The organism is Burkholderia sp. SJZ089 (assembly GCF_007828315.1).
GTDB classification, from domain to species: domain Bacteria; phylum Pseudomonadota; class Gammaproteobacteria; order Burkholderiales; family Burkholderiaceae; genus Burkholderia; species Burkholderia gladioli.
Window position 1 is genome coordinate 1 of record NZ_VIUM01000024.1, and the last position, 110,077, is coordinate 110,077.

The following is a 110,077-nucleotide window of genomic DNA, read 5'->3' on the forward strand; positions in this document are numbered from 1 at the left end:
GCGTATGCGACCAGCTGATCTTGCCGAGCCGGCGCAGGCTGTCGGACAACCCGTTCAGGCTGTCGCCCGTGACGCCCCAGATTCGCTCGACGCCGCCGTCGGCTAACGCTTTAGCCAAGTAATCAGCGATGGTTCGTGCCATGGCAGCCTCCTCTCAGATAAGGTGAAGTTCTCGAGCCTGAGCCTGCAGCGCATCCCGGAAATCGGGATGCGCCAGCCGGATCAAGGCCATCGCACGCTGGGTAGACGACAACCCCTTCAAGTTCTCAACGCCATGCTCGGTGACCACGAGGTGCGTATCCGTGCGTGGCGTCGTGACCGGGCCCGCCAGGCGACCGACGATCTTGGAGACGCGGCCGCCCGCTGCTGTCGAGGAAAACGCGATGATCGACTTGCCGCCGCGCGAGGCATAAGCCCCTCGAACAAAGTCGAGCTGGCCTCCGCTCGCACTGAATTGATGCCCATGGAGATGCTCGGAGTTGCAGGCGCCAGTCAGGTCCATCTCGATGGTTGAATTCACGGAGATCATGTTGTCGTTGCGCGCGATATTGGCAGGGTCGTTGACGTAATGGACCGGATGACTCTCGATCGCGGGATTGTCGTCCATGAAGTTGTACATCGCGCGGTCGCCCATGGCGAACGTGAACACCGATTTACCGCGGTCCAACGCCTTGCGGCTGTTGTCGACCACCCCGCGCCGGACGAGTTCGACAAGCCCAGGGGTCAGCAACTCAGTATGGATTCCGAGGTGGCGATGATCCGCGAGCGCCCCACATACCGCATTCGGCAAGGCGCCGATGCCCATTTGCAGGCAGGCGCCATCCGAGACCAGTTCAGCGATGCGCTCGCCGATCGCCTGTTCCAGCACCCCGGCGGGCTTGGGATGAAGTTCCGGCAGGGGATCGTGCGACTCGACGATCGCGTCGACTTCCGATATGTGCAACAGCGACCGGCCGAACACGCGAGGCATGTTGGGATTCACTTCCACGATCAAGCGACGCGCGGATCGTGCCACCGTGCTCGTGTAATCGTTGTTGGTCCCGAACGTGAAATAGCCGTTGCGGTCCATCGGCGACACCATCACGAGCATCGTATCGACGGGAATGTGATCCGCGAACAGGCGTGGAGCCTGACTGAAAGAATTCGGGACGAAGAACACCACCTTGCGGCCGCCGTCCTTCTCACCCAGCTCGATCAGTTCGCGTTCGGGTTCGCCCATGAACATGCAGTGCGGAACAATGCGTCCCATCAGCGAATAGCGCAGCAGGGACGTCCTGAGAAAGGACTCGGCGTGAAAGTAATAAACGGCGAGATCGTCCACATCGCCGGCTTCCGCCCGGGCAGCCAGGGCGGTGAGCAGCGCCGGCGGCTGGGCCATGGCCATGCCCAGCGCGACGGTCGAGCCACTGCGCAACGACGAGACGGCCTCGGTCGCTGACGTGAGCTTCGCCGCGTAGGCGCCTTGAATGGAGTCATTGCGTTCCATGTGCCGTCCTCCATCAGTAATTCGCCGCGGATTCGGGCGAATGATCACGCTTGTAAACCAGCATGGTGCGTTCGAACGTCATCACGACGACGCCATCCTGATTCACTCCCTTGGTTTCGACCGTGACGATGCCCTGGGTCGGCCGGCTGCGCGATTCGCGACGTGACAGGACCGTCGATTCGGCATACAGCGTATCGCCGGCGAACACCGGAGCTGTCGCTCGCACCTTGTCCCAGCCCAGATTGGCGACCACTTTCGCGCTGACGGTTCGCACGCTCATGCCGGTCAGCAAGGCGAGCGTGAAGGTGCTGTCCACCAGCAGCTTCTTCCACTCGGTCTTGGCCGCGTAGGCGGCATCGAAATGAACCTGCTGCGTGTTCATCGTCAGCAGTGTCATCCAGATATTGTCGACGTCGGTGATGGTCCGCCCCGGGCGATGTTCATAGACGTTGCCGGGCTCGAAATCCTCGAAGTACAAACCCGAGGTTTCGCGGTAGCGTTGCGCACCGATCCGACGATAGGCTGAAATGTTTTCGCTCATGATCGACTCCTGTTTCATGTAGGGTTCAACAAGTCCTTAACCAGCTGCGGCGAGCACTCGCCGCGCCTCTCGCGCGATCGCCTCGTCGACCATTCGCCCGTCGACGACGGCAACCCCTTTCGCGGCCGCGTCGACGACTCGACGTGCCCAGTCAATGCGTTCGGGCGAGATCGAAAAAATCTCGTTGATGGCGGCCAGATGGGAAGGATGAATCGCCGCCTTGGCAAGAAAGCCGTTGTCGGCGGCGAATCGCAGGTCATGTCGCAAGGCCTCGGGATCGCCGAGCGCGAAGCACGGGGCGTCGATCGCGAGACGTGCGTTCGTCACACAAGCCGCCGCCACGCGGCTGCGAGCAACCTGCAGCGCGAAGGCGCCCGGCTGGGCCCCGACATCGGATGCAAAATCGGCCGCACCGAACATCAGTGCCGACACCTTCGGCGCGGCAACCGCGATCGCGGCCGCGTTATCGACGCCCGCGGCGGACTCGATCATCGGCACAATGCTGGAAACGAGCCCGGCATCAGCGAACAAGGCCGCAATCTGTTGGACCGTTTCCGCGGACTCGACCTTGGGTACCAACACGAAACGCGGCGCAGCGTGTGCCTTGACCAGCATCAAAAGGTCCGACAAGCCTTCCGTCGAGGACGACGCGTTGATACGAACCGCCAGACGCTGCAAGGGCAATGTGTCCCTGCCGTCCTGCCGACTCAGCACGCTGCTCACGTTGTTTCTCGCTATCGCCTTGTCGCTGGCTGGAACCGCATCCTCGAGATCCGCAATCAGCACGTCCGCGCCGGAGGCTAGCGCTTTCGGGAATCTGTCCGGACGCGTGGCGGGAGTAAACAGCCAGCTACGGGACTGAATCGTGGGGATGCCATTGGAGGAAGACATGACCGTTGTTCCTATTGGTGAAAGCAACGGGTTCATTGTCGGCACGGCGCAGTGAGCGAACAATGCGGCATTGCCGATCGCCACCTTTGGCATATCCATAGGCTCGGGCTGTCGACGCCATCGAACTACCGCGTGCGGCAGCGAACATCGGGCAAGTCAATGCGATGGCACCAGATGCTCCAGCAACAGGCGGGCATAAGCCGGCATTGCATCGCGGTCAGCCACGCAAACGCGCATTTCCCTGACGGCCCAATCGTCGAGCAGCGGTAACAGCCGGATCGACATCGTGCGCTGGCAGCGACGCGCGGCGGACTCTGGTACGACCGAAACGCCCACACCGTTTTCGACGAGCCTGCAAATCGCGTCGAAGCTGCTGAGGCGAATGCGCGGCTCGATACGACGATGCAGGGCGCGAGCGTGGTCCTCGAGGTAGGTCTGGAGCGCCGATGCTGCCGCGTAAGCGATGAAGTCGTGGTCGAGGATGGTATTGAACGCGATGCCGCGCAAGGACGCGAATGCTGGCTCGGCCGACGGAACCACCGCGCACAGCCGGTCGTTGGCAAAGGGAAAGGTTTGCAGATCACCCGTGCTGGCACCCGTGGCCACGACGCCGATGTCCGCCACGCCGTCGATCAACGCAGCGACGATATCGGCGCTGAGCCTTTCCTCGAGCGCGACATTCACGTTGCGATGCCTGGCGAGGAAATGAGCGATCGGATCGGGCAGGAACTCAGTCATCGCGTTGGTGTTGGCAAGCACGCGCACCGTGCCGCGCAGGCCCCTGGCGAACTGGCCGAGATCATCGGTAAGGCGCTGCATCGCCAGCAAGGTCGAACGCGCATGCTGCAGCAAGGTATGACCGGCTTCCGTCGGCTTTACGCCCAGACGCTCACGCGTGAGCAGCGGCACGCCCGCCATCTCTTCCATCTGTCGCACGCGAGCGCTGGCCGAGGGCAGTGAGAGATTCACGCGCGCAGCGCCGTGCGTGATGCTGCCGGCCTCCACCACGGCGACGAACAATTTCAAATCTGTCGTATCGAAGCGCACCGCTGTCTCCTACTCGCTCGGGCTGCGTGGTCCTCAAGATCGCCCTGCCCGACGACACGGGCCTGACGGTTTCGTCATCCGGCGAAGCGAGTTCTCGATATCGCCGAAATCGTGCGTTATCGGCCTTGCCTGGCGGACTCGAGCGCCATGCCGGGTCGATCGGCATCAGCAGCCCCTTTTTCGCAAAGCCTTGCATCTGTCCCAGTATCACCGCTCGAGAGCTCGCCGACCATCAGGACGACGCAAACGGAGCATTCGACTAATGCGAATGCTCGCAGGCTCCCTGAGTCGAGCAGCGGGCCAGTATCCCTGAGCCTTTCCCGACAGGAAAGGGTGCTTGAACAAGCAGCGATTATCAACACGACCGGAAAGCCGCACCATGGCGAACAGACCTTGAACATGGATGGAGATACGCAAATGCAGCGACCGCTAGAAGGCGTACGCGTGCTGGAATTGGGGCAGTTGATCGCCGGCCCCTTCGCCGGCCGGCTGCTGGCCGAATTCGGTGCGGAAGTCATCAAGATCGAGCCGCCGGCGGTTGGCGACCCCTTGCGAAAGTGGCGCATGCTGCACCAGGGCACGTCCGTGTGGTGGGCTGTACAGTCGCGCAACAAGCAGTCGATCACGCTGGATTTGCGCGCACCCGAGGGGCAAGACGTGGTGAGACGACTGATAGCCGACTGTGACGTATTGATAGAAAATTTTCGTCCCGGCACACTGGAAGGCTGGGGCCTCGGCTGGGAGACGTTGTCGTCGATCAACCCTGGCCTCGTGATGTTGCGTGTGTCGGGCTACGGCCAGTCCGGGCCATACCGCGATCGCCCCGGCTTCGGCGTGATTGCCGAGGCGATGGGCGGCTTGCGTCATCTCAGCGGCGAGCCCGGCCGCACGCCGGTGCGCGTCGGCGTCTCGATCGGCGATTCGCTGGCCGCGCTGCATGGCGTGATCGGCATTCTGCTGGCATTGCGACATCGGGAGCAACAAGGCGGCAAGGGCCAGGTGGTCGATGTCGCGCTCTACGAAGCAGTTTTCAACATGATGGAAAGCCTGCTGCCGGAATATTCCGCGTTCGGCGCCGTGCGCCAGGCAGCCGGCAGTAGCCTGCCGGGCATCGCACCCACCAACGCCTATCGCTGCGCCGACGGCCGCTACGCACTCATCGCGGGCAACGGCGACGGAATCTTCCGGCGCCTGATGGACATTATCGGTCGAACCGATCTCGGCGAGGATCCAGCGCTTGCGCGTAACGACGGACGGGTGGCCCAGGTCGAGCGGATCGACGCGGCAATCGGCGAGTGGACCGCTCAACGCCCACTCGACGCGGTGCTCGCGGCCCTTCACGAAGGCCGGATCCCCGCAGGGCGCATCTATGACGTCGCCGATATCGCGGCGGATCCACATTATCAGGCTCGCGACATGATCCTGGACACGGCGCTGCCGGACGGTACCCCGGTCCAGGTGCCCGGCATCATCCCCAAGCTAGGCGCTACGCCCGGCGCAATCACCGCTCCCGCGCCCGAACTCGGCGCGCACACCGATACGGTCCTGGCTGGACTCGGTATCGACGCCGACACGCGAGCCGACTGGCGCACGCGCGGCATCCTCTGATCCCGGACTCTCGAACAGGCAGGCGAACATGCAAGCATCCCCACGGCGGATCTACATTCAGGAAGTCGCGACACGCGACGGCTTTCAGAACGAGGCACGCTTCGTCGACACCGACCAAAAGATCGCGCTCATTGATAGGCTGAGCCACTGTGGCTACGCCAAGATCGAAGTGACTTCGTTTACCTCACCGCGCGCCATTCCCGCACTGCGCGACGCCGAGGCCGTCATGCATGGAATCGCGCGCGCGCCCGGTGTCGTGTACACAGTGCTGGTTCCCAACGTTCGCGGCGCGGAGCGCGCTCTGTTATGTCGCGTCGACGAGGTCAACCTGGTGATGTCGGTAAGCGAGACTCATAACCTCACGAACCTGCGTATGACGCGTGAGCAATCGTTCGCGCAACTGGCCGACGTGGTTCGGGTGGTCGCGCCGACCGGCACGGCAATCAATGTATCGCTGTCTACCGTGTTCGGCTGTCCGATGGAAGGCGAGGTATCCACCAATACAGTGCTAGCCTGGATGCAGCGCTTCGCTGAGCTGGGGGTACATGGCTTCACGCTCTGCGACACGACGGGAATGGCTTACCCTTCGCAGGTGGCCGCGCTGAGCCGACTGGCGGCCGACACCTTTGCGGCCCACGAGCTGACGCTCCATTTCCACAACACGCGCGGCATGGCGCTGGCCAATACGCTAGCCGCCCTGAGTGAGGGTATCGATCGCTTCGATGCGTCGCTGGGTGGCCTTGGTGGCTGTCCTTACGCCCCCGGCGCGACCGGCAACGTCTGCACCGAGGAGTTGGTGCATATGCTTGCACTCGACGGCTACCAGACCGGCGTGGATCTCGCCGCCACGCTCGCGGCGGCCTCACTGCTGCCGGACCTGGTCGGCCACGACGTGCCGAGCCAGCTGCTCAAGGCCGGCCGCCGCCTCGATCTTCATCCGATACCGCGCAACGGAGCCGATGGTCGGCCCGAGCAGCGCGGTTGCATTGCCCAGGGAGCCTGACCATGCCTTTGATTGACCATCTTGACCATCTGGTGCTGACCTGCGTCGACCCCGACGCCACCCGGCATTTCTACACCGAGGTGCTGCAGATGCAGCTCGAGACCTTCGGTGCGGGACGTCTCGCATTCCGTTTCGGCAACCAAAAGATCAACCTTCACGTTCGTGGCGCCGAGTTCGAGCCGAAGGCTCACGTACCGGTTCCGGGCGCGCTCGACCTCTGCTTCATCGCCTCGGTACCGCTGGCTCAGGTGATCGCACATCTGGAACGCGTGAACTGGCCGATTGTCGAGGGGCCGGTGGAGCGCACCGGCGCGACGCAGAAGATCCGCTCAGTCTATGTACGCGATCCAGATCTGAATTTGATCGAGATTTCGGAACTGCTGTAAGCCCTAGCCGGCTGGCACCGACCTGGTGTCGCCGGCCATTGTCGTACCTCACGACATCGAGAAGACAAGCCGCCGGACCGGGCGTGAGCGGATGCGCAGACATCCCGCCCGGCATACCGCGCGGCGATCCAGGAGACAAGGACATGAACAGCAATCCAATCGGCCTCGGCGGCCACGGCGCGTCGCCACCACACTTTTCAGCAAACCCACTTCAAGACACGGCCCGTGCGCCCGCGGCAAGCCTGGGCCAGGCAATGGACGACATGCCGGTCGGCAAGTTGCACCGTTTCGTGGTGCGCGTAATCGGTATCGGTCTGTTCTTCGACATGTTCGAGATCTTCCTGGTGAGTTCAATCGGGGTAGCCCTGCAAAACGAATACGGGCTCGACAGGCATAGTCTCGACTTCAAACTGCTACTGGCCTCCGCCTTCATCGGGATGTTCGTCGGCTCCTTGTGCCTGGGTAGCCTCGCCGACCGCATCGGGCGCCGACGCGCCTTCGTGCTGAACCTCGTTTGGTACAGTGCGTTCTCCCTGCTCGGCGCTTTCTCCGTCAATCCCGAGATGCTGGTCGCTTGCCGCTTTCTGACCGGCATCGGTGTCGGCGCGCTATATCCCGTAGCCGATACCTTTCTGTCGGAGATCCTGCCCAGGAATTATCGAGGGCGACTGGCGGCTTGGGCTTATACGCTCTCCTACGTCGCGGTACCAGTGGTGGGTTTTCTCGCCGTATGGCTCAACCCGATCCATCTCGGCGCGGTCGCCGGCTGGCGCGTGATACTCGCCCTCGGCAGCCTGGGCGGCTTGTTCATGCTGCTGGTGCGGCATCGGTTGCCTGAAAGCCCACGCTGGCTACTCGCGCAAGGCCGAGTCGATGAGGCCCTGGAGATGCTGCGCCGCTTCGCCGACGGCTCCGGCGTCGTCTTGCCGCCCATCGCCCAGCTCCCCGGGGAACGGGATACCGCGGCAACCGGCTTCAGGGAGCGGCTGGCAATCCTGCGTACGCCCTTGTATGGGCGCCGCTTCGCGATGCTCGGCGTGTTCCACCTGTTGCAGGCCTTCGGCTATTACGGGTTCGGGACTTTGGCGAGCCTGGTGGTCAAGAGTCGCGGCTTCGACGTGACCGACAGCACGCTGTTCATGGCGCTGTCCTTTCTTGGTTATCCGGTCGGCTCGCTGCTGTCCATCCCATTGCTGAACCGGATCGAGCGGCGCACCCTGGTGATTGCCGCGATCCTCTCGATCGCGGTATTCGGAATCGGCTTCGCCTATTCGAACCATACCGCGCTGATCGTCGGCTTCGGCGTGTTGACCACCTGTGCCTCGAACGTCTTCAGCAATGCCTACCATGTCTATCAGGCCGAAATCTTTCCGGCACGCGTAAGATCGACGGCGATCGGTAGCACCTACGCCCTGTCGCGTATCGTCAGTGGCGCACTGCCGTTCATCCTGCTACCGGTACTGAACGACTATGGTGCAGGCGCCATGTTCGGCACCATCGCAGCTGCCCTGGTAACCGTGGCGATCGTGGTGCGCGCGCTAGGGCCGCTGACGACCCGGCGTAGCCAGGAAGAAATCAATCCGCTATGAGCGCCGCGTTTTCGGTAAGAAAGGCAACCAGCCTCGCCGCCTCGGGGGGCAAGGCATCAAACCTTCGGGCGCCCAGCCATAGGGATCGACGCGCCCACGAATCCGCCAAGCCCACCAAGGCCAGGCCGGCCGCCATGCTTTCCTGCCTCACGGCCGCGCGAGGCAGGATGCCGATGCCCAGACCCGCTTCGATCATGCGGCAGATGCCATCGAAGCTCGAGACCTGGATGCGAAGTTTCAGAGGCCGCCCCGCGTCGAGCGCGGCGTGCGTCATCAGGTCAAGCAGCGAACTGCCGGCGTTCAGGCCGACATAATCCTCGTCCAGAGTGGCCGCGAAGGTGATGACGTCCAGCGCTGCCAGCCGGTGGCTACGGGGCACCAGCAGCACCAGTTCGTCGTCGCGATAGTGGCGTCGCTCAATGCCCGGCGTGGCGACATTGCCGGCGAAAAGTCCGATATCCGCATCCGCGTTGCGCAGCGCCTCGACGATCTCGCCGCTGAGCTTTTCCTCGAGGCTGATCCGAATGGTCGGATGGGCGGCCAGGAAGGATCCGAGATCCGCCGGCAAGAATTGGACAATGGCCGACGTATTCGCCCACAGGCGGACATGGCCCCGCACGCCATTCGCGTAGTCGCCCAGTTCGCTGGCCATCGCATTCACCTGGTTCAGTATCCGGCTCGCATGTTCATGGAGACCGCGGCCGGCCGGCGTCGGCATCACGCCACGCGGATGGCGTGTGAGCAGCCGGCAGGCTGCCACGTTTTCGAGTTCGGCGATACGTTTGCTGACCGCCGACAACGTCAGTTGCCCAGCCTCGGCGGCCTTTGTCAGGCTGCCGTGCTCAATCACGAGCAGGAACACCCGCAAGGATTGCAAATCGATATGGAGGGGATTGACCATGGTCTCAGTGGGTGGCAAGCGAGCTGCGCCACTCGGAAAACCAGCCGGCCCCAGCGATGGGGGTCCGGCGTGGGCTCGCAGCAAACAGTCTAATCCACCGGCATAGGTCCGACTTTCCATTACGGAAAGCGGGCTTGAACAGAGGGCAAGCATGGGCGCCGAGGATATCGGCACAATGACCAGGAAGGATTTCTCCTCCATGCCTCGATGACACATCCCAATGATCTTTCCTGACTCCCCGCTTCAGGTCGTCTTCCTCGATCGCGAGACGCTACCCCCCGCCGCCGTGCTCGCCGAACTGCCATTTCCTCATCGTCTGATCATTTATCCACACAGCACGACAGACGAGGCGGTGTCACGGATCCGCGATGCCGATATCGTGATCACCAACAAGGTCAGGATCGACGCCAAGACCATCGCAGCCGCGCCGCGCCTGGCGATGATCGCGGTTGCCGCCACCGGGACGGACAACATCGACTTGGATGCCTGCGCGGCGCGCTCCATCGTGGTCAGCAATATTCGCGGCTACGCCGTGCACACGGTGCCGGAACACACGTTCGCCCTGATTTTCGCGCTACGTCGCAGTCTGCTTGCCTACCGCGACGCCGTGCGATCCGGGCGCTGGCAAGCTTCGGGGCAATTCTGCTTCTTCGATTTTCCGATCAAGGACCTGCACGGTGCAACGCTCGGCGTGATTGGCGACGGTGCGCTGGGAAGCGCGGTGGCGGAAATCGGGCGGGCGCTCGGCATGCAGGTAAGACTTGCCGCGCGCAAACACCGGCCCTGCCCCGACGATGGTCTTCATGTGCCATTCGAGGAGGTGATTTCGCAATCGGACGTGATCACCTTGCATTGCCCGCTAAACGACGCCAATCGTCATATGATCGGCGCGGCCGAGTTCGCGGCCATGACGCGCCGGCCGCTGATCATCAATACAGCGCGAGGCGGGCTGGTCGACGAAGCGGCCCTGGTACTCGCGCTCGAGAGCGGGATGATTTCCGGCGCCGGCTTCGACGTCACGAGCGAGGAGCCGATGCCAGCCGGACATCCGTTCCATAGCCTGGCCAACCATCCCGGCTTCATTCTCACGCCTCATGTGGCCTGGGCCAGCGAAGAGGCCACCCAGACGCTGGCCGATCAACTCGTGTCCAACATCTGCGCCTTCGTGCGCGGCTCGCCGGTCAATGTGCAGACGCCGAATCGAGACTCGGCCAGCCATTCCGGAGCTTGAGCCCGGCCATCGGCGCGGCAATACCACGAGGGCGATGTGATCGACATCCTGGTCGCGCCATCGCCCCGACGCCATGTTTCATCGTCGCAACCGCGGCAAGGTACACCAGATACCGTTCACTCTCGATCCGATAGCCTAATGACCCAACCTCGCTCAATCCGACGCGCTCGCGCAACGGATCTTCCATACGTCTATGCGGGTGAACTCGACTACATCCGGCAGATCGAGCCCGATCAGGAACAGCGCTGGAAGGATGGCATGCTGTTCCATCTGCGGCAGTGGACTCAGGACCTCGATCGCATGTTCATCGTGGAGTGCGCGGGCGAGTATGCGGGCTACAGCTTTTGGGAAATCCATGCAAGGACCGCGGTACTCGCCTCGATCTATGTGATACCTGAATTCCGCCGAACCGGCTTGGGACAGTTGCTGCTCGAGCAGTTCGTCTCGGACGCGAAGGCCAGCGGCATCACCGAAATATCGCTCGGCGTGAAGGCCGACAACCCCGCGCGATACTTGTACGAGCAATCAGGATTCGTCCATAGCCACGACGAGCGTGGTTATTGTCACTACACGCTGCCAATCGAGCGCGAAACCTGAGGCGTACTGGCGCGGCAGGGAATTGCCGCCCTCGCTGCGTCGAGCCGGAAGCCGCCGTGCCGGCGTACGCGACGGAAACGGCTTGGGTGAGGCTCGCCACTCGTGTTCATGCCCGGCATTCGATCCGCATGACGGTGCCGGTGCCTGCGGGCCCTTCTTCGATCCGCAGCGAGAACTCATGCAGCTCCAGGATTGCCGCGACGAGGCAGAGCCCAAGTCCGGTCCCCGGAATGTGGCAGGTACGCTCGCCCCGATAGAAACGACTGAGCACCTTCTCGCGCTCATGTACGGGGATGCCGGGCCCGTCGTCCGAGATCGACAGTATCGGGCCAGCCGTTCCCGCTCGGAGTGCAATGCGGACCGCGCCACCTCGCGGGGAATACTTCACGGCGTTGTCCAACAGGTTGCCCACCGCCTCGAACAGCAAGTCACTGTCGCCGTGCAGCGGCATGACGTCATCGATGGCGGTCTGCCATCCGATACCTCGGTCTTCGGCCAGCGGCTCATACAATTCGGCGACGCTGCGCACGAGTTGGGAAAGATCAACCGTTGCGAAGCCGTCACGACGACGCGCGCCGATTTCCGACATTCGGAGAATGGCGTGGAATCGCTGCAGCAGCATGTCGACGTCCGCCAGTGCTTCTCGCAGCAGGACACGCTGCCGGGCATCGATACCCGCCCCTTGCTCCCCCTGATTCGCCACGACGCTCGCAAGCCGGATGCGCATGTGCGCCAACGGTGTACGCAAATCATGCGCGATGCCATCACACGCGCCCTTTACCTCGCCCATCAGATTTTCGATCTGGTCGAGCATTCGGTTCACGAGATGCGCCAGCATGTCGAATTCGTCGTTGCCCCCCGTCGGCAAGCGTCGCGCGAGATTTCCTCTTGCGATCTCGAGCGTCGACTGGCGCATGGACAGAAAACGTCGCCACTGCCGATAGCTGAGCCCGGCCCCGAGAGCAAACGTACCCAACAGATAGGCGCTGCCTCCGCCGATCAGCGTATCCAGCATGGCGCGCCTGATCGACCTGAGCTGCGTCATGTTCCGGGCAATCACGAATGTGCTCCCGTCGGCGCGTCGCTCGGCGCTGGCTCGAACGACCGGAGCACCGGGATGCTTGTCGATGCGAAGTCCTTGCGTGAACGTGCGCTTTTCCCCGTCCGCAGGCAGGGAACCTGGCCACTCGGAAATGTTGCCGGCCAGTCGTCGCCCGTCGGCCGCGAAAAGTCCGTAGTAATTCTGCTCCGGCGCGTCACGAGCGATACGGTCGGCGATCGCCTCCGGCAATTTTTCATCCTGGATGGAATGGAAATACATCCGCTCCCAGTGAAGGGAGGAATCACTGACATCGTCGAGGCGATGCGCGACCGTTCCCCCGACCAGTTCCGCCAGTGCAAGCATCGAGAACGCGAACATCCCGGCGTAGATCGAGAGCCAGCGAAAAGTCGTGAAATGCCACGCATGCTCAGGGACATCGCCGCTGCGCGCAGGCGCCTCGCCTCCAGCGCGATGTTCGTCGTTCAACCGTTTCCGCCGGGCGACGCGCAACCAGAAGCCCAGCATTACCAGTGGACGAAGCGCAAGCGTATTGGGCAGAACAGGCATAGGAGATTCGGAAGAAGACATTTGAACAACAGCATGGCTGACACATCGTGCTATTGACAGATTGTATGACAAACAGATAATGTGCGTGACGCGAGAACGTGGCAACGGACTCATGCCATGCATTCCGGATCTCATCTTTTCAGCGAGGACAGGCAGATGGACAGCAGTTCGGCCGCCGCGAGCGGCAAGCCCGGATGGACTGACGGGCTCACCGCGATGCATTGGCGAACCTTATTCGGCGGCTTCCTTGGCTGGATCTTTGACGGCTACGAGGCCATGGCGCCGATCCTGGTCATGGCGCCACTGCTGCATTCGGTGCTGACGCCGAGCCAAGCGAGCAACGCCGCCATCTATGCGGGCGGCGTCCTCGGAATCGCCCTGGTTGGCTGGGGTGTCGGCGGGTTGATCGGCGGCGTGGCTGCCGACTACTTCGGCAGGAAACGCGTCATGCTAGCCTCGGTTTTGCTGTACGCCCTGTTCTCGGGCGCCACCGCGTTCGCGCACAGTTTCGAAATGCTCGGCGTGATGCGATTTCTGACGGGGATCGCGATGGGCGGGGAATGGAGCACGGGGATCGCGCTCGTGTCGGAAAGTTGGCCCGACCACGCACGCGCGAAGGGCTTGAGTTTCCTGCAATCCGGCTACGGCTGGGGCACTCTGCTCGCTGCGGCGATCTGGTATGCGCTGTCACGTTACGCGCCGTCCTCCCAGGACAACTGGCGGACCATGTTCCTGATCGGCGCGCTGCCTGCCCTGTTCGTTCTCTACCTTCGGCGCGGCGTCGACGAGTCCGAGAAATGGGCTGTCGCGATACGCAATCGTCAATGGTCGCAAGCAGGCCTCGCAGGCACGCTCACGGAAACCACGTCACGGCCTTTCCCGCTCAGGCAGTTGCTGGCATCCAGCGATACACGCTCCCGCATGCTGCTGTCCCTGCTGCTCTCGATGGTCACGTCCACCGGGCTGTGGGCCGTGTCTTCCTGGTTGCCGGCACAGACCGCCGCACTGGCGAAAGCCGCGGGTCTTCAGGATCCTGCCTTGTGGGGCACAAAGGCCTCGCTCGCATTCACGCTCGGCGCGATCGTTGCATATCTGATCGCAGGCTTCATCATCGACCGAATCGGCCGTCGCGCTTTCGTATGCCTGACCTTCGCCGGATCCTTGATCATGACAATCGTCTCGTATCGGATCGCGAGCAATGCACTACAGCTCATGTGGCTTGCGCCAATCGACGGATTCTTCACCTTGGGCTGCGCATACGTGTGGATGGCGATCTATCCCGCGGAGCTATTCGTGTCTTCGGTACGGGCGAGCGCCATCAGTTTCATCTTCAACGGCGCCCGACTAATCATCTGGGTATTCCCGATCGCGGCCGGTGCATTGGTGCACCGACTGGGAGGCATACCTCATGCGGCGTTGGCAATGGGCAGCGTCTATCTGCTTGGTGTGATAGCTCCCTGGTTCCTGCCAGAAACCCGCGATCTGCCATTTCCTGACTGACCCCGGAGAAAATCAATGACGCAGCCAATCGGCTTCGCCGGTCTTGGCGCCATGGGCTGGCCCATGGCCGCCTGCCTCGTCAAGGCAACTCACGATGTCGTCGTCCATGACGCTCGATTCGACCGCGCGGCGAAATTCGCCCGCGAATTCGACTGCCGCGTCGCGAGCAGTGGCCGCGAATTGGCAGTCGCACCGATCATCATCACCATGCTGCCGAACAGCGACGCAGTGGAAGCCGTCTTGTTCGGCGAGGACGGCGCGGCATACACCATGACGCCGGGCGGAATCGTCATCGACATGAGTTCCGGCGTGCCCTCGCGCACGATGCACATCGCTGAACGCCTCGCTGCACTCGGAATCGCGCTGGTCGATGCCCCGGTGTCCGGGGGCGTGCGTCGCGCCGAACGTGCCGACCTGACGATCATGACGGGCGGCCGCGAGGAGGTGATCTCAAGGGTGGCGCCCGTTTTGCGAGCCTTGGGCCGGGAGCCTGTGCATGTCGGTTCGATCGGAGCAGGCCATGCAATGAAGGCGCTGAACAACCTGTCCTTGGCGGGCGGCTTCCTGATCGCGCTCGAGGCGGTACTGATCGGCAAGAAGTTCGGCCTGGATCCGGATCGAATGATCGACGTACTCAATGCATCGTCCGGGATGAACTACAACACGCAGACCAAATTCAAGCCCTTTCTTTTATCTGGCACTTATGCGGCCGGTTTCTCGCTCGATCTTCTCGTCAAGGACGTCGGCATCGCCGCCGACCTCGCCAGCGAACTTGCCGCCGACGTGCCGTTCACCCGCGAATGCCTGGCGCGGTGGAAAGCGGCGCTTATCGCCCTGGGACCTGGGCGCGACCACACCGAAATCGCCAGGGTTGCAGCCGAATTGGCCAGCGTGGCATTCCCGTGAGCCCGCAAATGAATGAGCCACATGTCTATGCTCGCCTGACCGCGTAGAAGCGTTCGTAGCACAACCGATGAATCGATCTTCAATTTTTTTGGCATTGCCACGATGGGGGAAAAACGATGAAACGCACGCTTGTGTTGTCTGTCCTGTTGCTTGCCGCTCACGCGGGAGCGGCCACCACCGACGGTGGAGATTCCCCCTCCGCCTTGGGGGTTTCGGTTGTAACGGATGCGTCGGTGAATAGCGGCGATGCCAATGACAATCAGGATCAGTATCGAGAAAGCATTGCCATCTCGGCGGTCAGCAGCAACGGCCCTGCCACTGGTGCGAAGTGCACGCTCTCGAACGACAAGGGTGTGTGGTCCGTCGTTGCGCCAGGCGTCGTCAGCGTGAAACGTTCAGCCAAGGAACTGGCAATTCACTGTGAAATGGCGTCATATGCGCCGGCCGATGCAGCGATCGAGCCGACGACGATCGACATTCCCCGGAAGCATTTCACCTTCGGGACGGATGCCGGCGGCGCCGGCGATACCGATGATTCCACCGTCACCGTGCCGCAATACTGGGCTGCCATCGAGGTTCACTTCAGCGCCTCGGCACAATCATCGAAATAGGACACGTTCGGCAAGGATATGCGCCGACATTTCCGGCGGCGGTCAGGCGCACCGACAGTCGTGTAGACCACTTTCATCATGGCGGCAGGCATACGGCCTCACAGCCCGGTGCACCGCTTCATTTCATTGTTGAGGAAAACGTAACATGACTATGCCTTCCGAATTTGATACTCCACAGTTCGCAAAGGGACTTGCCGTGCGCCGTGAGGTGCTGGGCGCCGCGTACGTCGACAAGTCGGTCAATGAAGTCGAGGACTTCATGAAACCGATGCAGAAGATCACCACCGAGTGGTGCTGGGGCGAAATCTGGACCCGCGACGGGCTCGAGCGCCGGGTACGCAGCATGATCAACCTCGCGATGCTCACGGCACTCAATCGTCCACACGAAATCGCGCTGCACGTGCGCGGAGCATTGAACAACGGTGTCACCGTCGATGAGATTCAGGAGGTGTTGCTGCAAGCATGCATTTACTGTGGCGTGCCGGCCGCGCTGGATGCATTCAAGGTTGCCGCTGACGTGGTTCGACAGTACCACCGCGATCCCGTGGATGGACAGTGAAACCGGCGCATGCAGTGCGCCTTCCATACAAACCAGATCGATAACCGAAAACCGAAACAATATGAACACGCAAGCCCAGGTATCCACCGCTTTGCGAATCGCGATTCTCGACGACACGCAGGATGCGGTCAGACATCTCGATGCCTTCCGCAAACTCGCGGGTCATACCGTAAGCATCCACACCCGATCGGAGAGCGATCCCGCGGCGCTGGCCGCGCAGATCGGCAATGTCGACGTGCTGATTCCGATTCGGGAGCGAACCGTGATCAATGACGGCTTGCTGAGCATGCTGCCTTCGCTGCGACTGATCAGCCAAACGGGAAAAGGCGTTTCGCATATCGATACAACCGCCTGTACGCGCCGAGGCATCGCCGTCGCGGCGAGCGGCGGCAATCCTTATGCCCCGGCTGAATTGACATGGGCCTTGGTGCTCGCCGCCATGCGACGATTGCCGTGCGAAGTCGAGAACGCGCAACGCGGAAAATGGCAGGCAGGCACACTTGGCACTCAATTGCGCGGACGCGTTCTCGGCATTCTCGGATACGGCACGATTGGCGCCATCGTCGCGCGTTACGGCGCGGCGTTCGGGATGCGCGTGATCGTATGGGGCCGCGACGGCTCGCTCGCCCGCGCGACAAGCGATGGCTTCGAAGTGGCGACGAGCCGCGAGGCTTTCTTCAGCGAGAGCGATGTCTTGAGCGTGCATCTGCGGCTGACCGATGACACCCGCGGCTGCATTCGTGCAGGGGATCTCGCGCTGATGAAATCCTCATCTGTTTTCGTGAACAGCAGCAGGGCGGACCTGGTTGAGCCGGGCGCGTTACTCGCCCAGTTACGCAGGGGCAATCCGGGCTTCGCGGCACTCGACGCCTATGAGGTCGAACCTGCTTACGCGGAGCCATTGTTCGCTCTGCCGAACACTATTTGCAGCCCTCATCTGGGGTATGTGGAGAAAGACACATACGAGATTTTTTTCGGTGGCGCTTTCGACAATGTGCTTGCGTTTGCCGCAGGCCAGCCAACCAATCTCGTCAATCCCGACGTGATTACGTCGCGAACGTAGGGCTTTTGCATGGTCGAGCATGGCGGTTTATCATGTCGCTTTATCTGATTGTCAGACAGGGAGACATTCGAGATGTCCGACAAAGTAGGCTTGCTCCGACCTGAGACATTGCGACAGCAAGTCGAAAATGCGTTGCGCCAGGCGATCGTGTCCGGCCAGTTCGCGCCTGGAGCACGACTGGTCGAAAGAGAACTCTGTGATTTGCTCGGAGTCAGCAGAACCTCGATCCGCGAAGCGTTGCGCAAGCTCGAAGGCGAGAAACTCATCAAGATCTTCCCGCACAAGGGGCCGGTCGTCGCCGTCATGTCGAGACAAGAGGCGGCCGAAATTTATGCGATCCGCGCCTTGCTGGAAGGCTATGCCGCTGCAGGTTTTGCTCGTCTTGCCAGCGACGACCAACTGAATCGCTTTGGTGAACGCATGCGCGTATTGAAGGCTGCGGCGAAGGCTGACGATTCTTCCGCCATACTGAAGGCCAAGACGGATCTATACGATACTCTGCTCGAGCATTGCGGCAACGCGCTCGCCAAGGAGATGTTGTTGAGTTTGTACTCGCGTATCACTCTGCTACGTGCAACGTCGTTGATGCAGATTGAACGCCTTCCAGCCAGCCTGCGCGAACTCGATAAATTGCACAAGGCACTGAAGGAGCGAAATGCCGAGGCGGCCGAGGTCGCCGCACGTCGGCATGTAGAAGCAGCGCAGGAAGCCGCCATGCAGATGTTGCCCACGAATTCCGAATAGCGGGGATACTCACGACCGTATAGCGCTCGCCGCAGTATTGGGTGGCCCGCCGATATCTATCGAGGGATGTCATGCGCTCTCCGATACCGAGGGCCTGTCGCTAGCTTCGTGCTCAAGGCATCTTCCTGTCCCAAGGAAAGCGTACTCGGCGCTGTTGTGGGCCGCGCTGCTCGGCTACGCTTTTTTCAGCGGGAAACTCGAGAGTTCAACATGGCACGGCGCGGCTCGTGACAGGCGGGCTCATCAAGGCCAGACGATGATGTGCCGAAGCCGTGATCGACAACGCCATCCAGAATACTGGCCGGGCCTCAATTCTTCCTTACTAGTAAATAAGGTATGATCACATCTCACAACGAACAGGGTGAGAGTGATGGACATGACAAACCAGTCGGAAGACCAGAAACCAGCGCGCGTACTGGTACCCGGCGAATATGGCTTCAACGACCTGCAGATCGACGACACCTACCAGACCAGCGGCGTGACCGTCACCGAAGCGCACGTGGTGGGATTTGCCGGCCTGTCCGGCGACCTGTTCGACGTCCACATGGATGACGAATTCGCGCAGGCAGCGGGTTTCCCCGGCCGGATAGCGCACGGGCTGCTGGGCTTGTCCCTCGCCGACGGCCTGAAAACGCGCTGCCCCGTCCGGCTCAAGGGAATCGCGACGCTGAGCTGGAACTGGTCGTTCCGCGCCCCCTTGCTCATCGGCGACCGGATCCATGTCGAGGTGCGGATTCACGCGAAACGCAGCACCAAACGCAGCGATCGTGGCATCGTGACGCTCGCCATGAAAGTCGTGAACACGCGCAAGGAAGTCGTGCAGGAAGGCGAAACACTCCTGCTCGTGCAGGCGTGATCGGTGCCGCGTCACGCGCCTGGATGCGGTAGCATGCTGCGCGTGAACTCTGATCAAAAGGGGCGGCAGTCAAAGATGGTAAACAGCACGGAAAGCGAACTCGGCGGCGGCACGCAAACAGCAACGCGGAAAAAGCGGGCTGCCAGGGCGCCTGCCGCTGCACGCTCCGACATGCGCGAAAAGATCAAGCAGGTGGCAACGGAACTGCTGATCAGCCGCGGTTTCAACGGCACCAGCTACGGCGATATCGCCACCCGGCTAGGTGTGACGACCACCAATATCCACTACCACTTCGGCAACAAGCAGGCGCTGGTGGACGAGGTCGTGGCCGACTACGTGGCCGAAGCGCGAGGGCGGCATCTGCGCATCTGGCTCGACCAGACCACCAGCTTGCAGGAGAAGCTGCAAAAGGTGGTCGAGTACAACTTCGAGCGCTACCGGCAGTTCAACCCGACCGATCACGGCACGCAGTCCTGGAGCCTGATCGGCAGGTTGCGGCTCGAGAGCGACGTGCTGAGCGAGAGTGCGCGCGACATGCTCGCCTCCTTCACCTCCTCGATTCATGAAGGGATCCGGCTCGCCGTGGACACGGCCTGGCACAACGGCGAACTGCGAGACGACACGCCACGAGAGGACCTCGCCTTCCTGCTGATCAACATCGTGAACAGTTCGTCCGTGTTCACGCATGGCACCGGCGGCTTCGACAAATTGAAGCTGTTTTTCGATGCCTTCTCCCGCGTGATGTTGTCCGCCTACGCGCCGGACCCGAAAGCACGCCGTCGAAGCAGCAAGTAATCCGACGAGCATTCGACGCGCCTCCCGCGCGTCGGTGCTGACCGCTTCCCCGCCCTTCCCCGCCTCCCCGATATTCCTTCGCGTCGTCCGACGCGGGTCCACCTGCGTCCGCCTGTTTTCGCCTATCGAGCAGGGTAAACACCGCCCCTCCCGAAAATTGACTTACTAGTAAATAAGTCATAAGCTCGCTCCACTTACTTTTCTGGTGGAGCAGCGATGCAGCTATTGACAGCCGATCAGGCAACGGCCTTGATCCATGACGGCGATACGATCGTTATCGGCGGTTCGGGGTCGGGACATGCCATCCCGGAAGCGCTGATCGAGGCGGTGGAGCGGCGCTTCCTGGCCACGGCGGCGCCGCGTTCGATCACGTCGCTGCACCCGGTTGGACTGGGAGATCGCTCGCATCGCGGCATTTCGCATTTTGCGCACCCTGGCCTGCTCAAGCGCGTGGTGTGCGGCACCGTGGTCGACGCGCCGGCGGTTGCCGACATGGCCAACCGCAACGAAATCGAAGCCTACACGCTGCCGCAAGGCGCGCTCTCGCAACTGATGCGGGAAATCGCTGCGGGACGCCCGGGGCTGCTGACCCACGTCGGACTGCATACCTTCGTCGACCCGCGCATCAGCGGCGGCAAGCAGAGCACGCGCTGCACCGACGACCTGGTCGAGCTGGTGGAACTCAAGGGGCGCGAATGGCTGTTCTACAAGCCGTTCGATATCAACGTGGCCTTTCTGCGCGGCACCACCGCCGATCAGGACGGCAATATCTCGATGGAAGACGAGGCCGTGTTCGGCGAGATGCTGTCGATGGCGCAAGCCACGCGACGTTGCGGCGGGATCGTGATCGTGCAGGTCAAGCGTCTCGCGCAGCGCGGCACCCTGCCGGGCAAGACCGTCAAGATTCCGGGCATGCTGGTGGACGTGGTGGTGGTCGAGCCGGACCAGCACCAGACCTACCAGACGCGTCACGACCCGGCTTTCGCTGGCCAACTGCGCATTCCGCTCGGCTCGTTCCCGACCCTGCCCCTGGACGAGCGGAAGATCGTCGCGCGACGCTGCGCGATGGAACTGGAAGCGGATGCGATCTGCAACGTGGGCTCGGGCATCTGCACGGGCATCGGCATCGTGGCCGCCGAGGAGAACATCCTCGAGCACATCGTGCTGACCAACGAGCAGGGCCTGATCGGCGGCGCACCGGCCAACGGCCTGGACGCCGGCGCCTCCCGCAACTACTGGGCGATGATCGATCAGCCCTACCAATTCGATTTCTACGACGGCGGCGGCCTCGATCTCGCCTTCCTCTCGGCGGTCGAGGTGGATGCGCAAGGCAGCGTGAATATCAGTCGGTTCGCCAACCGGGTGATCGGCATCGGCGGCTTCGTCAATATCAGCCAGAATGCCCGCAAGATGGTGTTCGGCGGCACATTTACCGCGGGCGGCCTGCAAATCGCCACCGGCGACGGCCAACTCGCCATCGTGACCGAGGGCAAGCATCGCAAGTTCGTCGAGAAGCTCGAACAGGTTTCCTATAGTGGTCCATATGGACGCGAGCGCGGCCAGACCACGCTGTTCGTCACCGAGCGGGCGGTGTTCCGCTCCTCGTCGGACGGGCTGGAGCTGATCGAGATTGCACCGGGCATCGATCTGGAACGCGACATCCTGAGCCAGATGGGATTCCGCCCGCTGATTTCCCCGGCGCTGCGGACGATGGACGAGCGCATCTTCAGGGCGGAGCCGATGGGAATCGCGAAGAATCTGGCGGGCAAGACGCGGGCGCCGCATCCGAGGCTCGCGGCCAGCAACGGGGCCGCGGCATGACGACCGTCCAGGGCATCCCCGGCCCGCTGTCCGGCAGCACGCGGGTCTATGCCATCGTCGGCGATCCGATCGCCCAGGTTGCATCGCCGCGCTTATTCAACACCGCCTTTCGCGAGCGCAGCGCCGATGCCGTGCTGGTGCCCTTGCATGTGGCGCCCGACGCGCTGCGGGAAGTGATCGACAGCTTCCGTGCGATCCGGAATTTCGACGGGCTGGTGGTGACCGTGCCGCACAAGATCGCGGCCACCGAGTGGGTCGACGAACTGGGCCCCCAGGCTCGACTGACCGGCGCGCTCAACACGATCCGGAAAACCGAGGATGGCCGATTGATCGGCGAAAACTTCGACGGGGAAGGCTTCATCCGTGGTTTGGCCTCGCGAGGACAGACGCTGACGGGACGTCGCGTGCTGGTCATCGGCGCGGGCGGAGCAGGTTGCGCGGTCGCGCACGCCATCGCCGCGGCGGGCGCCGATGCGATCGGCGTGTTCGATATCGACACGCGACGTTGCCGGGCCCTGGTTGACGGCATCAAGGCCCACCGGCCGGGCCTCAATGTGTTCGAGGCCAATCCGGATGCGCAGGGCTTCGACGTGATCGTCAACTGCACGTCGATCGGCATGCGCCCCGACGATCCGTTGCCGCTCGACATCACGCACCTGGCCGGAGACGCGCTGGTCGCCGACATCATCCTGAAGCCGGTGACGACACCGCTGCTGCTGGCGGCGAGCGAGCGAGGCTGCGCCATCCACCAGGGCCCCGCCATGCTGGAAGGCCAGATCGACGCCGTCCTTGATTTCTTTGCCGTTCGTGCACAAACCTGACAAGAGCCGACGACAAGACGGGCACCGTCAATTCCCTGCACGCCAGACATTCGTTGAGAGAGACCGATGAGCATTACCTTGAAGCTCCCAGCCGGCGACGGCACCCTGCAGCCGTACCAACTGCGCGAAGCCGCCCCGTTCACGGCGCACCAGGTGCGCCCGCAAACCGCGCGGATCGCCTATTCGGCGGCGCACGTGGTGGCCGATCCGTTCGTCAGTCACGATCCCTCGACGCAGAACGCGATCGACTGGGATGCGACGATGGCCTACCGGCAATACCTGTGGTCGCTCGGTCTCGGCGTCGCCGAGGCGATGGACACCGCCCAGCGCGGCATGGGAATGGACTGGCCCAGCTCGCTGGAACTGATCAAGCGTTCGCTGGAAGTGGCCAGGCACACGCCGGGCGCGCTGATCGCATCCGGATGCGGCACCGACCAGCTCGCGCCGGAGGACGCGCGCAGCGTGGACGACGTGATTCGCGCGTACGAGGAACAGATGGAGGCGATCGAAGCGCTGGGCGGAACGTTGATCGTCATGGCGAGCCGCGCGCTGGCGCGGGTAGCGAAATCGCCATCCGACTACGAACGCGTCTACGATCGCATCCTGAGCCAGGCACGGCAGCCGGTCGTGCTGCACTGGCTGGGCGATATGTTCGACCCCGCGCTGACGGGTTACTGGGGCACCGCGGATCTGGACGATGCGATGAATACCGCCCTCGGCATCATCGCCGCCCATGCCGACAAGGTCGACGGGATCAAGATCTCGCTGCTCGACAAGCAGAAGGAAATCGCCATGCGTCGCAGTCTGCCGGAAGGCGTTCGGATGTACACGGGAGACGATTTCAACTATCCCGAGCTGATCGCCGGAGACGGTATCGGCGCATCGGAGAACCATCGGCAAAGCCACGCGCTGCTTGGCATCTTCGACGCCATTGCGCCGGCCGCGGCCGTCGCGCTCGGAGAATTGGCCGCGGGGCATATCGAGCGCTATCACGAGATCCTGCAACCGACGGTTCCGCTGGCGCGGCACATCTTCGGCGCGCCCACGCGCTTCTACAAGACGGGCGTGGTCTTCATGGCCTGGCTCAATGGCCATCAGCCGCACTTCACGATGGTGGGCGGCCAGCAAAGCGCTCGTTCGCTGCAGCATTTCGTGGAGCTGTTCCGGCTGGCGGACGCGGCAGGCCTGCTCGAGCGTCCCGAGCTCGCCGCCACGCGCATGAAAACCTTGCTGGCGATGAACGGAGTGTGGGATGCGTGATCTGTCCCAGGATCACCGCTGGCTGTCCATCAATACGGCCACGGTCCGGCAATGGCCGCTCGATCGAATCATCGAGGAATGCGGCCGGCGCCAGATCCGCGCGATCTCGCCCTGGCGCGATCAGGTCGCGGCGGTGGGAAGCGCAAGCGTGGCCCGGCTTCTGCGGGACACCGGCATCGTGTTGTCCGGCTACTGCCGTGGCGGCATGTTCCCGGCATCGACGGCGCTCGGGCGGCAGCAGGCGATCGACGACAACCGCCGCGCCATCGACGAGGCGCGCGAATTGAATGCGCCGTGCCTGGTGCTGGTGGTCGGCGGTTTGCCGGCCGGGTCGGCAAGCAAGGATATCGGCGCCGCGCGCGAACAGGTTCGCGACGGCATCGCGCAGGTTCTCGACTACGCGCGCAGCGTTCACATGCCGCTGGCGATCGAGCCGCTGCATCCGATGTACGCGGCCGATCGCGCGTGCGTGAATACGCTGGAGCAGGCCCTGGATCTCTGCGACGAACTGGATCCGGAAAAAACCGGCGCGCTGGGTGTCGCGGTGGATGTCTATCACGTGTGGTGGGATCCGAAGCTGAAGGCGCAGATCGATCGCGCGGGTCGCGCTCGCCTGCTGGCCTTTCACGTCTGCGACTGGCTGGTGCCCACGCGCGACCTGCTCAATGATCGGGGCATGATGGGCGATGGCGTGATCGACATCCCGACGATCCGAACCTGGGTTGAAGCAGCGGGATACGAAGGTTTCAACGAGGTCGAAATCTTCTCGAGTGAAAACTGGGGTAAGCGCGACGGCGGCGACGTTCTCGACATCTGCATCGAACGTCACGCCAGCGCAATATGAGCAGTCAAACAAGCGGTGCCGAGGCCAGATAGAGCCAAGGGATATAACGGAGGAGAAACATGATTGAATCGGCAAAAGCACAAGCCGGGGCGGATCCCGGGCGGCGGTGGTATCGCGAGATCAGCCTCGGCCAATGGGGCGTATTGATCGGCGTGTGGTGCGTCTGGGCGCTGGACGCCTTCGATTTCCTGCTGGTCACCTTCGTGCTGACGGATATCGCCAAGGCATTCAGCGTGGCGCCCAGCACGGCTTCGCTGTTGATCCTGGCCACCTTCGGCGTGCGATGGCTGGGAGGGTTGATGTTCGGCAGCCTGAGCGATCGCATCGGTCGCAAGATTCCGCTGCTGATCGCGCTGGCATGGTTCACGGTAGGTGGCGCGCTGACCGGCATCGCGTGGAGCTTCGCATCGATACTCGTGTTCCGCTTGTTGCTCGGCTTCGGGATGGCGCCGATCTTCGCGCTGGGTTCCACCATCATCGCGGAAACCTGGCCGGAAAAGCATCGCGCGATCGGCATCGGCATGCTCGACGCCGGCTGGGGTATCGGCGCGATCCTGGCTGCGATCGTCTATGGCCTGGTCTATCCGCATTTCGGATGGCGCGTGCTGTTCTTCGTCGGCATCGTTCCCAGCGCCATCCTGGGCTGGTTGCTGTATCGCTATCTGCCCGAATCCCCGATGTGGCAACGCAGCCAGCAGCAGGCCAAGGCGGGCGGCCGCTGGCCCGCGTTCCGCCTGTTCGCGGAGCATCCCTGGCTGGTGCTGGTACTCGCCCTGATGCTGATCTTCCTGCAGTTCGCCGCCTGGCCGCTGCAAGGGCTGCTGCCCACCTTCCTGAAGGGGCTCAACTTCAGTGCCGCGACGATCAGTTGGCTGACCAGCGCCTCGGCGGTGGGGCAGATCTTCGGGTTTTCCGCGTCGGGTTTCGTCGTGGAATATCTCGGGCGCAAGAAAGGCCTGGCCTTGCTGTTGATTCTGGGCAGCGCGAGCGTCTATGCCCTGGTCAGTTCGGTGAACGTCATGCCGCTGGCCGTTGTCTTCGCGTTTTTCTCGGGCTTCTTTATTGTCGGTGCAGGAGGCTGCTACGCGACGATCATCGCGGAAAACCTGCCCGGCAACGTGCGCGGCTCCGGCGTCGGTTTCATCTACAACATCGGCGTGTTCGGCGGCGGTATCGCGCCATACGTCGTGCTGTCGTCGATCCGCACTCTCCATCTCGACATGGCGGTCGGCATATGGGTCTTCACCTTGATCGGTGTCCTGCTGGGGCTCGCGATCATCTTCGGTTTCGTGAAAGAGACAAAAGGCGTGTCGCTATTGCATGTCGACTGACCATTCGGCTTCGATTCGCAAATCTGTAGTCGAACCTGGATTTAAATAAGCAATCCCAAACGGCCTGATATGGCCGCCCGCTTGACGTGCGCGAATTGCCCGGCCGGTTTCCAGACCGGGCAAGCGTCGACGCACGCCCGTGCGAGTGGCATTCAGGCCGTGGCTCGAATCGTTGAGAACGCACGGGGCGGCCTCACGACAATGAAAATACATGGAGGTGACAATGAAACGAACTTATGTCGCGTTATGCGGCACAACCCTGTTGTGCGCATCGCATGCCTATGCCCAGAGCTCCGTGGCGCTCTACGGCATTATCGACGAGGGCGTGCAATTCATCAGCAACAACAAGAACGTGGTGAATGGCCACAATGTCGGCGGGCGGCAGTTCAATCTCGACTCGAACAACGGCATCAACGGCAGCCGATGGGGGCTGAGGGGCAGCGAGGATCTCGGCGGCGGGCTGGCGGCGATCTTCACGCTCGAATCCGGCGTGAACCTGAACAATGGCCAGCTCGGGCAAGGCGGCGCCGAATTCGGCCGACAGGCATTCGTCGGCCTGTCCAGCAGCCGCTTCGGTGCCGTGACACTCGGCCGGCAATATGATTCGGTCTTCTACTTCGTGCAGCCCGTCTCGACGATGGGCTATTACGGCAGCGCGCTGTTCTCGCATCCCGGCGACCTCGACAACCTGAACAATTCGCTGCGGCTCAACAACACGATCCGCTACACCAGCCCGAAGTATCGCGGATTCAGCTTCGGTGGCGAATGGAGCCTCGGCGGCCAGCCCGGCAATATCACCGGCGGCAGCGGGTACAACGCCGGCCTCACCTACGCCAATGGACCGATCACGATCGCCGCCGCCTACGAGTACTTCAAGAACCCGACCGGGACGGCCGGCAGCACCGGTTTCTTCACGGGCAACCCCAATGGCGCGACACAGCTCAGCGGCGTGCTCAATAGCGGTTATGCGAGCGCGTCCTCGTATCAGGTGGTCACCGGCGGGGCCACTTATCAGATCGGCAACATGCTGATCGGCGCCGCGTATTCGAACGTCGCGTATGGCAACATCACCGCGCTCGGCGGCAACACCGCGAAGTTCAATACCGGCGAGATCGGCATCAAATACAAGTTCTCGCCCACGTTTTATGCGGGTATCGGCTACGAGTACACCAAGGGCAGCGCTGTCGGCAACGGTGCCGGGGGCTCGGTGGGGAACCAGCACTTCAACCAATTGGGCTTGATCGCCGACTACTTCGTCTCCAAGCGAACGGATTTCTACGCCGGGGCGACCTTGCAGAAAGCGTCCGGCATCTCGTCGACGGGCGCAGCGGCGGTGGCGAACATCGGCAATTTGGGGGATTCGTCCAATACGCGCCAGGCTTATGTGCGTTTCGCAATCCGTACGCGCTTTTAATCGGATTCGGGCGGTTTGCTTGATGGCTGCCGGCGACGACTGGCCGCCATCGGCAACGGCGTGCCGGGAAGATGGGCCTGTATGCCAGGCATGACCTCGCGTCATCCGCATCCTGACGCCACCGCGCTTCTTTCCTCGCGCATCGCTTCCTAAACTGTCCTTGCATCGCGCCGTCATCGGCGCGCGGCGACGAATCGAGCCCGCCCTGCCCCGCTTCCCTCCGGAGCGGCCCGGCGCCGGGCCGCATCTCGCCACGACAGGAGGATTCTCGCATGAGCCGACGCCGCACGCTCCTCAAGACCGCCGCCGCGCTGCCCCTGGCCGCCACGCTGCTCGATGCGAACCGTGCATCCGCGCAAACGGCCGCAGCGCTTCGCCAATCGCGAAACTTGTTCGGCTGATCGCCGACGCGGTCACGCCGAGCGCTTCCGACGCGCGCACGAAGCTGCCGGTCTCGACGATCGCCGCCAGCACGCCGGCGCCGTTCAGCAGCCGCGCATCGAATGCCATCGAAATCTCCTTGCCTGAGTGGAAGACTGGCACGGGCCGTCGATCATCCCGGCACGGCCGATCCGGCGCTTGACTGCACATTCTGATGTCAAGGCTACGCCATCGAGCCTGACTTTTTGTCATCACGGCGATGACGCGCGAGACCTGCCATGATCCGCTGGCGACGCCTACACTGCGCCGCCCGCGTGCTCACGCGCGGCGTTCATGGAGACGACATCGATGCAGCAGCAACAGCCGGTTGTCCGGCAACTGATTCCCTTCTCGGTCGTGGCCTTCCTCGGCTTTCTCGCGGTCGGCCTGCCGTTGCCGACCTTCTCGCTCTATGTGCCCGGCACGCTGCATTTCGGTACCGTCGCGGTGGGCGTGATCGTTGGCTTGCAGTCGGCGGCCACGCTGCTGACACGCCAGTTCGCCGGCCGGCTGGCCGATGCGAAAGGCAGCAAGACTACCGCGTTGCTCGGGTTGGCAGGCGCGTCGGTGGCTGGGTGGATTTACTGTGCTTCAGCGCTTGCGGGGGCGACGCATGCGTTGATCGCGATTGCGTTGCTGTGCCTCGCGCGCTTGGTGCTGGGGCTGGCCGAGAGTTTCTTCATCACGGCGCTGGCGGCGTGGAGCATCGCTCGCGTTGGCACGCGCTACGCGGGGCAGGCGATGGCTTGGTCCGGCATCGCGATGTATGCCGCGCTGGCGGCCGGCGCGCCGATCGGGCTGGCGATTCATCATGCCGGCGGTTTCGGGATGGTCGGGCTGGCCGCAGCGCTGGCGCCGCTGGCGGGGCTCGCGATCGCCGCCGGTTGGCATCCCGATCCGGTGGCGGCTGCCGCGCGGCGTGCTTCGTTCCTGGCGATGCTGAGGTTGATCTGGGCGCCGGGGCTGGGGATGGCGCTCGCCTCCGCCGGCGCGGCGACCATTGGAGGTTTTCTGGCGCTGCGTTATGGCGTTGAGTCATGGCCGCATGCGGGGCTGGGGCTGACTGCTTTCGGCTGCGCTTATATCGTCGTGCGGCTGCTGTTCGGTGGTTTGCCGGATCGTTTTGGCGGGTATCGCACGGGGTTCGTGTCGTTGCTGGTCGAGGCTGTCGGCCTGCTTACCATCGCGTGGGCGAATGGGCCGTCGATCGCCTTCCTCGGCGCCTGTTTGATGGGGCTCGGTTATTCGCTGGTGTTTCCGTCGTTCGGGGTCGAGGCGATGCGGCGCGTGTCTGGCGACAATCGCGGGCTCGCAATCGGGGCTTACCTGGCGTGCTTCGATCTGGGGCTGGCCGTTGGTGGACCGGGGGCGGGGGTCGTGGCGCAGGGGTTTGGCGTGCCGGGGGCGTTTGTCGCGGCGGCGCTGGCGGCGTTGGTATCGCTGGGGGTGCTGTGCGTGGATTGGTCGCGTCGAGGGTGACGCGGGAGATCAGCCTCTCACGCTGCGGCTAATCCTAGAATGAAAAATCTGGCGTGAAACAGCGATTGGCGTCGTACGAGGCGCCAAGCCAGCTCGAGGTAGTCCCACCAATCAACTTTTTTTGATGGATTCGCCTCGGGTCACGATCGCTGAGCACCCGCCACATGCTCATGGTGATGTCGGCTGGCGTCATTTCTCAGCGATTTGATAATGTCGTGAGTCGATTCAGACCGTGTGGTTTCGCTTTGAGAGGAGCAACGCCACCGGAATTGCGCCATGAGCCGCTGTCTCGGCGGCTTAGGTCAATGCCAATAATATTGCGACCAGTTCGCCCCGAGATTGCTCGTCTTCGGTCCAACAGACTCGGAGTTTCCTCATGGCTATTGAGGCCTTGGAACAGTTGCTCGGCGCCCGTAATGGAAGTAACCGGATAAGGCACCCAGTTTCGTCAGTCAGTCGCCAAAGACAACGGCGCCATGCCTGGATCAGGCCTTCTTTGGCCGAGAGAGCGACTCAGTTCGTGAATAAATGCATCGGGCGTCACACCCGTGAAGTTGCGAAATTCTTCGATGAGGTGGGCCTGATCGTAAAAACCGGTTTCTGCGGCGATGCTCGCCCAGTTCTTGCGGCGGTCGGCGCGCGCCAGGTCCGTAGCACGGGAAAACCGCATGAGCCTGGAGAACACCTTCGGGCTCATGCCAACCGTTTCGATAAACACGCGCCGCAGATGCCGCTCGCTGATGCCGAGGCGGGCCGCGACCTCGCACACATTGGCGCCGGGCAATTTTTTCGCCGCTTCGCGCACGAGCAGCGAGTGATCGCCAAGTAGACGGTCTGGCAAGCGCCGGGCCGCAATCACGCGCGCCAGAATACGCGCGGCATTGTCGGGGCTTGCCGCCGTCGCAAGCTGGTCATACAGCGCTTGCGCTTCGCCGGCGCCCCACACGTCCTCCACCGGCACCGCGTGGCTCGCGACGGCGGATGCCGGCATCCCGAGCACCGCGGCGGCAGTCCCCAGTTGAAGGCGCGCGAATACGGTCCATTGCCCCTTGCGAATCGTCTTGCGCGTGACGTAGCGACGGGCACCGAGCACATGTATATCCAATCCCCGATTTGCCGACGGTCCTCCCCTGATGACGAGATGCACCTCCGGGCGCGGAATCGCTACCCTCGGCTCGTTCACCACGCATTCGTCGACGACCATCGATTCGATAACGGACATGGGATGCCTGCGCGAAATGAATGCAAGTTGCACGGCCGTATAGTAGACGATACCCAGCCGTCGCGTGACACGCGCTCGCTTTGTCCGTTTTTTCCAATGCATGCCAGCCATGACCCGATACAGTTTCGTACCTCATCTCTGGCTGGAGGCCTCGCATGACAATTCTCGTTACCGGTGCAACCGGAAAAGTCGGTAGCCGCCTTGTCAAACGAATGACACAGCGTGGCAGCCGGGTGCGCGCGCTGATACGCGACCGTGCGCGTGCGGCTCAACTGAACACGGATCGGCTGGAACTCGTCGAAGGCGATCTGCTCGATCCTGATTCGCTGCATGCCGCCGTGCGCGGTGCGGATGCGATCGTTCACTGCGCCGCGTTCTTTCGTGGAGCGACGTCCGAACAGATGCATAGCGTCAACGATCTCGGCACGCAGTCACTTGCCGTCGCCGCGCGCGACGCCGGCGTGAAGCGGTTCGTTTTTCTAAGCACCGGCCTCGTCTATGGATCGAACGGCGGACGCCTTGCCTCCGAGGACGACTCATGCGCGCCGACCGTCGCCTACCCGGTGAGCAAACTGGCCGCCGAAGGCTTTCTCCTGGGCCTGGAAAACTTGGACGTCCGCGTGTTGCGTCTGCCGTTCGTCTATGGCGACGGCGATCCACATATCGCGGAAATCGCGCCTCTCATGCAACGATGGCAGCCAACTCAGCGGATATCGATCGGCCACCACGCGGACGTCGCTCAGGCCGTGATGCGCTTGATCGACAAGTCGGACCCGGCGCACCGCATCTACAACGTGGTCGACGACGACGCGCCCAAGATCGCCGAACTACTGGCGTCGGTTGGCGCCCTGCCGCCAGACGGATCGGCGCCCGCAAGCGGTGCGGCGTTCGACGCGCTGCTCGACGGTCGCCGCATTCGTGACGACCTCGGCTTCAAGCCGACGTTCCCGCGTCTCGCTGACGCGATTGCCGCGGATGCGCTCTAGCACCGTGCCGGCGATCCCTTGGGACGAGACAATTCCACTTCCGATCACCCTGGTTTTTTTTGAGGGGTTACTGCAGCAGCTCTTTGATGTTGAGATACGGCGTTCGTCCAGAAAGGCGACCGCGATGCGTCGTCACGCCAAGCGGCCATTGACGCTCCAACTCCCGGGTGCCTACAGTTGTGCGTCAACGAGCAATCGTCGCTGACGAAAGACTCTCGTCAGCAATCAACACAAGGATCGAAAGCCGCCATGACCGTGACCCTGCCGAATCCACTCTTGACGGACTGGAAGGAAGCCGGTGAATTTCCGCCGTTCACCAAGATCCGCCCGGAACACTTCGTCCCTGCCGTGGCGCAACTTGCGAAGGCGCATCTTGAGCAGATCGGCACGATCGCATCGAATACCGAACCCGCCACCTTCGAGAATACGGTGATCGCCTACGACGCGACGGGCGCTCACATTGAGCGCATTGCCGCGTTGTTCGAGATATTGCGGCTGACCGTGGGGACCGACGAGTTGTGGGCTGTCGAGGCCGAAGTCAGCGCCGCGCTGGCTGCTCACCACGCTGCCGCGCGCAGTCACGGGCCGTTCTTTGCGCGCCTCGATACCATCTTCCAGGCACGACACGCGCTCGGATTGGCGGAGGACGAGAGACGCCTGCTCGAACGGATTCATGCGGACCATGTCCGCAACGGTGTCCATTTGTCGGCGCCGGACGCCCTGCGCTTTAATGCAGTCAAGGCGCGTCTCGCCGAACTCTACGTGAAGTTCAACCAGAACCTCCTCACATCGACCGATGCGTTCACTCTCGTTCTCACAAGCGAGGATGAACTGGCGGGCTTGCCGGAATTCGTGAGACGACCGGCGCATGCACCGCAGCACGCTGGAGAGCCGAACCAGTACATTTTCACGCTCAAGTATTCGAACGTGGTTCCGTTTCTGACCTACTCGACCCGTCGCGACCTGCGCGAACGCATCTGGCGCGCCTGGACTAATCGCGGCACCGAGTCTGCTGTCGACAACCGCCCGGTCATCCGTGAAACGATCGCTCTACGCACTGAACTCGCGCATTTGCTCGGCTTCGAGCATTTCGCGCAATATGCGTTGAGCGATAGGATGGCAGGCACGCCGCAAGCGGCACGCGAGCTTCTCGAACGTTTGTGGACGCCCGCCAAGGCTTTGTGCGAATCCGAGCTGGAGGCACTCCGCCGCCTTGCGGCAGACCTCGGTGAGCCAGTCGAAATCGAACCTTGGGACTGGCGCTATCTGACGGAGCGGCTTCGTGCGCGAAGGTTCAACATCGATGCCGGATTCGTCAGCAAGCACCTCGAACTGGAGTCGTGCATTCGTGCGGCCTTCGACTGTGCCTATCGCCTATTTGGACTGAGCTTCTGCGAACGGCATGACGCGGTGCTTCATCACCGGGATGCGAGATTATGGGACGTCGAGCAGCGTGGTCGACTGATCGGATATTTCATCGCGGATTACTACGCTCGCGACCGCAAGACATCTGGTGCTTGGGAATCCGAGTTTCGCATGCGCTGTGACGGCTTGGAGGCGTCGTTGCCGATTGTGATCAACAGCGCGTCCTTTCAGGGAAGTCGTCATACCTCAACAGAACTGAGCATCCACGATGTCCGCACGCTCTTTCACGAATTCGGACATGCACTGCACAGTTTGCTGTCGGGCGTGCGCTTTCGCGGGCTGTCGGGCACGAGGGTGTACCGGGATTTCGTTGAATTCCCTTCCCATTTATTCGAAAACTGGATGCTTGACGAAACACTGCTTGCGACTCACGCGAAACATGCCGAGACCGGCGACCCCATTCCGGACAGCCTGATCTCGAGCCTTCGTGCTTCAACTCGGTTCAACGAGGGTTACGAACTCGTCCGGTACATCGCATCGGCGCTACTGGATATCGACCTCCACTCAGTTACATCGGCCACCGATCTCGACATCGATGAATTTCAGTGGAACTGCTTCGAGCGCCTCGGCGTCCCACTCGAAGCTGACGTCAATCATCGCTTGCCGTATTTCCGGCACCTGTTCGGCGGCGACGATTACGCTGCCGGATACTACGGCTACCTCTGGGCACAGGTGCTCGAAGCGGATGCGTTCGAGGCCTTTGTGGAACGTGGCGATCGCTTCGACGAGGAGCTTGCGGCCAAATTGCATGACAAGCTGCTCAGCGTAGGTAACTCCGTAGATCCCGAATCGGCGTTTCGAGAATTCAGGGGACGCGCTCCCGATCCGATGGCCCTGGCGCGCAAGCGGGGCGTCGATGCAGCGCTTGCGACTGATCTCGGGACCGCGTAGCAAAGTCGCGAGTCATTCGCACGCATCGTGAGGAAGCAGTCGACTTCGAACTTGAAAACCTGGAGTTCTCTCCGATTATTGCCGACCTTCGTCTACGTATCGACTTGATCTGCGTTAGGAATCCTGGGCCAATCCGAGAGCGAGTTTTGCGGCAAACTTGACCCTGAACCAGGAGGTGGTTTGCCATGAAACGCAAGCGCTTTTCGATCGAACAGATTGTGGCGGTACTGAAGCAAGCGGAACTGGGGATGCCGGTGGCGGATCTGATCCGCCAGGTCGGTATTTCGGAGCAGACGTTTTATCGCTGGAAGAAGCAGTACGCAGGCATGCAATCGGATCAGGTACGCGAGCTCAAGCAGTTGCAAGACGAGAACGCTCGACTGAAGAAGCTGGTTGCGGAGCTGAGCCTGGACAAGGCGATCCTGCAGGACGTGGCTTCAAAAAAGTGGCCCGGCCCGCGCTGAGGCGAGACGTGGTGGCCTATGTGGTGAGCCACTACGGATTGACGATGAGGCGGGCCTGCCGGCTCTTGAAGCAACCACGTAGCGTCCAGTACTACCGAAGCGTCAAGGATCCCCGTCCCGAGCTGCGTTCGCGCATGCGCGAGATTGCGTACACCCGGGTGCGATATGGTTATCGGCGCGTCCACGTGCTGTTGCGCCGCGAAGGTTGGCAGTTGGGCAGGAACCAAGCCTACAGGCTGTACTGCGAGGAACAACTGCAGTTGCGCTCGAAATTGCCGAAGCGTCGCAAGATGGTCGTGACCCGGATGGCGAAGATCGTGCCAGTCAAACCGAACGATGCCTGGAGCATGGATTTCGTGGCTGACCAACTGGCTGATGGTTCGAAATTCCGTACCTTGACCGTGGTGGACGTATTCACCAAGGAGGCCCTGGCCATCGAGGTCGGACAGCGTCTAAAGGGCGAGCACGCGGTATCGGCACTCAATCGCATCGCGGCTCGACGCGGCGCCCTACGGCATGTGTTCGTGGACAACGGCAGTGAATTTTCCGGGCGGCTGCTCGACATGTGGGCGTATCACCATCAAGCCAAAATCGACTTCAGCCGACCGGGCAAACCGACGGACAATTGCCACATTGAGACCTTTAACGGATCATTCCGGGACGAATGCTTGAACCTACATTGGTTCGAGACATTGGGCGAAGCCAAAGCGATAATTGAAGCATGGCGGCGGGACTACAACGAGAGCCGTCCTCACTCTGCTCTCAAAGACTTGGCGCCGGCTGAATTCGTCCGTCAGCTGGCGCTTTTGCCGGGCCCCATCGGGCCCGAAACGCCGGAAAACTCGCGCTAGGTTTGGTCCGGAAAACCCAAGCGGATCAGCGCCAAAGCAGTCAGCAAGCGCCCTTCCCACTCGCTGTATTTGGGCGAGGGTGCTCATCGCAACAGGTCCGGCAGTTCATACAGCAGACGCAGCGCTTCCGGTGCCCCAGCCTTGGAGAACAGTTCAAGAACTTGCACCAACTGTTCTCGTCGAGCGTTATCGGCAAACACTGATCGGTAGTCGGCCAAGTACATCTGCACCAAGCGGACCAGCGCGGTCTCGGCAAGACTCTCGAACTGATATCCGTCGCCAGCAGCTGGCCCAAGGAGCAACGCCGCGATTCGGTCGAAGACTGCTTCCGGCGCAGCTTCTGCCAGGAACTCATATAACTCGACCAAGTGGTAAACGATCGAGGAGATTCCTGTGTCCCCGATCTTTTGCAGTATGTCGCCATACTCAGCGATGAACTCGGCCTTGCGATGCCGATCGCTCAAGTTGTTAGAGAAATTCGAGTTTCCACGAGTCGCAGAAGAAGCGCCGGAACCGAAGTAAAGCTGATTTGCCGCGTGCTCAAGTTGCTGACCGCTGCGACGGTAGAGTGGCACACCGAGTTCCTTTTGGCCGTCACGAAGCAAAGCCTTCGCCTCGTTCAGACCGGCGATCTCGGCATCTACGATCGCAGCGAGAAGTTCTCGCGATCTGTTCTGAATCTCCGCAGCGCGGTCTGCCCCGATCTTTTCGTCCCACTTCAGGAACAGTGGCGCTCTAAGTTCAGAGATCAGCCGCCCCACGAATCTGTGGCCGACTGCAAGATTGGCGATCCAGCCATCTATCCATTGCTTCGCCGTGGCATGACCTCGGCCTAACCACAAGTGAGCCGCTATGCCCGCAACCGCTTCAGCGAGTTCACCCCGCCCCTCTTCCTTTGCTATCGCATTTGCCTCGGCCACTCTGATAACCTTGGACACGATCGAAGCACATCGGTCCTGTTCCGCGCCGATCATCCTCCTCATCGACCCACTGACAAAGAACGCAAGCACTTCAGGATGGTCTTCGTGCTCGGCTACGTAATCCATTAGCTCCCACATCGTGGGCCTCGCCACGTCCCAGAGCGTGTTGAGCGCGCAGCTAATCTGGTGACGAACCGTCGGAACTGGATCGGCGAGCATTCTGCGAAACCTTGCCTCGAAGCTGGCGTCTAGGCCCCTACGTGCCAGAGCCAAGTAACCCTGAGCTGCGTACACGCGAACATCCCAGTTTCCCCAGCCCATCGTTCTCGTGTTTTCATCCGAGACCTCAGGATATAGGCTCTCCGCCAACCGATCCAGCAAAGCCAGCAGCTCACCTGTTGGTGGATTTCGTTCACCTGCTGACTTGTACGCGTCGCTGTCGGCAATTTGTACAGCGGCGTTGCTGACGTAACCCCAAGCCGCATGGAGGGTCTCTGGCTTCGCCGCGACACCGGACTGCTGATCGATTGCCCTGACAACGCTCTGTATCTGCGCCCACATCGTTGTGACGCCTGCCTGATCGATGCTTTCGCCGCTGGCTTTAAGACACTGCTTCAGCGACCGCACCGATTCCATGACTGTCGCATCCGGGCCAGCGTGTGTGTCAACTCCCTGACTGCGCAACAGAGAGTCAACGGTGTCTTCATCGCTGCCCGACCAACCAGTCGATATCGATATGTAGGCAGGGTTACCAGTGAGATCCCCCTGCTCTGCAAGCTCAGCCCGATAAGCGGCAAGCTCCGGCACTAGTAAGTCGCTAGGCTCGACCAGCGACAGGAGTCGCTGCGCGCGGTACTCCCATTGCTTCCTTGTGTCGTCATCCGAACTTCGGACCCGCTCAAGAAGCCGCGTCTCAAATGAAATTCGCTGATCCGCAGACCTCGTGGGCAGAGCAGCGGCGACGTAAGCGATGGCGTCACGCGACAAGCGCCAGCTGAGCAATACTCCATCGTCTGAGGCGATAGGCCAGAGCTTCTCGTCGGCCACGCCCAGGCGTTCGGCGGCAATCCCAAACAGTCGTGCAACGACCGAAGAAGATACCGGCGCGCCAAGAGCAGCGTCCGTGCAGCGGCGGAAGTCATCTCCAGAGCAGGATCGCAGGAAATCCGCTAGTACCCTTAGCGCTCTCCTCTCGGTCCCCTCGTGCTCCTCTGCTTCTCGCCACTCTTCCATCGAGAAACTGTCATCGATGATGGCGATTGCATCTGTAGCGCCTTGCACTGTCACATACGTCAGTCCATCTCTTCCGCCCCCCTGTTCTTCCGCTGTGAGCCCAATGGCGCAGCTGCTCACCGCGCGAATGGCGTGTTCCGGGGAGGCCTCCAGGAACTTCGGAAGCACTTGCTCCAGGTGCCAGCGAGCATGTTCGTATTCCTGCTTGTGACTTGATCTAAGCGTCAGGATTTTGCTCGGGCTGCCGCCGAGAAAGGTGTCGCCCTCCTGTGGGGACTCTTTGCCAAATAGGATGGCATAGATTCTTTCCACAAATGCCGGTGCGGCACTCAGCATGTAGCACGCGCCTTCGGCAAGCCAGGGTGCTTCCTGTGATGCGTGCGTGGAGAAATGGGGCTCGGAGATTACGTATTCCAAGAGCCGCTCCGACGCTGCAGGATCGGACTCAAAGGCGCGAGCTACGAATCGGATTGCGTTGCTCGAATATCCCGACAGACTCTCGTCAGACCAGATCGTCGCGAGCATCGCGCGCGCAGCGGCACCGAAGGCGGCAGCGAAGCCTGCGTCATCGAAGTTACCTCTCTCCATCAGAGTCAGCAGAAGGATTCGCACCCCGTCGAGATGCTCCTTAGCGCCGGTCAATGCGGCGCCGCGCGCGGCCTCTGCCCAAGCGAGCATTGCGACGTTCGCATTGGAGTGCGCGAGGAGACTTACTCTCACAAACCTCGACGCTCTTGAAAGCACATGCCCCGCCTGAGCCCGACGACTGCGGTCGCTCATGATGGCCATCAGTGGTCGCACGTCTTCAAGCGTCTGCACGCTGTCGATTACTGTCCGTAAGGCAATGCTGCCCAGCACGGGGTCCATGTCGTCGTGAGAAGCCAGGTCTGCGGCCAGCTGCCAAGCAGCCTCCTTCCCTGCCATCCCTGTTTCCCACTTGTCCATGATGGCGAATCGAAGGCCTGGACCGAGTAGTAAACCGATCGCCGGCTGCCCGGCAACCTGCGCCGTAAGCGTCGCTGCGTCATCCAAGTCAAGGTAGAAGCGCCCGACAGCATGGTCAAACAAGACGTGGTGCGCAAAGGAAACGCGGTCCTGCGGTGCCTGCACCAAAACCCCGGTAGCGATGACTTCATCCAGCGCATCGTTCTGGATGCGGTCCTGCTTAACTACCAAGCGCTCTTGCCGGGCCATCTCGCCCACGACCTCCTTCGCCGCGCGTCGCAACCGATGACTGCTGAGCCGCTCGTCCTCGTATCGCGATATCAGCTGGCTCTGACTGGTGACAGCTTGAATCGCCTCAGGTGCCAGGCCTCCAGTGACCAGCTCGGCGGCGAGTGACAGGTTAAAAACGTTTCCCAGCAATTCCCGAATGGATGCGGGCGCAGCGGATAGGAGTCGGCCGAGTGTGGGGTTCGCTTCGCCGATGAAGGTCAGCTCGGAATCGACGAGCCGCGGGATCGAGAAGTGTCGGACGGATTCGAGGCCGGACTCGGCATATTCGCCGTCCGGGGGCGTTCCCTGCATAAGCGCACGCAAGCGTTTCCCATGCCGCAGATCAAATGTGCGGATGGAGGCAACAACGGACCATCGCTCACCGAGCTTGTTGACTACGCCTTCGATCAGTCTTGCAAATACCGCTTCAGATGCACCTCCTCTTGATGCATCCAGCGCGTCGATCACCAAGACAGCCGGTGAAGTTCCGGGCCATGCGCCCAGCACATCGAGAAGGTCGTTCTCGATGTTGAGCGCCCGTCGAAGCGTGGGGGCATCCGTGGTTGCGGCTAGGTCATCCACTGAAAGAAATACCGTTGGCGCGCCGCTGGCAAACAACTCCCTCGCGTAGCGCACCAGCACACCGGTCTTTCCCGCACCGGGCTCACCGATAACCAGCAGGCTTCCGTTGGCGATGGCGTCGCCTAAGGCCTTTAGGCACTGACGTGGAATCTCCGCGTCGCCTGCCAGCATCGTATGCCGCTTAAGCCGCTCCAGCTCTGCCGCGGTCCATTGCCGAAGCCGTTCGATGTCAGCGTCGTACCCGGGCGACTGTCGGTCTTCGATTCCCGCCTTCCGAACGGAACGAAGCCAGCCATTTCTGTCGGAGGGCGCCCCCTTTCGGATCAGGTCCTGGGCAATGCGCTGGAGTTCCGCCATCGCGGTCTCGCTCGTTACTGGGTCCCCGTAAAGACCACCTTGCAACGTCGCTGCCGCCTCGCGCCAATCCGCGCCTCCCGGTTCGATGTCAAAACGCACCAAGCGGAACATGCGTGCCATGCCTGCCAGTACCGCGTCCGACAGCGGGCCGGCCGACGCATTTGCCCTTGAACGTGTGACATGGTCGCGGAAGATATCGAGCGCTCCGCGTTCACTTTGATTGACCTGTCCGTAGACTTCTGCCCACGTGCCACCAACATCAAACATTCGGCAGGCCCGGTGTAGGTCATCAAGCGACGCTGGCGCACTCGTCGATACGGCCAATACGCCTGTTGCAGCCTCCCGCGTAGCTGACACGGTCCGATACAGACTCGTTAGCTGCTTGATTACGGATGCCAGTGCCGACCCGTCAGCACCAGATAGCGCTAAGTTGGTTTTGCACTGGACACTGACCAGACTTCCATCTGAGAGTTGAACCTCGATGTCATCGAGATTCCGGCTCGTCTCGAAGTGAAGGCGCTCTACTACGGCGTCTCTTCTCTGTCCAAACCGAGTACCGATGGGTGTCCGGCTGAGCAGATGAGCAGCAAACCATGCGCTGACACCGGCCTGAAAACTCATTCCAGCCTGGGTGGCGCGCCCCCCGGCGACCGACGATGAAGACGACATCTCTAAGTTACTCCTAGACGCGGACAAGCCACTACCTCAATGCAGCGCTTCCTCACCAAGTGTAGGAGCTTGAGCGCATTACCCGTGGGCTTCTTCTGACCAATCTACCACTTCTGCCCTGTTGGGCGATGTCCCTCAGTCTATTGAACGCGTGAGGCGAAGGTTGCGGTTCCTTTGGCCTGGATGAGAGCATCCAGGCGCCTCGCGAGCAAAGAGGGGAACCACGGAGATGAAGTCTCGCATGAAGCCCAGCCACTGGCTGTGACGAAGCGAGCGACAGCTTCTGGCCGAACTCAGCCGGTCGCTGCCCCCGACGCGCGACCGGCGACTTCCGATCCAAACCGTCCCTTTAGATTATTCTAGAACGGTCGTCATTTCCCAAGGAGAGGATCAATTCGGCTCCGTGCGGTCGGCGGCTAGATCCGGGGTGGCGCGGCATTTTTTCCCTTGCTGGCTAGCGCCTTGAGTTCACGTATCTGAAAATTTCGATGTCGACGGAACCCCGGCACTGCTACCAGCAGGTGAGCCCCTAGTTGTCCCGTCAGGTTTCTGGAGAGTTGTTGGACGCGGCATTAGCGTCTGTTTTGACAGGTCGCGGGGACCGATGCTGCTCCCGCAGATGATCAGCGGTCTGGTCGATGCTGGGATATACGGTCGTTGCGTTGATGTTGATTCGGTCGAGCTGCTCGAGAATGTGCGCCTTCTCTCGAATCGTGACCCGGCTGATTTCGATCCCACCCTGGCCGGCATCGGGAAGCGTCGCCTCGTGCCCGAACAACAGGAAGGCGCCAGACTGCGATTTGATGCGCGTATTAGTGCGTTTTGCCTTCACGCAGACGATGGACCCTAGATCGTCCGGGACGATTCGCCCCTCGAAAAAGCCTTTCTCCGACTTAATGTGGTGGAGCAACTTTCCGGCGACGTCCGTTTCATTAAATCCTACTTTGTCGAGGCTGAGATCGATTTCATTCTTCTGTGCATACGTCAGATTGGAGAGATTTGAAAGGCAACTGACGGTATCTGAGTCATAGTATTTCACTAGCTCCGACGATACTTGGAAGACAATGACCTCACCGTCAATTTCCGGTTGGTCCGGCCCAGAGGAGCAGGCGAAGAAGAGCGCCACCAGCGGGTTGCCGGAGATGTCAAGCAGCCTCGTAGGCAAGCCGTAGTGCTGCATGCGCACAAGGCGGTCGAAGCAAAACTGATCGCCGTGGAACTCATCGTGATGCGCGATCAGTAGTTCCTTGCAGAGTCGATCCTCGCTCGGCATGAACTGCCAGTCGCCGTTGTCCCATTTGCGCAGCAACGACGGCGTCAGCTCATAACGAGCGTTACTGTGGCCTCTGAAGAAGGTCTCAGTCGCGGCTTTTGCCGGCGAGCCGTAGAGCAATTGGAGGAAGGACTCCACACTCTCGGCGACGCCGAGGATCTTCTTGTCACGTGGCGGAGGCTGGATCTCTGCATCGTCAGCAGCGGGCGCCTCTTGCTCCGCAACGCGAGGAGCAAGATCGGGATTAAGCTTGATCAATCGGTCCAGCACCTCCCGCGCGTCGCCTTCACGGACGGCCCAGTGAGTGCGGTGAAGCTGGAACCGATCCGCGCCGAACACCTCCCCGGCGTCCTGAACGTCGTCGAATTCGACCTCGCCGAAATTGATCAATGTCTCGAAAGTGGTGGAGACGTCCTTCGGGCCGGGCGTGGTGCCGGAAATCCGACCGTACCTGATGAGCATGGAGACGGTGTTTTGGTTTAATTTGGTCTCGCTGCACAGAAAGGTCGGCAATTTTTCCAGAAAGGCGATCGCCGTCGAGTCGAGGCTTTCAAGCCGCTTTTCGGTGTCGGACGGCGTGTACTCGAACATGCGCCCCCGGCCCATGATGACGCGATCAAAGTTTCCCTCGAGATATTCCCAATTACCGAAGGAGATGTAGTTGAAGCTTTCCACCATGCGTCCCCATTCCTTTGTCTATTCTGTCGTTCAACACGAAGCATAGTCGCGCCCGCATTTGTATGTTCATTTCGCAGAAGCGACGTTCCTTCTATCCAGGGATGAAAGGGCTGTGGCTCATCCGGCCGGCACATAGGCGAGCAGTAATCTGTTTGTGCGTCGCCGGGTATAGGCCATCATTGTACTTGGGCGCCCATCTCCGCTCGCTGAAAGGCCGTTCATGGCCGCAAACCAGCCGCTTGAACGACTTGGTCGCCCAGGCGGCGAGAGGTATCTGTTGGCCAAACGCGGCCGGCCGCCACTCAGCAACGCGCGACCGTCGCAGATCGACCCGTAGTTGTCAGTCGCGGCGGCGACGCGGTAATGACGCTGTCCAACCGTCAGCGGACGTTCGTTTAGTTGCCAAGACTACCGCGCCCTCTACACCCACCCATGAATCGACCACGCTACCTGTTTGTGCGGTTCATTTTGGCCTAATGTGTCATCTGCGCGGCCGCCCAGCATAGCTGCTGAGCAACCAGAATGAAAAACCGGTCGTACGCAGCGATCCAGTTAGGCGATGATTGGCCAGTGCTTGGTTCTCCTCTGCCGCGCGGCCACTTTGGTAGGGCATGGTGAGAGCCTACCCAATTAGAGATGTACAATCTCCTGGAGATTCGGGGAATGCTGCATCGTCTACAACGTGCGGCTGGATAACAAGCAATCTCGAAGCTACCTCACACTCATGAAGTAACCGCGACGCTGGGTGTTGCTGCGCCGGCGAAAAAACAAAGAGGGTTGTCTAATGCCACAAAAAATCTATTTTGACGAATCGGGGTTTACGGGAAATAACCTACTCCATCCTGATCAAAAGTTCTTTGCGTATGCTTCAGTTGCCACCAGCGACGACGAAGCTGACGAGTTTGTGAGGCGCGTGATCGAGAAATATGGTGTGCAGGGTGGTGAGCTAAAGGGTAGCAAGCTTGTCAAATTCGCTCGCGGAAGGAAGGTAATTGATGAGATTCTCGAAATATTCGGAGGAAAGATAAAAATATCGATCTCAGATAAGAAATTTGCATTGGCGTGCAAACTCTTTGAGTATATTTTTGAACCATCAATTTCCGATATAAATTCGATTTTTTATGGCGTTGGTTTCCACAAATACATTGCGAATATTCTCTACCTTGAGTTTTCAGCCCGCGGCGCTGGTGCCGAGGAGATATTCCGTGAATTTGAGGAACTCATGCGCTCCGGCGACGAGGAGAAGCTGCCGAACATCTTCTCTTCCTCAGTCCATTCTGAAAATTCACCGGTAATAGCGCAGATCCGCGAGTTTGCGCAACTCCGCTCGGATGACATTCGCGAGGAACTTTCTGCGCTCAAAAATTCTGGTGCTGGGAAGTGGATTCTTGATTTGACGAACACGGCTCTTTACACGCTACTTGCGAGCTGGGGGTTGCAGCACTCCTCAATCACGGCAATCTGTGATCCGTCCAAACCGCTTCAACACGATCCACGCATCTTCGAATCGATGATTGGCCGCGAAGACAAGTTATTCAGTGACTTTGGTAATGAACGACACCCAATCACGTTCAACCTGTCAGGCCCACTCGAGTTCGCAGACTCAAAGAAAACCCACGGCATTCAGATTGCCGACGCTGTCGCCGCAGCAGCAGTTTATGTTTTCTCCAATGCGAGCGACGAGACTGCACAGAAGTGGCAGACGACAATCCTCCCTGTAGCAACATTCGGCAGCGTAATGCCCGACTTCGACGAAGTGCGATTGCGAGACTTTCGAGTTCAGCGCAACGCTCTGCTCCTCATGGAGTTGCACGCGCGCGCAAAAGCTGGGAAGAGCTTAACGGAGGGAATGCCCGAATACATCAGCGCGCTATCCCGGCGCCTCGCTGCGGACCCGATACTCTTCAAAAGTTTCGCTGGCGCCTCGTGAGCACCATACGCGATCAGAACGACTCAGTATTGGTGACGAGACTCCGTCGTCCCTCGTCACCAACTGGCGTCAAATACATCGCTGATGGGACCGGTCGTTACATCTTTTGCAGGCGACAATCGTTGATCGACGGTCTGCTGTCTGGGGCGAAGCTGACCTTGAGCGTCGGTCAGAAAGCGCACACGAACGACCGGTACTGGCCGGTTGCTGCCATTACTCAGAACAATAACCACGTGCATTGGCAGCTCATTAATTCGCCGTCTCCATCAATTAGACGGATATGCGCCGTCTTTCCCAGCCCCACGCCCTATCCCAAACGGCCAGTCCCAACCTCCCCGCCCCCACCCGCGCTACTCTAGCTCTACATTATCGCGCAGGCGCGAGCTTTCACCGGCATACAAAACATGCCAGCTTCTCTCGCTCAAACCCGCCGCGTAAACGAGCGCGACCTACAGGTGCTGACACACCCATAGGCCGCTAACCACCACTAACTCACATGGGAGTTAACAATGGCTGAAAAAGAATCATAACGCACCAAACAGTTTCCCCGACCGCTCCGTAACCATTCGGGAGTCTTGGCGCTACCTCGGCGAATTCGACCCAAAGAAAGACAGAACCGAAATGACCACGTTCCCTTGGATGCGACTTGCCGGCTACTGGCTGGAAGATGCCGGTTTCATCCCTGGGCATCGCGCGCGCATCAAGGTGACGATGGGCCAATTGATCATCACGCCGATCGACGAATCGGAGGTTGACATCACCCGACATGGAATCCTTAGCGTCGACCAGACAACGGGAGTTCGCCGCGGGATGAAGCCACGGAAAAAAATCGCGTGGGACGACACGCCAATCTGAGTAACCGGGGGGGCGCCAATCTGCGCGAAGCGCAGCATCAACCACCCACCAGCACTCCAGACACAAAAAAGCCCGGCCAAGGCCGGGCTCCTGCACCACATATCCTGAGTGAGTGACTGAGCGAGCGTTACTGCCCAATCCCCAGCAGCTCCACCTCGAACGTCAGCTGGCTATTCGGCGGGATCACGCCGACGCTGCGATCGCCATAAGCCGTTGCCGCCGGGCAGGTCAGCTTGGCCTTGCCGCCCACCTTCATCTTCTGCACGCCTTGCGTCCAGCACGGGATCACGCCGCCGAGCGGGAAGGTTGCCGGGCCGCCGTGCTTGGCCGAGTTGTCGAACTCCGTGCCGTTGGCGAGCGTGCCGACGTAGTTGACGCGCACCACGTCGCTGGCGGTCGGCTGCGCGCCGGTGCCCGCCTTGAGGGTTTCGACGACCACGCCCGAGGGCAGCTTCTCGACGACGTTGGCGGCAAACGCGGACACGGCGAAGGACGATGCAGCGAGCAGAGCGATCAGTGATTTCATTCGATATCCCATGGTTGAAAGGCACGCCCATTATATCGGCAGCGCGTGACGGCCTCGCCGATCCGGCGACCGACGCGCGGCAGGCCCGGCTCTTGCTTGAATCGTCCGCCCAAGCGCGGGGATGCAGATGCCGGCCCGCCGCGCAGCCGTGGAAACGGCGTCGAGGCGGAACGGATTACAAGCGCGCTGTATGATTGCGCGCTTTTTACATGCTCGGGAATCGGCGTGCCTCCGATACCCTCGCTCCTCTCGATCCAGCGTCGAAGATTCAACAGCCGCACCGGCAAGTTCCGGCATATCGCCCCCGCAGCACAACCCGGCCCTGAGCCACGGCCTATTCGGTCCCCCCTGGAGTATTCGTGTCCTACGTACTGGTTGTCGAAGACGACGCAGATTCCCGCGACATGCTCGCCGCCCTGGCGCAATCGCAGCAATTACGCTGCGAAACCACGGCGACACTCGCGGACGCCCGCCGCTTGATCGCGGGCGATCCCCCCGACCTGATCCTGTGCGACCTGGTGCTTCCCGACGGCAACGGCATGGATCTGTTCAAGGACCTACCGAAAGGCACGCACTGCGAGATGGTCCTGATGACGGGCCATGCGAGCCTGGAAACCGCGATCGACGCACTGCGCCGCGGCGCGAGCGACTACCTCGTCAAGCCGGTCAACATGCAGCGGCTCACGCGCATCCTCTCGCGCCTGCCGCGCGTGAGCGCCCTGCGCGCGGAAATCGATTCGCTGCGCCAGGAGCTCCAGCAGCTCGGCCGCTTCGGGCGCATGCTCGGCACCTCGCCGCCCATGCAGACCTTGTACGACGCGATCAACCGCGTCGCCAGGACCAGCGCCTCGGTGCTGCTCAAGGGCGAATCGGGCACGGGCAAGGAACTCGCCGCGGGCACCATCCACGACCTGAGCCTGCGCCGCACCGGCCCGTTTCTCGCCATCAACTGCGGGGCGATCGCCGCGAACCTGGTGGAGAGCGAGATGTTCGGCCACGACCGGGGCAGCTTCACGGGCGCCGATCGTCAGCACAAGGGCTTCTTCGAACGCGCCCACGGCGGCACGCTGTTCCTCGACGAGATCACCGAGATGCCGATGGAATCGCAGGTCAAGCTGCTGCGCGTGCTCGAAACCGGGCGCGTGACGCGGCTCGGCGGCTTGAAGGAGTTCGACGTGGACGTGCGCATCGTGGCGGCCACCAACCTCGATCCCGAAGCCGCGATCGCCAACGGCAGGCTGCGCGCCGATCTCTATCACCGCGTGAACGTGTTCCCGATCACCTTGCCGCCGCTGCGCGAGCGCGGCGACGACATCGCCATGCTGGCCCGCGCGTTTCTCGAGCAACTGAACGAGCAGGCCGGCAACGAGATGCGTTTCGCGCCCGCCGCCCTCGCCGCGCTCGCCAATTTCAAATGGCCGGGCAATGTACGTGAACTGCGCAACTTCGTGCAGCGCGCCCGCATCTTCAGCGACGGCGAACTGATCGAGACGCTGCCGCCGCCGATCACGGTCGAGGTGGCCGGCAACGAAGCCGAGTTCGGCGATTCGGTATCGGTCGAGCTCGGCGCCCCGCTGGACGAGCTCGATCGTCAGATGATCCTCGGCACGCTCGCCAAATGCGGCGGCGTGAAGACCCATGCCGCCGAGGTGCTCGACATCAGCCTCAAGACGCTCTACAACCGTCTCGCGCTGTTCGAGGACGGCGTGGCGAGCGACGACCAGATGGCCTGAGCGGGGAAGCGGCGCACCGCACTCACGCGGCGTGCCGGGTCACGCCGTCGGCTGCGCCCGCGATATCTTCTGCACGGCGCCGAACAGCTGATCCGCATCGAAGGGCTTCTGCAAGGCGGTCCAGGCAAAGGCCAGGTCCGCCGCCTTGGAAACCACGTGCCCGGAGGCGAAGATCACGCGCAGGTGCGGATGGGCATGCACCGCCTGCCTCGCCAGCTCCATGCCGTCGATATCCGGCAAGGCCAGGTCCGTCAGGAGAATGTCGCAGGCCTCGCTGTCCAGCACCGCCAGGGCCCGGCGCGCATCCTCCGCGCGCAGCACGACGTGGCCGCCCATTTCCAGCAGCATCGCCGTCGCCTCCAGCGAATCCGCGTCGTCATCCACCACCAGCACCCGCCGGCCCACGACCTCGCCGCACGCCGGCGCGTCCTGCGGCTGCGGGCTGCTCGGTGCCGCCTCGCCGGACATGGCGGCCACGGCGGGCAGCGCGGGCGGCTCGCCGCTCGCGGCGAGCATCTGGCGCAGCTTGGCGGCAAGTTGCTGGCGGCTATAGGGCTTGCTCAACAACTCCACCCCGGGGTCGAGCCGCCCGCCATGCACGATCGCATTGCGCGTGTAGCCCGAGGTGAACAGGATCTTCAGGTTCGGCAGCAGTTGCTTGGCCTGGCGCGCCATCTCCGGGCTGCGCAAGGGCCCGGGCATCACCACGTCGGTAAACAGCAGGTCGATATGCGCGCCGCTGCGGATCACGGCCAGCGCCTGCAGCGCGTCGTTGGCCTTCAGCACCTCGTAGCCCAGGCCCGTCAGCGTGTCGATCACGGTCGACTGCACGGAAGGATCGTCCTCCACCACCAGCACCGTTTCGCTACCCTGATGAATCGCGCCGGGCCTCGTGCGCGGCGCGCCGACGGGCACCCCGGCCGACCTCGGGAAATAAGCCTTCACCGTGGTGCCGTAGCCCACCTCGCTGTAGATGCGGATATGGCCGCCGCTTTGCTTGACGAAGCCATAGGCCATGCTCAGGCCGAGCCCCGTGCCGGCGCCTTCCGACTTGGTGCTGAAGAACGGATCGAAGGCGCGGGCCAGGATCTCGGCGGGCATGCCCACGCCGTTGTCGGTGACGGCCAGCATCACGTACTGCCCCGGCGGCACGTCCGATTCGGCCGCCACGTAACGCTCGTCGAGCGCCTCGTTCTCCAGCTCGAGCGTCAGCTTCCCGCCTTCGGGCATCGCCTCGCGGGCATTCACCGCGAGATTGAGCACGGCGTTCTCGAACTGATGCGGGTCGATCATGGTGTGCCAGAGCCCCGGCGCCACCAGCGTCTCGATGTCGATCGACTGGCCGAGCGTGCGCCTGAGCAGGTCGTCCATGTCGCGCAGTTGCCGCTCCAGGTTCACGACCACCGGCTGCAGCGCCTGCTGCCGCCCGAAGGCCAGCAGGTGCGTGGCCAGCCGGGAGCCGCGCTCGGTCGCGTCGATCGCCTTCTGCAGGCGCTCGATGGTCCAGGGGTCGCTTTCGTGGCGGCTCGTCAGCAGATCCAGGTTGCCGCGCAGCACCTGCAGCACGTTGTTGAAGTCATGGGCGACGCCGCCGGTGAGCCGCCCCAGCGCTTCCATCTTCTGCGCCTGGAACAGCGCCACCCGCGCCTGCTCCAGTTGTTCGGCCGCCTGCTGGCGTTCGGTGATGTCGCGCGTCACCTTCGCGAAGCCGGCGAGTTCGCCCTCGTGCCGGATCGCGTCGATCACCACATGCGCGAAGAAGCGGCTGCCGTCCCGCCGGACCCGCCATCCCTCGGCCTCGAAGCGCCCGTTCCTGCGTGCCGTTTCCAGCGCGTTCTCGGGAACGCCGGCGGCCACGTCCTCCTCGGTATAGAAGCGCGAGAAATGCGAGCCGATGATCTGCCCGGACGCGTAACCCTTGATGCGCTCGGCACCCGGGTTCCAGCTGACGACATGGCCATCGGGGGAAAGCATGAAGATCGCGTAGTCCACCACGCCCTGCACCAGGATCCGGAACTGGCGCTCGCTTTCCAGCGCCGCATCCTGGGCGGCCTTCCTGTCGCTGATGTCGCTCAGTACCTTGACGAAGCCGAGCAGGGCGTCGCCGGGACCACGCAAGGCCGTCACGACGGCATCGGCCCAGAATGGCGCGCCGCCCTTGCGCACGCGCCATCCCTGTTCGGCATGGCGGCCGTGCGCGGCCGCGGCGGCCAGCGTCTGCGCGGGCGCGCCGGCGGCACAGGCCTTCTCCGGATAGAACGAGGAAAAATCCTGGCCGATGATTTCCGTGCCCTGGTAGCCGCAGGCGCGCTCGGCGCCGCGATTCCAGGTCAGGATGCGCCCCTGCGGCGACAGCAGGCAGATCGCATGGTCCTCGGTATCCCCAATCCATCCGCTTTGCCAGTCCCCCATCGGACCGGCCATCTGGTTCATCGCACTGTTCATGATCTGTCTAGCTTGCGTCACGTCCATCAATCCATCGGCTTAGCCGCGCGATGCCGTCTCGTCACGTTCGTCCGAGCGCGGCAGCTCGATACGGAACGTGGTGTGATCCGCCTCGTCCGTCACCACCTTCACCGCGCCGCGATGCATCTGGGCGATCTTCTCGACGATGTGCAGCCCCAGCCCCAGGCCGGCGCGGCGCGGCGTGTCGGCCGCGCCGGGCCCGAAGGCCTCGAACAGATGCGGCACGACGTTCTCGGCAATCACGCCGCGATTGCGGACCTTGACCGACACCCGGTTCGCCGCCTCGCCATCGACCTCCACCGTCACCACACTGTCCGGCGCGCCGTGCTGCAAGGCATTGCTGACGAGATTCGAAATCGCCTGCCATAGCAGGTCGCCATCCCAGTTGCCGGCGCCGTCGCCGCGCTCGACGATCTCGACGCGGTCACCGCCGTCGCCGCCGCGGAACTCGTCCGCGATCGAGCGGCACAGCGTGCCGAGCTGCACCGCCTCGCGCTGCAACTGAAGCCTGCCGCCCTGCAGACGCGCGAGATTCAGCAACTGATGGACCATCCGCGCCATGCGCTGCGAACTGCTCTTGATGCGGTTCGCCACCTTCACCGTCTGCGGGCCGTTCGGCTCGCGCAGCAGGTACTCCGCCGAGGACAGCACCGCGCCGAGCGGCGTGCGCAGGTCGTGCCCGAGCACCGCCATCAGCATCTCGTTGGCCGCGAGCAGCGCGCGCGAAGTCTGCAACTCCTCGGCCAGCAGCCGCTTGTGGCGTTCGAGCTGCACGAAGACATCCACCTTCGCCTGCAGGATCTGCGGATTGACGGGCTTGTAGAGGAAGTCCACCGCGCCCGCCTCGTAGCCGCGGAAGGTGCGCGAAGCTTCCTCGGTGGTGGCGGTCAGGAAGATGATCGGCACATGGGCGGTGCGCGAGCTGCCGCGCATCAGCGAGGCGAGCTCGAAGCCGTTCATGTCCGGCATGTTGACGTCCAGCAGCGCCAGCGCCACCTCGTGCACCAGCAACAGCTCCAGCGCCGCGGTTCCCGATTGCGCCACCAGCAGGTTGACGCCATCCCGGGCCAGCAATGCCTGCAAGGCCGTGATGTTGTGGGCGATGTCGTCGACGATGAGAATGTTGACAGAAGCCATGGTCTGCATCAGGAGTAAGCGGAAAAGGCGGCCAGCCGGCCGGCCATGGTGAGCGGAGAAAGAATCTCATCCGCCGCGCCGCGCGCGATGGCCGCCAGCGGCATGGCGGACGCTTCGGCGGTGGCCGGGTCCTGCACCCAGGCGGTGCCGCCCGCGGCACGGATGCGGGCCAGCCCCGCCGCGCCGTCGTCGTTGGCACCCGACAACAGCACGCCCAGCAGGCGGCGGCGAAAACAATGAGCCGCCGATTCGAACAGCACATCGATCGACGGACGGGAAAAGGCCACGCGGGCATCCACCGACAGGGCCACCGTCAGGTCGTCGGCAACCAGCAGATGATAATCGGGCGGCGCCACGTAAACGTGACCGGCGGCCAGCGGCTCGCCGGCATCGGGCTCCTGCACCGGGAGCAGGCAATACCGCGCGAGCGCCTGGGCCAGATGGCTCGGCGCATCGGTGGGCAGATGCACCACCACCATCACGATCGCGGGAAACGCGGCGGGCAGCGCGCCGAGCAGGATGGCCAGCACTTCGATGCCGCCGGCCGACGCGCCGATCGCGACCGCCTCGTAGGGCGGCCGGGCGGGAGCAGGCAGCGCGCCGGGTGGAGACGAAGCAGGTAACGACATGGCCGTCAGCGTTTCCGGTAGATGCGTTCACGCCGGCTGAAATCCTCGAAGGCCGGATGCTGGCCCGAGAAACGCAGGCTCTCCTTGATCCCCAGGCCCAGGAAACCTCGCCGCACCAGGGTCCGCTCGAACAGGGCCAGCGCGCGCTCCCGCAGTTCGCGCTCGAAGTAGATCAGCACGTTGCGGCACGACACCAGATGCGCCTCGAGGAACACCTCGTCGGTCGCGAGGCTGTGGTCGGCGAACACCACCCGCTCGCGCAACCGGGACGCGATGCGTGCCCCGCCGTAAGCGGCATGGTAGTAATCCGACAAGGACCGCTTGCCGCCCGCCTCCAGATAGTTCCGGGAGAAGCCCGGAATGCGGTCGGCGGCATAGATGCCGGCTTCGGCACGCGCCAGCGCGTCGGGATTGATGTCGGTCGCGTAGAACATCGTGCGATCCGTCAGCCCTTCCTCGTCGAACAGGATCTTCAGCGACCAGAGTTCCTCGCCATTGCTGCATCCCGCCACCCACACCTTGATGGAAGGATAGGTGCCGAGCACCGGCAGCACGTGCTCGCGCAGCGCCTGGAAATAGGCGGGATCCCGAAACATCTCGCTGACCTGCACCGTCAGGTACTGGAACAGGCGCGTGAACTCGTCCTCGTGGCGGAGAATGCGGTCCTGCAGTTGCGACAGCGTCGGATGGCCGAATTCCGCCAGCGCCTGCGTCAGGCGCCGGCGCAGCGAGGGCAGCGAGTAGTGGCGGAAATCGTGCTGGTATTTCAGGTAGATCGCATCGAGCAGCAGCTTGAGCTCGATGTCGAAGTTATCCATGCGCAGCGCTTCGACGTCGTCGTCACCGTATTGCGATTCCATGCCGGCGGTTTCCATCCTAGCGCTGCCGCAGCCAGACACGACACAGCGACACCAGCTTGTCGATATCGATCGGCTTCGAAATGTAGTCGTCGGCGCCCGCCTCGATGCAGCGGATGCGGTCGTGCTCCATCGCCTTCGCGGTCAGCGCGATGATCGGCAGCCGCATGAAGCGCGCGTCTTTCCGGATCGCCGCCGTCGCGGCCAGGCCGTCCATCTCCGGCATCATCACGTCCATCAGGATCAGGTCGATCTTGTGCCCCTGTTCGAGCAGCTCCAGCGCCTCGCGCCCGTTGCGCGCGATGAACAGCTTGGCGCCGAGCGGCTCGATCACGTGCGAGAGCGCGAAGATGTTGCGTGCATCGTCTTCCGCCAGCAGGATCGAGCAGCCCTCGAAGATGTCGTCGCGCTGGCGCACGGTGCGCAGCATGCGCTGCTGTTCCGGCGCGAGGGTGGACTCGACGCTGTGCAGGAACAGCGTGACCTCGTCCAGCAGGCGCTCGGGCGAGCGGGCGCCCTTGATGATGATCGACTTGGAATAGCGCCGCAAGCGGTGCTCCTCGTCGGCCGACAGCGCGCGGCCCGTGTAGACGATCACCGGCAGCAGCGCGCGCGCCGGATCGGCGGCCAGCGTTTCGAGCAGGTCGTAGCCGGTGCCGTCAGGCAGCGCGAGATCCGTCACCACGCAATCGAAATCGACCAGGTTGAGGTTCTCCAGGGCGCTAGCCAGGGTGTCCACCGCCACGATCTCGGTGGTCTCGTTGGTGAGCAGGTCGCGGATGCCCTCGCGCATCGCCGTGTCGTCCTCGATCACCAGCACGCGCTTGAAACGATGCTCCAGGCGCCCCTCGATGCGCCGGATCGCGTCCTCCAGCGTCGCGCGCGCGGCAGGCTTGAGCGTGTATCCGGCGGCACCCAGGTGCAGGGCCTTCGCGATATGGTCGGTGGCGGCCACGATATGGATCGGGATATGGCGCGTGAGCGGATCGCTCTTCAGCCATTCGAGCACGGTGAGCCCGGAACGATCGGGCAGCCCGACGTCGAGCAGGACCGCCGTGGGCTGCATGTCGCGCACCAGCGCGACGCCCGAGCTGCCGTCGGCCGCGTGCACGAAGTCGAAGTCGAGTTCGTGCACCAGATCGCGCAGGATGCCCGCGAATACCAGGTCGTCCTCGATGGCGAGGATCAGGCGGCCCGGGCGATGCCGATTGTCGCGATCGTCGGCGATGGGCTTCGCGAGCATCGCGCCATGACCGCCCTGGCCGCCGCCATTCGCCTGGGCGACGGGGCTCGCGACGCCGGTGGCGCGCAGCGCCTCGCGCGCGTCCTGCGGCGCGGCCACGACGTCGGCCTGCTGCGCGGCGCGCGCCGGGTCCAGCGCGGCGGCCGGCATGGCCAGGTCGAGCGGCAGGCGCAGCGTGAACACGCTGCCCGCGCCGGGTTCGCTCACCACGTCGATGCGCCCGCCCAGCAGCTCCGCGAACTTGCGCGAGATCGACAGGCCCAGGCCGCTGCCGCCGTAATGGCGGCTGGTCGAGCCGTCGGCCTGCTGGAACGCCTCGAAGATCATCTCGAGCTTGTCCGCGGCGATGCCGATCCCCGAATCGCGAACCTCGAAGCGGATCTCGCCCGCGCCATCCACCGAGATGCCCAGGGCGACCTCGCCGCGCTCGGTGAACTTCAGCGCATTGGAGAGCAGGTTGCGCAGGATCTGCACCAGCCGCTGACGATCGGTCACGATCGTGCCGGGCGTGCCCGGCGCACGCGTGATGGTCAGCGTCAGCGCCTTGCCCTCGGCGATCGGCGAGAACATTTCCCGCATCGACCGCATGACCGTATCCAGCACGACCGTCTCCGGCTCCATCACGATGTGCCCGGCCTCGACCTTCGACAAATCGAGGATGTCGTTGATCAGGTTCAGCAGGTCGCTGTTCGAGCTGTGGATCGTCTGCGCGTAGTGGACCTGCTCGTCGGTCAGGTTGCCGCCGCGGTTTTCCTGCAGCAGGCGGGCCAGGATCAGCGAGCTGTTCAGCGGCGTGCGCAGCTCGTGGGACATGTTGGCCAGGAACTCGGACTTGTAGCGGCTGGTCTGTTCGAGTCGCGCCGCGTTGGCCGAAAGCGATTGCTGGGCACTCACCAGTTCCGCCTTCTGCCGCTCCAGGCGCTGCGCGTATTCCTCGAGCTGTGTATTGGTCTGCTCGAGTTCGGCCTGGTGGGATTGCAGCCGCGCCTGCGAATCGATCAACGCGCGCCCCCGTTCCTCCAGCCCCTCGTTGGCGACACGCAGTTCCTCCTGCTGGACCTGCATTTCCTCGTTGAGTTGCTGCGCCTCGGCCAGGGTTTCCTGCAGGCGCTCGCGATATTGCGCGGCGGCGATGAAGCCGCCCGCGCTGTTCGCGATCAGCTCCAGCAGTTCGAGATCGCGATCCTCGACGTCGCGCATGAAGGCCAGCTCGATGACGCCGTTCACCACGTCGTCGTTGACCACCGGCAGCACGACCAGGCTGCGCGGCACGCTGCCGCCCAGCCCGGACGTCACCGTGAGGTAGGTGTCGGGGGTATCTTTCATCACCACCGTGCGCCGCGACGAGGCGGCCTGGCCGACCAGGCCCTCCGAATCCCGGAAGCTGCCGCCGCTCGCCTGCTCGTGGCTGAAGCCGTGCGTCGCTACCCGGCGCAGATCGCCTGACGCGGCATCGCGCACATACAGGGCGGAAACCAGCGCGTCGAGATAATTGGCGAGGAAGTCCAGCGTGGCCTGCCCCACCGAGGCCAGGCTGCTCTGCCCGACCATCTTCTCGGCCAGCAGGCGCTGGCCGGAGCGCACCCAGACCTGCCGCTTCAGCACCTCGGTATGCTCGAGCTCCTGCCGCAGCGCGTCGTCGTAGGTGCCGGAGAGTTCCAGCAGCTCGCGGCGGCCACGCCAGGCGAGCACGCCGCTCACCAGCAGGCTGAACAGCAGGAAGGTGCCGACCACCACCGCCGTCAGGCTGCGCGCGGCGGCGCTGCGCTGCTGACGCAAGGCCAGCTCGATATCCAGAAAGGAGGTGAATTCGCGGCGCGTCTCGTCGAATTCGCGCTGCCCCTTGCCGGCCTGGATCGCGCCGCTGTAATCGGCGCCCTTGCGGCGCAGCTCGATGACCTCGTCGACCGAGCGATTCCATAGCGCATGGATCGCCTGGATACGCTTGAGCGTCTCGACCTGGGGGGGATTGTCCTGCACCAGCTTCATCAGGGAATCGAGCTCGGACTGGAACTGGCGCTCGCCGACCTCGTACTGGGACAGGAAGCGCTCGTCGCCCGTGATGAAAAAGCCCCGGCTCGACGACTGGCGCTCGACGGCCAGCCGCATCATCTCGTTGGCGTCGCCGATGACTCGCTCGGAATGCTCCACCCAGCTCATGGTCGAGACCAGGTACACCACCAGGCCGATGAACACCGCGATGTTCACCAGGCCCATCACGAGCGGGAGCGCGATGTTGCGCTGAATGATCCTGCGGAAGGAACGCTGGTCGATAGCGTCGGTCATGTATGCCTTTTCATCGATTCACCCCATTCGAATCGGCTTTCGAGCCGATTTCGTCCCCGTGTGGCGCAGACTGGTCAATCCGGCCGGCACACGTCGTCCCACAAGAGGTCGAACTGTACAGGCCTCGACCGATCCGCGAAACAATCACCGCGATAGCGGCGGATTTCCCTTCGGGCGAGTTGTTTATTCGAAAACGTATTCGCGTGCTACTGGATCCGCATCGGCATTTCATCCGACATCGGTGCCACCATCCGTGCGATGGCGGCATCGTCCATCGCGTCGTCAGGGGCGCCGCCCAGGGCCGCGAGCCCGCCGGCGATCGGGCCGATCTCCCCGTCGGCAGCCGTTTGCGGCTCCGGTTCGCCTTCTCCCTGGCCCTCGCCCGGCTGGTCGAGCCAGCGCAGCACGTCGGAACGACCCGCCAGACTGGCCAGCATGCGCGCATCGGTGAGCATTTCCTGCTCGCCGCGCATCACCCGCCGCGCCATGATGCGCATCCCGGCGTCCAGCACCTCGCCGGGCCGGGCCGCCTCGATCAGCTCCGCGATTTCCTCGGCCAGGCCTTCCATGGCCAGGCATTTGGTCGAATTCAAGTCGATCACGCACTGGGCGGCCAGCAACTCGATGAGCGCCAGGCGCCGCAGCGTCGCCTCGCGGCGGGCTTGCAGGCAGGTGGCGAGCGCCGGATCGGCGGCCAGCCGCGAGAGCGTCGAGAACAGCCTGGCCGCCTGCTTTTCGGCGTGGTGAAACTTCGACAAGGTGCGCAATAAAAGTAGGTCGATGGTTCTGATGGGCGCCATGATGAGCTCGTTGGTTAAACGGCGACGCATATTTAAAGCAATCGTCGTGCCACCTGGTTTCGCGCCCGCCCGACCAGGGCGCGCGAACCGTCCGCCCCTGCCCTCGCACCCTCGATGGAAATCGGCATCGCCCGGACAAGCCCTTCCCACCTGGCACGGATCTCGCATGTATCACGCATCCTATGTTTCGGCGTGCACCGAAACACTACCAATTACCCCCCGGCTGCTCGCACGAAAACGCGGGCTGCGGATAGCGATGACTTTGCAGTTTTTGCCAAAAACCGGAATAACGATGAACAATTTTCAACACGAAGGCTCGGCCGGCGGCGGCCGATGCGGCATCGGCGCCGAGCGGCTGCCGCTTCGCGGCGACCTCGGCAAGATCGCAGCGCCCTTTGTCGGATCGGTTTACTCGGGATCGGATATGAACGAAAAGCATGGTGAAGGCGGCCTGTTCGGCCTGGCGCAAGTCCTGGGCGGCGCGCCTTCGGAACGTCAGGCAGCCGGCGGCAACCCGGGATCGCTCGCCAGGCCGTTCGAATGCCTGGGCCGGACCTGGATCGTGCATCGGGCCAGCGCGGCGAACCTCGGCGACATGCCACGCTACGACATCGTCGACATGGAAACGGGCCGCAGCCAGGGCCAGGTCGCCGCGCCGACCCTCGCGGCCGCGCGGATCCTGGCGATCAGCTCGATGACGATGATGCCGATGCCCACCGCGAGCGAGCTGATCCGGCCGCGCCCGGCCGCCGGCAAGGCGAACGGGGCCGAGCGCCGCAACGATCCCTACCCGGCGCGCCTGCCGGCGCTCGACGCGGCTGCGGCTTGCGAACGCCCGCTGGCCGACGGCGGCATGCCGGGCGCGCACGGCACGGCCTGATACGGTCGACGCGGCAGCGCCCGGGCCGCGAGCACGGCACCGCGTTCGGTACCGTGCTCTTGTATTTCGTACACGGCACGCCGACGGAATCGGCCAAGCCGGCGCCACCCGGCGCGACGATCGCGTCGATGCCATTCGCGGCCCGGTTTTTGCTCGGCTCCTGCACCCTTCAGGAGCCTTGCCATGTCCACCGCGTTCGATACCCCACAGTCCACCACCGCTGAACGAGCGACGCCGCCCGCTTCCCGCGAGGGCCGCTTCGCCCGCGCCATCCAGGAAGGGCAGCCCTTCCCGCTCGGCGCGACGTGGAACGGGCAAGGCGTGAATTTCGCGCTGTTCTCCGCCCACGCCACCAAGGTGGAGCTTTGCCTGTTCGACGATGACGGCAAGACCGAACTGGAACGCATCGAGCTGCCCGAATACACCGACGAGGTGTTCCATGTGTTCGTGCCGGGCCTGACGCCGGGCGCCGTCTATGGCTACCGCGTGCACGGCCCCTACGAGCCCGAACGCGGCCATCGCTTCAATCCCAACAAGCTGCTGCTCGATCCCTATGCGAAGGCGCATGTCGGCGAGCTGGTCTGGTGCCCCGAGATCTTCGGCTACACGCTCGATTCGCCCGACGGCGACCTGTCCTTCGACGAACGCGACAGCGCGGCCTTCGTGCCGAAATGCAAGGTGGTCGACTCGACCTTCTCGTGGACCCATCCCGATCGCAACGGCCTGGCGCCCGATCGCGTGATCGTCTACGAGGCACACGTGCGCGGCTTCACGAAGATGCATCCGGAGGTGCCCGAGGCGGCACGCGGCACCTTCGCCGGCTTCGCGCACGAGCAGGTGATCGACTACCTGAAGGGGCTCGGCGTCACCACGGTCGAGCTGCTGCCGGTCCACACCTTCGTCAACGACAGCCACCTGCTCGACAAGGGCCTGACGAACTACTGGGGCTACAACACGATCGGTTTCTTCGCCGCCGATCCGCGCTATTTCGTCAACGGGAAGGCCTCGCTGGCCGAATTCAAGGAGATGGTGGACCGCTACCATCACGCCGGCCTCGAGGTGATCCTCGACGTGGTGTACAACCACACGGCGGAAGGCAACGAGCGCGGTCCGACGCTGTCGTTCAAGGGCATCGACAACGCATCGTATTACCGGCTGATGCCCGACCAGCCGCGCTACTACATCAACGACACCGGCACCGGGAACACCTTCAACCTGTCCTGCCCGCGCGTGCTGCAGATGGTCACCGACAGCCTGCGCTACTGGGTGGCGGAAATGAAGGTGGACGGCTTCCGGTTCGACCTCGCCACCATCCTCGGCCGCGAGCCGCATGGCTTCGACGAGGGCGGCGGCTTCCTCGACGCCTGCCGCCAGGATCCGCTGCTAGCCAGCGTGCGCCTGATCGCCGAGCCCTGGGATTGCGGGCCCGGCGGTTACCAGGTCGGCGGGTTCCCGCCGGGCTGGTCGGAATGGAACGACACCTTCCGCGACACGGTGCGCGCCTTCTGGAAAGGCGACGAGGCGATGGCGCCCGAGCTTGCCCGGCGGATCACCGCCTCCGGCGACAAGTTCAACCACCGCGGGCGGCGCCCGTGGGCCAGCGTGAACTTCATCGCCGCGCACGACGGTTTCACCCTGAACGACCTGGTCTCGTACAACGACAAGCACAACGAGGCCAACGGCGAGGACAACCGCGACGGCCACTCGGACAACCGCTCCTGGAACATGGGCGTGGAAGGCCCCACCGACGATCCGGACATCCGCGAGCAGCGCGAACGCCAGAAGCGCAACATGCTGGCGACGCTGCTGCTTTCGCAAGGCACGCCGATGCTCCTCGGCGGCGACGAGTTCGGCCGCAGCCAGCGCGGCAACAACAACGCCTATTGCCAGGACAACGAGATCAGCTGGATCGACTGGGCCGGCATCGACGAGGACGGCCGCGCGCTGGCCGACTTCGTGCGCAAGCTGACCACCTTGCGCCAGCGCCTGCCGGTGCTGCGTCGCGGGCGCTTCCTGACCGGCGAGCACAACCCGGCGCTGGACGTGACGGATGCGCGCTGGCTCTCGCCGGCGGGCGAGGACCTCACGCAGGCGCAATGGGACGATGCCTCGATGCGCTGCTTCGGGCTGGTGATCGACGGGCGCGCGCAGGCCAGCGGTATCGTGAAGGCGGCGTCGGACGCGACCTTGCTGCTGGTGTTCAACGCGCATTTCGACGTGGTGGATTTCACCCTGCCCGAGATCCCGGAAGGCGAGCACTGGACCTGCCTGCTCGACACCAATGTGCCCGTGCGCGACGCGCTGCCCGAACTGCGCAGCGGCGACGTCTACCAGGTGACGGGACGCTCGCTGCTGCTGTTCGCGCTCGAGGCGCCGAGCGCCGCGACGCAGCGCGTGTTCGATCGTCTGGAGACGGCGCTGACCGACAACGCCGAGTGAAGCCGGCCTATCGGCCGAGGAAGCGTGCAGGAGAAACGGGTTCCATATAATTCACGACGTCTTGATTCGTCATGATTGGCCCGAGCAGCACTTGCACGACCTGAACGGGATTGGCCGCCTCCAAGGCCTCGACGGCGGCCTGGAGTCGTTCGAATTCGACCGATGCATCGCATTGCATGGTCTCTCCCGAGTGATCGATATAGGTCTTGAACGCTCGGCCTTCTCAGACCAGCCGTTTCTCCATGGGACTCGTCGAGCCAGCGCGAGCCGCAAGCTCGGTCCGTGTCCCGCTACAAATGCCGGTCAACGTCCATGCGCTGATGCAGCACGCGAATCACGTCTAGGGTAGCCTTCGTTTCCTGATAGAAGATCACGTGAGATCCCACCAGGTAACGCCGATAATCATCGCTCGCGCGGCTGGATCGCCCTACCCAATCGCCGCGTGCCAGGCGCTCGAACGCCTCAACGAGGTCGCCCACGTAGCGCTCGGCCTGCTCGAGTGACCACTGCTCGAACGTGTAGGTCCAGATATCCTCGAGATCCGCCTCGGCCAACGGCGTCAATCGCACCGCCCGTGCCTCAGCCCACATGCTTGACGCGCATGCGCGCAAGGAACGCCTTGCCGTCGAAGGCCGCCGGCGCGCCGGATGCCTCACCTGCGCGCAGTGCTTCCTGCAAGGCCTTTAGCTCGGTTTCCTGCGTCTCGAGCAGCCGCAAACCGGCCCGAACCACGTCGCTGGCCGAGCCATAGCGCCCGGACGCGACCTGGGTATCCACGAACTGGGTCAGGTGATCCCCCAGCGAGATCGATGTATTCCGCGGCATCGTGCACCTCCTCATGAGGTTTCAATCATATACCAAAATTTGGTATCACCCGGGACAGCGTCCGCAGTTGGACCCGCGATAAGCATCGTTATGAGGTGAGCCACGTTTGCCTCGCCCTAACCGGCCGCCAAACACACCCCCTGTAACCCGCTTCAAAGAGATCTGGACGGCGCGATAGTATGGACTGCCCAGGGAATGCTAGACGCCGCTGGCTCATGATTGCTCGCCGGCTTTCCAGTGGAAGTCCAGATCCGCAATCAGGCTCGCGTTCCGATCTGATATCGGGGGAAACCGCGAACGGCTGTCGATCTCTCAAAGTGATATCGCGATCGCCACAAACACGAGAGCGGCTGGACATCTCCCGTCCAGCCACCCAGCCACCCTCCCCTCCCCCCTCAGCGCACCCGCGCGTTCAACTTCTCCACCAGCACATCGCCGAACTCCGGCGCCGACATCGGCTGCTGCCCCGTGATCAGTTCGCGATCGACCACCACGTTGCTGTGCCAGTTCGCCACCGAGTCGACATGCGCGCCGGCTTCGGCCAGGGCATTCACCGGGTAGAACTGCACATTGCCGCCCAGCCCGTTCGGCCCTTCGAGCGCCTGTTCCTCGCCGGTCGAGAACACCGTCAGGCGATAACCGGCATACGGCCAGCCGCTCGCCAGGGCATTGGCCTTGCCGTCGTTGGCGATCATCGACTGCACGAAGGCATGCGGATCATGCAGCGCGGCGAGCAGCACGATCGGCCCGTGGCAGATGATGCCGGTGGGGCGGCCGCTGTCGTGGAAGCTCAGCAGGATCTTGCCGAGGTTGCGGTCTTCCAGCAGGTCCACCATCGGCGCGTGGCCGCCGGGGATGAACAGGCCGACATAGCCGCCGGTGCCTTCGGCCACCACCGAGGCCAGCGTCTTCGGGTGCTCGAGCTGCGCGATGCCTTGCGCGTACTTCAGCGCATCCGCGCGCGCCGCGTCGTCGCCGCCGAAGAACATCTTGTTGTTCGAATTCGCGTCCATCACCGGCATGTCGCCCTTGGGATTGGCGATCACCGGCTCGTAGCCCGCCTCAACCAGCTTGCGGTAGGGCACCACGAATTCGTTGAGGTAGTAGCCGGTCGGGTACTTCTTGCCGTCGCGCAGATCGAGTTGATGGGCACTCGACATCACCACCAGCACCTTGCCGCGCGACTGCGCGGAAGCGCCAAGGGGAACGGCGAAGGTGGTGGCCGCCGTCAGCAAGGCAGCACCGATCTTGAACAGGTTCTTCATGATGGGACTCCTTCAGGAAAGGGAAACGATTCAGGCACCGGCCTTGGCGTCCAGCACGTAGCGCGGCGCGGCCTTGGCATTGGCGAACTGCGGTGCCAGCGCGCGGCGGTCCGCTTCCCAGCGCGTCCAGCCCTCGCCGTCGTGCAGGGTCGGGATGGTCACCAGTTCGCCCGCGTCGAGCCCGACCAGGGCGGCATCCACCAGGTCCTCGGCCGTCATGGTGCTGGCCGCTTCCTTCTGCTTCGCGTAGCCGGCCACGTCCCAGAACTCGGTCGCGGCGGGCAGCACCGACTGCACGCGCACGCCCTTGCCCGCCAGGTCGCGCTGCAACGCGTGGCCGAAGCTCAGCACATAGGATTTCGAGGCGCTGTAGACGCCGTTCAGCATCTCCACGGCAATCCCCACCACCGAACTGATGTTCACGATGGTGCCGGCGCCGCGCGCCACGAAGGCCGGCGCCACCGCATAGGTCAGCCGCGTGAGCGCGGTGATGTTCAGCTTGATCATGTCCTCCATGGCGTCGACATCGCCATCCAGGATCGAGGCGACCGAGCCGACGCCCGCGTTGTTCACCAGCATCGTGATGCCGCCGTTCTCGCGCAGCACGCTCTCGACCTTCGCCAGCGAGGCACGGTCGTTGAGATCGGCGACCAGCGGCGTGACCGAGCGGCCCGTCTCGGCGGCCAGGCGACTGGCGAGGGTGGTCAGGCGGTCCTGGTTGCGCGCCACCAGGATCAGGTCGTAGCCGCGCTTGGCCAGGCGGTCCGCGTAGATGGCGCCGATGCCGGCCGAGGCGCCCGTGATCAATGCGATTCCTTTCGTCGAGGCAGTCATGTCTTTTCCTTTCGTTGGGGTGATCCGGCTGGGTGCCGGTTCGTGAAGGGAATTCTGGTCGTGACCGCACCCATCCTCAATGTCGTATATGCAATGATTTAGGACATGACTGACAGAGAAGCCGGCGTGGACGGCAGGAACGCCAGATGACAGGAAATCGAAAGGAAAACAGCGAAAAGTTACGCGACGGGCACCCCGCTCGATCATGTCCGCATCGTGCTAGATTCAATCAATCCGGACATTCGCCCTGCCAAACCCCATGCATTCCGTCGGTCTCGTCGTCTACCCCAATTTCCAGTCGCTGGCGCTCGCCGTGGCCAGCGTGTTCGAGTACGCGAACCTGCTGCACGGCGACGAGGTCTATCGCTTCCGCATCGTCTCGGAGCACGGCGGCCTGGTGGCGTCCTCGCAGGGTTTCTCGGTGCAGAGCGAGCCGCTCGCCGAGGCGGGCTACGACACGCTGATCGTCGCCGGCGACAACGAATGCCGGCTTCCCTCGGCCGCGCTGCTCGACTACACGCGCCGCGCGCCGCAGCACTCGCGGCGGGTGGCCTCGATCTGTACGGGCGCCTTCGTGCTGGCCGAAGCCGGCCTGCTGGAAGGCAAGCGCGTGACCACGCACTGGCTCCATGCACGCAACTTCAAGAAGCAGTATCCAGGGGTCCAGCTCGACGAGGACCGCATCTTCGTGGTGGACGGGCAGATCTGGACCTCGGCCGGCATGAGCGCGGGCGTCGATCTCGCGCTCGCCATCGTGGAGAGCGATCTCGGCCTGGAAACCGCGCGCGGCGTGGCCCGCAAGCTGGTGCTGTACCAGCGGCGCGGCGGCGGGCAATCGCAGTTCTCGGCCCTGCTCGAACTGGATGCGCGATCCGATCGGGTCCAGATTGCGCTTGCCTATGCGCAGGAAAACCTCGCCGCCGATTTGTCCGTGGAGCGGCTGGCGGAAGCCGCCCACTTGAGCCCGCGCCAGTTCAGCCGCGTGTTCCGCGAGGAAACCGGCCAATCGCCCGCCAAGGCGGTCGAGCGGCTGCGCGTGGAGGCCGCGCGCCTGATGATGGAAACCACCCGCCATCCGATCGAGGTCATCGCGCGCGAAACCGGCTTCGGTGATCGGGAGCGGATGCGCCAGGCCTTCCTGCGCGCCTTCGGCCAGGCACCGCAGACCATCCAGCGAGCCGCGGGCAACGCGCCGCTCACGGCTTGAATGCCGCCCAACTGATCGTGGCCGGCATGAGTTTCTCGGCGGTCGACCTCAGCGAGGTGCCGACTGGGCGCCGGGACTGCCGTTAGGCAACGTCACACGCCGTGGCTGACCTCGCGAATCCGCCGGCTCACTGCTCGCCGGGCGTCCAATCGGGGCTGTAGCCGCCGAGCGCCGGGTGGTACATCTCGTCGCCGGAATGTTGGGTGAACTCGACATTGAGCCGGTCCTCGCGCAGGCCGAGGATGTCGATGCAATGCGCGCACAGCGCCTTGGCCACCGCCATGCGCTGCTCCGGCGGCCGGCCCTTGCGGATGTCGAGCATCATCACGGCCACCGGCACGGGCGCCTCGCCGGCCTCGGCGATGCGCCAGACGCCGCCGGCCCCCAGTTCGCGGATCGCCACGCTGATGCGCCGGATATCCACCTCCATCATGCGGGCATAGGTCTGGCTCATCTCGGCGGCGAGCCGCTGCTTCTGCTCCACCGAATATGCGTCGTTCACGTCGAGTTGCAGATAGGGCATGGGTTCGAGCCTCCAGAAAAAGATGTCGCTGCGGCACGGCGCCGGCGCCAGCATCCGATTCTCGCATCTGACCCGGCACGTCCTCCATGTCGGATTCGCAAGGATTCGAGACATGCCGCGCCGCCCATGCACGCCCCGGCGCGCGATCGAACGGGGCCAGGCGGGCGGCTCGGATGCGTCCCAGGCGGATGACGGTCGCGTCTGAAAATCGCGGCGCGAATCCTCGCGCCAGCCACCTCGATCGACCCTTGATCGACCCGCGAGAGCCTCTCTGACAGCCCGCGCCGCAAGCCCGCCGCCGATGCACGTCCACCCCGCGAAGCCGCCACGGCGCGACGCCGCGAGGCTCGGATTTACACTGCCTGCCGTCGCTCCCGCTTTTCTGCCATAAAGCTCCGCCAGCCCGTGTTTTCCGGCGCGAACATCGCCCGGACGGGCCGGCGAGAGACGACAGAAAGGAATGAATCATGCGGCGGATGCCTTCGCTGATTGCCCTGCGTTTTTTTGAGGAGACCGCCCGTCATCTGAGCTTCAACCGCGCCGCCACCTCGCTGTGCGTCACCCAGGGCGCCGTGAGCCGGCAGATCCGCCTGCTGGAGGACAGCGTCGGCGCGCGCCTATTCGAGCGCGACCACAAGGGCGTCAAGCTGACCGCCGCCGGCATGCTGCTGCTGCCCTTCATCGAGCAGGCCTTCGACACCATCGAGCGCGGCGTGCTCGAGATCACCGCCGTGCAGCCCGGGCGCAAGCGCCGGCTGACCGTCTCGGTGCCCCCCACCTTCGCCACCCAATGGTTCTCGCCGCGCCTGGGCACGCTGTTCGAGACGCTGCCCGAGGTCGACCTGTCGATCCGCACCGAGCCCGGCGACGATTGCCATTGCCATATCCGCTTCGGCCGCGCGGCGCGCGCCGACATGCTCTCGGAGCGGCTGATGATGGAGCGCCACGCGCTGGTGGGCGCGCCGCGCTACGCAGGGCTGCCGCTCGATTCGCTGTTCGGCCGGGTGCCCTCGCTGCACGTGCTGCACGAGGGCAAGCGCCTCACGCTGTGGGCCGACTGGTGCGCCCAGGCCGGCGTGCCGGTGGCGCGGATCGGCGACGGCATCGAATTCTCCACGCTCGAACAGGCGATCCACGCGGCGCGCAAGGGCGCCGGGCTGGCGGTGGTCGACCTGGGCATGATCGAGGAGGAGATCGCCGAGGGCAGCCTGGTGCCGCTCTCGCCGGTCGAGGCGATCGGCCCTTACGGCTACTGGCTCGACATCGCGCCCGAGCGGCTCGACGACGAGCACGTCGCGGCCTTCGTCGCCTGGCTGCGCGGGCAGGCGGCAGTCAGCCAGGCCGCCCAGGCCTGACCAGCGCGCGGCGCGAGCCGCCGCGTCGCCTCCGCCATCGCGCCATCCCGCCCGAGTTCAGAACTTCTCGGTCCAGGGCCGCACCTCGATCTCCCAGGACCAGGCGCTGCGATGCTGGCGCAGCAGGTCCGCGTAGACGCGCGCGATCGCGTCGGGGTCGAGCGTGCTGTCGGGCGAATCAGCCGGATCGGGGCGCTGTTCCGAGCGCACCATGCCGTCCACCACGATATGCGCGACGTGGATGCCCTTGGGCGTCAACTCGCGCGCCGCGCTCTGCGCCAGCCCGCGCAGCGCGAACTTGCCCATCGCGAACGGCGCCGACAGCGCGAAGCCCTTCACCCCGGCGGTGGCGCCGGTCAGCAGGATCGCGCCCTTGCCGGCCGGCAGCATGCGCCGCGCCGCCTGCTGCACGGCATGGAAGGCGCCCAGCGCCGAGACGGCCAGCGCCTGCTCCACCTGGGCCGCGTCGAGTTCGGCGATCGGCCCTCGCAGGCGCCCGCTGGCGTTGTAGACGACGATTTCGGGCGCGCCGATGCGCGCCTCGGCCTGCTCGAACAGCCGTTCGACCTGGGCCGCGTCGCTGGCGTCGACCGGCAGCGCGATCGCGCCGGTTTCGGCGGCCAGCGGCGCGAGCCGCTCGGGATGCCGCGAGGCGATCGCGACCTGCAGGCCGGCCTCGCGCAGCAGCCGCGCCAGCGAGGCGCTGATGCCGGGGCCCGTGCCGATGATGAGGGCATTGCGATAGGGGATGTCGCTCATGGTGTCACCGTGGATGGCGTGTCGAGGGCGCCGGCGCGATCGGAACGCATCGCTGGCTCGCCCGCCTGGGCGGCGCCGCCTGCCGGCCGTCCGCCGAGCATAGTGGATCGCGCCGCCGGCTGCAGGCGGTCCCGCCGGCCGGGCCGCGCCCGGCGGCGGCCAGGCGGCATTGTTCGCGAATCGCGGATACTCAGTCGCCCTCCGGCTCGTTTATTGGGCCCCGGACCCTGTCGAGAATGGCTTCAACGGTCGAGCGACCGCCAGACCATCCAGCCAACCGATCAAGGACATCCCATGCAACTGCACAGCTTCCATCTTTCCGGCCATTCGCACCGCGTCCGCCTGTTCCTTTCGCTGCTCGGCGTCGAGCACGAGGTCCACGAGGTCGACCTGCGCCAGTGCCAGCAGAAATCGCCCGACTACCTGCGCATCAACCCGCTCGGCCAGGTGCCGGCGCTGGTCGACGGCGAGCAGGTGATCGTCGATTCGACCGCGATCCTGGTCTATCTGGCGCGCAAGCACGGCCCGTCCTGGCTGCCCGCGGACGCGACCGGCGCGGCACGCGTGCAGCGCTGGCTGTCGGCGGCTTCGGGCGAGGTGGCGCACGGCCTCGCGGCGGCCCGCGCGATCCAGTTGTTCAAGCTGCCGCGCGATCCCGCCGAGGCGATCGCCAAGGGCGAGGCCTTCCTGGCCACGCTCGACCGGGAACTGGCAGGCAGCGACTGGCTCGCCGGCAACGCGCCGACCATCGCCGATGTCGCGATCTACGCCTACGTGGCGCGTGCCGGCGAAGGCAAGGTGGATCGTTCGAACTGCCGGAACGTGACGCGCTGGCTGGAGCGGGTCGAGGCGCTGCCGGGCTTCGTGCCCTTCGTGCGCTCGCCGATCGGCTTCGACGCACCGACGTCGGATCAGGAGGCGGTATGAACACGGGCTTGATCGAACGCGCGCGCATCGAACTCGATGCCGCGCCGGGAAAGGAAGGGGCGATCGTCCAGTTGAGCGAGGCGAGCGCCACGCGCAGCAGCAGCGTGGTCGATCTCGCGCCTTCGCAGCGCCTCGAACTCGACGGCGGCTCGCGACACGACCTCTACCTGCTGCGCGGCAGCGCCGATCTGTCTGGCGAGCCGCTCGCCAGGGACGATTTCGTTACGCACGCGGGCGAGGCGCTCACGCTGCGCGCCGGCCCGCAAGGCGCGCGAGTGCTGGTCTATCGCGAAGCCGGCGCCGCGCCCGGCGGCACCGCGATCGAGCGCGCCGCGCAGCGGCAATGGCTCGCGGGCCGCCACGCGCACATGCAGGTGGTGCCGCTGCCGAGCGAGGAACATCGCCTGAGCCTGGTGGCCTGGGAGCCCGGCGCGCGCACGCGCGATCACACGCATCCGCAGGGCGAGGAGATCTTCGTGCTGAGCGGCACGCTGCGCGATGGCGAGCAACGGCTCACGGCCGGCACCTGGATGCGCCTGCATCCCGGCACGCATCACGAGCCCTTCGCCGACGAGCCGGCCGTGATCCTGCTGCGCCATGGCCATCTGCTCACGCAGCCGGATCAGCCCTGAGCGAGATGCGCCTTGAGACGGTCGATCAGCGCGCGGACCTTCGGGGGCGTGTGCCGGCCCGGCGGCAGCAGCGCGTGCATCGCCATCGCCGGGCCGGCCCAATCGGCATGGACACGCACCAGCCGGCCCGCGGCGATGTCGCCATGCACCGTGAAATCGGGCAGCCAGGCCAGCCCGGCGCCTTCGGCCGCGGCGGCGCGGCAGGCGTACATGGTGTCGGCCAGCAGGCCCGGCGCGAAATCGAGCACCAGGGTTTCGCCGCCGGCCTTGCGCAACTGGCAGCGCAAGGGATGCGCCAGCACCGAGAGCCCGACGAAGGGCAGCCCCGCCGCCTCGGCGACGTCGCCCGGCAGGCGATGCCGCGCGAGCCAGGCGGGGCTCGCCACCAGCCACTTTTCACACTTGCCGACGGTCACCGCGCGCAGGCTCGAATCGGCCAGCTCGCCGAGCCGGATCGCCACGTCGACGCCCTCGGCCAGCATGTCGATGAAGCGATCGCCCGACACCATCTCGATGCGCAGCTCCGGATGTGCTTCGCGCATCGCCGCCAGCACCGGCGCGAGCACGATCGCGCTGAACTCGACCGAGGCCGCCACGCGCAAGGTGCCGCGCAGCGTCTCGGCGGCCGGGTTGACGGAGGACACGGCCTCGTCGGCCAGCTCGGCCAGGCGCCGCGCCGCCTCGAAGAAGGAAGCGCCGGCCTCGGTCACGTGGATGCGCCGCGTGGTGCGCGCGATCAGGGTGGTGCCGAGCTCGTCCTCTAGCCGCTGCACGTGCTTGCCGACCGCGGTCTTGCCGATGCCGAGCCGCTCGGCCGCGCGCGTGAGCGAGCCGGTCTCGACCACCGCGATGTAGATCAGGAGTTGCTCGAAGCTCAGCTTGCGTAGATCGGTCATGGCGCGGCGGTCAGTGAGGACGGGCAACGGCGCGCGAGGCGGCGCCGTCTGGGTCGGAGGGAAGCGCGATGGGCCGGATTATATCGGCGCGCGCGCCATGCGAGGCGGCCGGGAACGCGCCGAAGAAGACGCGGGGGAAGGTGCCGAAAAGCACGCCGCGCGGGCCGCCCGCGCCGGGCTCCGCGCCCGCCGGCTGGCGCTTCGGGTATAGTCCGCATACACGAAACACGGGCCGCCCGGCGGCTTACAGCAAGATGCGCACGATTGTCAGGTTGTGGAAAGCCAACAAGGGCTTCATCGCCTTCCTGTTCCTGATGGTGATCTTCCGCAGCGCGGTGGCCGACTGGAACGTGGTGCCCAGCGGCTCGATGCTGCCGACCATCCGGATCGGCGACCGGATCCTGGTCGACAAGATGGCCTACGACATCCGCATCCCCTTCACCCACATTCGCCTCGTGCGGCTGCACGAGCCGCAGCGCGGCGACATCGTCACGATCGACTCGGCGGCGGCGCACGAGCTGCTGGTCAAGCGCCTGATCGGCCTGCCCGGCGACACGGTGGCGATGCACGACAACGTGCTGACCATCAACGGCAAGCGCGCCGACTACCGCCCGATCGGCAGCAACCTGCTGCGCAGCGATGCCGATTCGCCGGGCGAGTACCTGGCCGAGCGGATCGGCGGCGCGCCGCACACGGTGCGCCTCTCGCCCGAGGCGCCGAGCCCGCGCGAATCCTTCGGCCCGATCGTGGTGCCGCCGGGCCAGTACCTGATGCTCGGCGACAATCGCGACAACAGCGCCGACTCGCGCTACTTCGGATTCTTCCCGCGCGACGAGATCATGGGCCGCGCGCGCCGCGTGGCCTTCTCGCTGGACCCGAGCCGCGATTACCTGCCTCGCCTCGATCGCTTCGGCCGCCGCCTCGATGCGCCGCTGGGCTGAAACGCGCCGCCGGCGCGCGGCATGGGCGGGGCTCGCCGCGGCCGCCACGCTGTTCAGCGCGGCGGCCCGGGCCGCCTGCGATACGGCACCCTCGCGCTGCCCCGACAACCCGGAGTTGCCGGCCGCCGTACAGAAGCTGGTCCCCGCCGGCTATGAAGTGCTCGATCACCTGGCCGGCTCGCTGACCGACGCGGGACGCACCGACTACCTGGTGGTGGTGCACCGGATCCCCGATACCGAAGCACGCCCTTCCGCGCGTCCGCTGCTGCTGATCACGCAGGGCGCCGATGGCCGCTACACGCTGGCGGCCCGCAATGATTTCGTGGTGATGCGCGCCGACCAGGGCGGCGTATCGGGCGACCCCTACCTCGATCTGGACGACAACGGCCTCGCGATCAAGAACCGCTATTTCTCGGTCCAAAACGGCGTAGCCGCCGGGCCGAACCACTGGAGCGACAACATCACGTTCCACTACGATGCGGCTCGGCGCGGCTGGCTGTTCCACCAGGAAATCGTCCACAGCAGCGAGCCGAATCCCGATCCCCGCCCCGACGCCGACGCGCTGCTGCCCGACCAGGCCAGCGTGATCAAGGCCGATCGCCAACGGCCCGTGAGCTTCGACGCGTGGCGCCCGAAGCATTGAATGATTGAATCCGCGATGACCGACACGCCCACCCTGAGCGGCCAGCTCGTCGAGCTGCGCCCCCTGGGCTCCGTCGGTGCGGAGCAACTGCTGGCGGCCGCCGCGGACGGCGAACTCTGGAACCTGAAAGTCACCAACGTGCCCGGGCCGGACACGGTCGAGGCCTATCTGGCGAAGGCCTTCGAGGGCGAGCGTGCCGGCACCGTGATGCCGTTCGCGATCGTCCATCGCGAGACCGGCCGCGTGGTGGGCAGCACGCGCTTCTGGAAGATCGACCGCGCCAACCGCAAGCTCGAGATCGGCCATACCTGGCTCGGTGCCTCGATGCAGCGCTCCGGCGCCAACACCGAATGCAAGTATCTGCTGCTGGTGCATGCCTTCGAGGTGCTCGGCTGCGTGCGCGTGCAGTTCACCACCGACGTGCTCAACGAAAAGTCGCGCGCCGCGATCCTGCGCATCGGCGCCACGCAGGAAGGCATCGTGCGCCACGAGCGCATCATGCCGGACGGGCGCAAGCGCGACTCGGTGCGCTTCAGCATCATCGACGACGAGTGGCCCGCGACCCGCGAGCATCTGGCGCGGCTGCTGGCGAAGGCTTGAGGCTCGCGCGCCGATACACCGATTCCAGCGTGGCGATCGCATCGGCGCCGAAGCGCTCGACGATGAAATCGATGAAGCTGCGCAGCTTCGGCGAGATCCGCCGCTCCGGCAGGTAGAGCAGGTTCAGCGCGCGCTCGGGCGCGGGGTGATCGGGCAGCACTTCCACCAGGCGCTTGGCGCGGATATCGTCGCCGACCAGCACGGACGGCAGCATGGCGATCCCCAGCCCGCCCAGCACGGCGCGCCGCAGCGCCTCCGAATTGTCGATCCGCAGCCGGCCCTCGATCGGTACGCGCGACGGCCCGTCAGGCCCGTCCAGCAGCCACTCGGCCTTGGCCGCGTACCATTCCGAGCGCGGCGGATAGGCATAGCTCAGGCATTGATGCGCGGCCAGGTCCGCCGGCGTCGACGGCACGCCGTTCGCCTTCAGGTAGGCCTTCGAGGCACACAGCATCAGCCGGTACGGCGCCAGCGGCCGCGCCACCACATCCTCGCTGCCCGGCGCGCCGACGCGGATCGCCGCCTCGAAGCCGTCGTCGATCAGGTTGGTCAGCGCATCGGTGGCGACCACGTCGAGCCTGACCTCGGGATAACGCGCGTAATAGTCGGCCAGCGAGGGAATCAGGCACTCGTTGCTGAACACCACCGGCGCGGTCACGCGCAGCCGCCCGCGCGGCGTCGCCAGATGGTCGAGCGCGAGGCGTTCCGAATCGTCGACCAGGCCGAGGATCTCGATGCAGCGCTCGTAATAGGCCTGGCCGAACGCGCTGAGCTGCTGCTTGCGCGTGGTGCGATGGAGCAGCCGCGTGCCGAGCCGCGCCTCCAGCGCCTGCAGGTGGTTGCCGACCATGGTCGGCGACAGGTCGCAGGCGAGCGCGGCCGCGCTGAGGCTGCCGCTCTCGACCACGCGCACGAAGACGGTCATCGCTTTGAGTAGGTCCATTGCGCAATATTAGTGGATTCTCTTGCAAGGATTGGCCTGTTTATCCAGTTTTTCTTAGGGAATACAGTGGGAGCCAAACCTCGTGGATCAACCGATCCGACCTGGCACGCTCACCCTGGACTCCGTCTCATGCCCGCTTCCCCGCATCGCTCGCCGCGCCTGGCGCTGCTCGCCACCAGCCTCGGTTTCGTCATCGTCTGCATCGATGTCACGGTGGTGAACGTCGCGCTGGCTCGCCTGCGCGACGCCCTGTCGATCGACGCGGCCGGGCTCGAATGGATCGTCAACGCCTATACGCTGGCCTTCGCGAGCCTGCTGCTCAGCGCCGGCGCGCTGGCCGACCGCTTCGGCGCGCGCCGCGTGTTCGTGGCCGGCTTCGCCGTGTTCACCTGCGCCTCGATCGGCTGCGGGGTGGCCGACGGGCCGGCCCTGCTGATCGCCTCGCGCGTGCTGCAGGGCGTGGGCGCCGCGCTGTGCGTGCCGCCCTCGCTGGCCCTGCTAGGCGCGGCCTTCCCCGACGCGCGGGCACGCGCCCGCGCCGTCAGCATCTGGGCCGGCACGGCGGCGCTCGCGCTCGGCGCGGGCCCGCTGGTGGGCGGCCTGCTGGTCGATCGTTTCGGATGGCCAAGCATCTTCCTGATCAACGTGCCGGTCGGCATCGTCGGGATCTGGCTGACGCTGGCGCATGCCCCGGAAACGCCGCGCCACGCGGCGCGGCGGCTGGATCTTGCAGGGCAGGCGCTGGCGATCGTCGCGCTGGCGGCGCTGACCTACGCGGTGATCGCCGCGGGCCGCGCGGGCTGGGGCAGCGCGCAGGTGCCGGGGAGCTTCGCGCTCGCGCTGCTGGCCGCGCTCGCATTCGTGACGGTGGAACGGCGTCATCGGCAGCCGCTCCTGCCGATGACGCTGTTCCGGGTTCCCGTCGTCAACGTCAGCGCCCTGACGGGCCTGTCGCTGAACTTCGGCTATTACGGCCTGATGTTCGCGATGAGCCTGTACTTCCAGAACGTGCGCCACGACACGCCGCTGCAGGCCGGGCTGGCGTTCCTGCCGATGACGGCCCTGGTGGCGGTCGCCAACATCGTGTCCGGCTCGCTGACCGCGCGCTTCGGATATCGCCTGCCGATGCTCGCCGGCCAGATGCTGGCCGCGGCCGGTTATCTGGCGCTGATGCTGCTGCATCGCGACAGCGGCACGCTCGCGGTGTCGCTGCCGTTGCTGGCGGTCGGCGTCGGCGTCGCGCTGGCGGTGCCGTCGATCAATACGGCCTTGCTGGCCCATGTCGAGCCGACCACGATCGGCATCGCCTCGGGCTTGCTGAATACCGCGCGCCAGGTTGGCGGCGTGTTGGGCGTGGGGCTGTTCGGGGCGCTGGCGGGGGCCGCCTCGCGCGACATGGTCGGCGGGCTGCACGCGGCCGTTGCGATGGCCGCCGCGGCGAGCCTGGCGAGCGTCGCGCTCGGCCTGTTCGGGCTGAAGACGACGGCACGGCCGGCGGTCTGCACCGAATCGGCCTGAGGCCGGGGCCGCGCTCGCAGTAAACTGGCGGTTTTCCTCCCTTCGGAATCCTGTCATGCAGATGCTCGTCGACGCCGACGCCTGCCCGGTCGTCGTCAAGGAGATGCTGTTTCGTGCCGCGCAGCGCCTCGAAATCAGCCTCACCCTGGTCGCCAACCAGTTCCTGCGCACGCCGCCCTCGCGCTTCATCAAGGCCCTGCAGGTGCCGGCCGGCTTCGACGTGGCCGACCAGCGCATCGTCGAGCTGGCCGAGGCCGGCGACCTGATCATCACGGCCGACATTCCGCTGGCCGCCGCCGCGCTCGACAAGGACGCGCAGGTGCTCGACCCGCGCGGCAACTGGTTCAGCCGCGAGAACATCCAGGAGCGCCTGACCATGCGCGACGTGATGGACCAGTTGCGCAGCTCGGGCGTCGAGACGGGCGGGCCGCCGCCCTATTCCGCGCAGGACAGCAAGGCCTTCGCGCGGCAACTGGATCGCTTCCTGGCCAAGCATGGACCGGGGGCGAAGCCGTGATCCTCTCCTCCCGGTTCGTCTCGCGCATCGACCTGAAACCGGACCCGGACAACGATACCTCCCGGTATCCCTTCAATCTTCCGGCCGTGCGCTCGCTCGATGCATTGGAACTGCACCCGAAGATCACTTACTTCGTCGGGGAGAACGGCTCGGGGAAATCGACCCTGCTCGAGGCCCTGGCCGTTTCACTCGGCTACAACGCGGAAGGGGGTAGCCAGTCGCTGCACTTCCAGACGCGCGACACGCACTCGCCCCTGCACGAGCGCCTTCGGGTCTCCAAGGGGCTCCGCCGCCCGCGAACCGGCTACTTCCTGCGTGCCGAGAGCTTCTACAACGTGGCCAGCACGCTCGACGAAATGGAGGAGGACCCCTACACGGCAGGCGTGCTGGCTTCGTATGGCGGCCGCTCCCTGCACATGCAGTCGCATGGCGAATCGTTCCTCGCCCTGGTGATGCAGCGTTTCGGCCCCGAAGGGCTATACCTGCTCGACGAACCGGAGGCGGCGCTTTCCCCGCAACGGCAGCTGACCCTGCTCGCGCGCCTGCACCAATTGATCGAGGAGAAATCGCAGTTCGTCATCGCGACACACTCGCCGATCCTGATGGCGTATCCCGATGCCTGGATCTATGCCTTCGGCGAGGACGGCATCCGGCGCGTTGCCTACGAGGAGACGGAGCACTACCAGGTCACGCGCGACTTCCTGGCGAATCCCCGGCGCATGCTCGACATCCTGATGAGCGATCCCGACGACGCGCAGCACACGAGCGACGAGACGCCATAGCGGCGGCATCCGTGCACGGCGATGGTCAGGGCTCGACAGGCACCTCGCGGTCGTCGCCCATGCCGTGATAACCGCCCTCGAAGATGATGGTCACGTGGCGCGGATTGTCCGCGGCATAGACGTTGGAATAGATCGACGTCGCCACCGTGCCCGCGCCGCATTCCAGCTTCAGTTCCTTGTCCGTCCGTCCGCTTCGGAGATTGACGAGGCGCAGGCGCGCCATCGACAAGGGGCACGCGCTGGACGATTCGTAGATCCCCAGCAGCAGGTGCTTGCCGGTGTGATGCCACATCGGGATCTCGACCGTGCCCGATACGCTCGGCGTTTTGTCGGAACGGGTGTCGTCGAGCGTACCGACCTGGTGCAGCGTGATCGGCAGCACGTGCTTGCCGTCGCGCCACTCGCCGGCGGCGCCGTTGTCACTCGGCTTCAGCGAAATCGGGCAAGGGACGGGATGCGCCGGTGAGGCTACCGGGACCTTGGGAGAATCGCCGAAGGATGCCGGTGCCACGGCTTCGCATAACTGCATGCTGCCGTCGGCCTGGCGCTTGCCTTGCAAGGGGATGGGGAGGCGATGGGCGTCGTAGTAGTAGCTGCCGTCGACCTGCGATCGACGAGGCTCGTCGTGGTTCAGTTCGGCATAGGTCTGCAGCGATAGATGGATCGGCAGGCTGCCGATCGTGCCGGTGTAGTTCCGGACTTCGTACCAGCCGCCGGCGTGGGCGGTGGACGCGGCCAGCGAGGCTGCGCAGAGGATGGCGTGGAGGAGATGGCGGAAGGGTTTCATCGGCTATCCGTGATTACGCACGATCGGGCGTCATGTGGATTGTCGGTGATTTGAGCGGCAGAGTGAAACGATTCATCATGATCGACCGGTGCCCACTTCCGAAATAAGAGATGCACCGAGCATGATCGCCGACAGATTCTCTCCGGGGTGATGGAGGTACATTCCGTACCCGAGCACCGAGCAAAGGGAGGATCAATTGGCTAGACGAGCGATCATTTGCGCTGGCGACACGACAACGCATGGCGGCTGCGTCCTCGAGGGCGAGCCGTCCGTGACCATCCAGGGAAAACCTGTCGCCGGCGTCGGACACAAGGTAAGTTGTCCGCAATGCCAAGGTGTTTTCCCGATACTTCCGATACCACGCCGATATCCCCACGGAATCCACGGGCGAGATACCGCCGTCGAGGGAATGCGAACCGCATGCGGCGCCGTCCTCATTGCCTCGCAGTCGACCAATACGATCGACGATGACGGCGAGGCTGACGCGTACATCGATGGGCACGACAACATCGTTGCCGCTGCGACAGCCTTCCCGTCTTCGCCTCCGACGCTGTGCCGTGCATGCACGACGACAGCGGCAAGGAACGCGATGACGATGATCGTCCGGGGTTGATCATGTCACCGAGCATCGAAGCCTATTTCGCCGGGCGCCGGCCACATACGGTGCCAGCGCGACTGTATGCGCTGTTCGACGGCGTGCTCTATCAAGACCGGAACGGCACTGTCCCTGACAGAACGGCGGCGTGCCTCGCCTTGCTCGACGATACGCCCGACGAATCGGTGGCCAATGCCGGCCCTTGGCTGGTCGATTGCGAAGCGACATCCATGTTGGTGAACACAGCGCTTTCGTCCTTGGCGGCCAGTTCGTTTGGCGTGTCCTGGTTGATCAGCGCGTATCCGATGACGGCATTGGCGGATCATCTTCGGGAGAATCTGGATGTCGAGTTGCCCGATGGTCAGCTTGCGCTGCTTCGTTTCCATGACGCTCGGCTCATGCCATCGATTGCCTCGGTGATGACTCCCGTGCAGCGACTTGCATTCTTCGTGACGGTATTCGACTGGCTCGTTGAATGCGACGGCCATCTGATCGAGATAGCACGCAATGCTCACCCTATCTAGCGAGCAGTTCGCGGCAATGGCACGTATCGATGCGAAAAATTACATCGAACGCATCCGGCATGCACTCGTCACGGAAAACGCTCCGTTGGCTGCGGACCACACGCTGTCAGACCGGCTATGGCGCGCGTATATCGCGGCGCAGGAAATCGGCATCTCGACGGATGAAAACGTCGCGGCATTCCTTCGCCTCGAGGCGTTTTCACCTGGCTTCTATCAAAGACTGGCGACGCGACGCTGGCTGAAGCGGCCGGGCCGCCATCCAGACGAGCGTTTTCATGACTACCTGCGCGTAATCAGGTGGCACGTCAATCATCCCGACTATCTCAGAGGAAATCACAATGGCCGGAATGGCAGTACCTCTCATCGAAGGCGCCGCAATGGAATTTGGGCCGCTCTTGATGCGTATTGGCGCGGCGCTGTTGGGCGGAGCAGGAACCGCTAGCCTGTCCGGCGACGCAACGGACGACGATATCGAGGCAAGGGCATCGGCACATGCTGTCCCGCGCACGGCAGAGCGTTGCGAACGCTGTCCACCCGAGTCCGGCTTGGCTGTCAAACGCTTCCACTCGATGAACGCGGCACCGCGCGAATACCAGGCGCGCGTTACCGGACGGCCTTATAGCGTCGCCGAAGGCTGGAGCGAGGAGTGGGCGTGGCTGAATATCGACTTCGACGGCTTCGTGCCGGGTCGATGCTTGTTGCAGGAAGCGAAGGGCAACTACGATCAGTTTCTCGATGGCTCTATCCCTGCAGCCTATAAATTCTTCAAGGGATTCGAATCGATGGAGGCGGCAGCGGAGAAACAGGCCAGCCTTGTTCGCGCCAAGCCGCCAACCCGCCTGATGTGGTATTTCCAGACACCTCTCGCACAGAGTCGCATGATGCTCACCTTGCGGCACCTTGGCATACCGTCAATCGTCCACCCTTGAGGCAGCCCATGAACATCATCGCCAGCTTTCGCGATCCGTCACTCCTGGCAGACGACTTCGCGGGCATGCTTGCGCGAATTTCACCTATCGCCGCAAAACTTGCCACCTACGACGCATCCCTTCGCGCAGAGAACTGGCGCCTGAAAGGAGACACGCTGCAAGAAGCGATGCTCTACCAGGTCTACGACGCCAATGGCGAGGCGACACCCGCTGCCCTGGCGGTGCTTCGCGAGGCATTTCGCGGTGAGCACGCCTTCACCTATGCCGCCTTATGGGATGGAAACAGGGATGCCAGCAAGGGCGCCTCGATTTCCTGCCACATAGCCGACAAAACCATTCCCGATAGGCTGTCGATCACTATTCGCGGGCCAGCGTGGCAAGACTATCGGGCGGTTGCGGATCTCGTCGCGAAAATCGTCGAGGTTTTCGGGCCGCTGCTCGTCGACGTGTCCGATGAGAAATACGGACTCAAGCAAGTTTTCGACGACAAACCCGGCGTCGGCTGGATGCTCTACTTGCCGCACCGAATCACCACGCAACAGGTTCCCGAAGCAAGGGCACTCATCCCCGTCCCATCCGCCGGCCGCAAGCAAACCGGCACGATCATCGTCAGCGTCGTGGACGAAGCGTTCTCAGCCGACAATCCCGAGCATGTCGAGATCGCGAACCGCATCGAGATTCGACTCGTCGACCACGACCTGCTGCCGACTTATCTCAGCTTATAAGCGCTCTCACCGCGCCCCGATCGACGACGCAAACCTCACGCCGACACAGCCAACGCGCGAATCTCATCCCCCTCGAGCCGATATCGAACCCACTCGCTTTGCGGTTTGGCGCCGAGCGCCTTGTAGAAAACGATAGCCGGCTCGTTCCAGTCCAGCACGCTCCATTCGAAGCGCCCGCAGCCCTTCTCGATCGCAATCCCCGCGAGATGCTGCAGCATCCGCTTGCCGGCGCCATGGCCACGCGCGTCGGGCGAAATATACAGATCCTCCAGGTATAGCCCCGCCTTGGCCTGCCAAGTCGAATACGAGAAGAAATACACGGCGAAGCCGATCGCCTTGCCATCGAGCTCGCAGATCAACGCCTTCGCGGGCGATTGCGGACCGAACAGCGATGTCTCGATGCTCTCGACAGTCGCCTCGACCTTGTCTTGCGCCTTTTCATAAATGGCGAGTTCGGTGATGAAGCGCAGGATGAGTGCCGCGTCGTCGACGCGGGCGGTTCGGATATTCAGCGACATGAGATCGGGTTCCAGACAGGCAATGAAGTCACAAGCCAAGGATGGTAGTCGATACCGACGCGTCGACTCAATGCGACGACACATAAACCGCGCCCTCGAACGGCTCGGGGACCGCGAAGCTCTCGCGCATCCGTCGCGTTTCGGCAGCCGGCGTGGCACCGAACAGCCGTTTGAACTCGCGGCTGAACTGGGAAGCACTCGTGTAGCCCACCGCGTGCCCCGCCGCTTCGGCGGTCAGGTCCTGGCGCACCATCAGCAGGCGCGCCTGGTGCAGGCGCGTGGACTTCAGGTACTGCATCGGAGAAACCTGCGTGATCGCCTTGAAGTGGCTGTGAAAACTCGGCGTGCTCATGCCGGCCTCGCCAGCCAGTTGCGCGACGTCCAGCGGCTGCGCATAAGCGGCGTGGATCAGGCGCAGCGAGCGCCCGATCCGGCCGAACTGCCCGCGCATCGCCAGCGCCTCGCGCATCGACGCGCCTTGCGCCCCCGTCAGCACCCGGAAATACAGCTCGCGCAACAGGCCCGGCCCCAGCACCGCCGCTTCGAGCGGACGATGCATCGCCTCCAGGAAGCGCAGCACGGAAGCCTGCATGGCATCGTCCATCGGCGTCGACATCATGCTCTGCGGAGCGCGCACCGGCTCGGCCGTGCCTTCGCGATCGATCTGCGCCGCCAGTTCGGCGGCCACCGTGAAATCGAGGTGCAGGTAGAGCGCGAGCAAGGGGCGCTCCGGCGTCGCCTCGGTTTCCATGCTGAACGGCACCGGCACGGACACGGCCAGGTAATGCTGCTCGTCATACAGATACAACTGCTCGCCGAAGTAACCGCGCTTGCGCCCCTGGCAGACGATCACGATGCCCGGGTCGTACAGCACCGGCGTGCGTGACAGCGCCCGGTTCGAACGCAGGATGCGCACGCTCGGCAGGGCGGTGAGGTTGTAGCCCTCGTCGGGAGCCAGGTCCCGCAGCAAGGCAATCATGCGTCTGCGGTCGCGGGCGGAAAGCTCCGTATGCTCAGCTGGGTTGCGCGTCATGATCATAGTTTTAGGCAATAAAAATAGCGGAATCCGGCTTATCCGTCGCCACTTGCCAGACTAGTATGCATGCTCCTATCGACATTCGGGAGTCCCTTCGATGACATCCAGCAAAATTCTGCTCATCACCGGCGTCAGCAGCGGATTCGGCCGCGCGCTCGCGCGGGAAGCCCTGGCGGCGGGCCACACGGTGGTCGGCACGGTCAGGAGCGACGAGGCCAGACGCGATTTCGAGTCGCTGTCGCCGGGCGCCGCCGTCGCGCGCGTGCTCGACGTGACCGACTTCGACGCCATCGATGGCGTCGTCGCCGAGATCGAGGCGCAGGTCGGCCCGATCGACGTGCTGGTCAACAACGCCGGCTATGGACATGAAGGCGTGATGGAGGAATCGCCGCTGTCGGACCTGCGCCGGCAGTTCGACGTGAACGTGTTCGGCGCGGTGGCGATGATGAAGGCGGTGCTGCCCTTCATGCGCGAGCGCCGCCATGGCCACATCGTGAACATCACCTCGATGGGCGGCCATATCACCATGCCGGGCATTACCTACTACTGCGGCAGCAAGTTCGCGCTGGAGGGCATTTCCGAGGCGCTCGGCAAGGAAGTGCGCGCCTTGGGCATCGCCGTGACCGCCGTCGCGCCGGGCTCGTTCCGCACCGACTGGGCCGGCCGTTCGATGTCGCGCACGCCGCGCTCGATCGCCGACTACGACGCGATCTTCGATCCGATCCGCCAGGCGCGCGAGGAAAAGAGCGGCAAGCAGCTGGGTGATCCGGTCAAGGCCGCGCGCGCGATGCTGGTGGCGATCGACGCCGAGCAGCCGCCGGCGCATCTGCTGCTGGGCAGCGATGCGCTCGGCTTGGTGCGAGGCAAGCTGGCGGCGATGGAAGAGGAAATCGATGCCTGGGAAGGCGTGACGGTCTCGACCGATGGTTGAAGACAACCGAGGCGCGCGAACCATCGCGCGCTTCGCCTTCAATCCAGCGCCGGGAGATTGAAGGGCTTGCCCGGCGTATGCACCCAGGCCGCGACGACCTTTGCTCCTGTCGGGCCGGCCGTCGTCACGTGCACGACATCGGCCGGCAGTTGGAAGGTTTCGCCGGCGCGCAATCGCCTGGGCGGCTGCCCATCGACACGCACCGTCACCTCGCCCTCGAGCACGTAGCAGAGCTCCGGTCCGCTCGCCTTGTGACGCGGCTTGCTCGCGTTGGGCGGGAACACGGCCACGCCCATTCCCATCTCGCGATCGGTGTCCGGCACGGGAACGCGTTGCAGGACGACCGTTTCCCGGGCCTCGGGAGGCGCCGCGTCGGCCGCCTGCAACATCACCAGCGCCGCGAGCATCGACACGCCGTGGCGGATGTGCCTCGTCGTTGCGCTTCGCATGATCACTGCCCGGCGCCATCGAGCGCGGTCAGGATCCGGTACGCGGCGGCAACGCGGTCCTCGATCGGATAGCTGCGATTCGCGAGGATCACGATGCCCATCCGCTTGGCGGGCACGAATGCGACGTAGCTCGAGAAGCCGTTGGTGGAGCCCGTCTTGTTGATCCAGACATCATCCCGCGGCGCCTCGGGCGGACGGATTTCCGTCACCTTCATGCCCTTGAAGAGCATCGCCGGGCCGTTGCCGATCAGCAGCGTCTTCAGCGCGACCGGATAGGGATACTGCTCCCAGATCAGGTCCTGCGTCATGGGCCCGGCCTGGAAGTAGCCGGTATGCGTCTGCGTCACCGCGCGTTGCAGCGACGCTTCGAGCGGGATCAGCTTCATGTTGCCCTGCATGAAGTGCAGCAGGTCGCCGGCCGTCGACTTGACGCCATAGGCCTCCCGTCCCACCACCTCCATCTTCATGCGGATCGGCTTGCCCGCCGCCGTATAACCTTGCGCGTAGTCGGCCTCGCGCGCGGCCGGCACGTCGATGAAGGTGTTCTTCAGGCCCAGGCCCGGAAACAGCCGCCCTTCCATCAGGCTGGTGGAATCCTGCTGCAGGCGGTTCGCGGTCAGGATACCCAGGGTCCCGATGCTGATGTTCGAGTAGGTGCGAAAGGTGCCCGGTGCATGAGCGGCATGCCAGTGCTTCAGGTAGCTGATCAGTTCGGCTTCGTCGTGGACGTCGTCAGGCACCTGGAGAGGCAGGCCGCCCACCGTATGCGCGCCGAGATCGAGCAGGCGCACCTTGCCGAAATCGCTGCCGCGCAGCGGCGGCAGATAGGTTTCCACCTTGTCGCTGAGCGACAGTTGCTTGTCGACCTCGGCCAGCGATGCCAGCGTGGCCGTGAAGGTCTTGGATACCGAGCCGAGCTCGAACAGCGTCGCATTCGTGACCGGCCGTCCGCTTTCCTTCGACGCCACGCCGTAGTTGAAGACGTGTGCCTTGCCGTCCACCACCACGCCCACCGCCATGCCCGGGATCTGCTTCTCCGTCATAAGCGGACGTATGGTCTCGTCCACCACGGCCTGGACGCGATCGGCGGCCGCGAAGGCCGTGTCGGCGATACCGAGCATCGCGCCCGCGGCGCAGAACAGAACCGCCTGGGTCATGGCGGGCATCATCTTGCTGAACTTCATCGTGTGGCATCCTTATCGAAAGCTGGGCCTGGAGAGCCGCCACTATCGCGGTTTCGGGGCCGGGCGACAAACGATGATAAATTGCCCATTGCCCTAGAAAAACTTATGACACCATCATGCGCCCCAATTTGCCCCTGAACGCGCTGCGCGCCTTCGAATCCTCGTCGCGGCACCTGAGCTTCACGCGCGCCGCGCAGGAGCTGAACGTCACCCAGGCCGCCGTCAGCCAGCAGGTTCGCGCGCTGGAGGAACGACTCGGCGTCAGCCTGTTCAAGCGCCTGCCGCGCGGGCTGGCGGTAACCGACGAAGGGCTCGCGCTGCGCCCCGTGCTCAGCGATGCCTTCGACCGCATCGAATCCGTGCTGCGGCAGTTCGAGGGTGGACACTTCCACGAGGTGCTGACGGTGGGGGCCGTGGGCACCTTCGCGGTGGGATGGCTGATGCCTCGGCTCCGGTCCTTCCACGCGCTGCATCCCTTCGTCGAACTGCGCCTGATGACGAACAACAACCTGGTCGACCTGGCCGCCGAAGGCCTCGATTGCGCGATCCGCTTCGGCGACGGCAACTGGCCCGGCACGCGCGCGCAGAAGCTGTTCGACGCGCCGCTCTCGCTGCTGTGCGCGCCGGATATCGCGCAGCGCCTGCGGGTGCCCGCCGATCTCGTCGGGGAAACGCTGCTGCGCTCCTATCGCGCCGACGACTGGATGAACTGGTTCGCGAAGGCGGGGCTCGCGCCGATGCCGGCGCGAGGTGCCGTGTTCGACTCGTCTCGGTTGATGGTCGAGGCGGCAACGCAAGGCGCCGGCGTGGCGCTCGCGCCCGCCTCGATGTTCGCGCGAGACCTCGCCACGGGGCGCCTGGTGCGGCCGTTCGATATCGAGGTGCAGGCGGGCAGCTACTGGCTCATCCAGCAGAAGGGGAAGCCGGCCACGCCCGCCATGCAGTTGTTCAACCAGTGGATCGTGAAGCAGGCCGAGGAGGAAGGCTCGGCCGCATGAGGCCAAGCCGAAATGCCAGCGTCATCGCCCATTGGCCGAAGCCACCATCGCGGCGACCGCCGAGTCCAGCGACGTGGCGCCGAATGCGCGCTCGCCGGCATCCGCCTCGACGTCGATGCGTCCCGCGTTGTGCGCATCGAACAGGTCGATGATCAGTTGCGCATGCTGCTCGCTCGCACCGCCCTCGGCGAGGACCGAGGCCCACTGATCCCGAGGCAGCGCGAGCGCCTTGACGGGACGGCCGCCGGCCGTCACGATCGACTGCGCGACATCGTTCGCGGTGATGCGTGCCGGCCCCTCGACGCTCACGATGCGCGTTGCCGCGGCGCTCGGCCCATCGCGCAGGAGACGCGCCGAAACCACGCCGACATCGCCCGCCGAGATGGTCGGGAAGCGCTTGTCGACGGGATCGTGGAAACTCGGCAGCACGCCGCTCGACAAGGCCACCGGCAACACGCGCGCCCAGTTCTGCATATGCTCCGCCGAGCGCAACAGCGTGAGCTTCGGCGACACATCGCGCAAGGCCGCTTCCAGATGATGGAACAGCTTCGTGATGCCGGTATCGGCGTCGAGCTCGGCGCCGTAATCGGACAAGGCCAGCACGTGCAGATGGCGATGCGCGGCCAGCACGCGCGCGGTGACGTCGATGGTCTTGCGCATCGTGTCGGCTGGATGCGCATCGTCCCGTGGCAGCGGAACCAGCACCTGAACGGCTTGCGCGCCGTCCAGCGCACGATCGAGCGCTACCGGATCGTGCAGATCGGCGAACACCACCTCGCAGCCGATGCTCGCCAGCGCGGCACCTTGCACCGCATCGCGCACCACGGCCCGCACCGGCAGCGATGCCTGCCGCAATGCCGTCGCCGTGGTTTGTCCGACCTTTCCCGCCGCGCCAAGGATCACGTACATCGTTCGACTCCTGTTTCATTGGGGAGGAATCGAGCGTATCGCGGCATCACGGGCGATTCGCGCAGGAACGGATGGTGATCAGCAGGAATGGATGACGGCCGCCCGGCGCGGCGGCAGGCGCGCCGCCGGGGATCGATGCATAATGCGCGAAACCGTGGCTGCCGAGGTGCGAACCGTGAATGCGATCAACCCTGCCGAGAGATTCCAGGCCGGTACGCGCGAGCGCCTGCTGTCGAGCGACCGGCTCGGCTGGTCGGGCTTCGGCGCCGAGCTGGTCGGCATCGGCGCGGGCGTGCATCGCGTGCCGGCGGCGGCCGAGCATCGCGTCGGCATGCATATCGGCGCGCCGGTGACCGCGCATTGCCGCTGCGACGGCCGCCGGTCGTCGCGTATCCAGAGCCAGGGCGACGTCGACGTGATTCCGGCCGGCCTCGACGGCCAATGGGCCGACGATGCAAGCTGCACGATCCTGCGGATCGCCTTCACCGAGGAATTCGCGCAACGCACGCTGTCGCGGCTCGATCGACGCGGCGCCGTCGCGCGAATCACGCCGCGTCTTCAGTGGCGCGATCCGCGTCTCCAGCATCTCGCGTGGGCCTTGCGCGCGGAACTCGAAGCGCCGCACGCATCCGACGCGCTTTATGCGGAAAGCCTGGGCGTGGCGATGATCATCCGGCTCGCGGATGGGGATGACGACTCAGCTTCGCGATCGACCAAGCCAGCCTTGAACCGAAGCGCGGCGATGCGCGTGGTCGACTATATCGATGCGCATCTCGACCGGAGCCTGGCGCTCGCCGAGCTGGCCGAGGTCGCGGGGCTCAGCGTGCCGCATTTCAAGTTGCTGTTCAGGCGGACGTTCGGGACGCCGGTGCATCAGTTTGTGGTGGAGAAGCGCGTCGAACGCGCGAAGCGGCTGCTCCTGCAGGGTGGACTGCCGGTCAGCCAGGTCGCGCTCGATTGCGGCTTCGCGCATGCGAGCCATATGGCGCACTGGATGAAGCGCATGCTGGGGGTGACGCCGAGGGAGGTAGAACAAAGCGAGCGGAGGACATAACACTGCGGCACCGGTACCGTGGCTTCGCTGCAACTCGCGCACTCCGTCCCGCATCCCGGTAGTTACCCCATGACATGCAAGAATCATAATGCCGTTATGATTCTTGCATGAACACTGTGAACCGAACACCCGCACGGCAACCGCACAAGGCGCTGGCGAGATATCTGTCGCTCGACGACTTCGAGCTTGCAGCAAAGCGGCATCTCCCCCGCCCCATATTTGGCTATATCGCCGGCGCCGCCGAGCGCAACGCATCGCTCGACGACAACCAACGCGTGTATGCCGAGTACCGGTTCATCACGCGCGTGTTGCGCGACGTATCCAAGCGCTCACAGTCGACGACACTGTTCGGCCATACCTGGTCGGCGCCGTTCGGCATCGCGCCGATGGGCATCTCGGCGCTGTCCGCCTATCGCGGCGATCTCGTCCTGGCGCAGGCAGCCCGACGCGCCGATATCCCGATGATCATGAGCGGCTCGTCGCTGATTCCCCTGGAAACGGTGGCACACGCCGCGCCACGGACCTGGTTCCAGGCCTATCTGCCTGGAGAAGCCGACAAGATCCATGCCCTCGTGGAGCGAGTCGAGCGCGCAGGCTACGAAACGCTGGTATTGACGGTCGATACCGCCGTGCTCGCGAATCGCGAGAACAACGTTCGCGCCGGGTTCTCGACACCGCTCAAGCCGAGCCTGCGTCTTGCCATGGAGGGCATCACGCACCCGCGCTGGTTGTTCGGCACGGCGCTGAAAACGCTGGTCAGGCACGGCATGCCGCATTTCGAAAATTCCTATGCCACGCGCGGCGCTCCGATCTTCTCGCGCCGTGTGGCACGCGACTTCGGTGCGAAAGATCATCTGAACTGGGAGCATGTCGAGCAGATTCGACGGCAGTGGAAAGGCAGACTGATCATCAAGGGGCTGCTTGCCGCCGACGATGCGAGCATGGCGAGCGATCGCGGCGTGGACGGCGTCATCGTGTCGAACCACGGCGGGCGCCAACTCGACGGGGCCGTGGCGCCGCTGCGGGTACTGCCGGAAATCGCGGCGGCGGTCAGGGAACGCATTCCGGTCATGATCGACGGCGGCATCCGGCGCGGCACTGACGTGCTGAAGGCGCTCGCGCTGGGTGCCGATTTCGTATTCGTCGGACGCCCCTTCAACTACGCGGCGGCGGTCGCCGGAGAACCCGGCGTCGATCACGCCATTGCCATACTTCGCGCCGAAGTGCAGCGCAACCTCGGACTGCTCGGCCTCAATGCCCTCGATGAGCTCGGTCCGCACATGTTGTTGAAAGAAGGCGCCACAGATCATGGACCTCTCGCATGAAACACGAAGACGAACCCGTTGATCGTTCGGTAGCCGCCGTCGACCGGACGTTGCTGCTGCTCGAGGCCTTCCTGGGCCAACCCGGCACGCGCTCGCTCGGCGAGCTCGAAGCGCGAACCGGTCTGTTCAAGAGCGTGATCCTGCGCTACATGCTGTCGCTGGAGGCCAGGGGCTTCGTCCACAAAGAGGCGAGCGGTGCCTACCGACTCGGCATCAAGGCATCGCAGCTCGGCAAGGCATTCGACGGCGGCATCGATCTGGTCGACACGCTGGCGCCCATCGTCGATCGGCTGATGCGAAAGACCGGACATAGCGCGTCGGTCTACGTACGCGACGGCGACTCGCGTGTGTGCCTCGTACGCGCCGAGCCCGATCGCGTCGTGCGCGTCGCGATCCGGGCAGGCACCCGGCGCCCGATCGACAAAACCGCCTCGGGGCAGGCATTCAAGCGCTTCGGCACACTCACGGCCGCGGCGCTGGGAGAGAACGGCCTGGACAACGTGAGCGTATCGGCAGGCGTCGGCGACCCGCTGCTGGCCTCGATGTCGATGCCGCTGTTCGGCGCCGGCAATGGCTTCGTGGGCGTGCTCACGCTGTCGGGCGTGATCGGCGATTTCGATGTGGACGATCGTGGATTGCGATCGACGCTCCATGCGGAAGCGTCGATCGCCAGTACGCAGTTGGGCGCGGTCGTGCCGAGGACGAAACCCGCGCCGCGCCGCCGGCCCGCATCGAAGTGAACTCAGCCGCGAGCGTACATCTGCTCGCAGAAGGCCAGGCTCGCGCCGAGCTTCCTGGACAGATCCGATGCCGCGCGCAATTGCGGCTCGATCAGTTCGCCGGTTTCGTGCGCCGCGTTCAGACGCGACGCGGGACCGGACAAGGTGAGCGCCGCCATGAAGCGATCGCCGGCACCGAACACGGGCGTCGCGAACGCGGCGGTGTGCGTATCGCGAGCGCCTGATGTGAACCACGGAAACGACGGCAGCGTGTCGTAGATCGGCTCGCCGACGCCCCAGAAGCGGATCACATGGCTGATCGCGGTGTCGTCCAGCGGCAGTGCCGTGCCCGGAAGCCGCGTTTCACGCAGCCCCTCGGAGGGTTCGGCACGAAAAAGACAAAGCCGTTGCCCGTTGTCGAGCACATAGTAGGACGCGCTTTCGCGTGTCTGCGCCGCAAGCGCGTGCAACGCCGGTTCGACGATCGTCGAAAGATGGAACGATTGCTCGTAGAGCTTGCCCAGGTACAGCAGTCGCGCGCCGAGGGCATACTCGCCCGACTCGGCTCGTACCACGTAGCCCATTCGTTCCAATGAATTCATCAACCGGTACACGGTTGTCTTGTGCATGCCCGAGGCCTGCGCAAGCGCGGCCAGCGCAAGCTTTTCCTTCCCCGGCCTGAAACAGTCGAGCAGCGACAGCGCTTTCTCGACCGCGGCAACTCCATCGTTTCCCATTGCTCCGAACTCCCCGATCACGGCGACCCAAAATTGTACATCGTACAACGCTGTTTCATGTAGTAAAGGGGTAAACCTGAATGGCTCGCCTTGAATCATCGACGCTATAGTCATTTCACTCTGTACACGCATGTTGTACACTGTACAACGACCTAGCAAAGGATTCTTCATGAGCGCGCTTCCCACCGGACACACTTCCATCAATCGCCACATCGAACGCGTGTCACCCGAGCTCGTAGCCGCGGCCGGCAAGTTTCAGGCAGCGATCCTGGCCGACGTCGCCGGCCGTCGCGGCACGATCAATGGCCGGGTCAAGGCACTGTCGCCGACGATGAAGGTGGCGGGGCCGGCCATCACGGTCGAGGTGCGTCCCGGCGACAATCTCGCGATCCATGCCGCGCTCGCGGTCGCCCAGCCCGGCGACGTCATCGTGGTCGATGGCAAGGGCGACCAGAGTTGCGCCCTGATTGGCGAAATCATGGCGTCGCAGGCAAAGGCGAGTGGCCTGGCGGGCTTCGTCATCGACGCCGCGGTGCGTGATTCGCACGAACTGGCGACGTGGGACTTTCCGGTGTTCTCGGTCGGCACGAACCCCTGCGGCCCGACCAAAAGCGTTGCCGGCCGCCTCAATTTCCCGATCTCGGTCGGCGGCGCCGCGGTCAACCCGGGCGATCTGATCGTCGGCGACGCGGACGGCGTAGTCGTGATTCCGCGCGACGACGTCGCCCGCATCGTCGATCTCGCCGCGAAAAAGCTGGCAAGCGAAACCGCCCGCCTCGCCGGCATCGCGAAGGGTGAACTGCGCCCGACGTGGATCGAGAAGGAACTGCGCGCCGCGGGCATGCTGGCGGAAGGAGAGGCGCTGTAATGCAAACCGTCATGAACAAACCCGTGGTCCTGGTCACCGCCGCTGATCTCGCGCCCGAGGCGCTCGACATGCTGTCTCCCTTCGAGGTGGTGTTTGCCGGCAAGCAGCCGACCGAAGACGATATCGTCGCGCTCTGCACACGTCATGACCCGGTCGCGATCATCGTTCGCTACGGCAAGGTCAATGCGCGGGTCATGGACGCCGCCGGCAGTCTCCAGGTGATCTCGAAGCATGGCAGCGGCATCGACGTGATCGACCAGCCAGCGGCGGCCGAGCGCGGCATCGCGGTTCGCGCCGCAACGGGTGCCAATGCCGCGGCGGTCGCGGAACATGCCTGGGCGCTGATCCTCGCATGCGCGAAAGCGGTACCGCAGCTCGATGCGCGGATGCGCTCGGGTCATTGGGACAAGTCGATCCACAAGTCGATCGAATTGAACGACCGCACACTCGGCCTCGTCGGGCTTGGCGCCATCGGGCGCCGCGTGGCGGCGGCGGGCATCGCGTTCGGCATGAAGGTCCTTGCCTTCGATCCCTATGCCAAGGAGGCCCCGGCCGGCGTGACGCTCGTCGCGCTCGACGAGCTCTACGCCGCATCGGATGTCGTATCCCTGCACTGCCCGCTCACCGACGACAATCGCAAGATGCTCGACGCGGCGGCATTCGCGCGTTTCAAGCAAGGGGCGATTCTGGTCAACACGGCGCGCGGCGGCCTGATCGACGAAGCGGCACTCGTCGACGCGCTCGCCAGCGGTCGGCTGCGAGCGGCGGGGCTCGACAGCTTCGCGATCGAACCGAAGCCGCATCCCCATCCGTTCGACGACATCGCGAACCTGATCCTGTCGCCTCACATCGGCGGCGTCAGCGACGCGGCGTATGTGAACATGGGCACGGCCGCGGCAGCCAACGTGATCACCGTGCTGGAAGCTCACGCGGGCAAGGCCGCCTGACCTACGCGAGGAAACGAGCATGTTTTTCCTGAACGCGCCCGAAGTGCGCGAAACCGAAGTCTTCACGCGAATGCCCGATGCGTTCCGCAAGCCCGAGGTACAAACCGACTGGGCACGCGCCAATCGCGGCGGACTGCCCACCGACTCGTTCCTCGAAGGCCCGGTGTGGGACCCGGCGGGCCATCTGTTCGTGACCGACATCCCGCACGGCCGCATCTTCCGCATCTCGGCCAACGGCGAGTGGGAACTGGTCGTGCAATACGAGGGCGAGCCCAACGGCATGAAGCGCTACGACGACGCGCATCTGCTGATCACCGACTATCGCAACGGCCTGATGCTGCTCGATATCGAGCGCGGCGCGGTGCGGCCGTTTCTCGAGCGCCGCAATTCCGAGCGCTTTCGCGGCGTCAACGACCTCAGCTTCGACTCGCGCGGCAACCTGTATTTCACGGACCAGGGGCAATCGGGCCTGCATGATCCGACCGGGCGCGTCTATCGCCTCTCGCCGGACGGCAAGCTCGACATGCTGCTCGGCAATTGTCCGAGCCCGAACGGCCTGGTGCTGTCGCCCGACGAGAAGGTGCTGTTCGTGGGCATGACGCGCGGCAACAGCGTGTGGCGCGTGCCGCTGCAAGCGGATGGATCGGTGAGCAAGGTCGGCCAGTTCTTCACCTCGTACGGGCCGAGCGGCCCCGACGGACTGACGGTCGACAACGACGGGCGGATTCTCGTGGCCAATCCCGGGCTCGGATATGTCTGGGTGCTGAATCATCGTGGCGAGCCGGTCGAGATCCTGACCAATTCCGCTGGCACGTCGCTGACCAACCTGTGTTTCGGCGGGGAGGACATGAAAACGCTCTACATGACCGAATCCGTGTCGGGCACCGTGCTCAAAACGCGGATGAAAACCGCCGGGCCGCTGCCACACCGCGCCAGGCAATAGACAACGGCAGGCAGGAGAGCCGCGAATTCCGCGGCGCTTCCCGACCGTCATCGACACACCGCGCCGCAGAGCGCGGCGGAGGAGCAAACATGGAAAGCAATCCGGCGCTGCGCGCCGATCCGCAAGCACATCACACCCCGAGCAGCAGCGACGCACGTGAATCGACCGTGTCGTCGGCTCGCGCCATGTCCGAGGACGATTACGCGGCCAGCGAACGCACGCTCGCGAAAGCGTTCCGACGCATCCTGCCGTTCATCTTCGCGTGCTACGTCGTGAGCTATCTCGATCGCACGAACGTCGGCTTCGCCGCGCTGACGATGAATCAGGACCTCGGCCTGAGCGCCGAGCAATTCGGGCTCGGTGCCGGCCTGTTCTTCATCGGCTATTTCCTCTTCGAGATCCCGAGCAACCTGATCATGCAAAAGGTCGGCGCTCGCATCTGGATCGCGCGGATCATGATCACATGGGGGCTGTTCTCGATGGCGACCGCCTTCGTGGTCGGTCCCAAGAGCTTCGCCGCGGCGCGCTTTCTGCTCGGGCTCGCCGAGGCCGGCTTCACACCGGGCATCTACCTGTATTTCACCCACTGGTTTCCAGGGAAGTGGCGAGCGAAGGTGACCGCCGCGTTCCTGGTCGGCATTCCGGTTGCCAACATGATCGGCTCGCCGATCTCGGGCGCGCTGTTGCAACTCGGCGGCGCGCACGGCCTGCGCAGCTGGCAATGGCTGCTGATGATCGAAGGCCTGCCGGCGGTGCTGCTCGGTATCGCATGCCTGTTCATGCTGTCCGACCGGCCGGCGAAGGCGTCCTGGCTCAGCGACGACGAAAAGCGTTCGCTGGAGAAGCGCCTGGCGCTGGAACAAGGCGATATCGGCGCCAAGCATGGCAACAAGCTGAAGGACGCACTGACCAACTGGCGGGTTTTCGTGCTCGCGCTGATCAACTTTTGCGGAATCGTCGGATCGGTCGGCGTCGGCATGTGGATGCCGCAGATCATCAAGCAGTTCGGTGTCAGCCATACGACGGTGGGCTGGCTGACCGCGATTCCCTATGCGGTCGGCGCCGTGGTGATGCTGCTGTGGGCGAGGCTCGCGCGCCGTTCGACGAACTGCATTCCCTATGTGGCCGGCGCGCTGGTGGTCGCGGCGCTGGCGTTGTGCCTGTCCGGTTTCACCGATGTGCCCGCGCTCAAGCTGGCCGCGTTGTGCTTCACGGTGAGCGGCATCCTCGCATTCCAGGCGACCTATTGGGCGATCCCGTCCGGCTTCCTGACCGGCCGTGCCGCCGCGGGCGGCCTCGCTTTGATCGTGTCGGTCGGCAATCTCGGCGGCTTCGTGGGGCCGTCGATGATCGGTGCGCTCAAGCAGATGTCCGGCGGCTTCACGTGGCCCCTGATCGCGATCGCGGCGATCATGCTGGCCGGCGCATTGATCACTGCGTGGCTCGGGGATCCGGGCGCCAACGTGGGCGAATCCACCGATGCACCCGAACCGGCCTCGGCCGGCAGGTAAACAGGCTTTCAAGCAGCACCATTCCTATAAGTCAATGAATCGTGTTTGGAGACACCATGCCGTTTAAAATTCGCAATACTAAAAAAATGTTCCCTCGCACGGCCCTGCTCGCCGCCACCGGCGCAAGCCTGATGGCGGGGTCCGCGCATGCGCAGAGCAGTGTCACGCTGTACGGCATCGTGGATGCCGGGATCGAACATATCAACAACACGCCGACCGGTGGCAGCCTGACCCGCGAAGCATCGGGCAATCTGTCGGGCTCGCGCTGGGGGCTGCGCGGCGTCGAAGACCTCGGAAACGGCATGAAGGCGATCTTCAATCTCGAGGACGGCTTCAACATCAACGACGGCACGACATCGCAGAGCACCAAGGGACTCGGCACGAACGCGGCCACCACGCAACGGCTGTTCGGGCGCCAGGCGTGGGTCGGACTCCGCTATTCGGGCCAGCAGTTGAGCCTCGGCCGTCAGAACGCACTGCTCTACGATGTCTCGGTGCCGTTCGATCCGATGGGCGCATCGTCGCGCTATTCGATCCTGTCCGTCGATTACGCCATGGCCGCGCGAATCGACAACTCGATAAAGTACGTCGGCACCTTCGGCCCCGTCACCGTGGCGGCCATGTACAGCACGCGCTACGACGCCGGTTATGGCAGTGAGGTGCCTGGCGCGCAACTCACGGGACGTTTCTTCAGCGGCGAGCTGACCTACGCGAGCGGGCCATTCGCAGCGACCGCCGTCTACGAGCAGCGCAACAGCAACACGGTCGCGACCAACACGGCCAGCGAGCGGCGCGCCTATGCAGCCGCGACCTACACGTTCGGCCAGATCAAGGGCTTCGCCGGGTACCGCTGGCTGCGAGACAGCAACGCGTTTCAACCCGTCAACCCGATCGTCGTGCAAGGCGGCCAGGCCAGCACCGCGAACCTGTACTACGCTGGCCTGCAGTACTACGTGACGCCCGCGTTCCAGTTGACCGCGTCCGGCTACTATCAGGACGTGCACGGCACCAACGCCGATCCGTGGCTCGCTGTCCTGATGGCAGACTATGCCTTGTCCAAGCGCACCGACCTGTATGCGGTCGCTGGCTACGCCCGCAACAAGGGCAACTCCGCGCTCGGCGTGAACGGCTACGGCACGGTAGCTCCCGGCTACAACCAGACCGGGATCACGATCGGCATGCGCTCGAAGTTCTGACGCGGAGCCCATCATGCAGATCGTCCACGCCCCGCATCTGCCGATCCGAGCCGACTGGCTCGCATCGCGCGAAGAAGCGATCCTCGAACCCGACCTGCCTATCGTTGACGCCCATCACCATCTATGGGACAGGCAGTCGGGCCGCTACCTCGCCCACGAATTCCGCGACGATCTCGCCAGCGGACATCGAATCGTCTCGACCGTGTATGTTCAGTGCCGATCGATGCTGCGAGCGACGGGGCCCGATGCGCTGAAACCTGTCGGCGAGGTCGAGTTCGCCACGGGCGTGGCCGCGATGTTCGCCAGCGGCGCGTATGGGACAACGCAGGCATGCGACGCCATCGTCGGCGGAGCGGACCTGACGCTTGCCTCGGAGGTGGCGGCGGTGCTCGAGACGATGCTCGAGGTATCCGGCGGACGGCTGCGCGGGATCCGCAATCCGCTCGCGTGGCACGAGGATCCAACGGTCAGCTCGAGCCCGGTGACGCCGCCGCGAGACCGCATGGCGAATCCGGCTTTCGTACGCGGCGTGCAGGCGCTCGGACGCTACGGGTTGACGCTCGATGCCTGGGTCTATCACACGCAGCTCGACGCCTTGTTCGAACTGGCGAAGGCCGCCCCGGCGGTGACGATCGTCATCGACCATTTCGGCGGCCCGCTCGGCGTCGGATCTCACGCCCGGCAGCCGGACGAAACCCATCGCGCCTGGGCACAGGCCCTGCGAAAGCTCGCGTCGCTGCCGAATACGCGGATAAAACTCGGTGGCGCCGGCATGCCCGTCTTCGGCTTCGATTTCGCGGCACAGACGTGCGCTCCGTCATCGGAAACGCTCGCGACTGCCTGGCGCCCCTATTTCGACACCTGCATCGAACTGTTCGGCGTCGAGCGCTGCATGTTCGAAAGCAACTTCCCGGTCGACAAGGGCATGTTCAGCTACCACGTAGTGTGGAACGCGTTCAAGCGACTGGCACACACCATGTCTGCCGGCGAGAAGGCAGCGCTTTTCAGCGGCACGGCCGCATCGACGTACCGCCTGCAAATTCCGGGAGACAAACCATGAAGACAGGCGCAACCCTGCCGTCGAAAGTCACCATCGAACGTGAGAACGACGGCACCCGCTATCGCGACATCACGCGTGCCGAGCGCCGCTCGCTGACGCTGGCTGGCCTCGGCTGGACCTTCGAGAGCTACGACTCGTTCCTGCTGTCGCTGCTGCTGCCGACGCTCGCCTTGCAATTCGGCTTGAGCAAGGCGCAACTCGGCCTCTTCACCAGCATCACGGCCGCCGGCCAGATACTGGGCGGCATCCTGTTCGGCTATGTATCCGACCGGATCGGGCGCGTCCGCACCGCGCTCCTGTGTATCGGCATCTATTCCCTGTTTTCCGGCTTGCTCGCATTGGCGCCCAACGAGCAGACGTTCGCCGCGCTGCGCTTTTGCGGCGCGCTCGGCATGGGCGGCACCTGGACCGCCGGTGCCGCGCTGATCGCGGAAACGTGGCATACCAATCGTCGCGGGAAAGGCGGCGCGCTGATGCAGATGGGCCTGCCGATCGGCGCGATCCTCGCGATCACGATCGCGGGCATCGTCAGCGATATGAATGGCGGGCTGGGGGGCCATGGCTGGCGCCTGCTGTTCCTGATCGGTGCGCTGCCGTTCTTCCTGTTGTTCTGGGTCGCACGCAAGACGCCCGAATCGCCGATCTGGCTCAAGCGCCACGAGCAGGCGAAGCACACCTCGGCAAAGCACGCCGACTCTCGCGACGGCGTGCTGAACGTGCGTGGACTCGTGACGGCATTCCTGTTCATCTTCTTCCTGCAATACCTGTATTGGGGCGTATTCACCTGGACGCCGACCTTTCTCGTCGCGGTCAAGCACCTCGATTTCGTGCATAGCCTGAAGTTCGTGCTGTCGCTGCAGTTCGGCGCCATCACCGGGTTCCTGCTGTTTTCGGCCCTGGTCGACCGGCTCGGGCGACGCCCGATGTTCATCGCATACCTGCTGGTCGGCGCGGCCGCAGTGTTCGTCTACATCCTGTCGGCCAACACCTTGCTGCTGATGGTGGCGATATTCTTCACGGGCTTCAGCGTCAACGGCATCTTCGCGGGCGCCGGGCCATTCCTGGCGGAAATCATCGGCGATACCGCCTCGCGCGGCTTCCTCATGGGCCTGACGTACAACGGCGGCCGGCTGGGCGGCTTCATCGCGCCCTTGATCATCGGTGCGCTGGCCTCGACGTCCGGCGGCTTCGTACTCGGCCTTTCCACGACGATCTTCGCGTTCGTCGCCGCTGCGATCGTGGTACTTTTCGCGCCGGAAACGCGCGGGAAAGCGCTTTCATGACGGCAACCCTGACCAACCGACTCTTTCCGGCACTCGCGGAGGCCTCGCTGCGGCGCTACCTGAGCGGGCAGATTGCATCGGTACTCGGCAGCTGGACGCAGAACGTCACGCTCAATCTGCTCGTCTATCACCTGTCGGGCTCCGCCGCGATCCTCGCGCTGCTCAATTTCCTGCTCTACGGCCCCCAGTTGATCGTGGCGCCCGTGGCAGGATCGCGGATCCGCTCGGAAAACGCGCGGCGCGTCACGCTGTGCGTACTGATGACCTCGCTCGTGCTGACCGCAAGCCTGTTCGTGCTGTCGTTCGCCGGCATGCTCGGTGTCAAGCTGATTCTCGCGCATGCGCTCGCGATCGGCATTTCCAGCGCGATCGAGGTGCCGGCGCGCCAGGTGCTGCTGCTGTCGAGCCTGCGCGACGCCAGTCTCACGTCGAATGCCGTCGCGATGAACACGATGGTCTACAACGTCGGCCGCATGGTCGGCCCCACCATCGCCGGCTTCGTCTACCCCGCCTTCGGCGAGCGCATGTCGTTCGCGATCTACATGGCGGCGCTGGGCTTCATGGCAGCCTGCGTCCGCTCGATCCGATTGAGCTCGGACGTGCCGGCGAAGCAGGCCAGCGGCCTGCGCGACGCGGTCGATTACGTGATGGCGGACGCATTTTCCGCGCGCTACCTGCCGATCCTCGCCTGTATCGGGCTGTTCGCGGGCAGCTACCAGACGCTCGTGCCGCTGCTCGCCGATCGCGCCTATCACGATGCCGCGTACTTCACCGGCCTGTTCTTCGCATGCGCGGGGGCGGGCTCGCTGTCGGCGGCGGTGCTGCTCTCGTCGGCGCTCGGGCCGCGGGCTTCGGCACGTTTCATCGCCTGGTCGCCATGGACGGCGGTCGCGGCGCTGCTCGTGCTGGCCGTGATCACCAACGCCGTCGCATCGGGGCCGGCCTTCTATGCGCTCGGATTCAGCCTCACCTTTGCCGCGACCTCGACCAACGCCACCATCCAGCGTCGCTGCCCCGAGCACGTGCGAGGCGGGCTCGTCGGCATGTACGGCATGGCCTACAACGGCACGATGCCGTTCGGCTATCTGTTGGTCGGCACCGCGTCGGAGGCGCTGGGCGTGCGCAATACCTTCTGCGCGATGGCCGCGGTGCTGGGCGCCGGCGTGCTGTCGATCACGCTGCTGCAAACATTCAGAAAACAGCGCTCCGGCGCTTGAGAACACAGGAGACAGGACATGGAAGTGGGATCGACGGACGACGCGTTGCTCGAGCGTCAAACGATGCACAAGGTGATCTGGCGGTTGCTGCCGTTCCTGATGATCTGCTACCTGATGGCGTTCATCGATCGCGGCAACGTCGGCATGGCATCGCTCCAGATGAATCACGACCTCGGCATGTCGGCCAAGGCATTCGGCTTTGGCGCAAGCCTCTTTTTCGTTTCCTATTTCATCTGCGAAGTGCCGAGCAATCTCGCACTCGAAAAGTACGGCGCACGACGCTGGCTCGCGCGGATCATGATCACCTGGGGCATCGTGTCGGCGTCGACAGCCTTGGTGCAGAACGCCACGACCTTCTACATCCTGCGTTTCATGCTCGGCGCGGCGGAAGCGGGTTTCGCGCCGGGCGTGCTGCTGTACCTGTCCTACTGGGTGCCGAAGAAATATCGCGCCCGCGCCGTCGCGACGTTCATGGTATCGATCCCCGCCGCGAGCTTCATCGGCTCGCCGATCTCCGCGCTGCTGCTGCAGATGGACGGCATCGCCGGTTTGCGCGGCTGGCATTGGCTGTTCGTGATCGAGGGGCTGCCGACCGTCCTGCTGGGCCTCGCCTGCCTGTTCATGCTCACCGACAAGCCTGCCGAAGCGACCTGGCTTAGCAAGGAGGAGCGCCGCTGGCTGCTCGGCGCGCTCGCTTCGGAACACAAGGCACCGAAAAAGATCGCGGCGATGCCCATCACCCGCCTGTTCCGCAATCGCTATGTGTTGTGCCTCGCACTCGTCGACACCTGCGCGTCGGCAGCGGGCAGTACCTTGTCGGTATGGCAACCGCAGTTGCTGAAATCGTATGGACTCACCGTGTTGCAGACCGGTCTGCTCAACGCGATTCCCTACGCGCTCGCTTCCGTGCTGATGATCTACTGGGGACGCCGCTCGGATCGACTCGCCGAACATCGCTGGCATACCGTCGTGCCGATGCTGCTGATCGGCCTCGGCCTGTTCGCGACCTCGTTCACCGGCTCGCTCGCGCCGACCGTTCTCATGCTGTGCGCCGTGCTGGTTGGCGCCTATGCATTCAAGGGACCATTCTGGACACTCGCCACCGACATGCTGTCGAACAGCACGGTGGCCGCCGGCCTCGCCACGGTCAATGCCATCGCGAATCTACTGGGCGGTGGCCTGATGGTGAACGTATATGGCTGGGTGAAGCAGGCAACCGGCAGCTACTCGCTCGCGCTGATGCCGCTGGCGATCCTCACGCTCGTCAGCGTGGCGACGCTGCTGCTGCTCACGCGCAACGGCCCCACCGGACGAGCACCGGTGCTCGACAACAACGCGGAGGCAATCTGACGATGTCGCGAATGAATCGACGTGAATTCATGTGTGGAGCGAGTAGCTTGCTGGCGGCAGCCGCCCTGCCCTCGCTTGCCCATGCGCAGCAGGACTGGACGAGCGGAAGCAAGCCACCGGCATTCATGCTGCCCGCGGGGGCGATCGACTGCCATATGCATATCTACGACGATCGCTTTCCGGCGGCGCCCGGCACGACGCTGCGTCCGCCGAACGCGTCCGTCGAGCAATATCGCCATGTGCAGAAACGCCTGGGCGTGCAGCGCAACGTCGTCGTCACGCCATCGACTTACGGCACCGACAATCGTGTGACGCTCGACGCGATAGCGCAGTTCGGCAAGAACGCACGCGGTGTCGCCGTCATCGACACATCGATCACCGACGATGCATTGCGCACGCTGGATGCGGGCGGCATTCGCGCGATCCGCTTCAATCTGAGCTATCCGGGCGCGACCACGCTCGACATGCTCGCGCCACTCGCCAAGCGCATCACCCCGCTGGGCTGGCATATCGAGCTGGTGATCCAGGGCAAGCGTCTTCCGGAAATCGAATCGCATTTGACGGCCCTGCCGTGCCCGCTCGTACTCGATCACATCGCGCATGTTCCGCAGCCGGATGGCATGGCATCGGAGGGCTTTCGCGTGGCGCGGAGGCTGGTCGACAAGGGCAATACATGGATTACGCTGTCAGGGCCGTACGTCGATACGAAAAGTGGCGCGCCCTTGTTCGGCGATGTCGCTGCCGTGGCGAAGGCTTTTATCGATATGGCACCGGAACGCATGTTGTGGGGCACCGACTGGCCGCATCCGACCGAGAAAGGCACAAAACCCGACGATGCGAACCTGGTCGATGTCATCGCCGGGTGGCTCGGGCGCGCCGATCGGCTGAAAATGGCGTTCGTGACGAACCCCGAAAAGCTCTATCGCTTCGAGTGAGCCTCGCCATTCACGGCACGACGATATCCCGCTATCCCTGAATGGGGAATCCGAGGCGAGGCGCAGGCGGGCAAGCGTGAGCGACCGGCCATCGGAAGGCGCCACGGCCGTCACCTGTCGGGTACGTCATCTGTTTGAATGCTTGTGCCGGTAGACTTTCCTGCTCCGGGGGGCGGCCGCGCGTCGGTGGCCCCCCAGCGCGTCGCGGAATATCCGTCCCACGAAACAGGAGAGCCCATGCATGGCGTCCGACATATCTTGTGCGCACTAGCCCTTTCGCTGCCCTTCTGCGGCGCGGCGCAAGCCGACATCATCGATTCGTGGAAGTCGGTTCCGACGCCCCCGCCGCCGGCGCTGAAGTCGGTTTCCGTCACCGATCCCGCTCACACCGCGCTCCTGCTGCTCGATTTCGATGTCAGCACCTGCAACGGGAAGGAGCGTCCCGATTGCGCCGCCTCGCTGCCGGCCGTCGCCAGCCTGCTGGAGAAAGCGCGCCAAGCGAACCTGATGACCGTCTATACGCTCACCAGCACCGGCACGCTCGCCGCGGTACCGCCAGCCATTGCCGCCAAGGGCGACGAGAAGGTCGTGCAGTCCGGCGTGGACAAATTCCTCAACACCGATCTCGAGGCCGCCCTGAAAGCGAAGGGGATTCAGACCGTGATCGTCGCCGGCACGGTGGCGCACGGCGCCGTGCTGTTTACCGCGAGCGAGGCGGCGCTGCGCGGCTTCAAGGTCGTGGTGGCGGTGGACGGCATGTCGAGCAAGGAATCGTTCGGAGAACTCTCGACGGCCTGGGTCCTGGCCAATGCGCCGGCCAATGTGAGCAAGAACATCACGCTGTCGCGCTCGGGCATGATCGGGTTTCCTCAATGAGCGACACAAGGCGGAACCCCGAAGTCTTACTCATTCGGCCGGCTGATTGTCGGTAAAGAAATCCACCAGGCTCCAGGGCGCCTCGGCGCCGAGGCAGATCTCGGTGAGCATCGGTTCCGCCTGCTGCGCCTCGGCCGCGCTGCGCGGGAACAGCTCCCGCTCATACGCCGCCAGCGCCGCCTCGATGTCGTACGGGCTCGCGGCAATCGCCTGCGCCAGCAGCGCGCCATCGAACATCGCCAGGTTCGCGCCCTCGCCTGACGGAATCATCAGATGCGCCGCGTCGCCCAGCAGGGTCACGCCCGGCACGCGATCCCAGCGATGCGCGCTCGGCAGCGAATACAGCGGCCGTGCCACCGGCGCCGAATCACCCGCCGTGATCAGGGCCGTCAACGCCGGCGCCCAGCCCTCGAATTCACCGGCAACGGCAGCCCGCGCCGCCGCCGAATCGGAGAAATCGATCGCCTCGATCCACTCGCGAGGCTTGTTCAAGGCCACATAGGCATGCAACACCCCCGCCGGTTCGCGATGCGCGAAGATGCCCCGACCCGGCGCCAGCGCGAACAGCGCGCCGCCGCCCACGGCCGCCGCGCTCGCAGGATGGCGCGCATCGCTATCGAGCAGGTAGGTTTCGACGAAGCTCGTGCCCGTGTACTCCGGCTTCGCGTCCGACAACAACGCACGCACCCTGGACCACGCGCCGTCGGCACCCACCAGCAGATCGCAGCTCGCCTCCGTGCCGTTGGCGAAGCGCATCCGATGCCGGCCTCCATCAATCGGCACCACCTCGCTCAGCTTGTGCGCCCACCTCACCGCGCCTTCCGGCAACGACGCCAGCAGGATCCGTCGCAACTCGCCGCGCAGCACTTCCGGGCGCCCGCCCGTGCCGTCATCGGCTTGCTCGTACAGCAGCACGCCATCCTTGTCGAACACGCGCGAGGCCTGCCCGCCGGGATGGATCAGCGCCACAAAGGCCTCATATAGCCCCGCCGCACGAAGCGCGACCTGCCCGTTGTGCTCGTGGATATCGAGCATGCCGCCCTGCTTGCGCGCCTCGGCCGATACATCGGCCTCGTAAACCGTCGCGGCGATGCCGTGGACATGCAGCACCCGCGCCAGCACCAGGCCGCCCAGCCCCGCCCCGATGATTGCAATGGAAGTCGTCATCCTGACCCTCGTTGATTCGCGACAACAGGTTCATCATGAACCGTCGCATGGAACGTCATTCCATGGCAATCTTGGAACAACATTCCATAGAGGTCAAGATCCGGCATGGCCACCCAGTCACGCAGCCCGCAGCGACGCGAATCCTCACTGTCGCGAGAACAGATCATCGAGGCGTCGATCGAGATCCTCGACAACGCCGGGGAAAGCGGCCTGACCTTCCGCGCGCTGTCGCAGCGCCTGGCCACCGGGCCAGGCGCGATCTACTGGCACGTCGACAACAAGCACGATCTGCTGAGCGCCGCCTGCGATGCCATCCTGGCCGGCGCGATGGCGCCGCCCTCGCGCCGCGTCTCGCCGAAAACGGCGATCCGCGCGCTCGCGCTGAGCCTGTTCGACACGATCGACGCGCATCCCTGGATCGGCTCCGCGCTCAACCGCGTGCCGGGCCAGTTGCCGATGGTTCGCATGCTGGAGCGCATCGGCCAGCAGGTTCGCGCGCTGGAGGTGCCCGAACGCGCGCTGTGGAGCACCGTCCATGCGCTGCTGAGCTACATCCTCGGCGTGAGCGCGCAGAACGCGGCGAACGCACGGATCGCGCAGGAGCTGGACGTCGAGCGCGCCAGCTTCCTCGACGAGATCGCCACCGCCTGGTCCGAGCTGGATCCCGAAACCTTCCCCTTCACCCGCAGCCTGGCCAAGCAGATGCGCACGCACGACGACCGCGAGGATTTCCTGGCCGGCATCGACCTGATCCTCGCCGGCATCGACACGAAACGGGCGCGCTGAGCCGTTCCCCGAAGCCATGCAAAAAGGCCTGCTCATCGAGCAGGCCTTCGTCCTTGCATGCGCAAGCAAGCATCAGTGCCCGAGCGATTCGATCTTCTCGCCGCCCGGCGCCGCCTGTTGCGGCCGCACGCTCTGCTTGACCAACAACGCGACGCAGGACACCAGCCCCGCCACCGCGATGGTCGCGAACACGTTCGCGAACGAGACGTGCCGCGCGGCCAGCTCCGCCACCAGGAACGAGCCGGCGATGCCGCCGAAGCGCCCGATCCCGAGCATCCAGGCCACCCCGGTGCCGCGCCCGGCGGTCGGATAGAAGGCCGCGGCCAGCGCCGGCAGCGAGGACTGCGCGGTATTCATCAGCACGCCGGCAAGGAACACGATCAGCACCAGCGCGCCGACGTTGCCGGCCGCCTGCCCGATGAAATAGACGCTCACGGCTGTCAGCGCGTAGCAGACGGCCACCACGCGATTCGCATTGAAGCGGTCCATCAGCACGCCGCTGAGCACGGCGCCCACGCCGCCGAGCGGGAACAGCGCCGAGATCAGCGTGGCCGTCTTCGGCGCGAGCCCGGCATCCTTGAGCAGGATCGGCATCCAGTTGATCGAGGCGTAGAAGATCACCAGGCCCATGAAGTAGGCGATCCACAGCATCACCGAGCCGACGATGTACTGGCGCGACAGCACCACCGCCGCACCCTTGCCGCCGGTCTGCGGCGCCGTCTCCGTCATCACGAAGGAGCCGGCCTGCCTCGCGGTGGCCGAGACGCGCGCCAGCGTCTCGCGGATCCGCTCGAGCGGCTTGCCGGTCGCCACCATGAAGCGCACCGATTCCGGCATCTTCGCCAGCAGCACGACCACCAGCACCAGCGGCGCGACCCCGCCCAGCATCAGCACGCTGCGCCAGCCGAACTGCGGAATCATCCAGGCCGCCAGGAAACCGCCGAACGCGGCGCCCAGCGGGAAGCCGCAGAACATCAGGTTGATCACGGTGGCGCGGCGCTTGTCAGGGCAGAACTCGCCCATCATGGTGACCGCGTTCGGCATCGCCGCGCCCAGGCCGACGCCCGTCACGAAGCGCAGCGCGGTCAGCTCGCCGATGCTCGACGAGAACGCCGAGCCCAGGCAGGCCACACCGAACAGCAGCACCGAGCCGATCAGCAGCGCGCGCCGCCCGAGCCGGTCCGACAGTGGCCCCGAGGCCAGCGCCCCGCAGGCCAGGCCGAACAGCGCCGCGCTCAGCACCGGCGCCAGATCGGGCTTGCTCAGGTGCCACTCCGACAGCAGCGAGGGCGCGATGAAGCCGATCGCCGCGGTATCGAAGCCATCCAGCAGCACGATCACGAAGCACATCAGGAAGATGAGCCATTGGAACGCGCCGAACGGCTGTTCGTTGATGAACGTCTGTAAGTTCACGACGGGGCTACGGCTCATCGCAAGTCTCCTGCGGCGGTGGGCGGACTGCGCCGCCTCGGTCACGTTGATCGGTTCGACATGGCGATAAATTCGCCTGACGAACAATGGTTCCAAATTTGAACACTGTAGTGTTGCAACGCAAGATCGGTCAACGCGGGGTACTACCAATGCCAATCGTCATCATGCGGAAAGCCCCTTGCCGACTTCGGCCGACAAGGGGGGTTGCGATGGCTTTGCGAGGGTCGAGGCGCCCGCCGGCGCTGGGGGCCTATCGATCCGCGGTCGGTCGGTTGTCGATCAACCCCAGCCGGATCAGGCTTTCGGCGCTGGCGACGATCGCCTCCTCCTGCGAGCGCGGCGCCCAGCCCAGCTGGCGGATGGCCTTCTCGCTGGTGACGTTCATGTCCACGCCAAGCAGCGGGATCAGCCCCTTCATGGCCGGATTGCCGAGCACCACCTCGTCGGGCAGCAGCGCCGTCGGCACCTTGCTGGCGGCCTCGCCCAGCCGCTCGCGCAGCACCTTGGCGACATCGGCCATCCACAGGCTCGCGCCGCCGGTGGCCAGGAAGCGCTCGCCCTTGGCGGCCGGCTCGGTCATCGCCAGCAGATGCAGGCTGGCGACGTCGCGCGCGTCGACGAAACCCGAGTTGATCCGCAGATAACCGGGCTGCCCGTTCAGCAGGTGCCGGATCAGGTGGATCGAGTGCGAATAGTCGGCGCCCAGTACCGGGCCCAGCACGGCTACCGGATTGACGGCCGATAGCTCGAGGCCGCCGCCTTCGCGCGCGATGAAATCCCAGGCGGCGCGCTCGGCCAGCGTCTTCGACTTCTGGTACGGCGCGATATGGCCGTCCACGTCGCTCCAGTCGGTTTCGTCGAAGGGGCGGCGGTGATCGGCACCGTGCCCGGCGCCGATCGCGCCGAATGCCGAGGTCAGCACTACGCGGCGCACGCCCTGGTCGCGAGCGGCGCGCAGCACGCGCAGGTTGCCTTCGACAGCGGGACGGACCCAGGCCTGCTCGTCCTCGTTGGCGTATTCGCCCGAGGGCGTCGGCGAGGCGCCGTGCATCACGTAGGCGCAGCCGCTGGCAGCTTCGTCCCAGCCCGCGTCGTCCGCCAGGTCGGCCACCACGAAGGAAAGCCGATCGCCGGCCTCGGCGCCGCCCGCCGCGAGCTGCCGGCGCACTTCCGCCTCGCGCGACAGCGAGCGGACCGTGGTGCGCACGCGATATCCCTGTTCCAGCAAGGCCAGCATGCAATGCTGGGCGATGAAGCCAGTGCCGCCGGTGACCAGTACCAGATCCTTGTTCGTGTCCGGCTGCGGAATTTCCTGATTCGACGACATGACAGCGCCTTCCCTCGATAACGATGAGCCGCCAGCTTAAGGCGCCGCCTCCGGACGGAGAATGCTTGAAAGTGCGCTTTACTTGCGTGATAGTGCGGACATGACTTCAGATCCTCTCTCCGACATCCTCAAGCTGGCCAAGGCGGAATCGCTCGTCACGGGCGGTTTCTCGGCCGGCGCCCCGTGGGCGATCCGGTTTCCGGCGCCTGCCTCGATCAAGTTCTTCGCCGTGGTGCGCGGGCATTGCTGGGCCAGCTTCGAGGGTGAGAGCGAAGCCCTTTACTTCGAGTCGGGCGATGTGGGGCTGTTGTCGGCGCGGCGCTCCTTCGTGCTGTCCAGCGATCCGTCGTTGAAGCCGGTCGATGCGATGAGCCTGTTTTCCGGCGCCGGCAAGTCGACGGCGGTGATCGGCAACGGCCAGGATTTCGCGCATATCGGCGGGCATGTGCTGCTCGATCCCGAGGGCGGGCGGCTGCTTACCAGTGTGCTTCCGCCGTGGATCCGTATCCAGGCGGCGGCGCCGCAGGCTGCTGCTTTCAGGCAGTTGCTCGCGCAGCTCGTCGAGGAACGTTCGGATCCGCTGCCGGGTACGCAGCTCGCCTCGGCGCATCTGGCTCAGTTGTTGTTCATCCAGATCCTGCGTGCGCATATGGCGAATGAGGAAGCGCTACCGGCCAGCTGGTTTCGTGTGATGTGCGATCGGCGGATTGCGCCGGCGCTGACGCTGATGCATGGCGAGCCGGCGCGTAATTGGCGGCTCGATGAATTGGCCGAGGCCTGCGCGATGTCTCGTACCACGTTTGCGCTGCGCTTTCGGACGGCGGCGGGGGTGGCGCCGTTGAGCTATCTGGCCGATTGGCGCATTCGTTTGGCGGAGCGGGCCTTGCGGGATAGCAGCAGTTCGGTGGCGCAGATCGCGGAATCGGTTGGGTATACCTCCGAGAGCGCGTTTAGTAACGCGTTCAAGAAGGCGACTGGGCAATCGCCTAGGGGGTATCGGGGGGGTGTGCGGCCGGCTGGTGCGGCTGATGTGACCGAAGGCGCGGTTGCCGAGCTCGAAGCGGTAAAAACCGAGTAAGAGGCGCGATACGCGTAGGGCGGCGGAATATCTGCAAGCGTGTAGGTAGCAAATGGACGACTTACGTCCAATCCCACCACAGGTTTCCAGGCGAGACCGTCAGAGTGCATGCGAATTGCCTACTTTCGTGCGGAAGTAGTGGCATAGCGGTGGATACGATTGGCTGTAGCCGACCCGAAGGGGACCACCGATATGCTCAGACGGATGACCGCGAAGCTGTCCGTACCGGTCACTCCAAGCCGATCAAAAGAAACGATGGCTTGCATCGACGCCTCGACGTTGCGAGATGCGTGCTGAAACAACATCTTCGAGAGCAGCACACGCCGCACGGATGTTGTCGGGCCGAAGATTCGTTACGCTCAAAAGTAGGCCGTTTCTCGCAAGCTCGGTCCGCAGGTACCACGCAGATAGCGCTGACGGTGCAAGATTTTGCTTGCGCGCGGAATGAACGATTTCCATGTCATCGACGCCATCAGGCAACTTGACAATCAGCCCCAATCCCGATTCCACGACCTCCGTAAATCGCTTCCCGAGCAGTTCAACAGCGAGATGGCGGCGCTCAGCATAGACCTTCTTCATGTGTCGAAGGTGGCGCATGAAGTGTCCATCTGCGAGAAACTCCGTTACTGCCAGCTGTGTCGTCCTATTCGGAGCAGGTGCCATCAACGAAACTGTTTCGACAACGCGTTCCGTCAGTACGCGCGGCGCAACGATGAAGCCGAGGCCGAGCGCGGGGCTGATCGTCTTACTGAATGCGCCGATGTGGATTACGCGTTGCGCACCATCACCCGCAGCCAGGGCGGGCGCCGCCCGTCCGACCAACTGCAGTTCGCCCAGGTAATCATCTTCGATGATCCAGGCATCTTTCGCTTCAGCCCATGCGAGCAGCGCCCGCCTTCTTGCCGGCGAGAGAGCGACCCCCAGCGGCGCATGTTGGCCGGGCGTGACCAGTGCTAACAGGGCGTGCGGAGCACGAGCGATGCCCTCCTCGACGCGTAACCCCTCCATATCGACGGAGATAGGAGCAACCGTGAGCCCCGCCAGCTCCAGAGCTTTCCTCCCGAGCGGATAGCCCGGCTCTTCGATCCACGCGGTGCGACCGTGAGCTCTGAGCGCGATCAGCGTAAGCATCAGTCCCTGTCGGTATCCGCTGGTAACAATAACTTGATCGGGATGGCATTGGATCTGGCGGCTGATGGCCAAGTGACTGGCAATCTGTGCGCGCAAGTCGCGCTCGCCGCGAGGGTCGGCGTAGGTCGTGTATCCAGTGGCGTCCGCACGGACTGCCCGCGCTCGCATTCGAGCCCAGACTTTGGCGGGAAATGCATCGTGAGCCGGTACGCCCAGCTGGAACGGTAGTGGCGCGCTCGAATACGGTCGTGTAAAGGCATCCAGTGGCCCATCGAGCGGAATCTCGGCCGCGGTTGGTGCTGGAGGAAGCTGCGCGCAGACGCGTGTGCCGGCGGGGCCTGCGCCGAACACTAGCTTCTCGGAAGCCAGCCGCTCGTAGGCCACCAGGATTGTTCCGCGGGCGACGCCGAGCTGCGCAGCGAGATCCCTGCCGGAGGGTAACCGTCTTCCGGGTTGAAGAAGACCATCGATGATTGCTTGCCTGAGGCTCGTGTAGATCTGCTCGCCTACGGACGCCGCCGCATTACGGTCTATCTCAATGGCAAGCGTGGGCATAGTCTTTGGCTCAGTCATTTCGCCAATTCTTGGGCCTGTTGTCCGTGATCTCGGGTTAGTAAAGTCGCGCTATGTCATGAGTCGCGCGCGAAGGGGAAGTAAACAACCCGCGCCCGTGACGCAAGAGACGTTATTTTATGGCCAAACGGCAAAGGACGAAGATGACACGCTTGAACTGGAGCGAGATCGCCCCGGACGGCGCAAAAGCGCTTTTCGGTGTCCATCAGTATGTGACCAAAAGCACCAACCTGCCCGAGGAACTCATTCATCTCGTGTTCCTCCGTGTTTCACAGATTAACGGATGTGCCCACTGCATCGACATGCACAGTCGCGATCTCAGAAAGACCATGTCCATCGACAAGTTGACGCTGGTGCCGGTGTGGGACGAAGTCCCACACCTGTTCTCCGCTTCGGAGCGCGCTGCCTTGGCTTGGGCCGAAGAGGTGACTCTCGTCAGCGAAACGCATGCTTCGGATGAAGCCTATGCGGCGGCTTCGGCGGCGTTCTCGCCGAAGGATCTTGTCGACCTCACGATAACGATTGCCGCAATGAACGCTTTCAACCGTCTCGGCGCCCCATTCCGACTCCCGGTCGCCGCCAGGATCTGAGTTCACAGAGGCATCGGAGCATCGGATGCCGACGCGTCCGACAAAGTCCGCGGTGTGTCGTCAAGCCAATGGAAACAGTCAGTTGCCGCAGCGGCTACTGAAGATGCATCAGCCAGTTGCGACCTGACGTAGAAGGGCGAGGCAGATACCGGATGTCGTGTGCGCCTGCCGTTTCCACAGGCTAAGGCTGGGTCCATAGCGTCCGAGTCAATAGAATCTGAGCGGCGGTTATCCGTCAGAAAATGGTCACCCTCCTTGCGGTCTTATGCGGCCGCTCCTGGCCGACAAGCGCACGCTCGCCGGCCACCGGCGATCACACTTCGGTTTGCTCAGCCATTTCAAGCGCATCGTCTACCTTGATGCCGAGGTATCGCACGGTGCTTTCAATTTTCGTATGGCCCAAGAGCAATTGAACCGCGCGCAGGTTCTTGGTGCGCCGGTAGATCAACGACGCTTTCGTTCGTCTCATGGTGTGCGTACCGTACCCGGTGTCATCGAGCCCGATCGACGCGCCCCAACGATGAACGATGCGCGCATACTGGCGCGTCGACACGTGCGCTGAGGCATGCAGTCGACTTGGAAACAAATAGTCGGCAGGCTTCAATCCCCGCGCCGAAATCCAGGCAAAGACACTTTGACGAGTCTGCTCCGTGATTTCGAACTGCACTGATCGATGCGTTTTCTGCTGCATGAAAGTCGCGCGAGCGACGACATGACCTCCCATGTAGACGTCCTGCACTTGCAAGCGCGTCAAATCGCACGCTCGAAGCTTACTGTCGATCGCAAGGTTGAACATCGCCAACTCGCGAGTGTTAGACGACATCTGCAGCCTCGTTCGAATCGCCCAGATTTCCCGGAGCTTCAGCGGAGGCTTCTGGCCGGTTAGCCTTCCCTTATTCCATGGCACCCGACGAGCGCCGGAAGAATTAAGCGTTTCCATGACAATCTCCTCTTCAACGAAAGGAGATCGATTGTGCGCTTTGCGGAATGGTCACGACCCATATGCGCCCGTCCTTAAAAGGTACACCGATGACAGCTTCGAGCCGATAAGCGTCGTTCGAAGCGTCGTTCGCATAGTCATATTGCCCGATGATCGCCATTACTTTGCGCCGCCAGTTCCCGGAGAAGCGCGCCCCCGATGAGATTTCGATGACCTGCTGAGCAGGATATTGACGTTAGTCTGCCAGGGTTCTTTCGAGAGTGTGGGGTACTCAATGGACCGGCATCGGCAACTTTCTCGGCTGCATTGGCCATTGTCCTCACTAACAGGCCGTTGAAATACCCATCGACTGGACTCGGACGTTTCCCGCAGATGGCATGAATTCGCTCAACGGCTTCGCGATGCGTTTCATCGAGCCGAA

At 64.1% G+C, this 110,077-nt stretch carries 102 protein-coding genes; 63 read left to right on the forward strand and 39 right to left on the reverse strand.

Annotated features, from left to right (window positions below):
* Positions 1–154: 154 nt before the first annotated feature.
* The 4 genes from FB600_RS32150 to FB600_RS32165 form a co-directional block, all read right to left on the reverse strand.
* Positions 155–1,486 carry an acetyl-CoA hydrolase/transferase family protein gene (locus FB600_RS32150; protein WP_145758010.1) on the reverse strand — a complete coding sequence of 444 codons (1,332 nt, stop codon included), beginning with the start codon at positions 1,484–1,486 and terminating at the stop codon, positions 155–157.
* A gap of 13 nt (positions 1,487–1,499) precedes the next feature.
* A complete protein-coding gene (ripB, locus tag FB600_RS32155) occupies positions 1,500–2,027 on the reverse strand; it encodes a (R)-specific enoyl-CoA hydratase RipB/Ich (protein ID WP_046575207.1) in 528 nt (175 codons plus the stop codon).
* A 36-nt stretch (positions 2,028–2,063) separates the two neighbouring features.
* Positions 2,064–2,918: an HpcH/HpaI aldolase/citrate lyase family protein gene (locus FB600_RS32160; protein WP_098182197.1), complete on the reverse strand. Its 855-nt coding sequence runs from the start codon at positions 2,916–2,918 to the stop codon at positions 2,064–2,066.
* Between the two features lie 156 nt (positions 2,919–3,074).
* Entirely contained in the window at positions 3,075–3,965 is an 891-nt protein-coding gene (locus FB600_RS32165; protein ID WP_046575203.1) for a LysR family transcriptional regulator, read from the reverse strand.
* A 417-nt stretch (positions 3,966–4,382) separates the two neighbouring features.
* On the opposite strand from FB600_RS32165, the gene FB600_RS32170 reads away from it, so the two are divergent.
* The 4 genes from FB600_RS32170 to FB600_RS32185 all read left to right on the forward strand — a co-directional run bounded on the left by FB600_RS32170 (position 4,383) and on the right by FB600_RS32185 (position 8,551).
* Complete coding sequence (locus tag FB600_RS32170; protein ID WP_046575201.1) at positions 4,383–5,573, forward strand: CaiB/BaiF CoA transferase family protein; 1,191 nt, start codon at positions 4,383–4,385, stop codon at positions 5,571–5,573.
* Between the two features lie 28 nt (positions 5,574–5,601).
* On the forward strand, positions 5,602–6,576 hold the full coding sequence (locus tag FB600_RS32175; protein ID WP_096751883.1) for a hydroxymethylglutaryl-CoA lyase: 975 nt from the start codon (positions 5,602–5,604) through the stop codon (positions 6,574–6,576).
* Positions 6,577–6,578: 2 nt separating this feature from the next.
* Positions 6,579–6,962, forward strand: coding sequence for a VOC family protein (locus FB600_RS32180; RefSeq protein WP_145758009.1), 384 nt, complete (start codon positions 6,579–6,581; stop codon positions 6,960–6,962).
* A gap of 143 nt (positions 6,963–7,105) precedes the next feature.
* Positions 7,106–8,551 (forward strand): MFS transporter, encoded by a 1,446-nt coding sequence (locus FB600_RS32185; protein WP_096751885.1) that lies wholly within the window; start codon positions 7,106–7,108, stop codon positions 8,549–8,551.
* Here the strand turns inward: FB600_RS32185 and FB600_RS32190 are convergent.
* A complete protein-coding gene (locus FB600_RS32190) occupies positions 8,538–9,452 on the reverse strand; it encodes a LysR family transcriptional regulator (protein ID WP_096751886.1) in 915 nt (304 codons plus the stop codon). The two genes, FB600_RS32185 and FB600_RS32190, sit on opposite strands and share 14 nt — an antisense overlap.
* A gap of 220 nt (positions 9,453–9,672) precedes the next feature.
* Between FB600_RS32190 and FB600_RS32195 the strand changes: the two genes are divergently transcribed.
* Positions 9,673–10,683, forward strand: coding sequence for a D-2-hydroxyacid dehydrogenase (locus FB600_RS32195; protein WP_145758008.1), 1,011 nt, complete (start codon positions 9,673–9,675; stop codon positions 10,681–10,683).
* Between the two features lie 138 nt (positions 10,684–10,821).
* Positions 10,822–11,280, forward strand: a complete 459-nt coding sequence (locus FB600_RS32200; RefSeq protein WP_046575188.1) for a GNAT family N-acetyltransferase — start codon at positions 10,822–10,824, stop codon at positions 11,278–11,280.
* A gap of 106 nt (positions 11,281–11,386) precedes the next feature.
* On the opposite strand, the gene FB600_RS32205 is transcribed toward FB600_RS32200, so the two are convergent.
* The gene (locus FB600_RS32205) at positions 11,387–12,889 is read right to left on the reverse strand and encodes a sensor histidine kinase (protein ID WP_186024154.1); all 1,503 of its coding nucleotides are present in this window, start codon (positions 12,887–12,889) and stop codon (positions 11,387–11,389) included.
* A gap of 156 nt (positions 12,890–13,045) precedes the next feature.
* Between FB600_RS32205 and FB600_RS32210 the strand changes: the two genes are divergently transcribed.
* The 14 genes from FB600_RS32210 to FB600_RS32275 all read left to right on the forward strand — a co-directional run bounded on the left by FB600_RS32210 (position 13,046) and on the right by FB600_RS32275 (position 27,414).
* Entirely contained in the window at positions 13,046–14,389 is a 1,344-nt protein-coding gene (locus FB600_RS32210) for an MFS transporter (protein WP_103693240.1), read from the forward strand.
* A 15-nt stretch (positions 14,390–14,404) separates the two neighbouring features.
* Positions 14,405–15,295: an NAD(P)-dependent oxidoreductase gene (locus FB600_RS32215; RefSeq protein ID WP_145758006.1), complete on the forward strand. Its 891-nt coding sequence runs from the start codon at positions 14,405–14,407 to the stop codon at positions 15,293–15,295.
* A 116-nt stretch (positions 15,296–15,411) separates the two neighbouring features.
* On the forward strand, positions 15,412–15,906 hold the full coding sequence (locus FB600_RS32220) for a hypothetical protein (protein WP_145758005.1): 495 nt from the start codon (positions 15,412–15,414) through the stop codon (positions 15,904–15,906).
* A 145-nt stretch (positions 15,907–16,051) separates the two neighbouring features.
* Positions 16,052–16,465, forward strand: coding sequence for a carboxymuconolactone decarboxylase family protein (locus FB600_RS32225; protein ID WP_103693244.1), 414 nt, complete (start codon positions 16,052–16,054; stop codon positions 16,463–16,465).
* A 91-nt stretch (positions 16,466–16,556) separates the two neighbouring features.
* Positions 16,557–17,528 (forward strand): D-2-hydroxyacid dehydrogenase family protein, encoded by a 972-nt coding sequence (locus FB600_RS32230; protein ID WP_145758014.1) that lies wholly within the window; start codon positions 16,557–16,559, stop codon positions 17,526–17,528.
* Between the two features lie 72 nt (positions 17,529–17,600).
* Positions 17,601–18,272, forward strand: a complete 672-nt coding sequence (locus FB600_RS32235; RefSeq protein ID WP_098182200.1) for a GntR family transcriptional regulator — start codon at positions 17,601–17,603, stop codon at positions 18,270–18,272.
* A 370-nt stretch (positions 18,273–18,642) separates the two neighbouring features.
* The gene (locus tag FB600_RS32240) at positions 18,643–19,128 is read left to right on the forward strand and encodes a MaoC family dehydratase (RefSeq protein WP_233630526.1); all 486 of its coding nucleotides are present in this window, start codon (positions 18,643–18,645) and stop codon (positions 19,126–19,128) included.
* A 171-nt stretch (positions 19,129–19,299) separates the two neighbouring features.
* A complete protein-coding gene (locus tag FB600_RS32245) occupies positions 19,300–19,923 on the forward strand; it encodes a TetR/AcrR family transcriptional regulator (RefSeq protein ID WP_124095975.1) in 624 nt (207 codons plus the stop codon).
* Positions 19,924–20,139: 216 nt separating this feature from the next.
* A complete protein-coding gene (locus tag FB600_RS32250; protein WP_098182202.1) occupies positions 20,140–21,744 on the forward strand; it encodes an acyl CoA:acetate/3-ketoacid CoA transferase in 1,605 nt (534 codons plus the stop codon).
* Positions 21,741–22,565 (forward strand): shikimate dehydrogenase family protein, encoded by an 825-nt coding sequence (locus tag FB600_RS32255; RefSeq protein WP_096751895.1) that lies wholly within the window; start codon positions 21,741–21,743, stop codon positions 22,563–22,565. The genes FB600_RS32250 and FB600_RS32255 overlap by 4 nt, the downstream gene beginning before the upstream one ends.
* A 66-nt stretch (positions 22,566–22,631) precedes the next feature.
* Positions 22,632–23,825 (forward strand): dihydrodipicolinate synthase family protein, encoded by a 1,194-nt coding sequence (locus tag FB600_RS32260; protein WP_145758004.1) that lies wholly within the window; start codon positions 22,632–22,634, stop codon positions 23,823–23,825.
* Positions 23,818–24,669 (forward strand): sugar phosphate isomerase/epimerase family protein, encoded by an 852-nt coding sequence (locus FB600_RS32265; RefSeq protein WP_060004719.1) that lies wholly within the window; start codon positions 23,818–23,820, stop codon positions 24,667–24,669. Before FB600_RS32260 ends, FB600_RS32265 begins: the two co-directional genes overlap by 8 nt.
* Before the next feature lie 59 nt (positions 24,670–24,728).
* Positions 24,729–26,000 (forward strand): MFS transporter, encoded by a 1,272-nt coding sequence (locus FB600_RS32270; RefSeq protein WP_013691363.1) that lies wholly within the window; start codon positions 24,729–24,731, stop codon positions 25,998–26,000.
* Between the two features lie 223 nt (positions 26,001–26,223).
* A complete protein-coding gene (locus FB600_RS32275; RefSeq protein WP_261383523.1) occupies positions 26,224–27,414 on the forward strand; it encodes a porin in 1,191 nt (396 codons plus the stop codon).
* A 294-nt stretch (positions 27,415–27,708) separates the two neighbouring features.
* On the opposite strand, the gene FB600_RS37390 is transcribed toward FB600_RS32275, so the two are convergent.
* Entirely contained in the window at positions 27,709–27,924 is a 216-nt protein-coding gene (locus FB600_RS37390; RefSeq protein ID WP_181162771.1) for a LysR family transcriptional regulator, read from the reverse strand.
* Positions 27,925–28,143: 219 nt separating this feature from the next.
* Here FB600_RS37390 and FB600_RS32285 point away from each other — a divergent pair, with 219 nt between their 5' ends.
* Complete coding sequence (locus tag FB600_RS32285) at positions 28,144–29,313, forward strand: MFS transporter (protein WP_186087991.1); 1,170 nt, start codon at positions 28,144–28,146, stop codon at positions 29,311–29,313.
* A 448-nt stretch (positions 29,314–29,761) separates the two neighbouring features.
* Here FB600_RS32285 and FB600_RS32290 read toward each other — a convergent pair whose 3' ends face one another.
* The gene (locus FB600_RS32290) at positions 29,762–30,535 is read right to left on the reverse strand and encodes a helix-turn-helix domain-containing protein (protein ID WP_145758001.1); all 774 of its coding nucleotides are present in this window, start codon (positions 30,533–30,535) and stop codon (positions 29,762–29,764) included.
* A 155-nt stretch (positions 30,536–30,690) separates the two neighbouring features.
* Between FB600_RS32290 and FB600_RS32295 the strand changes: the two genes are divergently transcribed.
* The 3 genes from FB600_RS32295 to FB600_RS32305 all read left to right on the forward strand — a co-directional run bounded on the left by FB600_RS32295 (position 30,691) and on the right by FB600_RS32305 (position 35,152).
* Positions 30,691–31,521 carry an NAD-dependent epimerase/dehydratase family protein gene (locus FB600_RS32295; RefSeq protein ID WP_145758000.1) on the forward strand — a complete coding sequence of 277 codons (831 nt, stop codon included), beginning with the start codon at positions 30,691–30,693 and terminating at the stop codon, positions 31,519–31,521.
* 249 nt (positions 31,522–31,770) lie between these two features.
* Positions 31,771–33,837, forward strand: a complete 2,067-nt coding sequence (locus tag FB600_RS32300; protein ID WP_145757999.1) for a M3 family metallopeptidase — start codon at positions 31,771–31,773, stop codon at positions 33,835–33,837.
* A gap of 185 nt (positions 33,838–34,022) precedes the next feature.
* Positions 34,023–35,152, forward strand: a protein-coding gene (locus FB600_RS32305; protein ID WP_409995260.1) for an IS3 family transposase whose coding sequence is annotated in 2 segments (ribosomal slippage) — positions 34,023–34,284 and positions 34,284–35,152 — 1,131 coding nt in all. Because the reading frame shifts where the segments join, the coding sequence is not laid out codon by codon here.
* Positions 35,153–35,235: 83 nt separating this feature from the next.
* Here the strand turns inward: FB600_RS32305 and FB600_RS32310 are convergent.
* Complete coding sequence (locus FB600_RS32310) at positions 35,236–40,128, reverse strand: ATP-binding protein (RefSeq protein ID WP_145757997.1); 4,893 nt, start codon at positions 40,126–40,128, stop codon at positions 35,236–35,238.
* Positions 40,129–40,669: 541 nt separating this feature from the next.
* Positions 40,670–42,079, reverse strand: coding sequence for an FRG domain-containing protein (locus FB600_RS32315; RefSeq protein WP_222106741.1), 1,410 nt, complete (start codon positions 42,077–42,079; stop codon positions 40,670–40,672).
* Positions 42,080–42,863: 784 nt separating this feature from the next.
* Between FB600_RS32315 and FB600_RS32320 the strand changes: the two genes are divergently transcribed.
* Complete coding sequence (locus tag FB600_RS32320; RefSeq protein WP_145757996.1) at positions 42,864–44,009, forward strand: DUF3800 domain-containing protein; 1,146 nt, start codon at positions 42,864–42,866, stop codon at positions 44,007–44,009.
* A gap of 621 nt (positions 44,010–44,630) precedes the next feature.
* Complete coding sequence (locus FB600_RS32325) at positions 44,631–44,864, forward strand: SymE family type I addiction module toxin (RefSeq protein ID WP_145757995.1); 234 nt, start codon at positions 44,631–44,633, stop codon at positions 44,862–44,864.
* A 127-nt stretch (positions 44,865–44,991) separates the two neighbouring features.
* On the opposite strand, the gene FB600_RS32330 is transcribed toward FB600_RS32325, so the two are convergent.
* Positions 44,992–45,390: an FKBP-type peptidyl-prolyl cis-trans isomerase gene (locus tag FB600_RS32330; protein ID WP_013691373.1), complete on the reverse strand. Its 399-nt coding sequence runs from the start codon at positions 45,388–45,390 to the stop codon at positions 44,992–44,994.
* A 359-nt stretch (positions 45,391–45,749) separates the two neighbouring features.
* Here FB600_RS32330 and FB600_RS32335 point away from each other — a divergent pair, with 359 nt between their 5' ends.
* A complete protein-coding gene (locus tag FB600_RS32335) occupies positions 45,750–47,123 on the forward strand; it encodes a sigma-54-dependent transcriptional regulator (RefSeq protein ID WP_096751903.1) in 1,374 nt (457 codons plus the stop codon).
* Between the two features lie 39 nt (positions 47,124–47,162).
* Here the strand turns inward: FB600_RS32335 and FB600_RS32340 are convergent, their stop codons facing one another.
* The 6 genes from FB600_RS32340 to FB600_RS32365 form a co-directional block, all read right to left on the reverse strand.
* The gene (locus tag FB600_RS32340) at positions 47,163–49,568 is read right to left on the reverse strand and encodes a PAS domain S-box protein (protein ID WP_374941982.1); all 2,406 of its coding nucleotides are present in this window, start codon (positions 49,566–49,568) and stop codon (positions 47,163–47,165) included.
* A gap of 39 nt (positions 49,569–49,607) precedes the next feature.
* Positions 49,608–50,735, reverse strand: a complete 1,128-nt coding sequence (locus tag FB600_RS32345) for a hybrid sensor histidine kinase/response regulator (RefSeq protein ID WP_096751905.1) — start codon at positions 50,733–50,735, stop codon at positions 49,608–49,610.
* Positions 50,735–51,355: a chemotaxis protein CheB gene (locus FB600_RS32350; RefSeq protein ID WP_017919731.1), complete on the reverse strand. Its 621-nt coding sequence runs from the start codon at positions 51,353–51,355 to the stop codon at positions 50,735–50,737. Before FB600_RS32350 ends, FB600_RS32345 begins: the two co-directional genes overlap by 1 nt.
* A gap of 5 nt (positions 51,356–51,360) precedes the next feature.
* A complete protein-coding gene (locus tag FB600_RS32355; RefSeq protein WP_096752917.1) occupies positions 51,361–52,215 on the reverse strand; it encodes a CheR family methyltransferase in 855 nt (284 codons plus the stop codon).
* 16 nt (positions 52,216–52,231) lie between these two features.
* The gene (locus FB600_RS32360; RefSeq protein ID WP_096751906.1) at positions 52,232–55,741 is read right to left on the reverse strand and encodes a response regulator; all 3,510 of its coding nucleotides are present in this window, start codon (positions 55,739–55,741) and stop codon (positions 52,232–52,234) included.
* A gap of 206 nt (positions 55,742–55,947) precedes the next feature.
* Complete coding sequence (locus tag FB600_RS32365) at positions 55,948–56,709, reverse strand: DUF892 family protein (protein WP_098151289.1); 762 nt, start codon at positions 56,707–56,709, stop codon at positions 55,948–55,950.
* Here FB600_RS32365 and FB600_RS32370 point away from each other — a divergent pair.
* Both FB600_RS32370 and glgX read left to right on the forward strand, forming a co-directional pair.
* Positions 56,708–57,421, forward strand: coding sequence for a hypothetical protein (locus FB600_RS32370; protein ID WP_124076621.1), 714 nt, complete (start codon positions 56,708–56,710; stop codon positions 57,419–57,421). The two genes, FB600_RS32365 and FB600_RS32370, sit on opposite strands and share 2 nt — an antisense overlap.
* Positions 57,422–57,604: 183 nt before the next feature.
* The gene (gene glgX / locus FB600_RS32375) at positions 57,605–59,860 is read left to right on the forward strand and encodes a glycogen debranching protein GlgX (protein ID WP_261383524.1); all 2,256 of its coding nucleotides are present in this window, start codon (positions 57,605–57,607) and stop codon (positions 59,858–59,860) included.
* 7 nt (positions 59,861–59,867) lie between these two features.
* On the opposite strand, the gene FB600_RS37395 is transcribed toward glgX, so the two are convergent.
* The 5 genes from FB600_RS37395 to FB600_RS32395 form a co-directional block, all read right to left on the reverse strand.
* The gene (locus FB600_RS37395) at positions 59,868–60,038 is read right to left on the reverse strand and encodes a hypothetical protein (protein ID WP_186097035.1); all 171 of its coding nucleotides are present in this window, start codon (positions 60,036–60,038) and stop codon (positions 59,868–59,870) included.
* 112 nt (positions 60,039–60,150) lie between these two features.
* Positions 60,151–60,450: a type II toxin-antitoxin system RelE/ParE family toxin gene (locus FB600_RS32380; protein ID WP_145757994.1), complete on the reverse strand. Its 300-nt coding sequence runs from the start codon at positions 60,448–60,450 to the stop codon at positions 60,151–60,153.
* Positions 60,440–60,685, reverse strand: coding sequence for a type II toxin-antitoxin system ParD family antitoxin (locus FB600_RS32385; RefSeq protein ID WP_096751910.1), 246 nt, complete (start codon positions 60,683–60,685; stop codon positions 60,440–60,442). Before FB600_RS32385 ends, FB600_RS32380 begins: the two co-directional genes overlap by 11 nt.
* 395 nt (positions 60,686–61,080) lie before the next feature.
* Entirely contained in the window at positions 61,081–61,950 is an 870-nt protein-coding gene (locus FB600_RS32390; protein ID WP_105820345.1) for a type 1 glutamine amidotransferase domain-containing protein, read from the reverse strand.
* A 30-nt stretch (positions 61,951–61,980) separates the two neighbouring features.
* Complete coding sequence (locus tag FB600_RS32395) at positions 61,981–62,784, reverse strand: SDR family NAD(P)-dependent oxidoreductase (protein WP_145757993.1); 804 nt, start codon at positions 62,782–62,784, stop codon at positions 61,981–61,983.
* 259 nt (positions 62,785–63,043) lie between these two features.
* Here FB600_RS32395 and FB600_RS32400 point away from each other — a divergent pair, with 259 nt between their 5' ends.
* On the forward strand, positions 63,044–63,991 hold the full coding sequence (locus FB600_RS32400) for a GlxA family transcriptional regulator (RefSeq protein WP_145757992.1): 948 nt from the start codon (positions 63,044–63,046) through the stop codon (positions 63,989–63,991).
* Positions 63,992–64,118: 127 nt separating this feature from the next.
* On the opposite strand, the gene FB600_RS32405 is transcribed toward FB600_RS32400, so the two are convergent.
* The gene (locus FB600_RS32405; protein ID WP_145757991.1) at positions 64,119–64,514 is read right to left on the reverse strand and encodes a tautomerase family protein; all 396 of its coding nucleotides are present in this window, start codon (positions 64,512–64,514) and stop codon (positions 64,119–64,121) included.
* A 467-nt stretch (positions 64,515–64,981) separates the two neighbouring features.
* On the opposite strand from FB600_RS32405, the gene FB600_RS32410 reads away from it, so the two are divergent.
* Positions 64,982–65,869 (forward strand): LysR substrate-binding domain-containing protein, encoded by an 888-nt coding sequence (locus FB600_RS32410; protein WP_105820346.1) that lies wholly within the window; start codon positions 64,982–64,984, stop codon positions 65,867–65,869.
* Between the two features lie 57 nt (positions 65,870–65,926).
* Here the strand turns inward: FB600_RS32410 and FB600_RS32415 are convergent, their stop codons facing one another.
* The gene (locus tag FB600_RS32415; protein WP_096751915.1) at positions 65,927–66,628 is read right to left on the reverse strand and encodes an SDR family NAD(P)-dependent oxidoreductase; all 702 of its coding nucleotides are present in this window, start codon (positions 66,626–66,628) and stop codon (positions 65,927–65,929) included.
* Positions 66,629–66,922: 294 nt separating this feature from the next.
* Between FB600_RS32415 and FB600_RS32420 the strand changes: the two genes are divergently transcribed.
* Entirely contained in the window at positions 66,923–67,555 is a 633-nt protein-coding gene (locus FB600_RS32420; RefSeq protein WP_096751916.1) for a glutathione S-transferase family protein, read from the forward strand.
* Entirely contained in the window at positions 67,552–68,187 is a 636-nt protein-coding gene (locus FB600_RS32425; protein ID WP_096751917.1) for a cupin domain-containing protein, read from the forward strand. Before FB600_RS32420 ends, FB600_RS32425 begins: the two co-directional genes overlap by 4 nt.
* Here FB600_RS32425 and FB600_RS32430 read toward each other — a convergent pair.
* Positions 68,178–69,083, reverse strand: a complete 906-nt coding sequence (locus FB600_RS32430) for a LysR family transcriptional regulator (RefSeq protein WP_145757990.1) — start codon at positions 69,081–69,083, stop codon at positions 68,178–68,180. The genes FB600_RS32425 and FB600_RS32430 overlap by 10 nt on opposite strands.
* A 254-nt stretch (positions 69,084–69,337) precedes the next feature.
* Between FB600_RS32430 and lepB the strand changes: the two genes are divergently transcribed.
* Genes lepB through FB600_RS32445 form a run of 3 tightly spaced genes read left to right on the forward strand, consistent with a single transcriptional unit; the run spans position 69,338 to position 71,267 of the window.
* Positions 69,338–70,024, forward strand: a complete 687-nt coding sequence (lepB, locus tag FB600_RS32435; RefSeq protein ID WP_145757989.1) for a signal peptidase I — start codon at positions 69,338–69,340, stop codon at positions 70,022–70,024.
* The gene (locus FB600_RS32440; protein ID WP_046575121.1) at positions 70,008–70,667 is read left to right on the forward strand and encodes a hypothetical protein; all 660 of its coding nucleotides are present in this window, start codon (positions 70,008–70,010) and stop codon (positions 70,665–70,667) included. The genes lepB and FB600_RS32440 overlap by 17 nt, the downstream gene beginning before the upstream one ends.
* Positions 70,668–71,267, forward strand: coding sequence for a GNAT family N-acetyltransferase (locus FB600_RS32445; protein ID WP_164467627.1), 600 nt, complete (start codon positions 70,668–70,670; stop codon positions 71,265–71,267). It begins immediately after the preceding gene.
* On the opposite strand, the gene FB600_RS32450 is transcribed toward FB600_RS32445, so the two are convergent.
* Positions 71,206–72,210 carry a LysR family transcriptional regulator gene (locus tag FB600_RS32450; RefSeq protein ID WP_096751919.1) on the reverse strand — a complete coding sequence of 335 codons (1,005 nt, stop codon included), beginning with the start codon at positions 72,208–72,210 and terminating at the stop codon, positions 71,206–71,208. The two genes, FB600_RS32445 and FB600_RS32450, sit on opposite strands and share 62 nt — an antisense overlap.
* Positions 72,211–72,339: 129 nt before the next feature.
* Between FB600_RS32450 and FB600_RS32455 the strand changes: the two genes are divergently transcribed.
* From FB600_RS32455 to FB600_RS32465, 3 genes are read left to right on the forward strand one after another with little or no spacing between them, the layout of a single operon-like run.
* On the forward strand, positions 72,340–73,728 hold the full coding sequence (locus tag FB600_RS32455; protein ID WP_145757988.1) for an MFS transporter: 1,389 nt from the start codon (positions 72,340–72,342) through the stop codon (positions 73,726–73,728).
* A gap of 55 nt (positions 73,729–73,783) precedes the next feature.
* Entirely contained in the window at positions 73,784–74,245 is a 462-nt protein-coding gene (locus FB600_RS32460) for a YaiI/YqxD family protein (protein WP_096751921.1), read from the forward strand.
* Entirely contained in the window at positions 74,245–75,027 is a 783-nt protein-coding gene (locus tag FB600_RS32465; protein ID WP_186024157.1) for an AAA family ATPase, read from the forward strand. Before FB600_RS32460 ends, FB600_RS32465 begins: the two co-directional genes overlap by 1 nt.
* A 25-nt stretch (positions 75,028–75,052) precedes the next feature.
* On the opposite strand, the gene FB600_RS32470 is transcribed toward FB600_RS32465, so the two are convergent.
* Positions 75,053–75,814, reverse strand: coding sequence for a hypothetical protein (locus FB600_RS32470; protein WP_145757986.1), 762 nt, complete (start codon positions 75,812–75,814; stop codon positions 75,053–75,055).
* 196 nt (positions 75,815–76,010) lie between these two features.
* Here FB600_RS32470 and FB600_RS32475 point away from each other — a divergent pair, with 196 nt between their 5' ends.
* The 5 genes from FB600_RS32475 to FB600_RS32495 are packed head-to-tail and all read left to right on the forward strand — an operon-like array spanning position 76,011 to position 78,587.
* Complete coding sequence (locus FB600_RS32475; protein WP_145757985.1) at positions 76,011–76,427, forward strand: PAAR domain-containing protein; 417 nt, start codon at positions 76,011–76,013, stop codon at positions 76,425–76,427.
* The gene (locus FB600_RS32480) at positions 76,376–76,933 is read left to right on the forward strand and encodes a DUF4123 domain-containing protein (protein WP_145757984.1); all 558 of its coding nucleotides are present in this window, start codon (positions 76,376–76,378) and stop codon (positions 76,931–76,933) included. The genes FB600_RS32475 and FB600_RS32480 overlap by 52 nt, the downstream gene beginning before the upstream one ends.
* Entirely contained in the window at positions 76,917–77,375 is a 459-nt protein-coding gene (locus tag FB600_RS32485; protein WP_096751925.1) for a hypothetical protein, read from the forward strand. Before FB600_RS32480 ends, FB600_RS32485 begins: the two co-directional genes overlap by 17 nt.
* Positions 77,281–77,862, forward strand: coding sequence for a restriction endonuclease fold toxin 5 domain-containing protein (locus FB600_RS32490; protein ID WP_036057107.1), 582 nt, complete (start codon positions 77,281–77,283; stop codon positions 77,860–77,862). Before FB600_RS32485 ends, FB600_RS32490 begins: the two co-directional genes overlap by 95 nt.
* A gap of 8 nt (positions 77,863–77,870) precedes the next feature.
* Positions 77,871–78,587, forward strand: coding sequence for an immunity 52 family protein (locus FB600_RS32495; RefSeq protein ID WP_145757983.1), 717 nt, complete (start codon positions 77,871–77,873; stop codon positions 78,585–78,587).
* 35 nt (positions 78,588–78,622) lie between these two features.
* On the opposite strand, the gene FB600_RS32500 is transcribed toward FB600_RS32495, so the two are convergent.
* Both FB600_RS32500 and FB600_RS32505 read right to left on the reverse strand, forming a co-directional pair.
* Complete coding sequence (locus tag FB600_RS32500; protein ID WP_036055378.1) at positions 78,623–79,105, reverse strand: GNAT family N-acetyltransferase; 483 nt, start codon at positions 79,103–79,105, stop codon at positions 78,623–78,625.
* A gap of 67 nt (positions 79,106–79,172) precedes the next feature.
* On the reverse strand, positions 79,173–80,084 hold the full coding sequence (locus FB600_RS32505) for an AraC family transcriptional regulator (protein WP_227742693.1): 912 nt from the start codon (positions 80,082–80,084) through the stop codon (positions 79,173–79,175).
* 154 nt (positions 80,085–80,238) lie between these two features.
* Between FB600_RS32505 and FB600_RS32510 the strand changes: the two genes are divergently transcribed.
* Positions 80,239–81,072 (forward strand): oxidoreductase, encoded by an 834-nt coding sequence (locus FB600_RS32510; protein WP_096751928.1) that lies wholly within the window; start codon positions 80,239–80,241, stop codon positions 81,070–81,072.
* Between the two features lie 38 nt (positions 81,073–81,110).
* On the opposite strand, the gene FB600_RS32515 is transcribed toward FB600_RS32510, so the two are convergent.
* The gene (locus FB600_RS32515; protein ID WP_233632135.1) at positions 81,111–81,479 is read right to left on the reverse strand and encodes a cupin domain-containing protein; all 369 of its coding nucleotides are present in this window, start codon (positions 81,477–81,479) and stop codon (positions 81,111–81,113) included.
* Between the two features lie 44 nt (positions 81,480–81,523).
* On the reverse strand, positions 81,524–82,690 hold the full coding sequence (gene ampC, locus FB600_RS32520; protein WP_373422057.1) for a class C beta-lactamase: 1,167 nt from the start codon (positions 82,688–82,690) through the stop codon (positions 81,524–81,526).
* Between the two features lie 131 nt (positions 82,691–82,821).
* On the opposite strand from ampC, the gene gcvA reads away from it, so the two are divergent.
* The gene (gcvA, locus tag FB600_RS32525) at positions 82,822–83,703 is read left to right on the forward strand and encodes a LysR family transcriptional regulator (protein WP_098182225.1); all 882 of its coding nucleotides are present in this window, start codon (positions 82,822–82,824) and stop codon (positions 83,701–83,703) included.
* A gap of 21 nt (positions 83,704–83,724) precedes the next feature.
* Here gcvA and FB600_RS32530 read toward each other — a convergent pair whose 3' ends face one another.
* A complete protein-coding gene (locus FB600_RS32530; RefSeq protein ID WP_145757981.1) occupies positions 83,725–84,612 on the reverse strand; it encodes an NAD(P)H-binding protein in 888 nt (295 codons plus the stop codon).
* A 175-nt stretch (positions 84,613–84,787) separates the two neighbouring features.
* Between FB600_RS32530 and FB600_RS32535 the strand changes: the two genes are divergently transcribed.
* The 3 genes from FB600_RS32535 to FB600_RS32545 all read left to right on the forward strand — a co-directional run bounded on the left by FB600_RS32535 (position 84,788) and on the right by FB600_RS32545 (position 87,731).
* Positions 84,788–85,666, forward strand: coding sequence for a helix-turn-helix domain-containing protein (locus FB600_RS32535; RefSeq protein WP_098183254.1), 879 nt, complete (start codon positions 84,788–84,790; stop codon positions 85,664–85,666).
* A gap of 107 nt (positions 85,667–85,773) precedes the next feature.
* On the forward strand, positions 85,774–86,991 hold the full coding sequence (locus tag FB600_RS32540; RefSeq protein WP_145757980.1) for an alpha-hydroxy acid oxidase: 1,218 nt from the start codon (positions 85,774–85,776) through the stop codon (positions 86,989–86,991).
* Entirely contained in the window at positions 86,988–87,731 is a 744-nt protein-coding gene (locus FB600_RS32545; protein ID WP_046575097.1) for an IclR family transcriptional regulator, read from the forward strand. The genes FB600_RS32540 and FB600_RS32545 overlap by 4 nt, the downstream gene beginning before the upstream one ends.
* A gap of 2 nt (positions 87,732–87,733) precedes the next feature.
* Here the strand turns inward: FB600_RS32545 and FB600_RS32550 are convergent, their stop codons facing one another.
* Positions 87,734–88,447: an IclR family transcriptional regulator gene (locus FB600_RS32550; RefSeq protein ID WP_017918003.1), complete on the reverse strand. Its 714-nt coding sequence runs from the start codon at positions 88,445–88,447 to the stop codon at positions 87,734–87,736.
* 169 nt (positions 88,448–88,616) lie between these two features.
* Here FB600_RS32550 and FB600_RS32555 point away from each other — a divergent pair, with 169 nt between their 5' ends.
* The 11 genes from FB600_RS32555 to FB600_RS32605 all read left to right on the forward strand — a co-directional run bounded on the left by FB600_RS32555 (position 88,617) and on the right by FB600_RS32605 (position 100,633).
* Entirely contained in the window at positions 88,617–89,315 is a 699-nt protein-coding gene (locus tag FB600_RS32555; protein ID WP_013691416.1) for an RraA family protein, read from the forward strand.
* Entirely contained in the window at positions 89,315–90,262 is a 948-nt protein-coding gene (locus FB600_RS32560; protein ID WP_098182228.1) for a hydroxyacid dehydrogenase, read from the forward strand. Before FB600_RS32555 ends, FB600_RS32560 begins: the two co-directional genes overlap by 1 nt.
* A gap of 19 nt (positions 90,263–90,281) precedes the next feature.
* The gene (locus FB600_RS32565) at positions 90,282–91,205 is read left to right on the forward strand and encodes an SMP-30/gluconolactonase/LRE family protein (RefSeq protein WP_098151306.1); all 924 of its coding nucleotides are present in this window, start codon (positions 90,282–90,284) and stop codon (positions 91,203–91,205) included.
* A gap of 89 nt (positions 91,206–91,294) precedes the next feature.
* A complete protein-coding gene (locus FB600_RS32570) occupies positions 91,295–92,716 on the forward strand; it encodes an MFS transporter (protein ID WP_098182229.1) in 1,422 nt (473 codons plus the stop codon).
* Positions 92,717–92,802: 86 nt separating this feature from the next.
* Positions 92,803–93,912 (forward strand): porin, encoded by a 1,110-nt coding sequence (locus FB600_RS32575; protein WP_085970286.1) that lies wholly within the window; start codon positions 92,803–92,805, stop codon positions 93,910–93,912.
* A gap of 13 nt (positions 93,913–93,925) precedes the next feature.
* Positions 93,926–94,972, forward strand: a complete 1,047-nt coding sequence (locus tag FB600_RS32580; protein WP_096751937.1) for an amidohydrolase family protein — start codon at positions 93,926–93,928, stop codon at positions 94,970–94,972.
* Positions 94,969–96,255: an MFS transporter gene (locus FB600_RS32585; protein WP_145758011.1), complete on the forward strand. Its 1,287-nt coding sequence runs from the start codon at positions 94,969–94,971 to the stop codon at positions 96,253–96,255. The genes FB600_RS32580 and FB600_RS32585 overlap by 4 nt, the downstream gene beginning before the upstream one ends.
* Entirely contained in the window at positions 96,252–97,472 is a 1,221-nt protein-coding gene (locus FB600_RS32590; protein ID WP_046575090.1) for an MFS transporter, read from the forward strand. The genes FB600_RS32585 and FB600_RS32590 overlap by 4 nt, the downstream gene beginning before the upstream one ends.
* A gap of 18 nt (positions 97,473–97,490) precedes the next feature.
* Positions 97,491–98,822, forward strand: a complete 1,332-nt coding sequence (locus FB600_RS32595) for an MFS transporter (RefSeq protein WP_046575088.1) — start codon at positions 97,491–97,493, stop codon at positions 98,820–98,822.
* 2 nt (positions 98,823–98,824) lie between these two features.
* Positions 98,825–99,757, forward strand: a complete 933-nt coding sequence (locus FB600_RS32600; RefSeq protein WP_145757978.1) for an amidohydrolase family protein — start codon at positions 98,825–98,827, stop codon at positions 99,755–99,757.
* A gap of 186 nt (positions 99,758–99,943) precedes the next feature.
* Positions 99,944–100,633: an isochorismatase family protein gene (locus FB600_RS32605; protein WP_164467626.1), complete on the forward strand. Its 690-nt coding sequence runs from the start codon at positions 99,944–99,946 to the stop codon at positions 100,631–100,633.
* 30 nt (positions 100,634–100,663) lie between these two features.
* On the opposite strand, the gene FB600_RS32610 is transcribed toward FB600_RS32605, so the two are convergent.
* Positions 100,664–101,800 carry an FAD-dependent oxidoreductase gene (locus tag FB600_RS32610; RefSeq protein WP_096751943.1) on the reverse strand — a complete coding sequence of 379 codons (1,137 nt, stop codon included), beginning with the start codon at positions 101,798–101,800 and terminating at the stop codon, positions 100,664–100,666.
* A 105-nt stretch (positions 101,801–101,905) separates the two neighbouring features.
* On the opposite strand from FB600_RS32610, the gene FB600_RS32615 reads away from it, so the two are divergent.
* Positions 101,906–102,586, forward strand: a complete 681-nt coding sequence (locus FB600_RS32615) for a TetR/AcrR family transcriptional regulator (RefSeq protein WP_105820362.1) — start codon at positions 101,906–101,908, stop codon at positions 102,584–102,586.
* Between the two features lie 72 nt (positions 102,587–102,658).
* Here FB600_RS32615 and FB600_RS32620 read toward each other — a convergent pair whose 3' ends face one another.
* Positions 102,659–104,017 carry an MFS transporter gene (locus tag FB600_RS32620; RefSeq protein WP_096751945.1) on the reverse strand — a complete coding sequence of 453 codons (1,359 nt, stop codon included), beginning with the start codon at positions 104,015–104,017 and terminating at the stop codon, positions 102,659–102,661.
* A 250-nt stretch (positions 104,018–104,267) separates the two neighbouring features.
* On the reverse strand, positions 104,268–105,344 hold the full coding sequence (locus tag FB600_RS32625; protein WP_145757977.1) for an SDR family oxidoreductase: 1,077 nt from the start codon (positions 105,342–105,344) through the stop codon (positions 104,268–104,270).
* A 61-nt stretch (positions 105,345–105,405) separates the two neighbouring features.
* Between FB600_RS32625 and FB600_RS32630 the strand changes: the two genes are divergently transcribed.
* On the forward strand, positions 105,406–106,422 hold the full coding sequence (locus FB600_RS32630) for an AraC family transcriptional regulator (RefSeq protein ID WP_145757976.1): 1,017 nt from the start codon (positions 105,406–105,408) through the stop codon (positions 106,420–106,422).
* Positions 106,423–106,665: 243 nt separating this feature from the next.
* Here the strand turns inward: FB600_RS32630 and FB600_RS32635 are convergent, their stop codons facing one another.
* Positions 106,666–108,108 carry a PLP-dependent aminotransferase family protein gene (locus tag FB600_RS32635; RefSeq protein ID WP_186029644.1) on the reverse strand — a complete coding sequence of 481 codons (1,443 nt, stop codon included), beginning with the start codon at positions 108,106–108,108 and terminating at the stop codon, positions 106,666–106,668.
* Positions 108,109–108,269: 161 nt separating this feature from the next.
* Between FB600_RS32635 and FB600_RS32640 the strand changes: the two genes are divergently transcribed.
* A complete protein-coding gene (locus FB600_RS32640) occupies positions 108,270–108,716 on the forward strand; it encodes a carboxymuconolactone decarboxylase family protein (RefSeq protein WP_046575075.1) in 447 nt (148 codons plus the stop codon).
* Positions 108,717–109,029: 313 nt separating this feature from the next.
* Here the strand turns inward: FB600_RS32640 and FB600_RS32645 are convergent, their stop codons facing one another.
* Together FB600_RS32645 and FB600_RS37540 are read right to left on the reverse strand one after the other, a co-directional pair.
* The gene (locus FB600_RS32645) at positions 109,030–109,656 is read right to left on the reverse strand and encodes a tyrosine-type recombinase/integrase (protein ID WP_046575073.1); all 627 of its coding nucleotides are present in this window, start codon (positions 109,654–109,656) and stop codon (positions 109,030–109,032) included.
* A 137-nt stretch (positions 109,657–109,793) separates the two neighbouring features.
* Positions 109,794–110,077, reverse strand: a 284-nt coding sequence (locus tag FB600_RS37540; protein ID WP_222432928.1) for a hypothetical protein, incomplete at its 5' end; no start/stop codon positions are given.

Excerpts from the sequence above, each read along its gene's own strand:
- FB600_RS32150 (WP_145758010.1), bottom strand. The coding sequence starts at position 1,486 with ATGGAACGCAATGACTCCATTCAAGGCGCCTACGCGGCGAAGCTCACG.
- ripB (WP_046575207.1), bottom strand. The coding sequence starts at position 2,027 with ATGAGCGAAAACATTTCAGCCTATCGTCGGATCGGTGCGCAACGCTAC.
- FB600_RS32160 (WP_098182197.1), bottom strand. The coding sequence starts at position 2,918 with ATGTCTTCCTCCAATGGCATCCCCACGATTCAGTCCCGTAGCTGGCTG.
- FB600_RS32170 (WP_046575201.1), top strand. The coding sequence starts at position 4,383 with ATGCAGCGACCGCTAGAAGGCGTACGCGTGCTGGAATTGGGGCAGTTG.
- FB600_RS32175 (WP_096751883.1), top strand. The coding sequence starts at position 5,602 with ATGCAAGCATCCCCACGGCGGATCTACATTCAGGAAGTCGCGACACGC.
- FB600_RS32180 (WP_145758009.1), top strand. The coding sequence starts at position 6,579 with ATGCCTTTGATTGACCATCTTGACCATCTGGTGCTGACCTGCGTCGAC.
- FB600_RS32185 (WP_096751885.1), top strand. The coding sequence starts at position 7,106 with ATGAACAGCAATCCAATCGGCCTCGGCGGCCACGGCGCGTCGCCACCA.
- FB600_RS32190 (WP_096751886.1), bottom strand. The coding sequence starts at position 9,452 with ATGGTCAATCCCCTCCATATCGATTTGCAATCCTTGCGGGTGTTCCTG.
- FB600_RS32195 (WP_145758008.1), top strand. The coding sequence starts at position 9,673 with ATGATCTTTCCTGACTCCCCGCTTCAGGTCGTCTTCCTCGATCGCGAG.
- FB600_RS32200 (WP_046575188.1), top strand. The coding sequence starts at position 10,822 with ATGACCCAACCTCGCTCAATCCGACGCGCTCGCGCAACGGATCTTCCA.
- FB600_RS32205 (WP_186024154.1), bottom strand. The coding sequence starts at position 12,889 with ATGCCTGTTCTGCCCAATACGCTTGCGCTTCGTCCACTGGTAATGCTG.
- FB600_RS32210 (WP_103693240.1), top strand. The coding sequence starts at position 13,046 with ATGGACAGCAGTTCGGCCGCCGCGAGCGGCAAGCCCGGATGGACTGAC.
- FB600_RS32215 (WP_145758006.1), top strand. The coding sequence starts at position 14,405 with ATGACGCAGCCAATCGGCTTCGCCGGTCTTGGCGCCATGGGCTGGCCC.
- FB600_RS32220 (WP_145758005.1), top strand. The coding sequence starts at position 15,412 with ATGAAACGCACGCTTGTGTTGTCTGTCCTGTTGCTTGCCGCTCACGCG.
- FB600_RS32225 (WP_103693244.1), top strand. The coding sequence starts at position 16,052 with ATGACTATGCCTTCCGAATTTGATACTCCACAGTTCGCAAAGGGACTT.
- FB600_RS32235 (WP_098182200.1), top strand. The coding sequence starts at position 17,601 with ATGTCCGACAAAGTAGGCTTGCTCCGACCTGAGACATTGCGACAGCAA.
- FB600_RS32240 (WP_233630526.1), top strand. The coding sequence starts at position 18,643 with ATGGACATGACAAACCAGTCGGAAGACCAGAAACCAGCGCGCGTACTG.
- FB600_RS32245 (WP_124095975.1), top strand. The coding sequence starts at position 19,300 with ATGCGCGAAAAGATCAAGCAGGTGGCAACGGAACTGCTGATCAGCCGC.
- FB600_RS32250 (WP_098182202.1), top strand. The coding sequence starts at position 20,140 with ATGCAGCTATTGACAGCCGATCAGGCAACGGCCTTGATCCATGACGGC.
- FB600_RS32255 (WP_096751895.1), top strand. The coding sequence starts at position 21,741 with ATGACGACCGTCCAGGGCATCCCCGGCCCGCTGTCCGGCAGCACGCGG.
- FB600_RS32260 (WP_145758004.1), top strand. The coding sequence starts at position 22,632 with ATGAGCATTACCTTGAAGCTCCCAGCCGGCGACGGCACCCTGCAGCCG.
- FB600_RS32265 (WP_060004719.1), top strand. The coding sequence starts at position 23,818 with ATGCGTGATCTGTCCCAGGATCACCGCTGGCTGTCCATCAATACGGCC.
- FB600_RS32270 (WP_013691363.1), top strand. The coding sequence starts at position 24,729 with ATGATTGAATCGGCAAAAGCACAAGCCGGGGCGGATCCCGGGCGGCGG.
- FB600_RS32275 (WP_261383523.1), top strand. The coding sequence starts at position 26,224 with ATGAAACGAACTTATGTCGCGTTATGCGGCACAACCCTGTTGTGCGCA.
- FB600_RS37390 (WP_181162771.1), bottom strand. The coding sequence starts at position 27,924 with ATGGCATTCGATGCGCGGCTGCTGAACGGCGCCGGCGTGCTGGCGGCG.
- FB600_RS32285 (WP_186087991.1), top strand. The coding sequence starts at position 28,144 with ATGCAGCAGCAACAGCCGGTTGTCCGGCAACTGATTCCCTTCTCGGTC.
- FB600_RS32290 (WP_145758001.1), bottom strand. The coding sequence starts at position 30,535 with ATGTCCGTTATCGAATCGATGGTCGTCGACGAATGCGTGGTGAACGAG.
- FB600_RS32295 (WP_145758000.1), top strand. The coding sequence starts at position 30,691 with ATGACAATTCTCGTTACCGGTGCAACCGGAAAAGTCGGTAGCCGCCTT.
- FB600_RS32300 (WP_145757999.1), top strand. The coding sequence starts at position 31,771 with ATGACCGTGACCCTGCCGAATCCACTCTTGACGGACTGGAAGGAAGCC.
- FB600_RS32310 (WP_145757997.1), bottom strand. The coding sequence starts at position 40,128 with ATGTCGTCTTCATCGTCGGTCGCCGGGGGGCGCGCCACCCAGGCTGGA.
- FB600_RS32315 (WP_222106741.1), bottom strand. The coding sequence starts at position 42,079 with ATGGTGGAAAGCTTCAACTACATCTCCTTCGGTAATTGGGAATATCTC.
- FB600_RS32320 (WP_145757996.1), top strand. The coding sequence starts at position 42,864 with ATGCCACAAAAAATCTATTTTGACGAATCGGGGTTTACGGGAAATAAC.
- FB600_RS32325 (WP_145757995.1), top strand. The coding sequence starts at position 44,631 with ATGACCACGTTCCCTTGGATGCGACTTGCCGGCTACTGGCTGGAAGAT.
- FB600_RS32330 (WP_013691373.1), bottom strand. The coding sequence starts at position 45,390 with ATGAAATCACTGATCGCTCTGCTCGCTGCATCGTCCTTCGCCGTGTCC.
- FB600_RS32340 (WP_374941982.1), bottom strand. The coding sequence starts at position 49,568 with ATGAACAGTGCGATGAACCAGATGGCCGGTCCGATGGGGGACTGGCAA.
- FB600_RS32345 (WP_096751905.1), bottom strand. The coding sequence starts at position 50,735 with ATGCAGACCATGGCTTCTGTCAACATTCTCATCGTCGACGACATCGCC.
- FB600_RS32350 (WP_017919731.1), bottom strand. The coding sequence starts at position 51,355 with ATGTCGTTACCTGCTTCGTCTCCACCCGGCGCGCTGCCTGCTCCCGCC.
- FB600_RS32355 (WP_096752917.1), bottom strand. The coding sequence starts at position 52,215 with ATGGAATCGCAATACGGTGACGACGACGTCGAAGCGCTGCGCATGGAT.
- FB600_RS32360 (WP_096751906.1), bottom strand. The coding sequence starts at position 55,741 with ATGACCGACGCTATCGACCAGCGTTCCTTCCGCAGGATCATTCAGCGC.
- FB600_RS32370 (WP_124076621.1), top strand. The coding sequence starts at position 56,708 with ATGTATCACGCATCCTATGTTTCGGCGTGCACCGAAACACTACCAATT.
- FB600_RS32365 (WP_098151289.1), bottom strand. The coding sequence starts at position 56,709 with ATGCGAGATCCGTGCCAGGTGGGAAGGGCTTGTCCGGGCGATGCCGAT.
- glgX (WP_261383524.1), top strand. The coding sequence starts at position 57,605 with ATGTCCACCGCGTTCGATACCCCACAGTCCACCACCGCTGAACGAGCG.
- FB600_RS37395 (WP_186097035.1), bottom strand. The coding sequence starts at position 60,038 with ATGCAATGCGATGCATCGGTCGAATTCGAACGACTCCAGGCCGCCGTC.
- FB600_RS32380 (WP_145757994.1), bottom strand. The coding sequence starts at position 60,450 with ATGTGGGCTGAGGCACGGGCGGTGCGATTGACGCCGTTGGCCGAGGCG.
- FB600_RS32385 (WP_096751910.1), bottom strand. The coding sequence starts at position 60,685 with ATGCCGCGGAATACATCGATCTCGCTGGGGGATCACCTGACCCAGTTC.
- FB600_RS32390 (WP_105820345.1), bottom strand. The coding sequence starts at position 61,950 with ATGAAGAACCTGTTCAAGATCGGTGCTGCCTTGCTGACGGCGGCCACC.
- FB600_RS32395 (WP_145757993.1), bottom strand. The coding sequence starts at position 62,784 with ATGACTGCCTCGACGAAAGGAATCGCATTGATCACGGGCGCCTCGGCC.
- FB600_RS32400 (WP_145757992.1), top strand. The coding sequence starts at position 63,044 with ATGCATTCCGTCGGTCTCGTCGTCTACCCCAATTTCCAGTCGCTGGCG.
- FB600_RS32405 (WP_145757991.1), bottom strand. The coding sequence starts at position 64,514 with ATGCCCTATCTGCAACTCGACGTGAACGACGCATATTCGGTGGAGCAG.
- FB600_RS32410 (WP_105820346.1), top strand. The coding sequence starts at position 64,982 with ATGCGGCGGATGCCTTCGCTGATTGCCCTGCGTTTTTTTGAGGAGACC.
- FB600_RS32415 (WP_096751915.1), bottom strand. The coding sequence starts at position 66,628 with ATGAGCGACATCCCCTATCGCAATGCCCTCATCATCGGCACGGGCCCC.
- FB600_RS32420 (WP_096751916.1), top strand. The coding sequence starts at position 66,923 with ATGCAACTGCACAGCTTCCATCTTTCCGGCCATTCGCACCGCGTCCGC.
- FB600_RS32425 (WP_096751917.1), top strand. The coding sequence starts at position 67,552 with ATGAACACGGGCTTGATCGAACGCGCGCGCATCGAACTCGATGCCGCG.
- FB600_RS32430 (WP_145757990.1), bottom strand. The coding sequence starts at position 69,083 with ATGACCGATCTACGCAAGCTGAGCTTCGAGCAACTCCTGATCTACATC.
- lepB (WP_145757989.1), top strand. The coding sequence starts at position 69,338 with ATGCGCACGATTGTCAGGTTGTGGAAAGCCAACAAGGGCTTCATCGCC.
- FB600_RS32440 (WP_046575121.1), top strand. The coding sequence starts at position 70,008 with ATGCGCCGCTGGGCTGAAACGCGCCGCCGGCGCGCGGCATGGGCGGGG.
- FB600_RS32445 (WP_164467627.1), top strand. The coding sequence starts at position 70,668 with ATGATTGAATCCGCGATGACCGACACGCCCACCCTGAGCGGCCAGCTC.
- FB600_RS32450 (WP_096751919.1), bottom strand. The coding sequence starts at position 72,210 with ATGGACCTACTCAAAGCGATGACCGTCTTCGTGCGCGTGGTCGAGAGC.
- FB600_RS32455 (WP_145757988.1), top strand. The coding sequence starts at position 72,340 with ATGCCCGCTTCCCCGCATCGCTCGCCGCGCCTGGCGCTGCTCGCCACC.
- FB600_RS32460 (WP_096751921.1), top strand. The coding sequence starts at position 73,784 with ATGCAGATGCTCGTCGACGCCGACGCCTGCCCGGTCGTCGTCAAGGAG.
- FB600_RS32470 (WP_145757986.1), bottom strand. The coding sequence starts at position 75,814 with ATGAAACCCTTCCGCCATCTCCTCCACGCCATCCTCTGCGCAGCCTCG.
- FB600_RS32480 (WP_145757984.1), top strand. The coding sequence starts at position 76,376 with ATGCACGACGACAGCGGCAAGGAACGCGATGACGATGATCGTCCGGGG.
- FB600_RS32485 (WP_096751925.1), top strand. The coding sequence starts at position 76,917 with ATGCTCACCCTATCTAGCGAGCAGTTCGCGGCAATGGCACGTATCGAT.
- FB600_RS32490 (WP_036057107.1), top strand. The coding sequence starts at position 77,281 with ATGGCAGTACCTCTCATCGAAGGCGCCGCAATGGAATTTGGGCCGCTC.
- FB600_RS32495 (WP_145757983.1), top strand. The coding sequence starts at position 77,871 with ATGAACATCATCGCCAGCTTTCGCGATCCGTCACTCCTGGCAGACGAC.
- FB600_RS32500 (WP_036055378.1), bottom strand. The coding sequence starts at position 79,105 with ATGTCGCTGAATATCCGAACCGCCCGCGTCGACGACGCGGCACTCATC.
- FB600_RS32505 (WP_227742693.1), bottom strand. The coding sequence starts at position 80,084 with ATGATTGCCTTGCTGCGGGACCTGGCTCCCGACGAGGGCTACAACCTC.
- FB600_RS32510 (WP_096751928.1), top strand. The coding sequence starts at position 80,239 with ATGACATCCAGCAAAATTCTGCTCATCACCGGCGTCAGCAGCGGATTC.
- FB600_RS32515 (WP_233632135.1), bottom strand. The coding sequence starts at position 81,479 with ATGCTCGCGGCGCTGGTGATGTTGCAGGCGGCCGACGCGGCGCCTCCC.
- ampC (WP_373422057.1), bottom strand. The coding sequence starts at position 82,690 with ATGATGCCCGCCATGACCCAGGCGGTTCTGTTCTGCGCCGCGGGCGCG.
- gcvA (WP_098182225.1), top strand. The coding sequence starts at position 82,822 with ATGCGCCCCAATTTGCCCCTGAACGCGCTGCGCGCCTTCGAATCCTCG.
- FB600_RS32530 (WP_145757981.1), bottom strand. The coding sequence starts at position 84,612 with ATGTACGTGATCCTTGGCGCGGCGGGAAAGGTCGGACAAACCACGGCG.
- FB600_RS32540 (WP_145757980.1), top strand. The coding sequence starts at position 85,774 with ATGAACACTGTGAACCGAACACCCGCACGGCAACCGCACAAGGCGCTG.
- FB600_RS32545 (WP_046575097.1), top strand. The coding sequence starts at position 86,988 with ATGAAACACGAAGACGAACCCGTTGATCGTTCGGTAGCCGCCGTCGAC.
- FB600_RS32550 (WP_017918003.1), bottom strand. The coding sequence starts at position 88,447 with ATGGGAAACGATGGAGTTGCCGCGGTCGAGAAAGCGCTGTCGCTGCTC.
- FB600_RS32555 (WP_013691416.1), top strand. The coding sequence starts at position 88,617 with ATGAGCGCGCTTCCCACCGGACACACTTCCATCAATCGCCACATCGAA.
- FB600_RS32560 (WP_098182228.1), top strand. The coding sequence starts at position 89,315 with ATGCAAACCGTCATGAACAAACCCGTGGTCCTGGTCACCGCCGCTGAT.
- FB600_RS32565 (WP_098151306.1), top strand. The coding sequence starts at position 90,282 with ATGTTTTTCCTGAACGCGCCCGAAGTGCGCGAAACCGAAGTCTTCACG.
- FB600_RS32570 (WP_098182229.1), top strand. The coding sequence starts at position 91,295 with ATGGAAAGCAATCCGGCGCTGCGCGCCGATCCGCAAGCACATCACACC.
- FB600_RS32575 (WP_085970286.1), top strand. The coding sequence starts at position 92,803 with ATGTTCCCTCGCACGGCCCTGCTCGCCGCCACCGGCGCAAGCCTGATG.
- FB600_RS32580 (WP_096751937.1), top strand. The coding sequence starts at position 93,926 with ATGCAGATCGTCCACGCCCCGCATCTGCCGATCCGAGCCGACTGGCTC.
- FB600_RS32585 (WP_145758011.1), top strand. The coding sequence starts at position 94,969 with ATGAAGACAGGCGCAACCCTGCCGTCGAAAGTCACCATCGAACGTGAG.
- FB600_RS32590 (WP_046575090.1), top strand. The coding sequence starts at position 96,252 with ATGACGGCAACCCTGACCAACCGACTCTTTCCGGCACTCGCGGAGGCC.
- FB600_RS32595 (WP_046575088.1), top strand. The coding sequence starts at position 97,491 with ATGGAAGTGGGATCGACGGACGACGCGTTGCTCGAGCGTCAAACGATG.
- FB600_RS32600 (WP_145757978.1), top strand. The coding sequence starts at position 98,825 with ATGTCGCGAATGAATCGACGTGAATTCATGTGTGGAGCGAGTAGCTTG.
- FB600_RS32610 (WP_096751943.1), bottom strand. The coding sequence starts at position 101,800 with ATGACGACTTCCATTGCAATCATCGGGGCGGGGCTGGGCGGCCTGGTG.
- FB600_RS32615 (WP_105820362.1), top strand. The coding sequence starts at position 101,906 with ATGGCCACCCAGTCACGCAGCCCGCAGCGACGCGAATCCTCACTGTCG.
- FB600_RS32620 (WP_096751945.1), bottom strand. The coding sequence starts at position 104,017 with ATGAGCCGTAGCCCCGTCGTGAACTTACAGACGTTCATCAACGAACAG.
- FB600_RS32625 (WP_145757977.1), bottom strand. The coding sequence starts at position 105,344 with ATGTCGTCGAATCAGGAAATTCCGCAGCCGGACACGAACAAGGATCTG.
- FB600_RS32630 (WP_145757976.1), top strand. The coding sequence starts at position 105,406 with ATGCTTGAAAGTGCGCTTTACTTGCGTGATAGTGCGGACATGACTTCA.
- FB600_RS32635 (WP_186029644.1), bottom strand. The coding sequence starts at position 108,108 with ATGCCCACGCTTGCCATTGAGATAGACCGTAATGCGGCGGCGTCCGTA.
- FB600_RS32640 (WP_046575075.1), top strand. The coding sequence starts at position 108,270 with ATGACACGCTTGAACTGGAGCGAGATCGCCCCGGACGGCGCAAAAGCG.
- FB600_RS32645 (WP_046575073.1), bottom strand. The coding sequence starts at position 109,656 with ATGGAAACGCTTAATTCTTCCGGCGCTCGTCGGGTGCCATGGAATAAG.